Origin of the sequence: Dysgonomonas sp. HDW5A (assembly GCF_011299555.1) — a bacterium.
Lineage (GTDB): Bacteria > Bacteroidota > Bacteroidia > Bacteroidales > Dysgonomonadaceae > Dysgonomonas_A.
Window position 1 is genome coordinate 1,211,104 of the sequence record NZ_CP049857.1, and the last position, 115,343, is coordinate 1,326,446.

Consider the following 115,343-nt stretch of genomic DNA (forward strand, 5'->3'; position numbering starts at 1 on the left):
AAGTCTTTTTCCACCTGAAGTACTTTATCGAGTTTGAACCAAGCATCGTAAGTCTCGCCTTGCTTCAACTCGCCGGGTTCGGGTACAAATTTGATTGTACGTGTATTTACCCAATATGCTTTTCCTTTAATTTTCGGGGAAAACTCGAATAAGTCCTGATCGACTTCGGTATTCAACTCCACGGCAGGCATATCCTGATTCAGTTCGATCTGGATAGAAGATACCGACGAAACCGATCCGTAAGTAAATGCTGCAATATAACGTGCAAATTCGGGATCAATAGTGCGTGATCCTTTACGACTACAGGCATTTGTAAATAACAAAAAGCCTAGCGAGAGCATAAGTACCAATATGGGATTTATCTTTTTTCTCATGAAGTGCTATTTTAGTGAAAGTGTAAATAAAAACAAATATAAGTAAACTTTATAAAGCATATATTGTTTCTTTAGAGAAAGAAAAAGTTAAATGTTCAATTTTTCTAACGCACCCTATGGGATTGTTTTTTATTTTGCCTTGATGCAAAACGAAACAAAAGATCAAGACTGTGCCTTTTGCCCGACCCGCTACGGTCTCAAAAGCTAAAACAAAAGAAAAACGTTTATCGTTGATATCCTTTTGTTTTTTAACGCTTTCTTCACCCTTCGGGTACCCCGTGCAACCGGCAAGGTCGGGAGCCTAACGGACGAAAGCCGTTTACGTGCGTCAGCTCCGGTGCATCAGTGGCGTAGCCGTTGGCTGACAAGCGAGGCAGGCGTAAAACTAAACGTGCCGTAAGGCAATAAGTTTAGTTTAGACCGCAAGCTTAAGGCAGGCAGGCGAGCCACGCGGCACAAAGCCTTTTTGATTCCTTTTGCGGATTTGGGCAAAATGAATACAAGCAATCTTCGATTGCGCGTAGAAGAATTTAAACGACTAATTCGCATAACTATAACAACCATAAGCTGTGAGGGTTCAGTAATAAACCCGATAATACCTTCTGCTACTTATCAGCCATTTTATCTATTAAAGAAAGTATTATGGGAAAATATACGCAGAAACTAGTTGAGAAAATATCAGGTTTGATAGAGGAGGATAATTATACTATTACAGAAATATGCCGCATAGCGGGAATAAGCCGTAATGTGTTTTATGAATGGAAAGCCACCAAGCCCGAATTTTCGGAGGCTTTGAATCAGGCATTCGAAGCTCGTGAAGAAAGATTGAGGCAGCAAGCTCGAAGGTCGATGAGACAGAAACTTGAAGGGCAAAAACAAATAGAAACCAAAATAACTTATACGGCTTCAAAAGACAGTGACGACCCGTATACGCTCGTAGTAAAAGAGTACGTTGTAAAAGAAAAGTATTGCCTGCCGGAAACTTCGGCCATCATCCATTCGTTATCGGGAGGATATAATGAATCGAAAAGCGGAAAACAGGCGATGCCTGCAAGCCCATTGATCATACAGGTGGATAGCGAAAAGACCAAGCGTGATATGGAAAGGTTGCAACAGCGGTTAAGTTCGTAAGAGGTGTCATTTTTGTAATCTTTGTCATCTTTTTTAACGGAACACGATGAAATACAGTTATTTGAAAACAGGACTAAATTACACCTGCCTTACAGGCTAGTAAGGCACATTTGTAAGTTTATTCACAATTATATTCTTTGAAAATTTAAACAAGCTCTAAATATATTAAGTTCTCAGAACCATTTACTGGTTTAGTAAGCGAAACAGCGATAGGGTGTTACAGTCTTTAAATATTTTCTTTTTCTTATATGACCTTTTGTACTAACTTTGCTGGAACGGGGTTTATAAATGAGACATATTAACGGACTTGCGACATAGATGTAACTATAATGTATTGTAATGGTTATAAGGAAATATGAAAAACTTTTGGCAGAGATTAAGAAAAGATTATAACAAGAAAGACACCAAGCTAAAATCGGGGGCTTTTGAACTGTTAAAGTACATAGGACCTGGATTGTTGGTGACTGTCGGGTTTATTGATCCGGGAAACTGGGCATCAAATTTTGCAGCCGGATCGGAGTTTGGATATGCTCTCTTGTGGGTGGTAACCTTATCTACCGTTATGCTGATTATACTTCAACACAATGTAGCCCACTTGGGTATTGTTACGGGATTGTGTCTGTCTGAAGCTGCCAATAAGTATCTTCCCCGACGAGCTTCGAGAATTACACTCTGGTCGGCTATTGCTGCTTCTATTTCGACATCTCTAGCCGAGATATTAGGGGGAGCAATTGCCTTACAAATGCTTTTTGATGTCCCTATAAAAATAGGAGCTATACTTGTTACCATATTTGTGGCGTGTATGATGTTCTCCAATTCATACAAGAAGATCGAGCGTTATATTATTGCCTTTGTATCTCTGATCGGATTGTCGTTTATATACGAACTTTTTCTGGTAGATATCGAATGGAAAGAGGCTGCTGTTTCGTGGGTCACTCCATCTATGCCCGACGGAAGTATACTTATTATAATGAGCGTCTTGGGTGCGGTTGTTATGCCTCACAACCTCTTTCTTCATTCCGAAGTTATTCAAAGTCGCGAATGGAATCTGAAAGATGATAAGGTTATTGAGAAGCAACTTAAATATGAGTTTTTCGATACCCTTTTTTCGATGGTTATCGGATGGGCTATTAACAGTGCGATGATCCTGCTGGCTGCTTCTACTTTTTTCAGAGAAGGGTTAATCGTAGATGATTTACAACAGGCAAAAAGCCTTTTAGAACCTCTATTGGGAGCAAATGCTGCTGTTGTATTCGCCATTGCTCTTTTATTTGCAGGGGTTTCATCTTCGATGACTTCGGGTATTGCGGCAGGGTCTATCTTTGCCGGCATGTATGACGAACCGTATAATATAAAAGATATACACTCTCGCACCGGGGTGGCCATTTCGTTGGGAGTAGCTCTTTTAATCATATTTCTAATAAGCAATCCTTTCAAAGGACTCATCATTTCGCAAGCGGTGCTTAGTATGCAATTACCGATAACTGTCTTTTTACAGGTAAGACTTACTTCTTCTAAAGAGGTAATGGGTAAATATGCAAACAAACCTCTCACCAAATACATGCTTTATACAATTGCAAGTATTGTTACTTTACTGAATATTTGGTTACTATATAGTTTAGCTACGGGATGGGTAATAACCGGCTAAGTATAATTATACCTCTTTATAATGTTGAAGATTATATTGAAAGGTGTATTTTGAGCATTGTTCGTCAATCTATTGATACTGACAAGTATGAATTGATTGTGGTTAATGACGGCTCAACAGATAGAAGCGAATCTATCGTTAGAAAACTACAAAGCAATTATCCTTTTATAAAGCTGATTAAGAAAGAGAACGGAGGTCTTAGTTCTGCTCGAAACAAGGGATTAGATATTGCTTCCGGTGATTATATATTCTTTGTTGATGCTGACGACTGGGTATCGCCCGACTCATTATCTCAATTATTGGATATTATAAATACTAACCCTGACGATATTATTTTATTCAAAGTGGCAGAAGTGTATCCTGATGGAAAGACAAAATCGATCCATTTCCATCTCCCCAAAAGCAACCAAATGCTACCGGTGGATGATTACATTTGCAACTACACAATACTGAGTGCAGCATGGCAAGGATTATTTAAGCGTAGTCTCTTCACCGATCATAACATACGAATGCCCGAAGGTTATCTGGCTGAGGACGATGATCTGGTTGTCAAATTATACTCTGTAGCCGAAACTATTTATTATCTGCCTATCGAAGGTTATAATTACTACCAACGTCCGCAATCGATCAGCAATAATTCTGACACGCATCACAATGAAAAACTGATAAAAGACCGAATTTCTATTTTCAGGGAATTGGTAATCTATGTCCAAAGGTTCACAGGTAAAAGAAAAATGGGATTGGAACGCAAATTAAATTTTCTGGCACTGGATATAATAAGATTACTTATCCGAAAATCACAAACGAGACCGACAATCGATGCAATATTACGACAACTATCTGATTTAGGCTATTTTCCATTAAGCAGAAAGGCATATTCGGTGAAATATACAATACTCCGGACGTTACTAAATAAGCCTTCCAGAATCCGTTTTTTTACTTCTTTGAAAAAAAGTGAAAAGTTTTTTTAATAATCTCTTGTTTTTTGCAACTTATAATATATCTTTGTACCCGCTAACGCAATAGTAGCCGCGGATGTGGCGTAATTGGTAGCCGCGCCAGACTTAGGATCTGGTGCCGAGAGGCGTGGGGGTTCGAGTCCCTTCATCCGCACTGAAAGCGACAAATTGAAGATTTCTTCTTTTGTCGCTTTTATCGTTTTCATAACTTGCTATTTCTAAACCTATTACAGATAGTAACATATTGTGCCTTGGAGTTCGATAACCTTTGATTTCTTAGTCATAGATACCATCCCACTCTTTAATAAGTTGGAGTATAAAAACCATCAAGACTTAGCTATTACACTTGACTTGCTCTATATTGATAGTCATCATTCTTACCTTTCATCTCTGAAATCAGGTGTTCTGTCTCATTTCTCAAAAACACTTCCAAATGCTTGATACTTTCGTTGTAGAAACGAACTAAAATATCAAGCATAATGAAAGCAAAGAATCCTATTCAACAATTCAATCGCCCTGTACTGTTTTATACTTTATCCACACTTATTCCCTGGAGCTTTTGGTTTGCAGCAGGCTACATAAGTCAGATCACTCCTTATCAGGATAAATTTCTTCAGATAGCAAGCCTGCTATCCTTTATCGGACTACTTACTCCCTTGGCTGTCGTATTTGCATTAACAGCCAAGCACACGAATATAAAAAGAGATATAACAACACGTCTTTTCAACTTTAGTGATATTAAGCCTGTCTACTTTCTGCTGACTTGTCTGATTATGCCTGTCAGTATAATGATAGGACAAGCCATTTCCCTGTTATTTGGATATAGCTCAGACCAATTTATTATCACAGGAAACTTCACTTTCTCCTCCGGCATCTTCCCGGTATGGTTCCTGCTAATAGTAGCCCCTGTTATAGAAGAATTAGCATGGCATTCCTATGGCACTGATTCTTTACGTAATAGGTTCAACCTGTTTAATGTCTGTCTTATTTTCGCCTTGTTCTGGGGAATCTGGCATATCCCCTTATCCACTATTCGTGATTACTATCAAAGCAATGTTGTGAATGACGGTCTTATCTATGGCTTGAATTTTCTGGTTAGCATTTTCCCGTTTGTTATACTTATGAACTGGCTCTATTACAAGACAAACAGAAATATCCTTATCGCTATTATCTTCCATATCACAGCAGGGCTTTTCAACGAGCTGTTCGCTCCACATCCCGATAGTAAAATCATCCAAACTATCCTTTTGATTGTATTGGCTAGCATAGTGGTCGTAAGGGATAAAGAAATGTTCTTCAAAAGATAATCAGACCAGAATATCATATAACACTGAAAATGGCAACCTGAACTTTTATTCAATTACGACTAAGGGAAAAATAAAGTTTAATCTACAACAAAGCTGCTTCTGTCGCAAAAAAACGGCATTCTGTCTCATATTTCAAAAGCAAGCCTTTACAAGCAATACTTTTGCATCGTCAACTAAATGGATAACTAAAAGAGGTAGAAAGTGGATAAGAAAGAAACGCCTGAAAAAGTATTATAGACTCTAAAAAGGAGGTAACTTCATTCTTCAACATACTATACCTCTTAGATTTTTAATGTAAATTTGACAGCACACTACCAATAACTAGCATATGATAAAATCGAGACTGTATAATTTTTTTGTTGATCCTAAATACAGGATATGGAGACATATCCTGTTTATTCTTTCATTTGCAATAATATCCTATCGGCAGATTACTTATATCTTTCGGGATAATATTACCACTATAACAGATTACAGACCTTTTCTTGTCTCCATCACCCTTATGGTATATCTATCGACATTGTATGTAAATATTTATTATTTAGTTCCCCGCTTTTTGTTGGGACAACGATATAGAATTTATTTAGCAGGGTTCTTTTTTATCATATTTATTCAGATCGCATATCTTATTGGGATGGAACATATTGTACGCACCTTATTTGAGATGCCCTACAAAATAACATCCTATACTCCGCTTGTATTTATTCAACTCATTCCTACTTCTACGATAAATATGATGTGTATAATGGGGATATCCGCCACATTATTATTTAAGCATCAAATATTGGAAAACGAACGAATGAAGAAAATCGAAGAGGAATATATACAATCGCAATTAAACCGCTTAAAAGAACAGATTTCCCCGACTTTTCTATCAAATATTCTGAACAGGACTTCGGAGTTAACTAAGACTGATTCGAATAAGGCATCCGATATGTTGATCAGGCTTGGACAATTACTAAGGTACCAATTGTATGATTGCAACAGAGACAGAGTATTATTAAGTGCCGAAATAAATTTTATAAAGAACTACCTTGATTTGGAGCAAATATATTGCAATCAATTTGAATATGACTTTACCTTCGACAATAATATCAAAGAACTATTACTTCCTCCTTTATTACTCATTCCTTTTATACAAAATGCTGCAAATAGAACAGAATCTATTGAAAAGCACGTGTGTTTACGTTTAAGTCTTAAAAGAATAGAAAACAGTTTGTTTTTTAGCTGTCAATCTACAAACAAAGCTCTATTGTCAGAAGTTCAACTTTTCGCTGTAAAAAAAAGGTTAAATTTAATGTATCCGGGCAACTATATTTTATCAATGGTCAAAGGCAAGACCGAACTCCAACTTAATTGTATTACCGAATAATAATGGATCAAATAAAGAAAAAAACAATATTATATTATTTGAATGATAAAAAGTATCATGTTCACAGACATTTATTGTTGCAATTATTTGCATTGATATATGCCCTTGATGTTTTTTGTCCTGTACCGGGGCAGTTACCTCTGTCGGTAGGCCGATTCGTTACATTTTTAGGCTTCTATCTTATCCTCAATTTGATAATCTATCCGAATGCTTACATTTTTGTACCACGCTATCTGGTAAAAAAGAAGCTATTGAAATATATATTGTCAATAGTTGCGATCATACTTGTTTGCTTATTTATTATTGCAACCATTGTGGTTTTATTTGAAAAGCCAAATACGGGGATTTTAAAACAGGTTCCATCCCGTAATTTCTTTTTAATAATGTTAATAATATTACCTTCCGGAGTGACTTTTGGTTTACAGTGCGCCGGAGTGGCGGCATTTACGGTTTTCAGAAAGTGGACAGAAGAGAATCAACGGACTAATGATCTGAAAGCAGCTACTCTGCAGACAGAACTTACATTTCTGAAAAGCCAGATAAATCCGCACTTCCTATTCAATATTATAAATAATGCCAATATACTGGTGGATGATGAGCCTGAGATGGCTTCCAGTATGCTGACTAAGTTGGATGACCTGCTAAAATACCAGCTAGAAGATAGCATGAAAGAGAAAGTACGATTAACGGATGATATCCGTTTTTTAACTGATTATCTGGATTTGGAAAAAGTAAGACGTGACCATTTTGAATTTGAAATTCAGACAAGAGGAAATATAGACAATATATCTATTGCTCCTTTATTGTTTATTCCATTTGTAGAAAACGCTGTTAAGCACAATTCGGATAGTAGCAGGACTTCATATGTAAACCTGTCATTCGCCATAGAAAATAACACGTTGGCCTTTATATGCGAGAATTCTAAGCCTATAAAGCCGATTCAACAGAAAACAGGCGGAATCGGATTGAGTAATATATCCCGTAGATTGAACCTACTTTATGACAACAGCTACTCATTGGAGAGAAAGGAAACAGAACAAGTGTACATGGCAAAATTAACACTCAAACTATAATACTATTCTTACGTTGAAAAGTAACTGAATAAAACAAATTTTACTCCCATTACAATAACAACAAAGGTTGCCTCATATTTCAAAGGCAACCTTTATTATGTGAAAGTCTTTATATCTAAGAAAATTAATTTATACCAGCAGAACTTGTAGGAGCCGGAGCCTGTTCGATCAATTCCATAAACTGATCGAGTTTTGGAGTAATAATTATCTCTGTCCGGCGGTTGCGGGCTTTTCCTTCGGCAGTACTATTGCTTACAATCGGATTATACTCTCCACGTCCGGCAGCAGTCAGACGTTTTGGATCAACTCCATAGGTATTTTGCAGAGCCTGAACAACTGACGATCCACGTAACGCACTCAAGTCCCAGTTGTTACGGATATTAGGACGAGAAATGGCATCCGGGTCTGTATTTCCTTCTACCAATACATCATAATCTTTATAATCTAAGATAATTTTAGCGATTTTACTGAGTGTTTGACCTGCTTTATCGCTTATTTCGAAACTACCCGAACGATACAGCATATTATCAGCCAAAGAAATATACACAACGCCTTTCAGCACTTGAATATCGAGATCCTGCATTTCTTCGCGAGTAAGTGAACGGGTAAGATTATTCACCATGACAAGATTCAAAGAATCTGATCTATTTTTAGCTTGTACCAAATGTTGAATAAAGCGGTTGGAAGCATTGATTTCATCTACCAATTTTCCAATATTGGCATTACCTTGAGAGTTATGCTGAAGGCTCTTATTCAGAGAACCCTGCATTTCGGCTAAAGCGGCACGCAGCTCGTCATTATTTTTTCGGGCATCGCCCAAAGTTTCTTCAAGGCTCGCCACTCGAGTACGATTCTCCGTCAGCTGCAATTGGCTTCCCTGATAGTCTGCCTGCAATTGCTTGTAATCGGTCTCTAAATTTCTAAATTTCCCCTTGCTTACACACCCTGTAAACATTATACTTGCTGTTAATATCAGCAGCGACCAAAATGAATATTTCATAGCCTGAATCTTATTATATTAATTTAATATGCAATTAATATTTATAACAATGATATTCGCTAATAGTTTGGGACTGTATCGTTTATATTGATTAAAAATAGATTTGAAAGGAATACGTAATACCTTATAGTCTATAAGTGATCTTCGTAGAAGAGTTTTCGGAATCGATAAAGTTCGCTGATTTATCTTCATCTAAACAATAATAAAGCTTTTCAAAAGGGGGAATGAACTATCACTCCCCCTTTCTCTCCTTATTTTACAAACCGTTAGATTAAGGTTAATAAACACAGATTGGTTGTAATGGCTAACTATAATTGATCTATATCATCGGTTTGAAAAAAGGCATCTATACAGACATCGTCCCGAATGAGACACGAGAGTGTAGCTTCCGAAAAACGTATTTCGACTATCAAATCGGGATTCTTCTTTACAGGTTTTATGATGTGGTATGTCTTGTGAATTTTCAAGATCTCACCAAAGGATAGCCCTATACATTGGGAGGCTGCAACAGGTATAGATGCAACTGAACAACTATTGGCAATAGATGGAGCAGGGAATTTTACGGTGTTTGTTGACATAGTGTATCGTTTATTGTGCTTGGATTCGTCCAAAACAAGCCTTATACTAATAAAAGAAGCGGGAGGACATTAACCTATTCGCCAAAAAGGGAGTCGAAGCCCCGAAGCACAAACAGGAAACGCCTCCCGCCCTATATCAAATAAGACGGGATGGGCGTTCTACTGTTTCCAAATGCTTCTTTTATTTCGACTTTTTTTTGGCACAGAATCAGCTAAACGCTTAATACCTTATATTATACTATGTCTTGTCATTTCTGACAAGGCAAAGATATAGATATTCTTTTATTTTTTGTTTTTCATTCATATTAATCAGTTTGAAATGTGCTATTACAAAAATAAGTTCTTCTCGTGCAATAAAATATTTTACTGCACGATATTATATTTGTTGATTACCAAGCGATTTCTTACTTTTGAAAAAGAAAAATCAAGAATGCGATAAATTATTATCTGAGTTGGGGTAAAATATCTTAATTTAGCACTAAACTTGACGAATACACATTTGTTTAATCAACTGATAACGATATATAAATATGGAAGCTGTTGCCGAAAAAAAGAAAAAAGTTCATCACGGGCGAAATATACGAATCGTCAGAACCAGTCAGAATGTTACTCAGGAAGACTTGGCTTTCAGGCTAAATCTATCACAAAGCAAAGTATCTGCTTTGGAATTGGATGAGGTAATCGAAGATGCCGTTCTTGATAAATTTGCAATTGCTCTTAATGTTCCGGTTAATTTCCTGAAAAATTTTGAGCCGGAAGAAGTTATAAAATCATTTACAGTAACTGATAATACATTCAACAATACGCCATCGGAGAACTCGAAAGAAGTTATCACACAAGGCATTATTGAAGAACAAAATAACACTTACACTTATCCGATTGATAAAGTTTCCGAACTATACGAAAGGCTTTTAAAAGAAAAGGATAAGCAAATAGATGAACTGAAAAAAGAGGTTGAGAAATTAAGCAAGAAGTAATATGAACAGAATAAATATTACAACACTAGGCGTTAAAGACGTTGCTAAAGCAGCCGAGTTTTACAAAAAGCTAGGATTCATCACCCCAAGTACCGAAGAAAATCCATCGATTGTATTTTTCAATAACGGAGGTACAAAGCTTGCCCTTTATCCGCTCGAAGAACTTGCAAAAGATATCAACGAATCTGATCCTCCTAAAATATCAACAGGCTTTAACGGGTTTACATTGGCCTATAATGCCAAAACAAAAGAAGAGGTCGATTTAGTTTTCACCCAAATAGAAGAATTGGGAGGAAAAATAATAAAAAGCCCCAAGCCGACTTTCTGGGGAGGGTATGGCGGTTATTTCCAGGACTTAGACGGATATTATTGGGAAGTGGCTTATGCCGACAGTTGGATATTTGATGATAATGACATGTTGGTCATTACAGAATAAATAGCAAAAAAACTTCCGGAAGACTTCGGGAGTTTTTTGTTTTAGACGATTTTCGTTCTTTTCATCCCATTACAGACGCATATCCAAAAACAAGCTGTATGTTTGCCTCTATAACGATATAAAACGAATACACAATGCATCACGAAAACCATTATACAAACCGTACCAATTGGCTAAGAGCAGCTGTTTTGGGAGCAAATGACGGAATCTTATCTACAACCAGCCTTGTTATAGGAGTGGCGGCAGCCGATGCTTCGAGACATTCGATCACTTTGGCGGCTTTAGCCGGACTGGTGGCTGGAGCTTGCTCGATGGCGGCAGGAGAATATGTTTCGGTAAGTTCACAAACCGATGTTGAAACGGCAGATCTTAAGAGAGAAAAAAAAGAACTCGAAGACAACCACCAACAGGAACTTGAAGAATTGGCAGGTATTTATGAAAAAAGAGGACTCGACGAAGATCTGGCCATGAAGGTTGCCCAACAACTGATGGATCATAATGCACTGGAGGCTCATGCACATGATGAACTGGGCATCAACGACATGACCAAGCCCAACCCCTTACAAGCTGCAATGGCATCGGCGGCTTCTTTTATTTCGGGAGGAATACTTCCTTTACTTGTGGCTGTTTTGGCTCCCCTAAAAGGAATGGTTTTCTATCAGTATGCATTTGCCATTTTATTTTTGGCAATATCGGGAACAATGGCGGCAAAAATGGGAGGTTCGAATATTTCTAAGGCCGTTGCCAGAATATGCTTCTGGGGAACTGTTGCCATGTTTATCACCGCTGCGGTAGGATATATATTCGGAGTGAAAACTTCGTAATAAGTACTTATAACGAAACTAGCAAATATAAAACCGATCAGGATATATTTAGCTAAATATATCCATGATTGTAAAAACACATTCTTTAGACTGGTGTTTATTAATAGCAGGAACAAGGCGTCTAAAATGCTCTGTTTGACAATGTCTGTCCAAAGCATCGTGATCGGGCCATTCTTCGATAAAAACAAAATGGGTTTTATCTTCCTGATCTATATACAAATTATACTCAATGCAATCTTTCTCTTCTTTTGTCTTAGCAACTAACTCTGCATAAAGCGGTTTGACTATTTCGAGATATTCTTCTTTTATAAAATCTTCGGCAATTACTTTAATCATAACTATTTATTGGTTTTTGTATATATGATTAGTAAAGTTAAGAATACTATTTGTATAAAGTCTTTTGGGGGACAAATAAATAGTTAATAGAGTAAGAGTCTGAAGTAGGGATATTTATCTATAAAGATATAAATGACAGGAATCTGTAGTTGATTTGTTCTGTTTAATTCATTTTTCTACGCGCAATCACAGATTGCTTGTATTCCTTTTGCCCTAAGCCGCAAAAGGAATCAAAAAGGCTTTGTGCTGCGTGGCTCGCCTGTCTGACTAAAGCTTGCAGCCAACGGCTGTGCCACTGATGCACTTCGGCTGACGCATGTAAAAGCTTGTAGTCCGTTAGGCTACCGACCTTGCCGATTGCACGGGGTACCCGCAGGGCGAATGAAAGCGTTAAGAAACAAAAGGATATCAACGATAAACGTTTTTCTTTTGTTTTAGCTTTCGAGTCCATAGCGGGTCGGGCAAAGAGGCTCAGTCTTGATCTTTTGTTTCGTTTTGTATCAAGACAAAATGAAAAACAAACCCGATAGGGTGCGTTAGTAATAAAAGAACAGTTATTTAAACTACTGAATAAAATAAATAATAGGATATGAATATTGACATTAAAATAAGAGAAAATAAGAATTACAAAAAATGTGTCACTTTTGTAATGTTTGTAATCTTTTCACTCATTAAATACTGGATTTTAGATATTTACAAAAATCGCAAAAATGACACTTCACTTGTCACCTTTTTACCCTTTTTGTGTACTTTCTGTAACCAATGATAGTTTATTGTCAGTTTATTTTTTACAGAAAAAGATGAAATAAAATAACAAGTTAGATTCGTATGTTATACGAAATTGTATATTTGCAAAGATTAAATATTTAATAATAAATTTTAAGAACATAATTGCTTATCGTTATTTTGTCGGTCAAAGCAATAAATAGTCCTGCGAACTTAAGATATATGCACATAACAATACACTCATACAATTATTAAACTAAACTCCGATGAAAATAAAACTGATAATACTCCTTTCACTTCCCTTGTTTATATTTAGTTCGTGCAGCTCTGACGACGATAATATACCAAAATTAAACCCTAAAAGTCCGACCTATGTAAATGATTGGATATATGAACAAATGGGGATGTATTACTTATGGAATGAAACACTTCCCGCGAATCCTGATAAAAGTTTAAGTCCTGATAAATTTTTCGATGCCTTACTCAACAAGAGCGATCGTTTTTCGTGGATACAAGATAATTATCTGGATTTGATGTCGTCACTCAGCGGTGTTAGCAGCGGCGATATAGGTTTTGAATATGTAGGGTATCTTATTTCCGAAGGCTCGGATCTGGTTGTTGGCCAAATTGCATATGTGAAACCCAATACACCCGCACAATCGGCAGGATTGAAGAGAGGCGACCTTTTTACTAAAGTAGATGGGGTTGCTCTGACTACAACGAACTGGAGAACTCTCCTATCGGGACAAAACAGCACAGCGCAAATTACATTTGTAGACTCTGAGTTTGTTAATCAAACGAATAAAACAATTGGAAAAATAAGTAAATATGCTGAGAATCCGGTTTATATGGATAGCACGTACACTGTTGGCAATAAAAAAATAGGATATCTTGTGTATAACTTTTTTGCCAATGATAACGGAAGTGGAGACAGGCAGTATGATCTTAAATTGAATAAAGTATTTGCCGGCTTCAAATCAAAAGGTATCACCGACCTTGTGCTCGATTTACGTTACAACAGCGGAGGCTCGATGCTATCGGGTGTTATTCTTTCGAGCCTTATTGTACCCGATTTAAGCACTGACAAGGTCTTTAGTTCCGTACAATTCAACTCATTGTATCAAGCTGCTTATGTAAAGAAATACGGGGCCGGATCTTTGACCGATAAATTCATGGATAAAATTGAAGTGAATAAAACAAAGCAGGAAAAACTCAATAATCCGGGTACTATAAAATCGCTTTATGTACTTACCAGTGGTTGGACTGCCTCAGCCAGCGAAATGCTTATTAACGGGCTTAAACCATACATGAACGTATATCTTATCGGAACTACTACCGTGGGTAAAAATGTAGGTTCTTACACGATATATGATGAAGAAAATAAAACTACAAACAAATGGGGGATGCAACCTATTGTTTTGAAGTATTTCAATTCGAACGGAACTTCCGACTTCGAAAAAGGATTCATTCCCGATGAAGAGTTGAACGATAATAACATACATAAATTCGCTCTCGGCGATTTGCAAGAGGTAATGTTACAAACAGCTATCCAAAAAATCACAGGAGTATCCGGTGTACGCAACGCTCAGGCAGATGCCAAACTACTTCAATCTCAGGGTTCGTCTGTTGAGAGAAAACCTTGGAGCAACAAAGGTATTGTTGATAACAGGGTGTTAGTTCCCATGAATAACTTACAAGAATAACATGAAATTATTGAGCATCAAGACTTTCATTATAGTTACATTATTGTCTGCTACATGTACAGGGGTGGCATATTCGCAAACCCCTCAACTAAATAGCAGAAGACGACCTGTACTAGTAGATGATATACGAGCTCAACCTCTTTATGAAACCGAAGTTCTGAAGGACTGGAATAGCATACCTCATCTAAATGATAATCAACGCAAAAAGATCGAAGATATCAACAGTAAAGCTAAAAAGAAACTCATCGGAGTAAGTCAAACTCTTACAAATAGAATCTTTCAGCTGGAGACTTTATATGCCAACGATCCGACTAATGCCAAAGAGATCGGTAATAAAGAGAGGGAAATTGCAAAACTCGAAGGTAAATTAGATAACATAGTACTCGACTCCAGAAAGAAAATCAGAAAATTACTAGACCCGGAACAGATCGCTTATTTAGACTCTACAGACTGGTGATGAGTATAAACATTTAAATATCAGGCATACTTTCAAAAAAATAAATACCTTTGCACCAGAAATCATAAAAATCTGTGCTTTGAGAATAATTCTCTTATATATTACTGCTTAATATTAGCCTTTACACTACAGGCTGATATATCTTTTTATTGGGGCTCACAGCTCTGATAAATTTTTCATTCCTAAAACTTATTATTGGTTTACAATACTCTCATTAACAGAAGTATCGTATTCCTGTTACCCAATCGAGTCTCTTGACCATTCAATATGATCAAGCAGATAGATTTATATATGCATACCATGCAGATGAAAAATATAGAGAAGGATATTAAGCAGTATATCTCGACAGAATCAGTAAGCAAAAACAATAATACGATCCGACATTTTATTTGGGAAGTTATACCTACCGATACGCCTTTATTTAAAAGAAAATGCAGTAAATGCAAAAACAGCAATCTATATTATTGCAGTGATAAATTCAGACTCAACTCGCAGAAAAAGAGTATTGATGTCTGGCTGATCTATAAATGTATCAAATGCGATAACACATGTAATATCACTATCCTGTCTCGTACCCGACCCGAATTGATTGATAAAGAACTATATCAAAAATTTATGATGAACGATGAGGAGACAGCATGGAAATACGCTTTCGATACAGAAACTGCAAAGCGAAACAACCTGGAGTCGGATCATAGTAATATTGAATATAACATAGTCCATGAGAATACAACATTCGAAGATATCGTGAAGATGGAAGAAGATATAGTTGTGTTCGAGATAAGATCAAACTTCAATCTCGATTTGAAATTAACATCATTAATCAGGCAGTGTTTCGGCACCTCATCAAATCAATTGGGCAAGATGCTCGAAGGTGGCATACTTACAATTCACCCTTTAGGTTCTGTCAAAAAAGCCAAAGTCAAAGATGGGGTTAAAGTTACTGTCAATCGTAATAAACTATATACATATCTCAAAAAAGAGTAACCATACTCAAAGAAGAATCAGCAGGATATCCTGCTGATTCTTCTTTGTACTCACCTCTAATCTACAAAAGCAAGCATTTGGTATACAAACAGAGGCGTTCTGTCTCTTATCTAAAATCTGCTTATTGATAGGATATATCTTCGCAGTATAAATAATCAAAAAACAAATTAAAATAAAAAACAATCGTTATGAAAAAGCTAGTAGTAGTATTAATAATCATTCTTTGTTTCATCGCAACAGCTAGTGCACAAGTCCGCTTCGGAGTTAAAGCAGGAGGAAATCTGTCGTTCCTGTACACAAGTGGAAGTAATCAAGGTATAAATGCCGATCAATATAATGGAAGATTCGGATATCATTTTGGAGGTATGCTGGAATACTCATTGTCGGAAATGTTCTCTATTCAACCGGAGTTAATGTATCTGAATCACGGAGCAAACCTGAAGAAAGAAAACTCTTTCGGAATGAAAGACGGACAGATAACATTAAACACCTTACAATTACCGATCAACCTGAAAGCCAAATTCAATCTGGGTCAATCCGATTCTAAACTATTTGTATATGGAGGTCCTTACGTCGGTTACAATATGTATGGAAAGGTAGCAGGCAAAATAGATGGTGCAAAGGTAGATAATAAACTTTATGCAAAAGATTCGAACATGAAGCGTTTTGATTATGGTTTTGGAATCGGCGTAGGTATTGAGATGAAAAAATTCGTATTGACCTTAGGTAATCAATACGGAGCGAATGACATCAGCGGATCTGAAAAAGGAAAGATGAGAGCGGGTCACGTAAGCCTATCGGCAGGATATTTTTTCTGATAAAAGCTTAACCATAGCAATCATAAAAAAGCGAGCTTTGAACTCGCTTTTTCTTTTTATTATAGTCTTATCAATCGTGTATTTGGGGTATACGTTCTTTATCACCACTAACTTCAAAGAAGTTCCACCGTCCTCTTTCCAGCAAACGATAGTCTCGATTATTTCCTCCGGATGTCCACCAAGCAGGTCTATCTTCAAATGGTGTTTGATGATTCTTATTCGGAAGTTGTAATACACATCCTGCCTCATCGTTATGACAGGCTAGATGTATAGTATCGTCCCAAAGATAAGGCCTTATTAAAGTATACCAGTTTTCGATACGGTGAATACTTCTGCTAACATAAAATGGGCCATCGTTTGCGTTAGTAAGTTCATAGAAAGCCGATATATACAAATGCAAAAAATCAGAGACACTCAATAGTTTTTGAATTAAGGGGTGACCGGGGTTACCCCAGTCAAATATATCCTGAGTTCCGGCATCAATTCCCCAACCTGTTCCTAACGTAGTATCAAAATCATTCGGTATAAAAAAGAATTTACCATGTGTGTTAAAATAAAAGTTGAAGTTATTGGCGTTAGCCCAATAATCGTCCATATTTCCACAGATTACATTTATCAAATAAGACTTGAGTAGTAATTTAACATCCATTGCCTCATGAGCCCAGTTCTTCAGAGCATCACCTTTCAGCGTAACAAGGTTACGGACAAAGCTTGTTAGCTGCGCATTAGCTACTTTACGGCTGGATGTATTTGTCCGCAGATCGTAAATACTACGATCTTCAATAACAGAAGGATCATAGTTATTTAAGGCTGCACCATTATCACCCTTCCATAGAAAAGGAATATGGCTACCCGGATTATCGTCTCCGAAATAGGTCTTTCGAGCATCAAGATAATCATCCTCAATAAATTCCTTCAGTTTATAAATACCAAAGTAAGCAGGCTTAGCCCCTCCATCAATGATGTGGATGAAAAATCTGCACATACTCATCAGAGGTCCCGAATATACTCCGGCTTCCTGATACAGATCGAAACTGTATACTTCGCGAATACGGGTTGGATCTTCCCTGATAAACTTAAGATCAAGTCTGGATAAACTTTCAAACCTTTGTCCCGGGACATTTCTGCCGAATTGCAATGCAAAACTTGCCTGACGCCAAACCGGATTTTTAGGATTATGATGTTCTCCTTCATTTCCCTCAGGGCGATTACGGCTACTATTTCCTCGGACTCTCAAACCTACATTGGGAACTTTTTGTGCAGCAATGTGATCATTACCACTGAAAACAAAATCTCCCGGAATCCAAAAATTAACATCGGGGGCTGCGTCAAAGGCTTCAAGCAACTTATTCCAGTCTGCCACTTTAATTTCCAGAGTAACTTCGGGTAGAGCCTCCAAGTCGAAAATTTCTTTCAGCTTGGGATTGTCAAAAACACTTTTCTTTTTCATCTTGTAAAATTTTTAATTAATAAACTACACAATGTGCATAGCATTATACCGTGTTAAGAAATTAGTGAGTGTGTTTACTCCTGTTATTTGTTTTCGAGCAGAGACATATAATAAGCCTCTACATCTTTCCAATGGTAATAAGGTAGTATATCGCTCTTTATGGGCGGAATCGTTATTTCGTTTTCGTGCAATAGGAACTTCACCAATATATCGTCAGAGCCTTTCTTCCTGAAAAATACAATCTGTACATTTCCTGCCATAGGCACAATCTTGAAATCGCTCCAGGCCTTATAAAACTCGGCAGGGTCTGCTACACTGCTGTAACAATTTTGCAAATGAAGAAGAGCAGCAAGAGGCATAAGATTACCATCGTGTCCGAAACGGAATGTTCCCCCTTTGCCGTTAGAGTGAATTACCTCATTGGCACTGTCGAGAATATTACGAAGGAGCGGTTTGGCGTTCCCCATCATTATACCTCCGTTTTGTGCCGAAGTTGCATCACACACATAATGACGGTAGTTTACACACTGCCACAGATCGAAAAGTTCTTGCTTTTCGAACAGATCATAAAAAGACACGTTGGTCTCCATATTCTGCATATCACCTGCAATCCAGTATAGTGCCCACATTAGAGAAAATGGATTTACTTTTTTTACGATATAAGTACTATCCGAAAATAACGAGTTTACCAACCTCTCGGGTTTGGTATGACTTTGCTCAAACTTGCGGTATTCTTCACGCCATATTCCGCCGTTCTTTGCTCTGAAGTCTAATGCCTCATTGGTATGATAGTTCAGATACTTCATATACTTATTGCTCGATTCGCGAGTAATATCCAATGTAGGATTGAATTCTTTCAACCGTTCGCTGAAAGCATCCATACTTAGCACACAGCGTATAATAACCGTTGAGCGTGCCGACAGTTTAACACTATCGGTAAATATCTGAGGAAACGACTTGTACATCCGTTCGGCAATACCTCGTTGCTGACGTACGCCTAAAGGCGAAAGATCACCTCCATGCCCTTCGGCTTCTATCCAGACTTTGCTTAAACGATTATAAGCATCTATACCCAAAGGGGTAAGTGCATTAGCTTTGTTTGCATCTTCCAGAAGATCAAGTACCCACTTATAATCATCGTCACTGATCAGATAGCGTGATCCATGGCGACCATAATGGCTGATATAAAAGGGCTCATATCCTTTGGGAACCGGTGTTTGGGCTACAATTTCATCAGAAGGATAAGCATAGTAAACACTGCCTGTTTTCTCAAGTGTTGCAAACATTTCCTCTTTTGTGGTCTGCCCCCATAGGGAACTGATATTCAAGAGTAAGATTACAGATAACAAACAGGTACTTTTCAGATTTAGTCTTTTCATCATTTACATTTTAAGAGGTAAGGCATTAAACCTTAAGTTAAAAAAATTATAAAAACCGACTGTATTCAAGTTAAGTTACTAAAAGCTGCCTATTATTTCAAAGCAGCTTTTGTCACATGAATGAGACGCATCACGCGCTTTCAGAAAAAGAATGTCGTGTTTTTATTGTATATTAAGTAAAAGAAAATATTTAATGATACATTTTAGAAGCATAACAACCTGTCACTGTTTTGCTTGCCAAAGCAATAAATAGTTCTACGAACTTATTTATTTATGTAATCGGGATTTTGAGTAAGATAAGGATTAACCGTAAACTCATCCTGAGGGATAGGAAACAGGTTGTACTTATCGTTAACGTCTTTACCGATATAGTTGCCTACTGTTCCATCGCTTCCTTTCCAGTCCCAATTATAGCCCTTGGTAAACTTGCCAAAGCGAATAAGGTCGGTACGTCTTACTAGTTCAGTGTGCAATTCGCGTGCACGTTCATCCAAGATAAAGTCGAGCGTCAATTGACTGTCGTCTATTCTTCCTGAAGCTCCATTACCATAAGCACCTGACAGGTAAGCCCTGTCTCTAATTTCGTTCACATATCCCAATGCCTGCGTGCGACTACCACTTGCTCCTCTAAGTATAGCTTCGGCGGCCATCAAGTAAGCATCTGCTGTACGGAACACAGGGTAATCAATCGAACTGTAAGTTGTACCTCCATCTGCCAGCGTTTTTCTATCTTTGGTCATATTACGCCATTTTAGACAAGCATAGCCGTTTTCGAATTTAGTTGCTTGAAAATTACTTCCAACAATCCATGTCTCCTTCGTATGTTTAGGAGTATAGAACTGAGCCCGTTTATCTTTTTTATTATCTCCCCAAGGATCGTTGATATTAAAGGTTTGATCAGCCGGACTAAACTTGTCAACCAATTGTGTTTTCACACGGGCATTGCCCCACGAATTCGAAAGACCTATGTAGACATTCATATCTCCATTGCTCAGGGCTTTAAGGATAAAATTTGTACCTGCACTATTTATTGTATTAACACCGTCTTGTGGCAGATTCCATATAATTTCTTTACATGCATTGTTGTCCGCAAGGAAAATATGACGATAGTCGGAAGCCAGTGGATAAGTATTACTCTCAATTATCTTTTTTGAATATTGATATGCTTTTTCGTACTCGTTCTTTCCTACCCATGCTTCGGCATTCAGGTATACACGGGATAATAGGAACCATGCTGCAACCTGATCTACACGTCCGTATTGATTCGTACCAGCCGGTTTCATCTCTGTAGCCAGAGCTTCTGTTTCTGCAACAACATAGTTATAAATATTTTCACGGGTAACCTGATTGGGGATAGTACCTATTACCATCGTTTCATCTACAAAGGGGGCAGATCCATACAGATCACAAATCATGCTGTAGCAATATGCACGAATAAAACGTGCTTCGGTTCGATAGTAAGGCATCTCATCCTTTAGTTCATCGTATAATCCTCTATTTTTAAGATTATTGTCAGTCGATTCACGTAGAAATTCATTGCAATAATTAATAGTCATATACAGACGATAGTATGAATAACTGATAATCTTTGTTGATTGATTCCAATTCATAAACAAAAGATCCCAACTTCCTTGTGAACTTCCCGAATGAAGAACAATTTCATCTGTTGAACACTCTTGTAAATAAAATAATGATCGTGTATATCCGCTATATCCGGTATCCATACCTCCAACATCACCATCTTTATCGGGTCCATCCTGACCGTTTAGTATTAACGAACCGTAGCACTTGGCTAATACTCCGCGATAACCGTCTGCTGTTGTATACACATTGGTATTTATAAGTTTCTTATCGTTAAGTGGTTCTGTATCGAGATCACCAAGACAGGACGTGAATAGCATTCCTAAAAGAACAGCTGCCCATATATATTTTATTGATTGTATTTTCATAAATGATTCCTCCGATTATTAAATAAAATAATTAATGACTTGTTTTGCAGGGATGGACCTATATGTCTTTCTATATCGGCGAACATATAGGCTCCCCCTACATCAAAATATAAAGTAGGTTTAAGGTTTTAAAAGTTTAGATTCAGTGACAGGGTATAAGTTCTGGGACGTTGGTATGTATTATTATCAATACCATTGTATATCTCAGGGTCTGCTCCCGAATAGTTGGTTATTATAGCTATATTCTGTGCACTGAATGCCATACGCAAAGAGCTTGATGTATTCCATAATTTAGGAAAGGTATACCCCAGTGTTATATTATCGAACTTAAAGAATGCACCGCTTTCGAGGAAATAATCAGAGAAGTATTGTTCTTTAGCGAAACCTCTTTCCAATGCTACCCGTGATATATTACCGGACATTCCTTCGCTATAAACGCTGGCTAAAGATTGCTTGGCTTGTTGATAGTTGAAGACGTAATTACCAAAGCTACCGTGTCCGTTTATCCCGAAATCCCATTTCTTATATGTCAAGTGAGTAGATAATCCATAGTAATAAGGTGTTCTTGAACTCCTGCCTGTTACATATTTGTTATCATCACTTTGAATAGTAGTAATCGAACCGTCTTTTGCTATATATTTCCCTTCCAACGGTTTTCCATTCTCATCGTATGCTTGTTTAAGCAAAAAGAATGTATTTGGAGTTTCACCTACTTTATGAATCTGAAGATCGTTTCTGCTTACACTTCCGGTTTTCACATAGCTGGTTTCTGTATCAATCGTATTCAACTTGGTAATCTTAGATTTTCCATAAGTGAAGTTTCCACTGATAGTCCACTCCCAGTCTTTCGTTTTTACAGGTATAGCACTTACTGCAAATTCGAATCCCTGCCCTTCCATGTCGCCGATATTTGTTTCGAGCTTGTTTGTAAAATTACTTCCTGCTGGGACATAAATATCGTTCAACAGATTTTTGGTATATCGTTTATAAACATCTATACTACCATAAATTCGGTTATTAAGAAATCCGTAATCAAGCCCGGCATTATAGGTACTGGTTGTTTCCCATTTTATATTCGGATCATATCCGTTTGGTCGGTACATATACAACCACTCATCTCCAAATGGATATCTGGCTGCATCAGATGATATCGTATAGAGTGGTAAATAAGGATGGTATCCACCGATATCCTGCTGCCCCGTTTGCCCGTAACTTAAACGAACTTTCAGATCGGATAAAGGTTTGATATCACGAATGAATTTTTCCTCAGTCAAACGATAACCCAGTGCCACAGATGGAAAATATCCCCAACGATTATCAGGTGAAAAGCGAGAAGATGCATCGGCACGCAATGTAGCTGTCACCAATAGCTTTTGATCGAACGAATAGTTGAAACGACCAAAGAAAGAAAGGAGATATAAAAGGTCTTCATCAGGTATCGAAGTGTCAACTACATCTTTTACGAGGTTTCTGGGGTTGGTACTGTACCAAAAACGTTGCCATTCATACCCCGCCATTGCGTTAATATTGTGCTTAGATCCTAAATCTTTGATATAGTTGGCATAGGTAGAAATTATATAGTTCGTGTTTTTATTGTCCTCCGAATGGAATTGCCCTCTACCATCACTTCTGTTCGAAACATACATTAAAGGAGCTAAATCGGGAGTTGTTTCTTCTTGCTTATTACGACGTATATCATAACCTAGATTCATATTCAAATGAAGGTCTTCAAAGCCGTGAATTTTATAATCAACCGCTAGGTTACCTAATGTACGGTTTATAGTATGCAGCTTTTTAGTAAGTTCTAGTTCGGCCACAGGGTTAGTGGCAGCCAAGCTTCTAGGCTTTCCGGAATCATCCATCCAAACATAATACCCAAGTCCTACATCACCGGGATAGCTTTGATGGACAGGGCGGGTTGGATCGAAAGAAATAGCACTGCCAATAGCACCAGTCGATACCGGGTGGCTTCGCTCGATACTTCCCTTTACATTAATATCAACAGAAAGGTGTTTATCAAAGAATTTAGGAGATAAACCAAACCCTCCGTTAAAACGTTTGTAATTATTAGACTTTAGGACACCGTCTTGACTTAAGTATCCTACTGATACCCTGTACGGTATTTGTTTTGCAGTACCTGTTACCGAAAGGTTATGCTCATTACCAAAGGCTGTTCTGTAGATTTCTTTTTGCCAATCGGTCGAAGCTGCTCCGAGCTTAAAGCTGGTTTCGGGTACATTAATAGTTCCGTTTGTATATATTTCACGGTATTCATCAGCCGATAAAACATCATAATAGTCCGGTATTTTGCTTACCGTAAAATTGGCGCTGTAATTTACCTGCGGTTTGGAGCTTCCTCCCAGACTTCCTTTTTTAGTCGTAATAATGATTACTCCATTAGAGGCACGCGACCCATAGATGGCAGTAGCAGAGGCATCCTTAAGTACAGTAAATGTTTCTATATCATTCGGGTTAATAAAACTGATCGACGTATTATTTACAGGTACACCATCGATCACAATTAAAGGGTCGTTATCTGCCGACAAGGATGCTCCCATACGAATGCGTATGGTTCCACCACTACCGGGAGCGCCATCACCGGGTACTATATTTACACCTGCCACACGTCCTATCAAGGCATCTTGAGCTGTAATTTGAAGTCCTTTATTCAGTTCGTCAGGCTTTACTGATGTTAATGCTCCGGTAGCATCACCTTTTCTCACTTGCCCGTAACCGATAACTACTACTTCACTCAATAATTCGGAGTCTTCATCTAAATTTATAGACAAGTTAGTTTTATTAGCAACAGGTACTTCTTTTGTTTTATATCCTAGGAATGAAACAACTAACGTAGCATTAGCTGATGCAGACAATTGGAATTTTCCATCGTAATCGGTGACCGTTCCTGTAGAACCCGACTTAACTTTTACACTTGCTCCAATAACTGTTTCTCCGGATTTGCTATCTGTTACAACTCCTGAAACTTGGATTGTTCCTGAATTTTGGGCTGACAGACTCGTGAACGAAAATAGACCTACTAATAATAGTAAGAGTATCTCCCTGGCTCCTTTTCTGTTTTTTAAAATTAACTTTTCTTTCATCATGGTTAGATTGATAGATTTCTGGTTATTTGTTTTCCTTAATAATCTCCCTCCTATTATTGAACTGAAAATTTCTTCTTTTCAGAAAGAATCTTGTTTTTAAGGTTGGTGGGTTAACAAATACAAATCTATTACTGATCTAGTTGCATTGTATCGCATAGTAGATAGTATAAGTAGATAAAAAACAAATACACACAGACTCAATCGACTATAAAATAAGCGATTGAGACATTGTTAAAATTCAAACAGAGTAGATTAAGTTTGAGGTATAAGTATACTATTATTTGTCATTATTTACCTATTTGCTGAATAGCAACAGCAAATTCGTCTTTAGAAACGATTAATTTATTATGCACTTTGAGTCGATAATTATATACAGTCTGAGGAGAATAATGCAAGAAACTCGCAATCTTACTGCTATCGGTTATACCGAGACGTACTAATGCAAAGACGCGAAGTTCGGGCGTAAGAATATCGCCGGTCTTAGGGACAATTTTTTCATTTTCAATCAGAAGGGCATTGAATTCTTCTACAAAATTGGGGTATATGTTTAAGAATATTGCATCGAAATTACGAAAGAATTCTTTTAACTCGTCAGAAACCAGAGAGGTTGAACTGGTTATTTTAGCTGCCTCTGCTATTTGCCCCGATTTTAACTTCCGGTTTATATCTATTCTGTAGGCCTCCATTTTGTCGATATAAGTTGAACAGAGATTGAAAACAGAGCCGATATATTCTTCTTTTACCAAATTAGATTCGGAGAGCTTTTTATTTAAATCGTTCAGATCTCCATTCATCCGCTTTACATCCTCATACATTGTGTTGATTGCTTTTCGAGCCAGTGACAGCTTTTTCAGTTGTTTATATATGCATATTACACTGATTACTAAAACAACAGCAAGAATTGATATCAGGAATAAATACTTCTCCAGTTTTTCTTTCTCCTGCTTCACTTTCTGGTCGTAAGCTGCAACAATAATAGGTAAGGTTTGCGAAATCTCAAGTGTTCGGAAACGGGCTCTACAGAAAATAGCATCTTCCATCGAACATTTAATATAGGTATATGCTCTATCAAGATCACCTTCCTTGTACAATAATATGGCTAGTTTGCGTAAAGCGATATAGCCTTTCACCGCTTTTTGCTGATCTGCAATTGCTGATATTATCAGGTACTTTTTCTCTTGTTCATGATCTCCCATTTTCCGGTATACCTCCGATAATCCGTATGCTATAGTTCCAACCAGCGACTGATCATTGCCATATTTGGCATAACATTCAAGCATAAGAGCAAGCGCCTCTTCGTTTTTTCCTTTTTCGACAAGCTTTCCGTTCATTACAAGTTGATATCCCAGCGAGGCCGGGTCATTAACCGATAATAAGGAGTCTTTATATTGGCTTAGCCTACTTTCGTATTGCTTCTGCTCTTTCTGAGCAAAAGAGTTTTCAGACATTAGCGTATATATGGAATGATAGAGATGAAAATAATATGCTTTTTGCTTTTCGTCCAGCTTATGACCATCTACCTGATCTATAATATCCAAAGATTCTTTGTACATACCCATTACACCGAGAATCTCCGCTATATTCATATTGGCCGTATTGATATAGTCTTCGCGGTGGAGCTTCTCCGCAATATCAAGCCTTTCATTAGCTATCCATAGTGCTGAGTCCATATTATAATTGCGATACTCGCGAAGTAGTTTATGATAAAAATTAAAACGTTGATCAAGGTCTGCTATTTTATTCAACTCCAGCTTTAAACTATCTATCCGAAACTCTCTTTTTTGTTCATAAAACGGACGTTGCTTTATCGTAACATCCAATACTTTCAACAATGAGTCTATTTCGTTTACGGCAAATACCGATATATTCAAAAAGAGAAAAAATAAAAGCAGGATATTCTTTTTCATCTATAGTAGTTTAAAGTGTTTGACCTATTTATAGCCTGTTCAATTATAATAACTTTTCATATAACTTAAACCATTTCAGATGGTCATAATTCAGTCCCAGATCAACAGTCCCGATATATTTATATCCTAGTTTCTCATACAAAGCTATAGCGGGTATATTATGTACGGAAACATCGAGTCGTATTGACTTTATTTTCTGTTCAACAGCATATTCCTGAGCAAACTGCATTAATTCACAGGCAACTTGTCTCTGCATAAACTTCGGATTAACAACCAGTGTATGTATTACAATAATATCTTTATAATCGTCCTTTATCCCCCAAACAACTTCATCATATGCCCTTTCGGGCTCATGATTTAAGATAACGCTTCCGGCAATAACCCCATCCACTCTCAGCACAAATAGATTCTCAGCCTTAATTCCCGCAACAGCAGTTTCTCTGACCGGATAGATACCCTTAATCCAACCCGGATAATTGATGCCTGCTTCCAAATAATCATTCAGATCATCATAGAGAACTTCCAGCTCATCAATATCATATATAGTTCCTTTTTCAATAAACATAAGGCTAATTTCAATAAAGAAAAACAAATATACTCTATGTATACAAGAAACTTCGTTCTGTCTACAAAAAATAGCCCTCTGTATATTCTAAAAATATTGCTCTTAATCAAATACTACTTTCGTATCATAATCATAAAAAATAAAAATAAAATGAATAAGACAGAAGTAACTCTAAGGGTTTCAGAGAAATCAGGAATTAAACAAGATGATGCCAGAAAAGTACTGGATGCTTTCGAAGAAGTCTTAAGCGACAGATTATTCTACTGTATAAGCAAAGCATTCTATAAAACATATAGTATGACAAATTGCACCAAAAACAAAAATAGCAAATAAAAACCTTAAAATTATAAATAGTATGTATTGCAAAACAACACTAATCGTTATATGGTTACTATTAACCCCAATAGGCATATCAGCACAAAAAGCGACAAATCAATTGACGCAAACCATCCGGGGAATAGTTATCGACAGAAACTCATCTGCTCCTTTATCTTATGTTTCTATCGGGCTTCTTGATATGCCTGAGATTGGAGCGACTACCGATGACAACGGGATATTTGTGCTGAAAAATGTGCCTCTAGGCAGACATAATCTTCAGGCAACATCAGTGGGATACGAAGCCAATATTTTTAAAGAAATACTGGTAACTTCAGCTAAAGAAGTGTATTTAGAAATACCATTGATTGAAAATACAAATGAACTAGGAGAGGTCGTAGTTATTGCACAAACAAATAAAAATGTACCGCTTAACAATATGGCAACAACCGGTGCCCGTATGCTTAGTGTAGAGGAAGCCAGCCGATTTGCAGGGGGGATGGATGATCCGGCTCGTTTAGTAAGTTCTTTTGCCGGAGTGGTTTCAAGTGTTTCTAACAATGGTATATCAATACATGGTAATGCTCCACATTTATTGCAATGGAAGCTCGAAGATGTAGAAATTCCTAATCCTAATCACTTTGCTGATATCTCGACATTGGGCGGGGGAATATTATCTTCATTAAGCAGTAATGTATTGGGAAACTCTGATTTCTTCACAGGGGCTTTTCCCGCCGAATATGGTAATGCGGTATCGGGTGTATTCGACATGAAACTACGAAACGGTAATAACCAAAAAAGAGAAAATACTTTTCAGGTTGGAATATTAGGTATAGATGCAGCTTCGGAAGGTCCTATAAGCAAAAAACATAATTCGTCTTATATATTCAACTACCGTTATTCGACAACCAGCTTATTAAATTTGGGTGGTAATTTAGATTATCAGGACTTGAATTTCAAAGTGAATTTTCCAACAAAAAAAGCAGGTACATTTGCTGTTTGGGGAACAGGTCTGATAGACAAGTTCTCAACTGATTTCGAGAAAAACCCCGATAAATGGGAGTTTATTGATGATAATAAAGATTCGAGAGCTAAACAATATATGCTGGCTGCCGGTGTAACCCACCGTTATCTATTCAGCAACAATGCTTTGCTAAAGACGACATTGGCAACAACCTATTCGAGTAACGATGCTGATGAAGATGTGTATGATACTAAAGGGAATTCGACTCCGTTTTTAAATTTGAAAAATCAATATACCAACCTTATTTTTTCAACTTCTTTCAATCGTAAATTCAGTTCTAAACATACCAGTAAAACAGGTTTTACATTCACCAGAATGCATTATAATATGGATCTTGCTATGGCTCCATATGTAGGAAAACCGCTCGAAACAATTTCTCAGGGTGATGGTAATACCAATCTGATATCGGGATATACAAGTTCTTCAATAAGCGTTAGTGATAAGGTTACTTTAAATCTGGGTGTAAACGGTCAACTGCTTACTTTGAATAATCACTTTACGATAGAACCTCGCGTAGGAGTAAAATGGCAAAGCAGTAGTAAAACCTCATTTGCATTAGCATATGGTCTTCATAGCCGGATGGAAAAGATGGACGTATTTTATGTAAAAACTGCCGGATCGAATAATAAACCGGTAAATAAGGATCTTGATTTTACAAAAGCTCATCACATTATGCTTACCTACAATTATGCCATATCAGACAATGTGAACCTGAGGATTGAACCCTATTTTCAATATCTATACGATGTTCCTGTAATAGCAGACAGCTCTTTCTCGGTACTTAACCGTAACACGTTTTATGTAGAGGATGCTCTTGTAAATAAAGGAAAAGGACGCAATTATGGTGTTGACATCACTTTGGAGAGGTATCTGGATAAAGGACTGTATTATATGGTTACAGGATCGATATTCGACTCTAAATATAAGGGAGGAGATGGAGTTTGGCACAACACTAAATTTAACCGTAACTTTGCGTTTAATGTACTTATAGGTAAGGAGTGGACTATGGGACGTAATCGGCAAAACACGCTGGGAGCCAATCTAAAATTCACCATACAAGGAGGCGAACGATATTCACCGGTTGATGTTGAAGCAACATTAAATCATCCTGATAAAGAAACTCAATACAATGAGAACAAGGCTTATTCTCAACAATTTTCGCCTATGTTCGTAACCAACGCGACTGTTAGCTTTAGAATGAATAAGAAAAAGGTATCGCATGAGTTCGCTGTCAAATCTCTCAATACAACAGGATTTAAGGAGTATTACGGACATCAATATAATATAAGATCGGGAGAGATTGAGCCTTACCGACAAGCAACGTCAATACCTAACATCAGTTATAAGTTGGAATTCTAAGTGCGAATAAAAATAAAAGATTAATTTCGAAGATAAAAATCAACTCTATATGCAAGAATCAATAAAAACAACGTTTCTATACCGATTTCTCACCAGTTCTAAATATAGGATAATGAGGCATATATTGTTGATATTCTTCGTTTTGCTTATTATATCTTTTAATCAGACATATATTACTTATCAGCCAAATCTAGAAATATTAGGCTCTAAAATATATGTATTAGCTCTAATTACTACTGTTGTATATATCATCATCATCTACTTAAATCTTTATGTACTTGTACCCCGATTGCTTTTACAAAAAAGATATCTTGCATACGGCAGTATATTATCGGGATTGGTCTTACTACTTGTTATAGCACTCAATGTTCAGGAGTATACAGCATATACAATATTAGGTATACCTCATGTACGTAGTACGTATTTCAATTATGTAACATTACTTGATGGTATATCCAACTTCACCATCAACATGTTATGTATTGCAGGAGGTTCGATGATTATTTTATTGAAGTATTGGATGGAGAATGAACAGAAAGTAAATCAACTCCAAAATGAACAGATACAATCGGAAGTCGAACAATTAAAAGACCAGATAAACCCTCAATTCCTGTTCAACATATTAAACAGGGCAAGTGAATTAGCCAAAACAGATCAGCGGTTAGCATCGAATATGCTTTTACAACTAAGCCACTTATTAAGGTATCAACTGTACGATTGTAGCAGGGATAAAGTTTTACTCAATTCCGAAATCAATTTCCTGACCAATTTCCTGGCTTTAGAGAAGTTGTATTTCGACAGACTAGATTATTCTATATCTACCGAAGGTGATGTACATCGAATATTTGTTTCACCTCTGCTGTTTACTCCTTTTGTACAGAATGCAATAAATGAATTACAAATACAGGATAAAGAGCCTTTTATAAACCTACACTTTAAAGCGGATGGCGATACTGTTATTTTCACATGTAACCTCAACAATAGGGAAATCGGGATAGAAGATTCTGAACTTTCGGGTATTAAGCAACGGCTCAACCTACTGTACAAAAGCAATTATAAGCTTTCAATTTCGAATGGAACTATAATATTAGAATTAAATACTCAGAAATAATGATAAAAAAGATAGAGGATAATCTCAATAATTTTCTATTAAAGCCACAGTTCAGAATATACAGGCATCTGTTGTTATTACTAGTATCGATATCTATTGCCATGAATGTACTGTGGGATGTACCTGATAAAATTATTTTAACCGACAACCGTATCTTTATAGCTGTTGCATATCTTGCAACTACTCTGGTAATGATATACTTCAACATCTATATACTGGTACCCAGGCTTTTAATTAAAAATAAATTCACCCAATACGTTCTGTCGGCCATAGGATTAGTCACATTCTCACTAATAGCGATTGTATTGATGCAGGAATTTCTGTATGATGTGCCCGGTATTTCGAGGGAACATATTATCGAAAACCAAGTTAAGCCGAATGCACATCTGGCCGAAAATGATAAGTCGGGATCGATCGTTGCTGTTTTAATTGGTGTTACCTCCTCCATATTCGGAACTGCACTTCTTATTGCGGGAGTATCTACGTTTATGCTCTTTAGGTATTGGACTATTAACAATCAGCGGATCAGCGATCTGCAATCGGCAACATTGCAATCGGAACTGAACTTTCTAAAGAGCCAGATAAATCCTCATTTTCTTTTCAATATGTTGAATAACGCCAATATTATGGTGGATGAAGACCCCGAAACAGCTTCTCAAATACTGACAAAACTCGATGGAATGCTACGTTATCAAATAAATGACAGTATGAGGGACAGAGTCGATCTGGAAGAAGACATATTATTTCTGACCAGTTTTCTGGATCTGGAAAAAACCCGTCGCGATCATTTCGAATATACTGTCAGTAACGATGGAGACTTGAGTAATATACAAGTACCACCATTATTATTTATTCCTTTTCTCGAAAATGCAATTAAGCACAATCCTGATAATAATAATTTGTCTTATGTACATCTCTATTTTGAATCACGAAATAATCAATTGACATTTAGATGTGAAAACTCAAAGCCTGCAAATCCGATTGAACGAAAAGTAGGAGGACTAGGTTTGGCAAATATAAAGAGGCGCTTAGATCTTTTATACGGGAATAATTATTCCTTAGAATTAAACGAAACAGAAACAACCTATACGGTCAATTTACAATTTAAGGTATAAGATCTTTTTATTACTTTGGCAAGAAAAAAAACAGAGATAGTAGCGACAGATACCGCATAACTATTTAACATTACTTATTATGAGATGTATTATTGTTGATGACGAGCCGATAGCTCGAAAGGGTATAAAGAAGATAGTAGATCAGATTTCGGAACTGGAATTACTCGGTAGTTTTAACAGTGCTGAAGCCACCTCTATGTTTATGATGGGAAATTCGGTCGATTTGGTTTTTCTCGATATCCAGATGCCGGGTATAAACGGAATAGAATTTGCCCGAAACATACCAAAAAATACGCTGATTATTTTCACCACTGCTTATTCTGAATATGCTTTGGATAGTTATGAAGTTGAGGCTATTGATTATCTGGTAAAACCGATAGAAGCCGATAGACTGAAAAAAGCGGTAGACAAGGCTATCTCATATCATTCGCTTTTACTATCGGAAGAAAACAAAAATGTCGGAAACGTTGAAGATGAATATATATTCGTAAAATCAGATCGCCGATATTTTAAAGTAAACCTAAAAGACATCCTTTTTATTGAAGGTTTGAAGGATTATGTTATTATCCAGTTGGCGGAACAGCGCATCATTACCCGAATGAATCTGAAAACAATGCATGAATTGCTTCCTAAAAACACATTTCTGCGGATAAACAGATCCTATATAGTAAATACCACGCATATCGATTCGTTTGATAATAATGATATTTTCATTCAAAAGTATGAGATTGCAATAGGCAGTTTCTACAGAGACTTATTCTTTGAAGAGTTTGTGTCTAAAAAAGGATAACATATTCAAGATACAAAACCCTCAGCTCTAATTGGGGGATTTTGTATCTTGTTATATTCGGAACCTATTCCCCATTTCTGATATTATTCAATTTTCTTGCTGTATATTGTATATCGGTGAACACTCCATTGAATGACTCTCCTTTAGGAGACTGAGACAGGAAACCTATTTTCAGATCATTATTCGGATTAAGGTAGAAATAACGAACCATATTCCAGTATCTTCCATCCAGAGAATAATGAAATGCATAAGCCCCATTACCAAGTCCGGCAATTCTTAAATATACTTCTTCTCTAGAAATTGTCTCGTGATTGCTATCGTCCGAAAACTGATTGGTTACTACCGAAACAACCATCGGCTTATATTGAGGAGAATATTCGAGACACAACTTTGCCCACTGATTGTTATTGCCATAAACCATAAGCACTGCGGCATCAAAAACCGACCTGAAGTTTCCAGAAACTTTACAACTAAAGAGAAATGTTTCATCGGGTTTGAATAAAGCCATCGGGGCACTATTAGCTTGTGATAATCTCTGAGGATCTATAAATAATCGAGAGTCTCTTCCTGCATTTATCGAAAGTGTGTTGCCCGATACATTCCAATTTAGAGGGGTATTAACCCAACTAATGTTTTTCGGAATAGAACTTAACTCTACTTTTTGGTGATTCGACTGTGAGAAACTGTACTGAATACAGAAACCAACAAACACACATAATATCAGTATCTTTTTCATTGTATATAATATATTAAAGGTTATATATAAAACACACTAGGCTGCTAAACTGAAAGATATATAAGCAATTAAAGATATACTAAATTCAACTAAATATAACTTTATCCATACGAAAATATAATATTATTAGTTCTGAATCCTGCAAAACAGATATAACCCTAAAGTTCTATCAAACAAAAAACAATATAGATTGTTTCTTAATCATTATCGGTTTTGTTAGAGTACTTTGAGATAAAAGCTATATTTTTATAGTGTCTAGTAACTCTACTTGAATCAAAAAAAATTGAAATGTATATAAGTTCTGTTTCTTTTCTCATTATCCTGATTCTTGGACTTGTTTCTGTAATAATATACTTATATATTCGGTTGAAAGATTCTGAAAAAAAGAAAAAAGAATTCGAAGGTCGTATTCAGGTTATGCGTAACGGTGCAGACAGCATACATCTGGATACAATAGAGACTGTACTTAATCCACATCTTTTCAAAAACATATTGAACTCGGTACAATCGCATGCTTATCAAACTTATTTTGCATTGGATAAGTTAGCGAATATACTTGATTATATTTTATATGAAAGTAAGAATAAATTTGTCACACCTAAAGAAGAGATTGAGTTTGCAAAAGACTTAATTGAAGTCAATAAAATAAAGCTAAGCCCTTTATTTGAGCTGACAGTAAAGACTAAAATAGACGAAACCTCCTCTCTATATTCTCAAAAGATTTTAGCACCTTTAATATCCATTGACCTTATAGAGAATGCCTTTAAACATGCCGACCTTCAAAGTCCCGATGCGTATATATCCATTGTATTCGAGTTTAAAGACAATGTTTTCAGTCTTATAGTTTCGAATAAAATATCACCTAAAATGAGCCTTAAAAAAGAAAAAGGAGGAATCGGTGCAATCAGCTTCGAGCAACGTTTAAACATACTTTATAAAGGTTGTTTCGACTTGGAAAGGCTTATTGATGATGATGCATTTATTGCCCGTTTAAAAATTGATTTGAATGAATACAAAACTAAGATGTTTAATTCTTGATGACGAATTACCGGGTCTCACCTATCTGAAAATGTTATGTGAACAAATACCTGAGGTAGAAGTAATCAAGGCTTTTAATAATCCGAAACTATTTCTGGATGAAATTCATTCACTGGAATTTGACGCCTGCATACTAGATATCGAGATGGGAGAAATAAACGGACTCCAAATTGCCAATATACTCAACGATAAGGCGATTATTTTTGTAACAGCTTATAAAGAATATGCAGCAGAAGCTTTCGACCTGAATGCTGTGGACTATGTAAGGAAACCGATTCAGAGAGATAGGCTTAAACAGGCAATTGACAGAGCTATTCAAAGGGTAGAAAAGGATCATCAGAAGAAAAATTTCGTACAGTTTAATAGCGAAAAAGGAAAAGTATTGTTATTCTTCGATCAAATAAATTACATCACTATTGCTGATTCCGATAGCAGAGATAAAATAGTCTACTTAAATGACGGGAAGAATCTTATCCTTAAGAATATCTCATTCGAGAAGTTATTAAGTCTGCTGCCTAACGATATGTATTGCAGGATTAATAAAAAGGAAATAATCGCACTGAAAATTATTCAATATTTCTCTCACGATGAAATAATTTCGACCATTCTGCAAGCCGGAACTCCGGTTCGCTTCTTTCTAACAGACACCTACCGTACAGAGTTCATGAAGAAAATCAACCCATAAAATCTCACTATTTTGTGTTTCATTTCAATATTTTACCCACTCATTACATTTCTGCCTGATTTCGTTTCGTTGGATACTTTTCGATCTATTAATATTAATAATTTTACATCATAACGTCATCATACAGAAATTATCCGGAGCATGAAAAAATTTAAAAACTCACTCTTTTACATTCTCATCATAGGAGGCTTCTCCACACTTATGTATTGGATTTTATGTGTTGGAAAACACCTCGAAGACGGAAGAGGCATCATAGTCAACTCTTCGAAAAAAAATGCTCTACAAGAATTTGGCGATAGTCTTTTAGGTAACCTCAATCATTCTATCGGATTATTATTACTTCAGATCATAACAATAATCATTGTAGCCCGTGCCTTTGGATGGGTATTCAAAAAAATGGGGCAACCCATGGTTATCGGCGAGATACTTGCAGGGATTGTACTCGGACCATCTTTATTAGGTTTATCCTTCCCCGATGTTTCAGCCTTTTTATTTCCTCCGCAGTCATTAGGTAATCTTCAAATACTAAGTCAAATAGGGTTAATCCTCTTTATGTTTGTCATAGGGATGGAACTCAATCTAAAAGTTCTCCGTAACAAAGCACACGAAGCAGTAGTTATAAGTCATGCAAGTATAATAGTTCCCTTTGCTGCCGGATTGGGCTTGGCTTATTTCATATATGCCAGCCATGCACCCGAGCATGTTGAATTCGCCTCTTTCGCCTTATTTATAGGTATTTCGATGAGTATAACCGCATTTCCTGTTTTGGCTCGTATTATTCAGGAAAGAGGAATCCATAAGACCAAATTGGGAGCAATAGTAATTACCTGTGCCGCTGCCGACGATATTACAGCCTGGTGTATATTAGCTGTTGTGATCGCCATTGTTAAAGCAGGTTCTTTTGTCAGTTCATTGTACACCATAGCATTGGCTGTCGGATATGTAATCTTTATGATAAAGCTGGTACGTCCTTTCCTAAAAAGAATAGGCGAACTATCTCAAACAGAAAAACATTTAAGCAAAACTCTTGTAGCCTTGTTCTTTCTGGTATTGCTTATATCCTCTTTTATTACCGAAACCATAGGTATACATGCACTTTTCGGAGCATTTATGGCAGGAACCATTATGCCTGACAATATGCGTTTCAGAAATCTGTTTGTTGAAAAGATTGAAGATATTGCTTTAGTTTTATTCCTGCCGCTATTCTTCGTTATAAGTGGTCTGAGAACAGAAATCGGTTTATTGAACGATCCTTCACTTTGGAGAATTACGGGACTAATTATTTTAGTTGCTGTATCGGGTAAATTTATAGGAAGCGCATTAGCTGCCAAATTTGTAGGACAAAACTGGAAAGACAGCCTCACCATCGGTACTTTGATGAATACCCGTGGATTGATGGAACTCGTGGTCTTGAATATAGGTTATGATCTGGGAGTACTAAATGCCGAAATATTTGCCATGATGGTTATTATGGCACTGGTAACCACCTTTATGACAGGTCCTATATTGAATCTTATAAATAGACTATTCAAAAAAGACGAAGAAGCTGTCAACGAAAAGATGTATGATTTAGCACGTTACAAACTTCTGCTCTTTTTCCGTAATCCGAAAAAAGGAACAGCACTGGTTCGGTTGGCTAATGCTTTATCTAAAAAGGTAGATGATAATACTTCGATCACAGCTATACACCTGACCGTTCCGACAGGATTACATCATATCGATGCCGATATTTATGAAAAAGAGAACTTTGCTCCTGTCATTGCTGAGGCTCACTCATTAAATCGGAAAATAATATCTCTATTCAAAATTTCAAACGATATAGGAGCGGATGTGACGGATGTTGCCAACAGAGGAGAATACGACCTCTTACTTATGAACCTCGAAGAATCGATATTCGACGGAAGCGTTTTAGGAAGAGTACTTGGTTTCACTACTCAAATTATTAATCCTGAGAAATTGATTAATACAATGACCGGGAAGGAGAAGCTGATCGAGAATTCACTCATCGATAACAATACTCGGGTGATATTAGCCAAAGCAAAAATTCCCGTAGGCATTCTAATTGATAAAGACCTTCAAAAATTTGAGAATATCTTTATACCTCTATTCTCCGAGAACGATGAATTTTTAATTTTCTATGCTCAGAAACTAATACATAATATTGGTTCGCAAGTATCGGTATTGGATCAGGCTGATAAAGCGAAGAACCAGATCATCAAAGAAAAAATCAGACTGATAGAGCATAATGCTCCCAATCATATCAGATCGATAAGCAAGGAATATATAAATGAAGAATTCCTTCATCAACAGGATTTAATTATTATCAGTCTCGAAAACTTCGATAAGTTATTTCAACTGCAAAAAGACTGGCTAGAAAAAGTGCCTTCTGTACTTATCTGCACACCGGATAAGATCTCATAAATCAGCTCCAATATATTTGTACCCATTCCGAAAATAATCTTCGGAGTGGGTATTTTCTTTAGATAAACGGACTTTTATATGCCTATATTCAATAATACATCTTATTTTTGCATATAGAAATTCACAAAGCTCATCATGCAAAAACCCAAGGCATATTGGTATCATATAATTACCATCTTAACGGTCGTTATATGGGGTACTACCTTTGTTTCGACCAAAGTACTCATTGGCTACGGGCTGTCTCCTATCGAAATTTTATTTTATCGTTTCCTGTTGGCTTATGTATGTATTTGGTTTGTATGCCCACGTAAACTTCTGGCTAAAAACGTCAAGGACGAACTTTTATTTGTAGGGACAGGATTATGCGCCGGCTCTTTGTATTTCGTACTCGAAAACACAGCACTAAAGATTACCCTTGCATCGAATGTATCTCTGATCATTTGTACGGCACCTATATTCACTGCATTTTTATCGCATTTTATTTATCGAAAGGAGCATATAAAATCGCATCTCATCTTTGGCTCCATAATAGCACTATTAGGTGTTGCTTTGGTTGTTTTCAACGGAAGCTTTATTTTACAGATTAACCCGCTAGGTGATATCCTAACCATATTGGCTGCCTTATCGTGGGCATTTTATGGTATAATACTTAAAAAACTCAACGGACATTATTCAACACTGTTTATCACCCGCAAGGTATTTTTCTATGGGATAATTACGTTGGTGCCATTTATGTTATTGAGTTCCGATGTTTTTCATACCGATTTATTAACCGATCCTGTAACAATAGTCAATTTATTATTTCTGGGGGTAGTCGCATCTCTGCTATGCTACATCATGTGGAATAGTGCGGTTAAAGAATTAGGCGTTATACAGACATCAAACTATATCTATTTTGTGCCTCTGGTCACATTATTAACTTCTGCAATCGTTATTAACGAACAGATAACCACTATTGCACTTATTGGCTCTGCATTTATACTCTTTGGAGTATATATTGCCGAAAAAGGATTCAACTTTAGAAGAAAGACTGCATAAACCATTTTCTTTTTTATATTCTTTTTAATCTGACTGTTCCTCAGACAGAACACCTCATATAATCCCCTCACAAACAATAAAATAAACTAATTCATCCTAATCATTAAAGTATATATATACCGTTAATTATGCCCTAAAACATAAAATAAATACTTCCTATGATTCATTTATTAAATTTATTTTTACGTAATTTGCAATGTAGGGATATCAAAATACACATTTTATGATAATCGAACATTGTAAAATTACACAAACTAGATTTAAACAAAGAGACCTAAACTGTACTATTCTATGGAAAAAGAAAGTTATATATCTGAAATACGATCAAAAGTTGGCGTAAATGTCAACCGATGCTATCAATGCGGCAAATGCTCTGCAGGTTGTGCTTTGGCTGATGACATGGATTATCCACCCAGTTTAGTAATGAGAATGCTGCAAACAAACGATGTCGCCAATTATAACAGTTTGCTTAAATCCGAAACTATATGGCTTTGTGTATCTTGTCAAAATTGTCTGACTCGCTGCCCTATGGAAATAGATATTCCTCAGCTGATGGATTATATGAGAGAAAAATCTATTGAAAATAAATCCATAAATAAAAAATCAAGCCAAATAGTTTCTTTCCATAAAGCATTTCTTGACTCGGTAAAATTTACCGGACGATTATATGAAATAGGTCTTGTTGCCGGCTATAAGGCTCGCACCATGAATCTATTACAGGATGTAAACATCGCTCCTAAAATGTTTTCGAAAGGAAAACTTCCTATCCTACCCGAAATGGTAGAAGACAAAAAACAGATGGCGTCTATTTTTTCTAAAACGAAGAAATAACAGGCCTCAGACCGTCAAAAGGTCAGTGATTAACTAAAAACGCCTGCTTTCAGTGATTCGTAAGCCAGGCTTGATCAACTAAAAACTATGGAAATAGGATTCTACCCGGGATGCTCTCTGAAAGGGACTTCTTCAGAGTACGCCCAATCGACATTAGCTCTGGCTAAGGCTTTCGATATCAACCTAAAGGAGATTACCGACTGGAATTGTTGTGGAGCAACCGCTGCCCACAATCTAAATCACGAATTAGCAATGGCACTTCCGGCACGGGTACTTGCTCTGGCTGAAAAAGACGGTATGACCGAAATAGTTGTGCCTTGTGCGGCTTGCTATAACCGACTGACAGTTACTCAACATGAACTGAATCAAGACGAAGAATTAAAAGATAAAGTTTCCAGGATTTTGCAAATGCCTCTTTCGGGAAATCTTCAAATCCTCAATGTAATGCAATTTATTGACAAATATATTGCCGATAAAATAGAAGAAAAGGTAGTTAAGCCATTCGATCATAAAGTGGTATGCTATTATGGTTGCCTGCTTGTCCGCCCTCAAAATATATTGAAATTCGACCGTTTGGAAGATCCACAATCAATGGATACACTGATGAAGAAAATCGGTGCAGATTCTATGGATTGGGGATATAAAACAGAATGTTGTGGTGCAGGATTTTCCGTTTCACGCACAGACATTGTAGCCAAACTCTCAGGTAAAATAGTAAAAGATGCTTCGGACAGAGGAGCTGAAGCTATAATCGTAGCATGCCCCATGTGCCAGTCTAATCTGGATATGCGTCGCCCTCAAATCAATAGTTATCTGCAAATGAATATCCAAACTCCGGTTATGTATATCACTCAGGCTATAGGATTAGCAGTAGGATTAACTAAAGAGGAAGTCGGACTTAAGAAACTATTTGTAGCACCAACGTTTGCATAAACGACCTAAACAGAAGAAATTATGTCAAAGATAGGAGTATTTGTTTGCCACTGCGGAGAAAATATAAGTGCCACTGTTGATTGTGAAAAAGTAGCCGAAGAAGCTTCTAAAATAACAGGGGTAGAGGTCAGTGTCGACTATAAATATATGTGTTCGGATCCCGGACAAACAATGATAAAAGAAGCCATTAAAGAAAAAGGGCTCACAGGAGTTGTAGTTGCAGCATGCTCTCCCCGTATGCACGAACCGACATTTCGCAAGGCCTGTGCTGAAGCTGGTTTGAATCCTTATATGTGCGAAATGACCAACCTGCGTGAGCATTGTTCATGGGTACACGAAAAAGGTGATCAGACTACCGAGAAAGCGATTGATCTGGTAAGAATGCTCGTTGAAAAAACAAAGCTCAACAAACCTCTCAACTCGATAAAAGTACCTATTCATAAAAAAGCACTTGTTATAGGTGGAGGTATAGCAGGTATTCAATCGAGTTTGGATATTGCCAATGCAGGACACCAAGTTATATTAATTGAGAAAGACCCTTCCATAGGAGGACACATGTCTCAACTATCGGAAACATTTCCTACTCTCGACTGCTCGCAGTGTATTCTTACACCCCGAATGGTAGAAGTAGCACAACATCCTAATATAACACTATATACTTATGCTGAATTGGAAAAGCTGGAAGGTTTTATCGGTAACTTCAAAGCAACTATTCGTTTAAAAGCTAAAAGTGTCGATCCAAAACTTTGTACAGGTTGTGGTGTTTGCTACTCAAAATGCCCGACAAAGAAAATACCTAGTGAATTTAACGAAGGACTCGGGTTACGGACAGCTATTTATACGCCATTTCCACAAGCTGTACCTAATAAACCTATTATTGATAAAACAAACTGTACTTATTATACAAAAGGAAAATGTAAGGTTTGTCAGAAAGTATGCCCTACAGGAGCAATTGATTTTGACAGACCCGATGAATTTATAACCGAAGATATCGGTGCTGTGGTTACAGCCACAGGCTTCAACGTTTTAAAGCCTGATTTCTTCCCCGAATATGGTTACGGTAAATTCAAAGACGTTATTACAGGATTACAATTTGAGCGTTTGGCATCTGCATCAGGTCCTACTTTGGGAGCAATCCGCAGACCTTCGGATGGAACCGAACCTAAAAAGATCGTATTCATTGCCTGTGCAGGCTCACGTGATCCGGCTAAAGGATTGCCTTATTGTTCCAAGATATGTTGCATGTACACTGCCAAACACGCCATGCTGTATCAACACAAAGTACACGATGGCGAATCGTATGTATTCTATATGGACATTCGAGCAGCAGGTAAAAATTACGAAGAATTTGTCCGCAGGGCAATCGAAGACGACGGAGTAAACTATATTCGTGGTCGTGTCGCTCGTGTATATGAAAAAGACGGAAAACTGATTGTAAAAGGTGTGGATACTCTTTTAGGCGGAAAACCGGTTGAAATAGAAGCCGATATGGTCGTTCTTGCCAGTGCAGGTGTAGCCAATCACGGAGCTGAAGAACTGGCTCAGAAAATGCACATTTCATATGATCCATATAAGTTCTTTGCCGAAGCTCATCCGAAGTTAAAGCCTGTAGAAACCAACACAGCAGGAATCTTCTTGTGTGGTGCTTGCCAAGCTCCAAAAGATATTCCTGAAACAGTCGGAATGGCATCGGGAGCAGCAGCTAAAGTAATCGGATTATTCTCCAACAATGAACTGACCCGCGAACCTATTGTAGCAGTAGTAAACCGTATTGCTTCGCACGAAGCATCTACTTGTGTAGGATGTTTCTTATGCGAAACTGCTTGCCCTTATCAGGCAATATACCGGGAAGAAATAAAAAACCGTGCAGGTGAGATTATAAAAACCGTTGCTCAGGTAAACCCCGGATTGTGTCAGGGTTGTGGTACTTGTGTTTCTTTCTGCCGATCTAAATCTATCGATATACAAGGATTCTCTAACGAGCAAATGTATGCTGAAGTAATGGCGGTATTGGAGGCATAAGCAGATTAAATTAACCGCAAAGAATAAAAAGAACGCAATGTAAAAATGACAGAAAACGAACTATCTAAAATCGTATTTGAAGCAGGTTTAAAAATACATAGAATATTAGGCGCTGGTTTATTTGAAAGTGCGTATGAAGAATGTTTATATTATGAACTATGTAAACAAGGCATTAAAGTCGAAAAACAGAAGGTACTTCCTCTAATATATGAAGATGTGATATTAGAAGCCGGGTATAGAATTGACCTGATAGTAGAAGATAAATTAATCATTGAAATTAAAGCAGTAAAAGAATTAACGGATATACACAAAGCTCAGATAATAACTTATCTAAAGCTTAGTAAATGTAAGCTAGGATTACTTATCAACTTTAATACATTGCTGTTTAAAGATGGAGTAAAAAGAATAGCTAATGGACTATAAGAGATAATAACATTCAAAGAAACCTTGCGAACTTTATTTCTTTGCGGTAAAAAAATACAATTATGAATAACGAATTTGAACCTAAGATATTAGCCTTTGTCTGTAATTGGTGTACCTATGCCGGAGCAGACTTAACGGGTACAAGCCGTATAAAATATGCTTCGAATGTAAAAATCGTTCGATTTCCGTGTACAGGGCGTATCGACTTTATGCTCCTACTCAAAGCATTTGCCAACGGTTCGGATGGCGTGATAGTATCGGGATGCCATCCGAATGATTGCCATTATACATCGGGAAACTTTCATGCCCGCCGTCGCTGGATGCTTTTCAGAAGCTTGCTCGACTTTATGGGAGTAGATATCCGTAGGATTCAGTTTTCATGGGTATCGGCTGCCGAAGGTGCTAAATGGGCAGACATTGTAAATACTACAGTTGCCTCTATTCGTGAACTAGGTCCTTATACTGAATATCAGAGAGCTGCTGATTTCTTAGCCAATAACGAAGAAGAATTAGCGAAAGAAATGGAGGTGAACAATGGATGAACTAAGAAATAGAGCCAAAGAACTATTCGAAAAAGGTGAGATCGATATTTTTATCGGATACGAACAAGGTACCCGTAATCCCAGACCTATTTTTGTTGGTAATGCAGAAGATACTCAAAAATTGGTATTCAATGATAAATGCACCGGAAATCTGGCGGTTTACTTAACTCGAAAAGATTTGGTTAAAGGAAAGAGAGTCGGAATATCAGCATCTTATTACGCCTTAAAAAGTATCGTTCAGCTTTTTGTTGAAAATCAACTGAAAGAAGAAAACCTGAAAATATTTGGATTAGCCAATGATGGAAAGATTGAAGCTCTTAATTCATTAGATGAAATAAAGCACTACATAAAAGATACTCCACCACCTCCCAAATTGGAAGATGATGAGTTGATTAAACAAATAGACGCAATGTCATCTGCCGAACGTTGGGCATTCTGGTCGGACGAATTATCTAAATGTTTCAAATGCTATGCCTGTCGTGCAGCTTGCCCGATGTGCTATTGTACCAAATGCATTGTAGAAGTGAATCGCCCTCAATGGATTCAACCTTGGGCTAGTACTCTGGGGAATATGGAATGGCAGATCAATCGTGTGATGCATATGGCAGGACGTTGTTCCGATTGCGGTTCGTGCAGTACGGCTTGTCCTATTGGTATACCGATTCATTTGCTAACACACAAAATGTCGGAAACGGTAAAAGCCAATTTTGGAGATCCGAGTGACAAAGGCAATGTATTGTCTACATTCAAACCCGAGGATAAAGAATCTTTCATACTCTAAATTATGGAAAAAAAATACATAAGCCACAATTCACTCATGAATTGGCTCACCAAATTGAATGACGAAGGAAGTCAGATTTATGCTCCTGTTGCAAAGGGGGATAAAACCGACTACAAGCAGATAACGTCTGTAGAAGAAATTTCTATGGATCATATACAAACGACCCAATCAGCCAAAGCCGTTGCATTTCCCCGTACTGAGAAGTTATTTTCGTACAAAAAAGAGAATGGAGATGTGACGCTTCAAAATTTTGAGACAACATCTATCCCCGAAACTGTTGTTTTCGGAATTCACCCATGTGATGCAGCCGGATTCAAACCCTTATCGGGTATTTTCAATTGGGATACTCCCGATTTACCTTTCAACGAAAGGATGAAACGTACTACTCTCATTGCGGTTAGTTGTACTCAGTGCGATGAGTTTTGTTTCTGTACATCCGTTAACGGCAGTCCGGGAAATACCGCAGGAAGCGATATTCTGTTAACCCCTGTCAAAGACGGTTATCTGGCAGAAATAATTACAGAAAAGGGCGAAAATCTTGCTGATAAACACAGTACTTTTTTTGAAGCTGACCCCAATATAAATAAAGAAGAATATCTCGCAAAAGTTCCTGTTCAATTCAGTTTAGAGGAGTTGAATAAAAAAATTTCCAATATGTTCGAAAGTCCTGTCTGGAAACAACAATCCGAACGTTGTTTGGGGTGCGGAGCATGTGCCTACGTCTGCCCTACTTGTGCGTGCTTCGATATTCAAGAAGATGCTCATGGAAGTTCGGGTAACAGATTACGCTGTTGGGATGCGTGCGGCTTTTCACTATTCACGATGCACACTTCGGGGCACAATCCGAGAGAGGTACAAAGTCAACGATGGCGACAACGCCTGTTACATAAATTCTCGTATATGCCCGAACGTATTTCAGTTAGAGGATGCACGGGTTGCGGCAGATGCTCACGTGCTTGTCCTGTGGATATGAATATTGCAGAACATTTGACCGAAATTGCATCACTATAAATACTCTAAAATCATAGAATATTATGGATAATTCAAATATATACCTTCCCCATTTAATGACCATCGAGAAAATTACTCAGGAGGCTCCCGGAGTAAAGACTTTCCGTTTGAAATTCAAAGATGAAGAGGCTGGAAATAATTTCGAGTTTAAAGCAGGACAATTCGGAGAGTACTCTGCTTTTGGTGAAGGAGAAAGCACTTTTTGTATTGCCTCCTCTCCCACTCGCAAAGGATATATAGAATGTACTTTCCGTGAAACCGGAAAAGTGACATCTGCTTTAGCCAAATTGGAAGAAGGTCAAACCATGGGGTTCAGGGGTCCTTTTGGTAATACATTCCCGATGGATGAATGGAAAGGAAAGAATCTTCTGTTTATTGCCGGCGGTATTGCTTTGCCTCCGATGCGTTGCGTGATTTGGAATGCTTTAGATACACGTGAGAATTTTGGAGATGTGAGTATTCTTTACGGTGCCAAATCGGTAGCCGATCTGGTTTACAAACACGAACTCAAAGAATGGGACGAAAGACCCGATGTACGCTTGGCTACAACTGTAGATCCGGGAGGCGAAACCTCGGATTGGAAAGGTGAAGTGGGTTTTGTTCCTTCTGTATTAGAGAAAATGAATCCTTCACCTGAAAATACAGTAGCGATTGTTTGTGGTCCTCCTATTATGATTAAATTCACTTTTCCTGTACTGGAAAAGCTAGGATTTACCGACGAAAATATCTACACTACTTTAGAAAACCGTATGAAATGCGGAGTCGGTAAATGCGGACGCTGTAACGTTGGCAGCCAATATGTATGCAAAGATGGTCCTGTATTTTCTAAAGTTGAATTAGAAGCTTTACCTGCGGAATACTAGCACATAAAGGATTATAAATAAATGCAAAAAGGAATTATCTCGGAAGAGATGGTTCCTTTATTCTTTTTGCTCATTATATAATTTAATCTTATCTTTAAGCCCTAAGACCTATCTATTGCTTTGGCAAATAAAATAACTAAATCCTCTGATCCTTATATAAAGTAGTATAACTTTTACATTACTTATAAATAGAGCAACAACAGAATGGAAAACATAGTATCAGAGATTCGTCAGGCTTTAAAAGACAGTGTTGACGAAAAAACCCAAAACAATAGCCAAAACTTCTTTAAAGAAGAAATAAAATTCTATGGGGTACGAGTGCCTCTGGTAAATAAAATCAGTAAGGAATCATTTGCAATCATTCAGAATAAACCTAAAGAATTTATTTTCGGATTGTGCAGCGAATTATGGAAATCAGGATATCTCGAAGAATCATTTATTGCCTGTAATTGGTCGTACTACATTCATTCGGGTTACCAACCCAGTGATTTTGTTTTTTTCGAGGAATGGGTGAATACTTATGTAAACAATTGGGCTTCGTGCGATACTTTATGCAATCATACAATCGGTACATTTATTGAAATGTATCCTCAATACATCCCGAAGTTAAAAGGATGGACGAAGTCAGATAATCGCTGGGTAAAACGTGCAGCCGCCGTAACGTTGATAATTCCAGCTCGAAAAGGATTATTTCTAAAAGACATTTTTGAGATTGCAGACATACTTCTTTTGGATAAAGACGATTTAGTACAAAAAGGGTACGGATGGATGCTAAAAGCTGCCAGTGAAGCTAATCAAAAGGACGTATTTGATTATGTAATATCAAAGAAAACCATTATGCCCCGAACAGCATTACGTTATGCTATCGAAAAAATGCCTCAGGATTTGAGAGCAGAGGCAATGAAAAAATAACATTAAAAATCAATCTGATATGAGAATAGGACATATAGCTATCTGGACTGAGAATCTGGAAGAAATGAAAGAGTTTTATACAACTTATTTCGGAGGTATTTCGAATGCTAAGTACGTAAACCCAACAAAAGGGTTTGAATCGTATTTCATTACATTCGAAGGAGATACCACTCTCGAAATTATGAGACGCAAGGATATAACCAATAAAGTAGAGGTTGAATCTCTCGGTCTATGTCATTTCGCTTTTACGGTAGGTACTAAAGATCAGGTACTGCAATTGACCGAACGTTTAAGAGCCGATGGTTATCAGATAGTAGGCGAGCCGAGAACAAGCGGAGACGGTTACTTCGAGAGTGTTGTACTTGACGTAGATAACAATAAAGTTGAACTTATCGCCGAATAGATGGAATAAAAAGCTCTACTTATTCTTTTTAAGTATCTGTAAAACCGATTCTTTTAATTTGTCTTCCTGCATTATTACGTTGAAGTGTCCCCAGAAATCGGAGTCATATTCAAAGGAGGTGTCAGAGAATATATTATTGGTCGCTAATCTTTCGTTACGAGCAAAACGAGAATCGTCAGATGAATCGGTTTCACAATTTACCATTTCGAACCACATATGCAAGGGTGAGCTGAAAAGCCTGTTCTTTTTCCTCACCTTAAAATGTAAGTCTCCTCGAATATGGCTGATATAATAAATACCGTTAATCGGCTTATAAGAGACTACATAAGTTACTTTATCTGCAGTAATATTAATTTGAGGGCTTTTTCTAACAATAAGTATATCTGTTGCTTTTTTTATATGATCGGGATGAACTTCAAAGTTGGCTTGAACCAACGCATTATTCTCTGCATCGATATATAAATCACCTCGATATAAAGGTTCGTCATCACCTTGGTTTTGTTCGAAAGCAATCACATTAACTGTTCTGCCATCCAGCACCGTTATGTCGGAATGCCTGTAGACATAGGATGAGTTTTTTAAAGGATCGAGAAATCCGGGCGTATCACCTTTTACCAAATCCAGAAGTAAAGCCGAACTGATGCCTGACTTCATTTTAGTTAAAAGAGTATCGGCTCTTTGTATGTCAACTATCCGACGCATCTTAAGTAATTTCACCTGATCGCTTTTATCGCCACTCTGATAACCTGTTTTATATATTTCCAAAACAGCCTCGGTTAAGCTCAGATTCTTATTTTTATGATCTATCCCCTCTCTGTAAAAAGCAGTTATATGAACAGGGGTATTCGAATAATTCTCGCTTCGTTTAAGCCACATATTGCGTAGTACCTCCGCCGGATTTACAATACGCACCACAACCTCCTGCAAGGGTATAACTTTTGGAGAAAGGGTAAAAACAATATGCTGCTGTGTGAGAAATGACAATTCGACTTCTTGTGATTGATAGCCTATATGCGACAGTTTCAGTTTAGAGTTTATTAAAGAATCGGGCACAACAAGTCTGAAATCACCACCCTGATTGCTTATAGTTCCGATGGAAGAATTCAAAATTCCGACAGCTCCATAAGCTATAGGTTCGCCACTAATTCCATCAATTAAAGTTCCGCCCAATGTAAGATATCTGATGCTGTCTTTCTCTTCCGCTCTTGCTTTTATAACAGGAGTTACAACAATATCAGGCTCTTGCTGCTGATTGAGTAAGATATGATTACCTACAATCTTTATATTCAGATGGTCGTTATTCGTAATAGCATAGATTGCATCACGTAAAGTATATTCTTTCTTCTGGATTTTAACGGTCTTATCGTTATCGACAACCTGACTGTCATAAATAAAGAGGTAGCCCGACTTATCGGAGACCTCTTTTAAAAGTTGATAAACTGTACCTTTATTTTTAGACAACTGAATTTTTCGGTTCAAAACATCCCCATCATTACCCCAAACAGTCGTCGCCATAGAAAACAGCAACAACAAGGTTGTAACAGGATAAAAAAGGTATCGAACCGTCCTTTTCATATTTATAATTCAAGTAAGGTAACAAGCGTTATTTTAATTCTGAAATACGAATCTTACCCTCTTGCCGGATACACTCCAGATTGAGTGCCATGCAGATAAGCTGAGCCATAGATGATGCCGAATCATTGGAAAAGCTAACGGTCAACAAGCGATTCTCAAGACCGGGAGCAACCTCCAGTTGAACACCTTCGCTATTCCGGTTTATTACCCGAACCACATCTGCCAGACGCTCGTCTTTAAATTGTATTTGCCTTGTATAGCTGTAAAATTGATCTGCATCTTTGGTAGGCATGGTATGTAACTGATCAGAACGAAGTAACCCCGTCTCACCTGCTTTCACATATATACTTTGTCCTGTTTTCTTCAAAGTTACTTTTACTTCTCCTCGGTCTACTGACAATGAAAAATTATCGTTATCCTTTCCTTTTACATTGAAGGCTGTACCAAGCACCTCTACTTGTATAAGATCTGTTTCTATTACAAACGGACGTTTACGGTTTCCTTTGACATCAAAAAACGCATTTCCCTGAAGAAATACTTCCCGTCTTTCTCTCTCGAAATGTTTCGGGTATTTCAGCGATGTTTGATCGGCTAAGTATACTATAGACCCATCTTCGAGAGTGGTAACCAGAGTTGCTTCATTCTTTTCGTTGTATAACGAGAGTAAGTGTTTATCCTTCAAATTTTGATTGACAACAATCGATACTGCCACAATACTAACCAGAAGTACAGCAATACTTGCCACCCATTTAAACGTTACAGAACGTAAAAAGGTTCTTTTATGAGATTCCGTTTCAGTCAGTAACCCTTCTTCAGCCAAACGACTACAAAGTTGATTCCAGGCCTTGTCGGTACTCGTGTTATTTTTTTCTATCTGAGTCATAATATTTGAGTATAGTTCTCAATTTCTTTTCGTAACGATTGAAGAGCTTTGGTCATCTCCGCCTCCACCGTTTTTATTGATATTGAGAGTATTTTTGCTATTTCAGCATATTTTTTTCCTTCGAAACGCTGCATCCTAAATATCCTGAGTCGCCGTTCGGGCATCTTGCCTAGAGTTTTATTGATCAGTTCTTCCAGCTCTTTATATTCCAGTTGTTCTTCGGGAGTAGAGTCTGAAATTTCGACCTTTTCAGAAATTGTTTTATCCTTATGTCGATCCCTCACCTGCCGATGTTCACAATATTGAAGCGATCGGTTACGGACTGCTCCGTATAAATACCCGTTTAAAGATGTAAATATGTGCAAGCCTTCACGATCACGCCACAATACATAAAACAAGTCCTGTATAATCTCCTCTGCAATATCTGTCCGCCCTGTTATTCCGGCAGCATAGAGACAAAGGGGAGAATAATAGCGTCTGAAGACTCCTTCAAAGACTTTTATATCTCCCTCTTTGATCTTTCTAACTATAAAGAAATCGTTTAGCATAAAGGTCTCGGATAACAGCTTGTTTCAGAACTGGTTTTTACTTCTTTCGATTATCCTTATCTACATTCATTGGCATAATTGCCAGGTAGAATCGGACGAAGTGAATATAATAATAAATCTCTCAACACATTCATTATTAGTGTTGTTTTTTGAGTTTATTTACTGCAGATTCCAACGATTCTGAAGGTTCTATAATATTATAGTCTTCCCAGAAATTAGCATCTCTAAAACTACTTACATTATCAGAAAGCGATTGACTTTGCTTGAATGAAAGCTTAGCCGGAATATTATCTACATTGCCAACCTTACCACTGGTAACTACCATTTCTGAAATAATACTGTAATTGGTCGAAAATAACCTCCGTTTCCAATCGCACTTGAATCGGAACTCGCTCCTGATATAATTCAAATAACTGATTCCATCTCGCAACTTGTAATTGACCAGGAATGTTACTTCTTCCGGTTTGAATCGTAAATTATACGGTTTCTTTTTCAGAATAGCCTGAGTAGCTTTATTCTTGTCATCCATACTTAGGCTGAATTCGGCACGTGTAAAAGCTATACTTTGTTTGTCAATATACAATTTACCATAATAAAGTGCATAAGGCAGATTTACCTGAGGAGCAAAACTTACTACAAAGTGTGGACGCTCGTCTATCATTACCGATTCTTCCATCTTAAATTTGTAACATGATAATGTTTCTTTATCAAGTAACAATTCGGGGTTCTTGGCTATATCAAGATATACCGACAGGTTAGGGCCTCCAATCAATTTTACGGCAAGTGTATCCCCCGATTTTTGACTCAACAGTTTACGCCCTTTTTCGATCTGTACTCTATCTTGTTTAACTCCTTCTTCGGTATACGCTGTTTTATAGATATCTATTACTGCCTCCGATATGTTGATGTAATTACGTCCTTTTTTAATGGTTTCACGATAAAAACCTGTCATAAGATTTGCTTCGGGACAATAGTTATTTCCAATCCGCTGCACAGCCTTCCTTACCAGATCGAGTGGCTCCATCGATTCTACAACAACTTCATTCAGTAGATTCACATTGGCGTTTAAAAGTATCTCTACACCTGTAGTTGTACGTTTGTCGATAGGTAATCTGTAATTAGAATAACCCATATGTGATATCTCAATCGATTTGGCATCAATAGAGTCATTTATCTTGATCAGAAATTCGCCATCTTCATTCGTCACGGTTCCTATACCTGTTCCGGGAACAGATACATTTACATATTCAAGTTTCTTTTTCGATTTCTTATCTTTTATAACCCCACTAACCGAAATATAATGAGATTCGTTTTGTGCCGATACAGGGGTAATCCCAAGAGCTAAAAAGAGGATAATAAGAAATCCTGCTATTTGTTTGCCTGTCGTTTTCATAATGGTATTATTTAATTGTTGATTTAATATCTGTACTAAAGCTGTATAACTGCAATCGATAATTATATTTAATAAGGCTGCATTCAATACCTGCTTGTACTAATATGATCGCTCAGGAAATAAAAACCCTATGTTAAATGTGATTTATTTTTTAATTTCATCTTTTATACTTTGAGTAATTGATTTTATCATCCTGACATCAATCAATTCTATCTATATATTTCACTTTCTCATTAAATAAATTCAGAATATTTGACTATCTTGCTTCCCTATTTATAAAATCTGTTTATAAGTATGCCTTTATCTTCATGTATACTTATCTCTATTGAGTTTTCGTGAACAATAACTTAAAACAAAATGTTTGATAAATTTAAAGTAAAGTGGAATATTACTTCCAATTGGCAACTAGCCATAATCCTGATTGTATTTTCAATAACCGGAAGTGCAGCCTTGGTTGTACGAAGGTTTGTATTTGAATGGATTGGCATTACCTCCGAAACATCTATGTGGCTGAAAGTTCCGCTATACATATTGGTCTTAGTTCCTGCTTATCAAATACTATTAATAATTATAGGAGCTATTTTCGGGCAATACCGGTTCTTCTATGAATTCCAGAAAAAAAGCATAGGTCGATTTTACAGAAGAAAAGAGAAAAAATAAGGTTTAAGACCTATTTATTATTCATCTAGGTATAACATCTGTTGATAGTTATAGCTTTAAAATACGACATTAACACTTTCTGCAACTTAAAAATATCCCTAAAACAAAAAATATAGTGAGCAACTCAAATAATAATCAGACTGCCGTACTTCTTGTAAATCTTGGAACTCCCGACGAACCTACAGTGGGATCGGTACGCCGCTATCTATCTCAGTTTCTAAACGACAAAAGAGTTATTAATTTGCCTTGGCTCTTCCGAAAGGTATTGGTAAACTTTATCATCGTACCTTTTCGTGCACCTAAGTCTGCCAAACTCTATCAGCAATTATGGACTAAGGAAGGCTCTCCTTTATTAACCAACACTCTTCTGCTACAAGAAAAGGTACAGAAAGAACTAGGTGATCAGGCTAAAGTATTTATGGCGATGCGTTATCAGAATCCATCTATCAGAAATACGCTTAATGCCATTCGTGAAGAAGGATACAGTAAAATCGTTCTTTTACCTCTTTTTCCACATTATGCCTCTTCAACCTCATCTTCGGTTATTGAAGCCGTATGGGATGAAATAAGAAACTGGAACGTAATTCCGGGTGTGCAGATGATTACCCAGTTTTACGATCATCCCGGATTTTTAGATGCTTTCACAAAACGTATTTCATCTTATAATTTGGATGAATATGACTTTGTTCTTTTTTCCTATCATGGTCTTCCAACACGTCACACAGACAGGGTTCATCCAAAGATTTCAACCTCTCAGTGTACTTGCGATAAGGCGATGCCCGAACATGGCAAATTCTGTTACAGGGCTACATGCTATGAAACGACCCGTCTTTTGGCTAAGCGTTTAGGTTTATCAAAAGATCGTTATACAACTTCCTTTCAATCACGCTTATCCAATTACTGGTTAAAACCGTTCACTGATGCTACATTGACTGAGCTTCCTCAAAAAGGATTTAAACGTGTGCTTGTTGTCGCTCCTTCATTTGTTGCAGACTGCCTCGAAACTATTGTTGAAATTGATTATGAATACAAAGAATTATTTATAGCTAATGGCGGACAAAAGCTCACCATGGTCGAAAGCCTCAATGCTGACGATAGCTGGGTAAGTGCAGTAAAAGATATGGTAAAAAGTTATATTTGATCTTTTATTTCTATATGAAGTGTCAGAAAGAGTTTATATAAAACAGAAAGAGATACCCCCTCAGTTGAGTATCTCTTTCTTTCCAAAAACCATAAAAAACAAAACCTTAAGGCTTCATACCTAAAGCTAAGATATATCCTTTATTGATAGTACAATTGGCAAACTTCATATTTTCCAGAAGATCGGTCATAGCTTTCCTTACCACTGCCTGATCGGGTCTAACAGCACGTATTTTAGCAAAATTACTTCTATCCTGAGAGGTATAATCTACTATCAGATTCCAATTTTCAGGAGCTTTTATAGAAACCATCCCTCTTTCGGAATCCATCTTTTTGTAAGGCCAGTAATGCCATCCGATATTGTTACGTTCCATCAAACGAGTCCAAGCCGCAATCCATTCATCTGTATTTTCTCCTGTTTCGCCCATATAGATGGGAAGATTGACACTGTCACGGAAGTTTACAAAATCCTGAATATTACTTTGTAGTGTATCACACCAATAACGATGGCAGGTATACATCATCTTATCATCGAATTTAGAATCCTTGAACACATTGAAATTTCCGTTCCATTGAGCGCCTCCCAACAGTACAATGTGATTGGGGTCTACTGTACGGATAGAGTCTACACATCTTTTGTACAAAGGCTCTAGTGAATCGTTCAGATTTGCATGTTGTCCCAGAAAATAGTGTGCAATCGGCTCATTCAAAAGGTCATAACCCAGAATAAGCGTATCATTTGCATAATGCTGAGCCACTTTTTTCCATATTTCGCAAAACTGAACTTTACTTGCTTCGCTTTCCATTAACCAAGGGTATCCGTAACTATCGTCAATATTATCGCCTGTTTGACCTCCGGGAGCATCATGCATATCGAGTATAACATACAAGTTTTCCTGACGACACCACTCTACTACCTGATCGATCATCTCGAATCCGTTCTGATTGGCTGTCAACCCCATGTAATCTTCATCCGTAAACATTTTGTAATGAAAAGGAATACGAAGTGAACTCATTCCGGTTTGTTTGATATACTTTATATCTTCCTGAGTGATGTAGTTTTTCTTAAACTCCTGCCAAAACCAAGCTGTGAAATCAGGTCCTACCAACTCGCAGAAAGCTTCGTTTATCAATCGGTACGAACTTACATCCTGAAAATGGAACATATACCCTTCGGGATTGAGCCAGTTACCAAGATTAGTTCCCTGTATCAGAAGTTTCTCTCCATTCGATTTTATTAAATCGGGACCTTCTACTCTAATAAATTTCGAACCATCTGTCTTCGTGACTTCCTTTGGTGAGCAACTAAGTAATACCAGAGGTAGGATTAGATACAATAACTTTTTCATGAATATTTCTATTTAAGGTCACAGACCTGTTATTTATCAATAAAAACGGTCTAAGCTTTTCAATTTACATATAAAGCTTAGACCGTTCTCCTGTTTATTCTTACGTATTTATTGTTCCTGTGAATCTTTAGATGAAAACCTGCTGAATTGCTCCGGCAATAATTAACAGTAACGATTCGGAATCCATGATTAAAGAAATCTCAGCTATGAAATCTGCACACAAGAAATAGAGCATCGCGATAACTCATTTAAGATTCACGTTCAATAAAATTATATGGCGTTATAAGTCATTTCCTCCGAAATGATGTAAGAATAAACTAAGGTCTGAGACCCTTTATTTTTTCATTAGATCACTTTACTATTGTATAGCGAATTTAGCTTCCAAGCCGTCTTTACTGCTTGAGCCTATCCATAAATTGAAATCTCCGGCTTCTGCTTTTTTCACCAGATCTTTACCATAGAAAGCCAGATCGTCTGTTGTCAATTTAAATTCTACAGTTTTCGATTCGCCGGCTTTCAAATCTACACGTTGGAAACCTTTCAACTCTTTTACCGGGCGAACGATTGATCCAACCAAATCTCTGATATAAAGCTGTACTACTTCAGTACCATCTACTTTGCTTGTATTTTTCACAGTCACTTTAGCAGTAAGTTCTCCACCCATAGGGATAGATGTAGCCGATAATACAAGATTCGAATATTCGAATGTACTGTACGACAACCCGAATCCGAATGGATATAATGGATCTTTTCCCGAATCGAGATAGAAAGAAGTATTACCTAACGATGTTTGACCTGCTTCGGTAGGTATATCATCCAAAGCCATCACCTGAGCGGGAGCCGGACGACCTGTGTTGTTATGATTATAATACATAGGTATTTGTCCTACTTCTCTGACGAATGTAGCCGGAAGTTTTCCGCTTGGATTGGCTTTTCCAAACAATAGATCCAATATTGCAGGACCTCCCATCGTTCCGGGATGGAAGTTGTAAAGTACTGCATCTGCATAAGGTAGATCACGCTCGATAGTCAGCGGACGACCTGCCATAATAACTAATACGACTGGCTTACCTGCACTTTTTACAGCTTTCAGAAGTTCGGATTGCACGCCTATCAAGTTGATATTTGACAATGAATGTGCTTCTCCCGAAAGTATAGCTTCTTCACCTAAAAATACGATTGCAACATCAGCTGAGGCTGCCGCTTGTTTTGCTTTCTCAAAATTGGCTGTACTTTTATCGCGGCTGAAAGACAAAGCCGGCTCATATACATAATTTATTTTTTTGTATGTTGTTTGCAATGCTTTAAGAGGTGTAACGGTATGGTTTTTATCTCCATCGAATACCCAAGTACCCATCTGATCGTGAGGAGCATTAGCCAATGGACCGATAACTGCAATCTTCACATTTTCTTTCAGTGGTAATACATTGTCATTTTTCAATAATATAGCCGATTTTACAGCAGCCTCTTTTGCTGCTTGTAAATGCTCTGCCGAGTACAAAGTTGATGGTTTGTTTATATCTACATAAGGGTTTTCAAATAGCCCCATACGAAATTTCACTCTTAAAATATTACGAACGGCATTATCGACATCTGCGAGAGTAACCTCTCCCGATGCGACCAACGATTTCAAATTATGTGAATAAGCTCCGCTCACCATTTCCATATCTACACCTGCATTTGCCGATATTTGGGCTACATCTCTGGCGTCTTTAGCAAATCCATGAGCAAGCATCTCGGTCATCGAAGCCCAATCTGAAACTACAAAACCATCGAATTTCCAGTCTTTGCGAAGTACATCTTTCAACAGGTGTTTGTTTCCTGAGGCAGGTATTCCATCATTGTCATTAAATGAGGTCATTAATGTGGCTGCTCCTGCATCAATTGCCTTTTTGAATGGTACTAAATATACATTGTATAATAAATGAGGAGGGATGTTGGTACTGTTATAGTCACGACCACCTTCTGCTGCTCCATAACCGATAAAGTGCTTCACACATGCTGCAATAGATGTAGGGGCTGAAAGATTCTTTCCTTGAAATCCTTTTACCATAGCTGCCCCTAATTCGCCGGCCAGATATGGGTCTTCTCCCAAGCTTTCGGCAATACGTCCCCAACGGGCATCCCGCGAAATGTCTAACATGGGAGCAAATGTCCAGTTAACACCCAATTCACGAGCTTCGGCAGCTGCCACGTGTGCACCCGATTCTACCATCTGAGGATCAAACGACGCTGCTTGTCCTAAGGGGATAGGAAAGATTGTTTTAAAGCCATGAATAACATCGCGTCCGATAATCATAGGAATACCCATGCGGCTATTTTCCAAGGCTACTTTTTGTAATTCGTTTACCTGCTTCGGATCAATAATATTAAGTAACGACCCTACTTCTCCTTTCTTGATCTGTTGAACAAGTTCTTCACTCATACCATTGAAGTTCAACTGGTTCATCTGACCGATTTTTTCTTCAAGAGTCATTTTGGATAATAACTGCTCAATCTCTTTATCGTAATTCTTTTGTTGTGAATATCCCATAAACAGGTTCAATAAGCATAATACACCTAACAATTTGATCTTCATCTGCTATATATTATTTATGTAAATAAAGTCTCGGACTTTAATTAATGAATTTATAATTTTCCTGGGTTGAATTGCCTTTTAAGGTGAGTATATATACTCCATTTCGGGGTAAATCCGAGCAATCAATACTTGCGTTATCATCTTCAACAGACTTTGTTTTATAAAGCCTGCCTTGGATGTCTCTTATATTAAGAGTGGTAATGTTTCCATCTTTAAGATGGAGCGAAAGCGATTTATTTTCTTTATTAAAAGTAAATGGTACCTCATCACGTAGCTCTTTTTCGATGGAAGCTACCTCCTTCTTTTGATATACTCTTACGTAATCAATCTCATATTTCGAAGGGAATATATCTTCGGCAACTCCTTGTAAACCTCCCCAGTCACCTCCGATAGCCAAATTTAATTTCAGATAGAAAGGTGCATTAAAGGGCCATGTACGTTTATCTCCTAAATGATCGTTTTTAAAAGTAAAATAGGCAACACCATCCACATATCCTGTAATTTGATCTTCAGTCCATTCTAATCCATATACATGAAATTCGGTTTCTGCGTTTTTAATATCTTTAGTTGCTGTTTTTTCCGTACCGATTTTATGATTGTACAAGTCTGTATGGATTGAAGCTTGGGTTACATCAGGACGATAACCTACATACTCCATTATGTCAATCTCTCCATCCAGTGGCCATGCTGCAAAATTCTTAGGCATCATCCAGAATGCCGACCATGTACCTCTGCCTGCTGCTACTTTTATTCGAGCTTCGAAATACCCATACTTCCACGATTCGACAGTATTCATGCGAGCCGACACATAATCCATCCCGTAGTAGGGCTTCGGACGTTTAAATGCTGTAATAATTAAGTTACCATCTTTTATTTTTGCTACTGTATCGGTACCTGCTGTACGATCGGTATAGTATTGCAGTTCATTATTTCCCCAGCCGCTGCCTCCGGTTTCGAACCACCATTTATCTCCCGGAAGAGGTAGTGAACCATTCGTGTTAGGAGCTTCATTAAATTCTTCCTGCCAAACAAGATCATATCCTGCCGGAGCTTGCGATTTACAGAGTAATGTGCTGCAAAAGAAGAGTGTTATGGCTGTAAATAGATGTTTATTTATCATGGACTTTTGCTTTTGTGGTCTCAGACCTATTTATAATTCTCTCTATTAAGTATACATATAACCGATTGTTATTAGTAAATACTTTCAAGTACTTATAAAGCAAAGCAGATTACCTAAGTAAATCGGGAAGGTAATCTGCTCTCTTCACACTTTGACAATTACTGTTTAACCTTAAATCTCATATACCAATTGATGCCCGATCCCTTCCATTGCAATTGCAATGTAGTTTCTGTCAGCTCCAGAATTTCGTATCGTACATTTCCCAATACATCGGGACTTGCTACATAACTTGGAAAACCTTTGCCTGAAAAAGTAAGATAAAGTTTTCCGTCAGCGTCTCTATCCATAAACCAAGTTTGACCCGCAGGTTGAGTATATGGTACGGTAACTGCTACAGTTGACCCATTGGGATATAAATCGGGAGCCATTGTTTGGGCTGCTGATTCATTTACATAAATATCATTGTTTGCTTTTAATGAGTAACTACGTGTTGCATTGAGATTAAAAGTGAGTTCGTCATCGTAAATGCCTCTTCCTTTTAATTCATTAGGACCTGCACTCCACCAATTAGGAGTAGTTGTGCTGGGTTCGCCGCATCCTAAGTGACCTTGAACCGAAGAATCCCATATCCATACTTTGGGGGTATCTTTTCCTGTCAACAAATAAATTATAGGATCATTGTTAGCAACACTCACTTTAAATGATTTTGGTTCACTTAAACCGCCACGACCGTATGCCTGAATAGAACCGTCATATTCTCCTGCCCACATATATTTGAGGGAGAATGATCGTTTATTGGTAGACATAACCGATCCGTCGAGTTTGGTTATAGCCCAATAAGGTGAAATCAGATCACTTGTAAAATCGAACTGAATTGTATTGGGATCTTCGGCACTGGGCGTCATTGTAAATTTAATATCATCAACCGATGGTGCATCGCCAATACTCGGCTTACTTCCTACTTCGGGATCGCATCCTGTAAACAACAGAGCCATACCCAGAAGACCTAATATATATTTTTTCGCTTTCATGATTTTCTAAAATTAAGGTTCCTGTTAATAAGGGTTTTGAGTTAATGTACCTTGAGCTTTATCGATTTCGGATTGAGGTATAGGCAAGTGTTTTTTATTGGGGTTGAAACCTCTTGCTCCCAATACTTGTTCTGCTTTACCGAAACGAACCAAGTCCCAGAAACGGTGTCCTTCCAAAGCAAACTCCAATCGGTTCTCCATCAAAAGATTATCCAGAGTTGCTGTTTTTTTGTAGTTCCCTGTATTTTTGTAAGCTCTCGCTCTTACCTTATTTAAATACTCATCGGCTTGAGTTTGACTTCCTCCTGTACGAACTAGTAGTTCTGAGGCGATCAAAAGCGTTTCTGAATAACGGTATACACGATAGTTATTTCTATAATTCAAATCTTTATCTCCTGTACTCTTGCTGTTTCCTCCTTGACGTGGCAGGTATTTACGATTGAAATATCCGGTGTCATCATAACGTGGACTATAACTTGCGTCAGGATATTCTTCTTTATATTTTGCAAAGTTAAGGATACCTCCATCTTTACGTTGATCGGCTGATTCGTACGAATCGTACAATTCTTTTTCAACCGGTTCGAATCCCCATCCTCCGGCAAACTCAGGACTATTGCTAATACCATTGATACCTATAAGAGTTGGATATACACTACCTCCGGTTGCCAAAGGATTACCCCAGCTACGTCCGCTTAAATCATCCGAATAGTTAACTTCGAAAATAGATTCTTTACTCCATTCTCCTTTATCTTCCCATATGTCTGCAAAAGAATCGTTAAGTTCATATACACCAGAGCCAATAATAGCTTGCATATCTTTCAATACTTCTGCATATTTAGTCTCATCCTTTTGATACATTACAACATTAGCTCTCAACATCTGAGCTGTAGCTTTAGTTATACGACCAATCTCCTTATTTGCGGTAACTGTTAATGGAAGTTTATCTCCATTCAAGGCAAAATCCAGATCTTCTACAATCTTTGCATAAACCTGATCTGCAGGCATCTGAGGAATAAGGAAAGGGGGTGTTGACGGGTTTACACTGTAATAAGGAACATTTCCCCATAATTTCCATAACCAGAAGTAATAATATGCTCTCAAAGTATGAGCTTCTGCCAAAATTCGATCCTTAGTTGCAGGATTCAAATTAGGCACATTGTCGATACGGTTGATTACAATATTCGAACGGTTGATTCCTGAATAGAATACTGTCCAAAGTGCTTCACATACATATACGGGTGTTGCATTAAAGAATCGCATACGTTGCAAATGCTCGTTATCCTTTGCATTACCTCCACCGATACGTGCATCATCCGACATAGCATCCGATACAAACTGAAGCGGATTGTATTGTCCGAATGCCCAATCGGGCCACTGAAGAGGACCATATGCAGCTACTAAACCTTGAGTGATTCGTTCTTCCGAATTATAAAATTCTTCTTCGGGTATTTGTGTTGTTGGTGAAGACTCCAGAAAAGACTCTGAACAAGAGCTTAACACTAGTAGAGCAGTCAGACCAAATAATACTATTTTTTTCATTGTGATTTCGTTTTAATAATTAAAATGTAACAGTTGCACCTACAGATACTGTTCTTGCCTGAGGATATACACCTCTGTCTACTCCCAATGAAGTACCTCCTGATGAAATTTCAGGTTCAAAACCATCATATGAAGTGAAAGTCAACAAGTTCTCTGCCGAAACATAAACTCTGACAGCTCCCAGATATGCTTTCTTAACAATGTATGCAGGTAAACTATATCCGAACTGAATGTTTTTAAGCCTTAAGAATGAACCGTCTTTTACGTATAAATCCGAAGATTGCCAGTTTCCATTATCATCATTTAGTGATAGGCGAGGTATTCTGTTCGAAGAACCCGGTCCTGTCCATCGGTCTAGCATATATCCGGGTAAGTTGATGCTTGCAAGGTCGATTCTTCGTGTTCCGTCAAAAATATCATTACCGGATGTTCCTTGTAATATCATATTAAAATCAAAACCTTTCCATTCTGCACCTACATTAAATCCAAACATCCAATCCGGCATACCTTTTCCTATTTTGGTACGGTCATCATCACTAATGACTCCGTCTCCGTTTAGGTCTACAAATCGTACATCTCCGGGTTGAGCATTAGGTTGTATCAGTTTACCGTTTTTATCTACATATTCGTTTATCTCTTGTTGAGTCTGGAAGATACCGTTGGTTTTAAGTCCATAGAAGAATGGGAATGGCTCACCGTTTTCAGCTCTTGTGATTGTTCCTATACTTTGGATACCATCATAATTAGCCCATCCGTTGCTATTACCTAATTCGATCAATTTGTTTTTAATATAGGAAGCATTTCCTCCTACGTGTATCGATACATCCGCTACTTTAAATTGATAGGAAGCATCAAACTCCACACCTGTATTTTTCATATCTCCCACATTACCCATAGGAGGGGTGTCGCCGATATATGCAGGCAAAGGCATTTGCATCAACATACCGTTGGTTCTCTTATCAAACCAATCTACAGTGAACGATAATGCACCATTGAAGAAACGAGAGTCAAGTCCTATATTGGTTTGTTCCGATTCCTCCCAACCAATAGCAGCATTCGGATATCCGTTAGGTTTCGATCCGGGAGCTACGATAATAGCACCTTCTCTTCCGAAAATATAATTATTTCCACCATCAATCATGGTAGTATATCTGAAATCTCCGATTTGGTCATTACCATTTTGTCCCCAGCTACCACGCAATTTCAATGAAGTAAGGAAATCGGGACGATCTGCCATGAATTTCTCATTGGTAATATTCCAACCCAATGATACAGAATAGAAATTAGCCCATCTGTTATCGGGTCCGAATTTAGTAGAACCATCACGACGCATTGTAAGTTCACCCATGTATCGTTCCTGATAGTTATAGCTCAAACGACCGAAGTAAGAAGCCAAACGATAGTAAGGCCCCATTTTACCTGATGCTTCACGTGCTTTTTGAGGCTGATCGGTAAAATCGATATTAGCTCTGTCAGGGTTATCATCTCTCAGCAAGTAGCTTTGTCCCCAAAGTGAACGTGATCTGCTTGACAATGCCGATTGACCTAATAAGATTGTAAAATGGTGATCTTGTATATCTTTTGTATAAGATAATGTATTTTCAATCTGCCATGTAAAGCCTCTGTTCATAGATGACCAGACTTTCGACTCATCTACGTGGTTACTTTTTCCCAGATAATAAGGTTGCAGATATCCGTCAGCACCCCAGAATGCAAGGTCAACTCCATAAGATGATCTGAATTTAAGGTTCTTATAAAGTTCAAGCTCTCCCCAGAAGTTAGCTAAAATCTTATCCGAGTTATTTTTCTCAGGAGGTAACGACAAAGCTGCTATCGGGTTAGTTATTTCATTGTATTGATCGCCTACGATTGTAAATACATTTCCATTTCGGTCTCTTACTGCTGTTGGATGAGCAGCCAATGTAGCTTCGGGATCAGGTGCTAACACGGTTAACATAGGCGATATAGCCAAAGCACTACCCAGTGGCGAACCGAACTCACTATTTGTACTGATTCCTGTAGAGTTTATACGACCGTAAGTCAAATTAGTACCTATCTTTAAAGTAGATAGTACACTGCGTGTCTTAGAATCGTCAAATACTGTATAGTTATTATTTAAACGGATAGAATATCTTTCGTAGTTTGATCTGCCGAAATTACCTCCAACGATACCTTCTTGATTGAAATAGCCTAATGACAAATAATAATTTCCTTTATCATTTCCGCCTGCTACACTCACCTGATGTTCGTACATCGGAGCATCCGAGTTAAATGTTTCTTTTTGCCAATCAGTACCTTTTCCATACGATTGAGGATCTGCATAAATAGGAGCTTTTCCCGAATTCATGTTTTGCTCATTCATCAAGATAGCATATTCGGTAGCATCAAGCACAGCTCTTTTCTTGGCTGCATTTTGCCATCCGTAAGTAAAGTTGTATGTAACTACAGCCTTTCCTGATTTTCCTTGGCGGGTAGTTATCAAGATTACACCATTAGCTCCACGTGTTCCGTAGATTGCAGCGGATGCAGCATCTTTAAGAACTTCTACCGACAGCACATCTGCGGGATTGATATTATCTATTCCACCCGAAATAGGCATTCCGTCTACGATATATAGAGGATCACTGTTATTGATAGTACCTATACCACGGATACGCACTCTCGATCCGTCTCCGGGTTGTCCGGATGCCTGAGTAATATTTACCCCTGACACCATACCTTTCAGTACATTATCGATACGAGTAGGAGCTTTCAGAGCTAAGTCGTCGCCTCTTACGCTACTGATAGCAGCTGTAACGACGCTCTTCTTTTGAACACCATAACCTACGACAACAACTTCATCCAAAAGCTCTCCGGCTTCTTCGAGCTTTACGTTTAATGATGTTGAGGAAGCTTTAACTTCAAGATTTTTATAACCTAGATAAGTAATTACTAAATCTGAATTAAGTGGAGCATTGATTTGAAAGGCTCCGTCCAGATCGGTTATAACTCCGTTTGTAGTGTTTTTCTGAACTACAGATACTCCTACAAGTGCTTCACCTGTTTTTGCATCTGTGACAATTCCTGTAATTTGATTGCCTTGGGCAAAAGCAATCATCGGGAAAAATATCAGGAACATAACAAGTCCTAATAATTGCCGATTGATAGCAAACATTTTTTTCTTCATGGTTTGATTTATTTAAAGGTTGTTGCAGAATCAAATCTGCGGAAAACTTCTTTTCGGTTGATGAAGGTATTGGCAGAAGTCTTTTTGTGAAAAATTTTAACTACGTCAAAAACTCAAAAAATAAAATCTTGTATACGACAACACTACTACAACTGACATATAACATATTATAAATCATTTTTTTAATAATAAAAAACATACTTCAAAAAACTTTTGTTTACATTTAAAAATCTTTTATAACTTAGTGTACTTTTAACTATGATAAACTATGAAATATATTCTACATATAATTTGCTATTTACTGCTGTTTCAATTACCGGCTTTTGCTTCGTGGCAACGAAACATAATCAACTATGAAAGGAACACTTATAAAGGTGGTTTTCAGAATTGGATGGTTAAGCAATCAAGCAACGAGTGGATGTATTTTGCCAATACAAACGGCTTATTAGAATTCGATGGTGTAAACTGGAATTTATATCCTATAAAGAATAAAATTGTAAGGTCTATAGAGTTCAGCGAAAAAAAAATTTATGTGGGAGGAAGCTCCGAGTTTGGCTACTTTGAACCTAACAGTATAGGACAACTTGCTTATCATTCGCTTTCCGAAAAACTGGCTAACTGGTGGGGAGAAGTTTGGAGCATATACACTGTAAAGGATAAAACCTATTTTCTCGACGATGGAAGTATATTAGTTTATGACCCAGCAGCAGATACTATCTCTGTCATCACCACTAACTACAAAATAGATTGCTCCACTATAATTAACAACAAAATATATATAGGAACAGCAGAAGGTATATTTTTTCTGAATCACAGAAATAAAATAGAACTGCTTGCTCCATCGGAATCGCTTAAAGGATCGAAAATTGTTGAAATGATTCCATATGACAATAAGATATTAGCTGTTACAGCCCGTGATGGAATATTTTTGATGGATCATATGTGGAATAACAAAATACGCTCTATTGCCGATGGCTTCATTGCCAAAAACCAACTATTCTGTGCTTCGTTAACGGGTTCTAAAATTGCATTGGGTTCTGTTCAGAACGGAGTTTTTCTTTTCGATCTCAAAGACCCGCAATATCACGAAGAGTTTAACATAACAAACGGCTTAAGTAACAATACCGTATTAAGCTCTACATTCGATAAAAACAATAACCTGTGGTTAGGACTCGATAAAGGAGTTGGATACATCGACTTACAATCTCCAGTTCGTCCTCTTTTTGCCATAAATTCACTTATCGGAACCGGTTACTGCTCTGCCCTGTTTAACAACGAGCTTTATCTGGGAACCAATCAGGGTTTATACAAACTTGATAAAAACGGTACCTGCCAACTCATTAAAGATTCGGAAGGTCAAATCTGGTCGTTAAATGTCTATGATAATTCACTGTTCAGTGCCGGCGACAATGGTATAATCGTCATATCTCCACAATCTACCTATAAGATAAATCTGACAGGTATCTGGGAAATACATCCTCTGGCTTCAAATAGTAATCGTATGATTGCAGGAGCCTATTCGGGATTCAGAATATTAGAAAAAAAGAATGGAGTCTGGCAATTCTCTCATAATGTTGGCAATTTCTTTAACTCATCACGCGGTTTTATCGAAGATGACATAAACAATACTTTCTGGGTTGTAAATATGGGAGGATATATTCAGAGAATAACTCTTGACAACGAGCAGAAGGCAATGATAAGCCGAAAAGAATATGCTCTGAAAAATATAGTAATAGACGAGAATACTACTTTCAGCAAAATTGACAATAATCTGGTAATATGTGCTCAGGATGGAATTTATCAGTACAGCCGTATCTCGGATAATTTTGATCGCTATCTCCAACTGGAAAAACTTTTGGACGGAAGTAGATATTATGAATATCTGAAAATGGACAACCTGAAAAACATATGGTATGTTTCAGACCGCAGTCTTAAGTTTTTACCTTATAAGAAAGATGGATATACCCAGCAAACCTATAACATCGGGTTAGCGAATGATCTGATAGGCGGGTACGAAAATGTCTCTCTTCTCGATTCGACATCTGCAATTGTAGCTGTAGACAAGGCTTTCGTCAAGGTCGATTTATCTCGTGAACGCCAGATAAATCACAATTTGAATATTGCTATCCGAAAGCTGGTGGCAACCAGCAATGACAGTACTCTTTATTATGGAAATTCATCTCAGAAAATTGTCATACCTTATTCATTAAACTCTATTAATATCCATTTTGCTGCTACCGAATATTCGAAAAATGAAGATATTCTTTATTCATATCGATTGAAAGAGATAGATGAAAAATGGAGTACACCTTCACCTAAGACCATCAAAGAATACACAAAGTTGATGGAAGGGGAATATACGTTTGAAGTAAAAGCTTATATAAAAGGTGAGAATACACCGGGACAAACAACAGCTATCAAATTTGAAATTCTATCACCTTGGTATCGCTCTATATGGGCTTATATTGTCTATGGCTTATTCCTTATGTTGCTTTCGTTTATCGTATATCGAAGAACAATTGGTAAACAAAAGAAAATAATCAACGAGAAAGGTGCTTTACTGATTGCTCAAAGCCAACGTTACGAAGAGGAAAGGATGCTAAAGGATAAAAAAATATATGAACTGCAAAACGAAAACCTGAAGACCAAACTTCATTATAAAACACAGGAATTATCGGGCTATATACTTAATATCGTCCGAAAGAACGAAATGCTGGAGGATGTCCGTAAGAATGTAATGAGTATATCGAAATCTTTGGATGAAAACAAGCAGCCGAATATCATAAAACAGAAAGTGGTTCGATTGATTACTCAGATCAATAATAATATTGATCACGATAAAGACTTTCAGATTTTCCAATCAAATTTCAATCTCATACATAAAGATTTCTTCAATTTATTAGATGACAGGTATCCGAATCTCACCCGAAATGATAAAATATTATGTGCTTATCTGAAAATGAATCTTACATCGAAAGAAATAGCTCCTTTATTAAACATCTCAATTCGTGGAGTAGAAGTTAGCAGGTATCGACTACGAAAGAAAATGAATTTGGATAAAGATATTAATCTATCTGATTTTCTACATAGTCTCAAGTAAAATCGCCTATATTTTTTACTTTATCGAAAGGATAATATCTGTTAATAACTTTAATAATTAAGAAGGTGGAAGGACTTAATTTCCACCTTTTTTATAAAAAAAAGCCTGCGAGAACAACCCTCACATAACAGACTGACATACAGAAAACAAACTGCACTTTAACAAAACTCAAACAGGCTTTATTTTTTAACTTAATTTCATTTTACCAAATTAAAGTCCTGATTTTTAATTGTTTTTTCATATCTTTGTGTTGATGAAAGAATTATTCTCTCATTATTCAGATTAGGTCTGCAACATATTTTTTGTCAATAATCATTAGACAAAGACCCTTCGAAAATCTGAATTCTATGTATTTTTTAGCGTAACATCTTTGGACTCCAATAATCATTTGATCTGATTTGTCCTGACATGTGTTGTTATGCACCTATTGTAAAATAATTGTTTTATTTAACACCCAAACTGTTTAAGGGCTCAGACCTTTTTATTGCTTTGGTAAGTATAACGACTATAGGTTGTAATGGTTTAGAAATAGATCATTAAACCTTCTCAAATACTTAAAGTTATCAAAGCAGTCAAAGGTGTTAGGCCTAAAACTAAAAATGTATGTTTAAAATACGTATCTATATAACTTACTTTCTTGTTTTCTGTGCATCTGTTTTATATGCTAAAAATGACAGTATAAAAAAAGACTTCTTCAAGCTCGGTGGAGCTGTACGCTTCAATGCAGTTATGGAAAATTACGAATCGAGCAACAACAATTTAGACACCTACGTGAGGATGGATACTTGGTTATTATCTGTCGAAGCTCACCAAAAAGGGTTTGATCTCAGCTTCCAGTATCGTTTCTATCCCGAATTCAAAACACATTTTCTACATCATGCTTCTATCGGTTATCAAATCGATAACAACTGGTATGCCAAACTGGGTGTATTCCAGAAACCCTTTGGGATTGGAGACTTTGCTTCACATTCGTGGTGGTTTCAGGTTCCTTATTATCTGGGATGGGAAGATACCTACAATACAGGAATCGGATTCTTTTACATACGCCATAAACTGAGAGTAGAGGCTGCTTATTTCAGACAAGCCGCGCCCCGAGGTTCCGTACCATCTAATGCCGATGACAACTCGGTAGGTAACGGTCGGTACTCTTATGCCATAGTCCCTACATACGGATATAGCAATGGTGAAAAAGTAGATGCTTATATCAGAGAGTTGGATCAGTTTAACGGACGTATACGCTATCAAATATTACCGGAAGTAGAACTCGGACTTTCGGCTGAAATGGGTAGTATATACAATGAAACACTCAATAAACGGAATTGGGGTTTTAGCTGGGCAGCCCATACGTTGATAAATTATAACCGATGGAACTTTAAAGGTGAAGTTATAGGTTATAACTACAACGCACAATCGGATAACAATCAACGTCTCGATATCGTACAGATGGGTGCCTACGGATCGTCTTATGACGTAGCTGCTAAAGGAATGATATACGTTGCAGGTATTTCGTATAGCATACCTGTCAACAGACGTCTCATATCCAGTATTCAACCCTATATTGACTATTCGGTTGTACATAAAAGAAAAGCAGGATTTCATGATACACAGCAGTTTGTTCCGGGTATGCTGATAGCCTCGGGGCCTATATATACGTATGTAGATTATGCCTTAGGCAAGAATCACCCCTGGTTAACATCCGATTTTGGTGAGGGATTGGGAAAAGGTACTGCTGATGCCAGATGGAACAGCCGTCTCAATATAAATATAGGCTATTACTTCTAAGGTATAGTTAATTAGATAAACATAAAATAGAAACACAAACAGAAAGTATCATAAGGTCTCGGACCTTTAATAACATTCTTAAAATATGAGTAAGATAGAAATAAAAGATTTGTACCTGATATTTGGTTCTGCCAAAAGACAGGCATACAAAATGTTGAAAAGCGGTAAAAGTAAAAAAGAAATTCATTCTAAGACACGGTGTACCATTGCAGTAAAAAATGCAAACCTCTCGATTAATGAAGGTGAAATATTTGTTATTATGGGATTGTCGGGGAGTGGAAAATCATCTCTGTTAAGGTGTTTCAATATGCTGAATATACCCACATCTGGATCTTTGGTGATTGATGGGGAAGATATTACTAAAATGGATAAGCATGCGTTGTTAAATCTGAGAAGAAAAAAGGTTGGAATGGTTTTCCAGCATTTTGGACTACTTCCACACCGTACAATTTTAGACAATGTTGCTTTTGGATTAGAGATACAAGGGATACCTCAGGAAAAAAGACATGCAAAGGCTAAAGAGATACTCAGCATGGTTGACCTTTCGGGGTACGAAAACTCATTTCCCCACCAACTCAGTGGAGGTATGCAGCAACGTGTAGGTATTGCCCGTGCCATTGCTACTGATTCTCAAATACTATTGATGGATGAGGCGTTTAGTGCCTTAGATCCACTTATCAGGGCACAGATGCAGGATGAATTGGTAGAAATACAGCAGTCTTTGAAAAAGACGATCATATTTATTACTCACGATTTAGATGAGGCAATCAAAGTGGGTAATACGATTGCGATAATGAAGGACGGAGAAATAGTTCAACAAGGTACTCCCGAAGATATACTGCTCAATCCGGCTGACGATTACGTGAAAGCTTTTATCGGGAATGTAGATATGGCTAAAATTATAACTGCTTCGGCTATAAACGAACCTTTCAAGGCTCGAATATGGCTGGGAAAAGATGGTCCGGCATCTGCACTCCGTTTAATGGAACGCCACTTACTGAAATTTCTCCCCGTTGTTGACCATCTGGGACGTCTTATTGGTTATGTCGGAGAGAAAGACATCCGTAAAAAAATAGCCAACAAAGAAAATAATATTGATTCTATCGTAAACGATATACCTAAAGTTTCGATGGATACTTCCATTACAGATTTACTGCCATTATTTATCAATCAGAAATATCCATTGGCTGTAGTTGACCATAAAGACCGTCCTGTTGGCTATATAAGACATTCGGACGTGGTATCTATGGTAACGGGTTATGATGACGATAAAGTACAGTCTATTATAGAAAGTGCCAATTAAGGTCTCAGAGCTACTCTTTATAGACTGAAGAGAAATAAGCAGAATCAATATTTACAATCTAAAAAAGAATAAGAATCCATATGGAAAAATTAAATATAGGAAAATACGTAGAACATTTTGTCGATTGGCTTTCGGATGCAGGAGAGCCTGTCTTTAGGCAAATAACGATCATCATCGAAAATTGTGTCGATGTTATGCAGGGAGCATTATTGTCGATTCCCTTTTATATACTTATCGCATTGTTTGCACTGTTGACATTTGTAATTAAAAATAAGAGCTGTCGTAAATTAAATGTAACAAAGCAAAATGCCAAAGATATATTTGACTTACCGATCTTTTGTGTATTAGGATTCCTACTTATATACTGGATGGGGTTTTGGGAAGAGACAATCAATACACTGGTGCTTGTAATAGTTGCCACATTTATCATTCTGCTCATTGGTATTCCTCTGGGAATCTGGTGTGCACGAAACAAAAAGGTAAATGCTATGGTAAGACCCCTACTCGACCTGATGCAAACCATGCCGGCTTTCGTATACCTGATTCCTGCCATCTTATTTTTTTCGGTAGGTAATGTTCCGGGAGTTGTAGCAACCGTTATCTTCTCTCTTCCCCCTGCGGTACGTATGACTGCTCTGGGAATACGTGATGTTCCCAAAGAAATAGTGGAAGCTTCGGTTGCATTCGGATGTACAGGCAGACAAACCCTGTTTAAAGTGCAGATACCGCTGGCAATGGCTACCATATTAGCCGGAGTAAATCAGGTGATAATGCTCGCTCTGTCGATGGTCGTAATTTCATCGATGGTTGGTGCAGGCGGACTGGGAGAAAGCGTATATGCAGGTATCCAACAAGCTGATGTAGCTCTTGGCTTTGAGGCAGGATTGTGCATTGTGATTCTTGCCATTATATTGGACAGAACAACCCAATCGATAGGACAAAAAAAGGAGGTAGCTAAATAATGAAAAAGAATATATTAATTATATTATTGGCTTGCCTCATCATTATGCCGGCTTGCCAACGCATAAAAAAACAAGATGTATTATTACTCTATCCTAATTGGGCGGAAGGCATAGCCATTACAAATCTGGCACAGATTATTCTCGAAGAAAAAGGATATACTGTAACCATTAAGCGATTAGAACTGGGTCCTATCTATGCATCGTTATCGCGTGGCGATGCCGATGTATGTATGGACACTTGGTTACCCAATACCCATAAGGATTATTGGACTCGCTACGGAGATAAAATTGATCTATTAGGTACTACGTTTGACGACGGTATTACAGGGCTGGTTGTACCGACCTATGTAGATATAAATTCGATAGAAGAATTAAATGCCAATAAAGATAAGTTCAACGGAAAAATCTATGGTATAGCATCGGGGGCAGGTATTTACAGAACCACCGAAGATGCCATCAAAGCCTATGATTTGGAACTGACTCAAATTGCATCTTCGGAAACATCCATGATTACAGCCTTAAAAAAGGCAATTGCCCATAATGAATGGGTGGTTATCACCGGATGGAAACCTCATTTCATGTGGGCTGAATACGATCTGAAACCTCTGGATGACCTGAAAAATATTTATCCGAAAGATGAAATAAAGATCATTGCCCGAAAAGGCTTCTCTACTGACAAGCCTGAATTGGCAAAATTCTTTTCCAATTTCTCAATGGATGAAAAAATGCTTAATGAGTTGATGAGTGATGTTCTGAAAGACAATGATCCGATGGTAGGAGCAAGACTCTTTTATAATAAACATAAAGACCTGCTGCAATCATGGGTAGTAGAAAAAGAAATGAAATAACAGAAAAATCCCATTATAACTTATCGTTGTAATGGGATTTTCTTTCTATCATGGTTCGTAAATGTTTACTGAATCAAGGTTGTTTTCCGATATAAGCTAAGATACCACCATCTACATAAAGAACGTGTCCGTTTACGAAGTTAGAAGCATCCGAAGCAAGGAATACTGCAGGACCTGCTAAATCTTCGGGAGTTCCCCAACGTGCTGCCGGTGTTTTTGCTATAATGAAAGAGTTGAAAGGATGTCCTTCTTCTCTCAATGGTGCTGTTTGAGGTGTAGCAATATAACCCGGTCCTAAGCCATTACACTGAATATTGAACTCGCCGTACTCAGAAGCTATATTGCGTGTCAACATTTTCAAGCCACCTTTTGCTGCTGCATAAGCCGATACTGTTTCCCGTCCCAACTCACTCATCATCGAACAGATATTGATTATTTTACCTGCTCCTTTTTTGATCATACCGGGGATTACTGCTTTTGCGACAATAAATGGTCCGTTCAGATCAATATCGATTACCTGACGGAATTCTGCTGCTGACATTTCGATCATCGGTATACGTTTGATGATTCCTGCATTGTTTACAAGTATATCAATAACGCCTACTTCTTTTTCGATTTGTGCAACCATTGCATTTATCTGGTCTTCGTTGGTTACGTCAGATACATAACCTTTAGCATCAATGCCTGCTTCTTTGTATGCAGCCAAACCTTTGTCTACAAACTCTTGCTTAAGGTCATTGAAAACAATCTTGGCTCCTGCTCCTGCCAAAGCGGATGCTATTGCAAAACCTATACCGTAAGAAGCCCCTGTTACGAGAGCTACTTTTCCTTCTAAACAAAACTGATTTTTCATATTATAAGAACTTTAAAGTTTATCTATACTTTAATTTAAAATTTCACCACCAATGGCTGTTTCAAGCCTTTAGAGAAATTACTTGTATACGTTTGGAATGCTGCCTCATCTGCAAAACCAAATTTGCTCCAGCCATAACCTGTATAGTAGGTTATCGGTTGATTGGCTTTGTATGTTGCAACTGCCAATACATGAGAATAGGTATCCTCTTTTTTAGTTTTGGCATTCATTACGTTATAAGTATCCACTACCATAGAATCTATGCCCGCAGGGAAAACAAGTCCCAGATAAACAGGGCCTGCCTTTACGCTTGGTTCTCTGTAAATAATATAGTCATTATCGGGAGAAACAATGATGGTGTCATTAGCGGCACGCTTAGCTATTCCGGCTGCAACAGTCATATCTTCTGCCACTCCATATTCTTGTACAACTTTAGAGAATTGAGAGCCTGCATCAATAGAAAATGTACGGCTTTCTCTATATGTTTTACCATCTACTTCGATATCTTTATATGTTAATTTCAAAGTAGTACGAAGAGGTCCGTTTTCCAATAATTCCTGAGAAGCAAAATTTTCGTTCAACCATAATTTTCCATTCACAAACGGAGCCATAGCTCCTGCACCTAACGAACGACCTACTTTATAATCGTCTAATCCTTCACCGTGATCTTCATGATAAGATGCAACCCCTGCAATATCATCTTTGTACCATTGATCAATCTTCATATCATTGGTACGTTTATACCAAAGATCTAAACCGTTACTGGATCCGTCTGTCGCAATAAGAGACGGGCCATAAATACGGAAAGCTACACGATCGTTTTCCCAGGCAAAGTCATCTTTACGCTCCGTAATAAAACGACCGTAAGTTTGTGCTTTAAATTCGGGATTCTCTCCTGCCGAAACAGTAAAAGTTACCGTTTCTTTTGCTTTTACTCCTGATTGAAAGACCAGTTTACCATCGTAAGTTACTTGCGATGGAACGATTTCTCCTTTTGCATTTTTCACAACATACGCCTGACCTTCAGCTAAAGTTACTTTTGTTTTTATACCTTCCAATGGCAATTCGACCAGGTCAGTAGTTCGATCAAAATCACTCGGATTTTCGACTGTCACAGCCAGATCTTTTGGTTTACTGTTGCAAGACGCAAGTAAAACCACTGCGAACAATAAATAAATTACTCTTTTCATCTTTTATAATTTTATATTTAAATACTTCTATTTTGCTTCAAACACACCGGTGTGTGCCCAAACACTTATCGATTGACTGATAAGAGTTTCAGGTGCCAACAAAAATTTATATGATTATTTTATGTGCCAATACGGATTTCAGGGCGTTTTTCATCTTCATAAAAAATAGATTCGGTTTATTTACTCGCTAAAGTTAACAATAACAAATAAATTTCACAGCATTTTCTATCAAAAAAGCCTATATAGATATCTTAAACAGACAAATACCTTTTAAAAGAAAGGGCGTATAGAAAAATTTCAACATCTTTAATATAAGCAGAGGCGTCGGAAAAGCTAAGCAATACAAGATAAAAAAACATCTCGTTTATCTATATAATAATAGAAAAAGCGTTCTTTGAAACTGATTACAAATGAAAATAAAATAGATAATACAGACTCGTAAGTTTTGTTACATAGAGATTGTTTATTAAAGAAAAGATATCGCAGAGAACAATGCCCATTTGAATTTTAGGTTTCAATACCTGCTACATACTATTGTGGAGCGATGCTTACCTTATATTGATCCCAACAAACAGCTTAAAAGTATTCCTTACAATTAGGGGATAAGCTATTCTCCCTGATGTTTATTTTCAATACCTTTGTTTTTGAAAGATAAAGTACGGTAGTTGCTATTCATGGAACACTGAATTGAATATTAAACGACATCCAAACCGCCTGATAAAGATTCAAAAAAGCAAGAAAAATGAAAAAAGCATTAGTAATAATAGATATTCAAAATGATATAACAAAGAATTACAAGGATATCATTGAAAATATAAATCAATCTATTGATTGGGCGGTTAATAATGATATTCACGTTGTTTATATCAGGCATGAAAATTTATCTGCCGGCACAAGGACTTTTAAGTCCAATACGCGCGGTGCGGAATTAGCCCCAGACTTAAAAATAGCATCAAACAATATTTTTACAAAATACAAAGGAAATGCCTTAAGTAGTGAGGAGTTTGCAGACTTTATTAATAAAAATGAAATATGTGATTTCTATATAGCAGGAGCAGATGCTGTTGCTTGTGTTAAATCGACCTGCTACAACTTATGTAAAGCAAACTACAGCGTTAATGTCTTATCAGATTGCATTACGAGTTATGATAAAAAGAAAATTGACGAAATGCTTCATTATTATGAGAGTAAAGGTTGTAAAATATTTATTTTGAGTGACTTGTTATGACAATAGAAAATAAGATAAAGTATTTTGAGAATCGAGAAGATTGGCGAAAGTGGCTGACAGATAACTTTGAGACTGCTAATGAAATTTGGTTTGTATTTCCTATTAAATCTTCGGGCAAAAAAAGCATTTTATATAATGATGCTGTTGAAGAAGCTCTTTGTTTCGAGTGGATTGACAGTACGATAAAGTCGCTTGACAAAGATCATAAAATTCAGCGTTTCACCCCCAGAAACCCTAAAAGCACTTATTCGCAAGCCAACAAAGAAAGACTCAAATGGTTATTGGAAAATAAAAAAATACACCCGAATTTTGAGGATAAAATACGAATTGTTTTGTCTGATCCTTTTATTTTTCCGGATGATATAATTGAGGCATTGAGAGAAGATAAAATAGCATGGAACAACTATCAACATTTATCCGAGGCATATAAACGTATCCGAATTGCATACATTAACGCTGCAAGGAAACGACCCGAAGAATTTGAAAAACGATTAAATAACTTTATCAACAAAACGAAAGAGAATAAAGTAATAACAGGATTTGGAGGAATTGAAAAATACTATTAATTCAAATAAAATTGATGACTAATTTGAATTTTTCTTAGAATTCTTTCGTCACTTTATTAAACACCAAACTTCTATAAAACAAACGAATTACAAAACTCAAATAAGTAAACTATATTTCCCGTGTCACTTTTGTCACTATTGTAATGTTTTAGGCCTTTACTCTCTGAAATAAAGCCTCTTAAAAAAGTGACAACTACTACCCAAAAGTGTCACCTTTTTGTGTAGTAGTTGTTATAAATGTGAAGTAAATGTATACAAGTTGTCACCTTGTAACCTCATCAATCAAATAGAATATCGACTTAAAGTTTACATCACTGTATTCTGTCATTCCGATTTCGCAAGTACGGCTCGTAGAGAAACCGTCTTTGCAACCGGCCGGAATTTGTTCTGCAAGATGTCTTTGACCATGTTTATTCAGTTCGGGATAAGTGAATCCTCTGTCTCCGGCAAAGCCGCAACAGTTGCTTTCGACCATTGCCACTTTGTTTGAACACATTTTTGCCAACTTGTATAGATTTTGCTCCATTCCGATTTTCTTAACCGAACATACAGGAAATACGCTGACTACTTCACGTGGATTTTTAACAGGCAGTTTAGGCATTACAAAATCGAGCATAAACTCTATAGGATCGTATATTTTGAGATCTTTATTCGAATATGCTTCATGGAAAGTATAGAAACAAGGGCTCATATCAAACAAGATAGGATACTTACCTCCTTCGGAAGCCTGATAAAGAGCATCTTCCAGTTCTTTCGACTTTCGTGCTCCCTCTTCTTTCAGTCCTTTACTGCTGAATGCCATACCACAGCAAAGTGCATTAAGACCTTCGGGATATATTATGGTGAACCCGGCACGGGTCAGAAGCTCTTCGGTCTTACGGGTCAACTCAACGTCTTCTTTCTTGTAGTCCTTTGATTTACCCATAGTCCGGTTGATACAAGACGGAAAGTAAACCACTTTATCGACTTGCCCGGGATTGGCTATTGAGTGCTTAATCTTTCTTGCACCTCTCGGCATATACTTATTCCACTTCGGAATAGAATTACCTGTCAAGAAACGCATACTGCCTGCAATACCACCCATCAAGCTATCACCCAATACTGTTTGAAAGAAGCCTACAATATTAAGTCCGGCTCTACCCATATTGGTAATACCCGGCATGTGATCTCCAATATATTCTGCCAGGTCAATAGCTGTTTCGCTAGCTTCCTGATGGCGTAAGTCTTTGATAAACTTTCCTGTATCTATCTTCACGGGACAAGCCAATGCACAAAGACCATCGGTTGCACAAGTTTCATTCGAGAAATACTGCGCATCACGCAACATCTTCTTCAAACGATCCGGGTCTTCTCCGGCAGCTCTCAAGCGTGATATTTCACGGGCAATGACAATTCTTTGGCGTGGCGAAAGAGTCAATCCTTCCGAAACACAATTCGGCTCGCAGAATCCGCACTCCATACATTTATCTATCAGCTCATGTGCTTCAGGAAGTGGCTTCAGGTTCTCCAAGTGAATCTTTGGATTCTGATTGATGATTACTCCCGGATTGATCAACCTGCGAGGGTCGAATATATTCTTAATCCGCAACATGATCTTATAGGCGGCCTCGCCCCATTCCTTTTCTACGAATGGTGCCATATTACGCCCTGTGCCATGTTCGGCTTTCAATGATCCGTCAAATTGATTGACCACAATATCAGATAGGTCATCCATCAATTTAGCATATCTCTCAACTTCAACAGGGGTTGAGAAATCCTGAGAGAATACCAAGTGTAGATTACCTTCTAAGGCATGACCGAACAAAACTGCATCTGTATATCCGAGCTTTTTGAAAAGGTCTTTTATAGCAATACAAGCTTCAGCCAAACGAGGTACAGGGAATGCTACATCTTCGATGAGACAAGTAGTACCCGTTTTTCTCAATCCTCCAACCGATGACAGCAAGCCTTTGCGAGCTTTCCAGTTAAAGTTATATTCTTTAGGGTCAGATGTAAACACATAAGGTTGAAAAGTAGGAATAGGTGCAACTGCCTTGCGAATTGCTGCTTCCTTCTGATCCATCTCCTCTTTTGTATTCGCCTGAATCTCGACCAACAACACACAGGTTGTTTCGGGTAGCTCTTTGAAATAAGCAGGTGCATCGGGGTCATTTTCTACTGAACGGATAGAATCCCTATCCAGCAATTCAACTGCTGAAACAGGACTTTCCTTTAGCAACGGAGTAGCCTCACAAGCTTTTTCTATGGTGTCGAAAATCATCAAAGTACAAGCTTTGTACTTCTCATCAACAACTGTATGATAAGTCAGATCCGAAATAAAAGCAAGAGTACCTTCGGCTCCAATCATCAGATGTTTGATAATATCAAACGGGTCTTGATAATCGACAAGGGCATTGATACTGTATCCGGTTGTATTCTTTATCTTAAACTTACGCTGAATTCTCTCGAACAATACGCTGTCTGCTTTTACATCATCACGCAATTGTTCTATTTCTTTGATAATCTCGGGGTGCTTTTCTTTGAAAGCCTTTTTACTGTTATCGTCAGCAGTATCAAGTATAGTTCCATCATATAGAACGATACGGATATCTGATATGGTTTTATATGAATTTTGCGATGTACCACAGCACATACCGCTAGCATTATTCGAAGCAATTCCTCCAATCATAGCCGCATTGATGGAAGCCGGATCGGGTCCTATCTTACGACCATAAGGAACCAGAAAGACATTGGCTCTTGCACCTGTAATTCCGGGTTGTAACCTGATCTTAAGACCATCTTCCAATATTGAGTATTTTCTCCAATGGTGAGTCGCAACCATTAATACCGAATCCGTTATTGCCTGCCCTGAGAGACTTGTCCCCGCAGCTCGATACGTTACTGGTATATTAAGCTTTCCGGTTTGACGGATTACTTCTACGGCTTCTTCTTCGGAATGAACCTGCACCACAAGCTTTGGTATAAGCCTGTAAAAACTTGCATCAGTACCATATGCCAAAAGTTGAAGAGGATTTGTTATCAGGCGTTTGGGGTCGATCTTTTTCGACAACTCGCCTATCAGCTGCTCATAGTTTGCGGGTAACATAGTATATCGTGTTTTAGTTGATCTTAGTTCGGTCTTCTCGAAAATGCTTACCGTTAAGTAATACCATGCAATTTATAAAACTTATCTGTATTTATGTGTAAAAAAGAGTTATTATTCTTTACCAACTCCTAAAAAAGAACCTATACATATAAAATACTGCTGTTGTAACATTTGATACAAATTTCGAGACCACAAGAGGATTAGCTTTGTATATATTCAAATATCAAATACCATTCAGCCATGAGCGAACTTATAAATAATTCTGAAAAAAAGAAAGAGCTTCTTAAACACCTGATTCTCCAATTACATAAAGGGGAAGCTCCCGATGCAGTCCGAAAAAGACTGGAGGAAATACTTCGCAGTATTCCTTACGATGATGTGGTGCAAGTAGAACAGGAGCTTATTAATGAAGGCTTACCGACCGAAGAAGTTCTTAAACTTTGTGACATACATACTGCCGTATTAGAAGGACATATCGATCAATCGGGAGCACGCCCTGTTCCGGCAGGTCATCCTGTAGATACATTCAAAAAAGAGAATCAAGAATTAACTAAAACAATTACTCAAACAAGGCAACTGTTCATTAAGGCTCCTAATCTAAAAGAGGAGGAAATAAAAGGTTACCTGATAGAACTAAAAGGGTGCTTCAATGCATTATCAGATGTTGACAAACATTACCTCAGAAAAGAATACCTGCTATTCCCATTTCTGGAGAAGCATGAAATAACCGGACCTCCTAAAGTTATGTGGGGTAAACATGATGAAACCCGTGCTTTACTCAAGGCTGCACATGAAATTTTGAGCATATCTGAAAGTCTTTCTATAAGTGATTTATGCACTGCCATAGCTTATACTTTAGAACCGACTTTATCAGCTATTGATGGTATGATAATGAAAGAGGAAGAAATTCTTCTACCTATGTCTATGGACACTCTAACCGACGAAGAGTGGTATCAGGTTTATCAACAAACTACCGAATTCGGATTCTGTCTTTATGATCCTACGGACAAATGGACTCCCGAAAATATCGAGATAAGTAAAATTACCTATTCGGGTAATGGTAGCATACAACTTCCTACAGGTAGTTTCTCGGTAGAAGAATTGACAGCATTATTCAATATCCTGCCTATGGATATTACTTTTGTGGATAAAGACGACAAGGTTAAATTCTTCTCTTTAGGACCACACCGTATTTTCGACAGGAATCGTGCCATCATCGGACGAAGTGTTCAACTGTGCCATCCTCCGCATAGTGTTCATATTGTTGAGCAAATATTAAGTGACTTCAAAAGCGGAAAAGAAACGAATGCTACATTCTGGATTAATTTCAAAGGTCGCTTTATATACATCGAATATATAGCAATGAGAAACGAAGACGGTGAATACCTCGGCGTTATAGAATGTACTCAAGACCTTACCGAATATCGAAAATTGGAAGGTGAACAACGTTTACCTTCGTATACATCCAAATGATATGGATACACAACTTGATATAAATCTTCAAACCAAAGTGGCAGAAATGCTCGATCATTATCCGCAATTGGAAGAAGTCTTGCTTGAGTTATCACCCTCCTTTGCCAAGTTAAAGAACCCTATTCTCAGGAAAACTATTGCGAGGGTAGCTACTCTGAAACAAATATCAGAAATAGCGAGGCTTAATCCGGGAGAACTGATCTCTAGTTTGAGAAAAAAGGCGAACCTATGCCCTGCGAATACAAATACAGAAGAGTCTCATAAATTTCTTCCCCAGCCGGAATGGGTCAATGAAGAGATCGTTATTGAAACATTTGATGTCTGCCCAATACTTAATGAGGGTAAAAGCCCGATGAAACAAATTATTGAAAAATCTCAATCATTGAAGGCTGAGCAAATACTGAAAATAGTAACACCCTTCGTCCCTGTTCCTATAATCGATATTCTGAAAGCAAAAGAATACAAATACTGGAGCAAGTCAAATAACAATTTAATAGAAACTTATATCATAAAAGAATAAAATCATGACAATAAAACAAATACTCAAAGACCTGGAGTCTGCAAAACGCCCTGTAGCCAAAGTATTACAAAGCGGAACAAACTTCAAAGTAATAGCTATAGGCTTCACTAAAAATATGGTCTTGGAAGATCACAAAACCGACATCCCTGCAAAGCTGATTGTATTGGGAGGTAAAGTCGTATACAAAGAGGGAGAAAAGATGGTAATGCTGTCTCAATATGAAGAAACTCCCATTCCTGCCGGTGTTATGCACTCGGTTACAGCTTTGGAGGATAGTTTATGCCTAGTTATCAAAGGGTAATATCCGAATTTATTATTTTATCTATAAGATGAGGTATTTAGAATAAGCCCTAAATACCTCATTATCTATAAAACAGAATTAATTTGAAAAAAAATACTCAAATTTGTAACCAATCTCAAATTCATCTGGTCATATTCATGTAAACAAATTAATAACAACTAAAACAACCAATATTATGGAATTTGTAGAAGAAGGTTTAATACCAATTATAGCAATTCTATCGGCAGTTGCTCTTCCTATCGGGTTTGGGATGTATCTCGGGCTTGTAAGTATGCGCACAAAGAACAAAGAGAATATGGAACTGATCAAACAAGGAATAGTACCTCCTCCGCAATCGAAGCCTACTCCCAACAGATACAGGTCTTTAAGAAACGGCTTCTTATGCATTGGCATCGCCCTAGGCTTACTTATAGGTAATATCGCAGAAACATTTCTTGCCTTACAGGAAGGTTATACTATGGCGGCTTGTGTGCTTCTGTTCCTAGGACTAGCTTACGTCCTGTTTTACTTTGTTACTAAAGATAAAGACTTAGAAGAGTAACACCAATGGATGAAAAGCTAAAAATAAAACAGGTTTTAAAGGGGGATACGTCCGCCTTTGCCTATTTTGTGGATACTTATCAGGATATGGCAATAACCATCGCCTTTCGTATCTGCGGAAATAAGCAGGATGCCGAGGATATCGTGCAGAATGCTTATGTAAAAGCTTTTCATAACTTGCATACATTCAGAACCGACAGCAAATTTTCGACCTGGTTTTACCGAATAGTATACAATACTGCCCTGACTCATATAAGCAGTTCGGGATTCAGTACCGAATTTGTAGACTATCAACAGATGGATACCGAAAGTTCTTTTTCCGAATGGGATACACTCGAAAGGATTAATGAACAGGAAAAAAAGGCTGTCATAAATGAGACTTTAGAGAAAATGCCTAAAGACGAAAGCCTGCTGCTTACATTGTATTATCTGGAAGAGAACTCGGTAAAAGACATAGTTCTGATAACGGGCTTGGGAGAGTCGAATATTAAAGTAAAATTACATCGGGCTCGAAAACGATTTGCCGATATTATAGGAACTATGATGCATTATGAAAAAGTTTAAGGTCACAGACTTCTCTGCTTATATAAATAAATTATTACATTTATAATATGGAAAAGGATATTAAAAACAATATAGAAGATAGCCAATTCCGAGACTTATTATCCGGAACAAGACTTGAGGCAAGCAACAATCTGAAGTTTAGAATCATGCAACAGATTGAGACGGAAAAGGCTTTATCGAAACAAAAAGCAACAAAAACCCGTTCCGGATTCGGAAATATACTATCGATACTGGGAGTTATGTACTCCTTGATAGCCGTTTTGGGTATCGGTGTATATTTTACTTATGGATCTGAGGCTTTACGATCGCCTGCCTTATTTATGCCTATGATACTTATAACATCGGCATGCAGCGTATTTCTGCTAATCTCTACATTTGATGACAGACGACATTACAAGCATAAGAAATAAGAGCTTTCATTCCGAAAGCTCTATTACCTCTAGGTCTTTTATCGCACCCTCATCTAAAACAAACCGCAACAAGGTTCTTACTTTATGAAAGCCGTATTTTCCGGCTGCACCGGGATTTATATCCAAACAGTTATATTTCTTATCATACATTACTTTCAGTATATGCGAATGTCCGCAAATAAATAGCCTGGGCGGATCTACTTGCAAAATATTCCTCACTTTAGGATCGTAACGACCCGGATAGCCTCCTATATGAGTCATCAAAACATCTACCCCTTCTAATGTGAACCGTAGGAATTCGGGATATACAGCTCTTATATCTGCTCCATCTATATTGCCATATACTGCACGGAAAGGTTTGAATGCCTCAAATTTAAGAGTCAAATCAAACGATCCTATATCTCCTGCATGCCAAACCTCGTCACAATCGGCAAAATGGTTTTTGTATTTCTCATCCCAATAGCTATGGGTATCCGAAAGCAATCCTATTTTCTTCATTCTTTATTTAATAATTGTCTTTGCCGGAATATATTCAATAGTCATAGTAGAAGAGCTTATACCAAGCCAATCAGGCGAAGGCTTTGTTCTGATAGACACGGGATAAAGATCTTTATTATATTGGATCTCATTGTAAGTATATTCAATCCACTTATCATCGCTACTACCAGATGTATATCTCTTTATTGTGTTTTCCAATTGATACTCAGAGAAAGCTGTCTGTGTAATTAAAAACCAATGCGGAGTATTCACATCTTTAAATATTCCATTCTTACGGTCTGTAGTATATCGGTATTTATTCGTATAATCACTTTTAAAAACATATTCGATAACATTCCCTCTGTCGTCAAGCTCATAGGTAACAACCTCTTTGCTTTCGCCCACTAGTGCATACGTTAAAGTTATATTTTTTGATGAGAGCTGAATCGTAGCAAAATCTTTCCCATCTTTATTTATCTTTATTTTATCTCCGTCATAACTATACTTCTCCACTGAGACTTTTGATATTGCACTATTTTCGGATGACGTTATATTAGCTTCAATAATTCGTCCATCAGTATCATACTTAATAACTGTATTTTTGAGGTTAACACTTTTACTTTCGGAAGTAGATGTATATGTATGAGAAATATTTGTCAACCTATTATCATCATCATAAGTGAACGCGTCTACAACTTCAACACTAGTACCTGGAGAACTGCTACTTAAATTATAATTCAGCTTTATCTGAGACGGTAATAATTGTTTATTAGAGATACTCTCATCATCGCTACACGACAACAATAAACATAAAAAAAGGCTCATAGAAAGGCTAAAAAGGAAATTGTTCTTTTTCATAATAATATTATTTAATTTAGTTAATAATATTATAAGATGCCTCTTATTAACATACGCTGCATTATTCTGTCAATCTTTTTTATAATGATGCGACTCTTTATAAGGTACACCAAATACTTTTCCAGTAACTTTATCAACAGGTACTTTCCATATTTTGACATTGCGAACAGCAGGTTCCGAATACTTAAAAGGTCGGTTCGAATATTGATCCATCAATATATTAAGTATCTCCACCTTTTCGTCGAAGTCTTCTATAAAGGTCACTTTTCCACGACAAACGACACTGCTTCCCTTGACTCTGTAACTACAGGCAACTTCTTCATGCTGATGCGTAATTTCGGAAGGAGTACAAAATGTTATGCATATATTCGGATTATTTTCTATTGCCCGAACGGCTGAACCTTCGGGTCCGGAGTGCAGATATACCACATCATCCTTATATCCAAAATTCATGGGGATAACATAAGGTAAACCATCGGTATCTATCAGCCCGATGAAACACTCTTTACATTCTTTTATCGTTTTCTCAATGAATTCTCTTTCTTCAATTGTAATAGTAACCATATTTTTCTTGTATCTGGATTAGATCAAATGTAAAAGTACAAAAAGCACGGCTTAATAAAAAAACGTGCTTCTAAAATGAATCGTTTAAAACAACTTTCTTATTTTATTGTCAGATAATCGATCGTTAACAGAAATTTACTGCTTCCACTAACCTCTACACTTGTAGGATATCCCGCATCATTGTATTTAAGCGTAAATATATCTGCAACGGAGTCGTTTACCTCCTGCAAAGTATTATTTATAAAGCACAAAGGGAATGCCTGCTCTCTTATAAAAAACCAAGATGGTGTTTTGATATTTTTAAATAGACCATTCTTGTCATCGTAAGTTAAAGTGGTAGTATGAATTACGTTTCCATTTATATCTTTTACGGTATACTTATCCATGTTTCCTTTCGCATCATACCCATAAGTATACACTACCTCTGCATTGTATAGTTTCAGCAGCTCGCCCTTACTGCCCAACTCCAATGTATCTCTGTAAAAACCATCTTCAGAAGGGCTTATGCAAAACACTTTATTACCATCGTAAGTGAACTTAGCAGTATCGGCTGACACAACATACGACAAACGCCCTTGCGAATCATAGTTAAATCTGATAGTATCGCCCTCTTCGGCAGTAGCTTCACCCATAGCTTGAATTATATAAGTAAGCCTGTTTTGTTTATCATACCGAAAGTACAGAGTTGCAATACCATCATAGCCCTCTTCCAACGATTTATTCACAATGACATCGGGCAGATAAACACCATCTGTTTCCTCATTTCCGTTATTATCGTCATTACAAGACACAAGAGAAAAAGATACTAAAGCAATTAGCGTTAAGAAATAAAATTTCATAGGATTAATTTTTTGTTTTGTACATGTTTGTTAAGAATACATACAAAGATATTATTTCATACGTATTTTTATAAATAAATAGATCCTCTATTTCTTTATTTAGAACATTCGAACTTATTATTCGAGCCAATATTTTATCTTTGTTTTTGTTATGGAAAAAGATATTGACGAATTATTTTATGATGCAATAGATCTGTTGAAAAACATGATCCGCATTCCTTCATATAGCAGGCAGGAAAATGAAGTAGCCGATATGATAGAATCATATATCCGAAAAGCAGGCTTTACCCCTCAACGAAAAGGCAATAATATATGGATTAAATCGCTCGGTTTTACGGATGCAAAACCCACCATATTATTAAATTCACATATCGATACGGTAAAACCGGTTTCGGGATGGACTAAAGACCCTTTTGAGCCGATTGAAGAAGATGGTTGCTTGTACGGATTAGGTAGCAACGATGCAGGAGCAAGTTTAGTCAGTCTGATGTATACTTTTTTTCTTGTGACTCAGAAGCCACAAGATTATAACCTTATATTTCTGGCTTCTTGTGAAGAAGAGGTTTCAGGTAAAGACGGAATCGAATCTGCTTTAAAGGATATACCCACGCCAAACTTTGCGATAGTAGGCGAACCCACAGAAATGCATCCTGCCATAGCCGAGAAAGGCTTAATGGTGTTAGATTGTGTTGCGACAGGAGAATCGGGGCATGCTGCCCGTAACGAAGGGGTAAACGCCATCTATAAAGCGATGAAAGACATAGAATGGTTCCGCACTTTCGAATTTCCAAATGTGAGCGATCTTCTGGGTCCGGTAAAAATGACCGTTACAATGGTAAATGCAGGAACTCAGCACAATGTAGTACCCGATAAGTGTTCGTTTGTTGTAGATGTACGCAGCAACGAGTGTTACAGCAATGAGCAGTTATTTGAAATTATAAATAAACATACCGAATGTGAGGTTACACCCCGTTCATACCGCCTTAATTCATCAAAAATTGCGATTGAAAATCCTTTCGTACAACGTGCAATAGTTCTAGGCAGAGAACCTTATGGATCACCCACGTTATCGGATCAGGCACTCATGCCGTTTCCTTCGGTAAAGATGGGTCCCGGAAATTCGACTCGTTCACATACTGCGGATGAGTATATAAAACCCGATGAAATAAGGGAAGCAATAGAATACTACTACAAGTTATTGAATGGTTTGAGCATCTAATGTCTCAAACCTTTTTTTATTACTTTCGGAAATATTAAGGTCACAGACCTTTTTATTGCTTTGACAAGTATAACAAATATAGATTGTTACAAGTATAAAATATACCAATAAATTTTATTCTTTACTTAACACTTAAGATGTCTCGCCTTGGTCTGCCAAATCAGACTGTGTTATCAACCTTTCAAGAATATCATCCTTGTGGTGTACATTCACCAACGGAACTGTTTCCACAACCGCAAAAGAAGGGTCAAGATCGAGCATTTGCGTATCGGATGTACTGAATCGCTTAATCAGGTTATACCAAGCTAAAATAATACGCTGACGAGGTTCTAGTTCAATATTACGGAATATACGATCAACAACAATAAAAGAGAAATCTCCTTTTGCATTGTGCATCGAGGGAAAGCGTGAAGACAGATCGACTTCTTTCTTCTTCTCCATATTATAACATATCAAACGTACGTACTTATCGGTGTGTATACCTACTTTAAAGCCAACCCGAAGATCGATTCTGAAGATTTTTCCGGGAACAAAAGTCTTCACATCATAACTAAACTCATAAGGAGCATCTGTTCTCTTGATACGCACAAACCAATATGTGTCAGCCCTTTTGGGGAATTTTTTAAATAGTGAATAAGTTATTTTACTTTCCAAAGCATGTTTATTATTCGCCTTGGTTATATAAACCAGATTAGTTGCGGTTTTGGGGATTGAAGTATCTTCACTTATTTCCTGTATATGTGCCAAATAAGGTTCGTTTACCTGATCATAGGTTGTATAACGTCTCTTGATACGACGACCGTTGAACCATGAATACATCATGAAGAAGATGATTGCTGCTATAAGAATAGAAGCAAAACCTCCGTGTGCAAATTTCTGCATATTAGCTACAAAGAAGCTAAACTCTATAATGAAAAAGAATAGCGAAACGGGAATACTAAACCAAGCCGGCTTTTTCGTTTCTTTGAAATAAAGGTAGAGTAACATGGTGGTCATCAACATACTCAATGTAATCGCCAACCCGTATGCAGCCTCGAGATTTGAAGAAGACTGAAACATCATGATGATTATCGCACAGAATATCATCATCGTAAAGTTGACCGATGGAATATACATCTGACCTTTGATATGTGTCGGGTATTTGATCTTCACATTAGGCCAAAGATTCAGCGATATAGCCTCACTAATAACGGTGAACGACCCACTTATAAGTGCCTGACTGGCAATAATAGAAGCAGCAGTAGCCATGGCAACCCCAATAAAGCTAAACCACGAAGGCATCATACTAAAGAAAGGGTTAATTCCATGATGAACGAGAGATGGGTTATCTATAATCCAAGCTGCCTGCCCTAAATAATTAAGAATCAATGTAATTTTAACGAAAACCCACGAAATACGGATATTTTTGAGTCCGCAATGCCCAAGGTCCGAATATAAGGCTTCGGCTCCCGTCGTACAAAGGAAAACCGCACCTAAAATAAACATGGTATGAGGGGCTTCTATCAGAAAGCGAATAGCGTAGAGTGGATTGAATGCTTTTATTACACTCAGATCATAGATAAACTGACTTAGTCCTACAACACCTATCATTACAAACCAAGCAAGCATGGCTGTTCCGAAATATTTCCCCAATGAACTTGTTCCCAGAGGTTGTATTAAGAATATTCCCATAACAATAAGTAGCGTAGCAGGAACAATAGGTACTTCGGGAACAATATTATTTAATCCCTCCATAGAGGTAATAACCGTCATTGCAGGAGTAATTACACCATCAGCCAATAAAGTAGCAGCACCTAAAGCCGCAACCACATAAGCCCAACGGTATTTCTGCCGGATGAGTGCATATAAAGCCAAGATTCCTCCTTCACCTTTGTTATCGGCTCTCAGTGTAAGAATTACGTATTTAAGGGTAGTTTGGATAGTTAAAGTCCAGATTACACAAGATACTGCACCAATAATATATTCAGGACGAGAAAGTTGATTATCCGGAAGTGCCTCCAATACCGATTTCATCACATAGAGCGGTGATGTTCCTATATCGCCAAACACTACTCCGATTGCCATAATTATACCTATCGGTCCGAAAGGTACTTTATGCCTTTTATTGCTACTCATACTTTATTCATTAAAAAATAGCCAAATGTATATCTTTTTTTGAACAGAACACCTTACTTCACCATAAAATAAAAAAGACTACTCATTCCTTAAACATTATTAGCTGAGAATCCCGATAAAAGTTTAGAATTTATTGAGACAACTAATTATGGCTGTAGCCTCGGAAAGTGTCAATGCAGTATTTAATGGTAAGCTTAGTACTTCTTTATGGATTTTTTCTGTTATACTAAACGACAGATTGCTCCACTCCTTGTAAGCCTCTTGTTTGTGTGGCGGTAAAGGGTAATGCACCTGAGTTTGTATATTCTGATCCGACAGATATTTTTGGAGTTCGTCTCTTCGTTCGCAACGTACCACAAACATATGAAAAGAATGCTCTGTAATAGTGTCTGCAAAGGGTAATATAATATCCTCGTTTACAATCTCCGTAAAATACTTAGTTGCCAATACTTGTCGGTATTTGGTATCATCTTGTAAATATTTCAATTTTACAGATAATACAGCCGCTTGTACCTCATCGAGGCGAGAATTAAATCCTTTGTATTTATTGATATATTTAGCTTCTGTCCCGTAATTCGCTAAAGCTCTGATAACCTCCGCTAATTTAGTGTCATTTGTAGTTACTGCACCTGCATCACCCAATGCTCCCAGATTTTTAGTCGGATAAAAGCTAAAAGCTGTAGCATCACACAATCCACCTACAGGCTTCCCCTGATAAATAGCTCCATGAGCTTGAGCAGCATCATCAATTACTTTTAGATTGTATTTCTGGGCAATTTTATTTATTTCATTCATCGGGCAAGATAACCCATAAAGATGAACAGGCAGAATAGCCTTAGTTTTTGATGTTATTTTTTCTTCGATCTTTTTAGGATCAATATTATAGGTTCGAATATCAGGCTCTACCAATACAGGAGTTAATCGGCTTTCAGTTATTGCCAAGATTGTAGCAATGTATGTATTGGCGGGCACTATCACTTCGTCACCATCACTCATTATCCCCAATTCTTTATAAGCACACAGAATGAGCTTTATAGCCTCCAAGCCATTACCAACGCCTATACAGTTATTGACCTGACAATAATCGGCAAACGAAATTTCGAATTGCTTTACCTCTTCTCCCAATATATACCAGCCTGAACGAACAACCCGTAAAACAGCCTGCTCAATCTCCGATTGATATTTCTCATTTACTTTTTTGAGGTCAAGAAAAGGAATCATATACTTACACTTTATGGATGGCTAATTTACTCTTTTTATATCCATATAAAAAATAGATAGACAAGCCAATTGCCAGCCACATTAAAAACATAAGCCAATTGGACAATCCTAATTCGGTCATAAGATACAAATTTGTCAATATGCCCAGTGTTGGAAGTAACGAAAACTTTAATTTATAAGCTGCAACAGAAAGTCCCGCCCAAGCTATCCAAAAGACAATCAGGAGTGGTTTCTCTTGAAGAATCGCTTTGTAATCGAGCTTCAACAAGAAAATACCAAACGCAATAAGAAGCAAAATAAAAACAATATATTGTCCGTTTACATAAGGTACTTTGAATTTTGCTTTTTTGCTATATCCCTTATGATCGAGATACAGAACTCCCGAACAGACTAGTATAAAGGCGAAAAATGTACCTACACTCGTAAGGTCTACCACAAATTGCATATCGAGGAAGAAAGAAGGTACAGCAACCAATATCCCTGCAATAATAGTCGCAAAAGCAGGAGTCTTAAATTTCTTATGAATCTTACCAAACTTAGGCCAGAGAAGACCATCGCGGCTCATTGTCATCCAGATACGGGGTTGCCCAATCTGGAATACTAATATGGCACTCGTAATGGCTATTACTGCACTTACCGATATAACACCTGCAATAAAATCCATATCGACCAGTTGAAAGACATACGCTAAAGGATCGTCAACACCCAATTCCTTGTAGCTAACCATACCAGTCAGCACCAGTGTTATTGCAATATATAATATAGTACATACTGCTAAACAATAGAGCATGGCACGGGGCATATCACGTTGTGGATTTTTACATTCTTCGGCTGTAGTAGAAACTGAGTCGAACCCGACAAATGAGAAAAAGACAGCAGCAACTCCGCCTAATACTCCGCCTACCCCATTGGGTGCAAATGGAGACCAATTAGCAGGCTTCACAAAGAAAAATCCGGCTAGAATTACAAACAAGATAATCCCGACTTTAAGGTAAACCAAAAGATTATTTACTGTTTTTGATTCCTTGATGCCAACAAAAACCAATGATGTAAGAAGTATAATAATACCTCCCGCAGGTAAATTAATCAGTATTTTGTATCCGAAAATTTCAGGAGCACTACGGTATATTTCAGCAGATTGTATAACATTGGTAGGAAGATCTGGTATATTTGCCATGACTTTCTGATAGGACTCGTAGGCACTTAAATAGCCTATAGAAAGGTAATGCGGAAAGTGTATACCAAATCCTTCGAGCATCGTAGTAAAGTATCCCGACCAGGAGATGGCAATAACCATATTTGATACTGAGTATTCGAGAATAAGAGCCCAACCTATTGCCCAAGCAAAGATTTCACCTAATGTTGCATAGGTATAGGTATAAGCACTACCGCTTGTAGATATCATCGATGCAAACTGTGCATAGCATAAAGCTGTAAAAACACAGGCAATGGCAACGAATACAAAAAGCAGTGAAACCGCAGGGCCTCCTTGAAAAGCCGCCCGACCGATTGTACTGAAAATACCTGCTCCAATTATTGCCGCAATACCAAACAGGGTAAGATCTTTAACGCCTAATACTCTTTTAAGTCCATGATCCTGAATTTCTCCTACATGACCTCCTTTAGTTATATCTTTTCTCCTAAACAGGGAGTTTAAATCCATTATTGTAGTGTTATATTTATTTGATAGGTGTCGTATATAATGCCTCTCGCTCCAAAACCTTCTTTCTGGGAAATCAAGCCTTCGTTGAGAAAATGACCACTATCTTCGTTAGATGTTCCAAAATCGAAATACTTCTTCTTGACAAAAACCTTATTTATCAAGTGGTCGAATAACAGGTCTAATGCACCAGCCTCTTTTCCTTCTTCCGAAGCCGATATATATTGAGAATGAGCCACTGTAGCTGTTTCGAAAATTAAGCAACCCGCCAAAATCCTATTCTCTTTTAAAGTGCAGAATAATCGGATATTATCGGGAAATTGATTCCTCAAATACGCTATTTCGTCTAATGAATGAGTGGCAACTGCCTGATGATTTTCTTTAAGATTCTCTTCGAGAACAGCCCAGAATTCGGGTAAAGAATCCGATTCGCACACAATGAGATTTTGTTTTTCGGCTTTCTTCAGTTGTCTTTTTCGTAGTTCCGAATAGCCCAGCTTGGCGGAAAGATCAACTGTTGAAGATATCGTCCTCGACAATAGTGTTGCTTTATTTCTAAAGAGGGCATATAAATCATCCTCAGAAGGATAGCGATGGTATATATGCGGAATCGGTTTATATATAATCTTGCTTATTTTGTTTTCTTGCAGATACTTTACAACTGTATCTAATATCTCAATTGCCTGAGGTGTTTTAGTATCCTCCGAAAGAATTAAGCCTCCATAGGTTAAGCCTTGATGGGAGTAGAATACTTGTTCCGATATATTTGCCGGAAGTAGAGCAATCAGCTTGTTCTTATCGAAGAACATCAAAGAATAATCGTGAAACCGACCGGAATGATACTCCATATAATCCCTGTAAAACAGAAAAGTACCGTTTCGGGAAAAAGACACAAAGTCATCCCAAACGGACTTATATTCGGTATTATATTTTTCAATTCTGATCGACATATCAATGAATCTTTTCTTCTAATGAAAAAATCAAGTCTCTAAGACCTTATCTTTTTGAAATCGCTGTATCTGCGAATATAGTCTTCTTCCGTATATATTTCAGAAGCCAAAACTAAACAAATAGCTCCCGATGAATAGTTGTATTCTTTAGACCATATTCCGGGCAAAACATGTATGCCTTGTATCGGTCTGTTTACAGTTATCGTTTTTCTATGTTTACCATCATCCAACTCTACATCAAAACTGCCACTGGCTGCTACCAGAAATTGATGGCACTGTTTATGTGCATGCATGCCTCTCGTTTTTCCATAAGGAATGTCATATACAAAAAACACGCGTTTAACATCAAAAGGTATATCTACCGAACAGTGTACAGGAGTTAAGTTACCTGCTCTGCTTTTTATGGTTGGCAATTCAACAGGCAAACAACCAAAAACTGTATTTTTCTGTGGTAAAACTTCAACCATAGGGTTAGGTAAAGCCACAGATTCAATAGTCTCCGATTGAATTTCACCGGCTTTTATAAATTGCTTGAAAAGTCTATAGTTTCGAATATATTCACTTTCATCGTAAGCCCCTGAGGATATAACAAGGCAGACTGAGTTTGTAGCAAAATTTTCTAAAGTACGCCACATTTTAGCAGGTACATACAATGCCTTATATGCTCTGTTTAATTGATAACGGCGGGTTTCTTTTCCATCATTCAGAACAACATCAAAACTACCGGAAAGTGCAATGATTATTTCTTCCTGATTTTTGAAGGCATGACTACCTCTTTTCTGTCCGGCAGGAACGTCATATATCCAATAAACACGAGCTATTTTGAACGGGATTTGTCCGCTTTCTTCAATAAAAGAAAGATTTCCTCTTGCATCCTCCACTTTGGGAAGCTCCAAGATTCGCTCTTTTATTTTTATTTTTGAAGCCACGGCTCAGGATTCAATTTGTTTGTTCCCTGCCACAACTGGAAGTGCAGTTGAGAGTTTCCTGTATCCGAATCGGTATAAACTGTACCCAAGGCTTGTCCTGCCGAAATTTTTTGTCCCTGCTTTACAAATATCTGTTGAATATTTCCGTAAAACGAATAATATCCGCCATGCCGTATAATAATACAGTTATTAAATCCTGGGAATGCAACAACACGAGAAACTTCTCCTCCGAAAACGGCACGAGCCTGAGCTCCCGCTCTAGCCTGTATATCAATACCATTACTATTGGTTGTCACTCGCCATCGACTATTTTGCTGTGTACCAAAACGCCCGACGATACTATAACTACCTGTTACAGGCATAGGCAGACGTCCTTTGTTTGCAGCAAAATTAGATGATAATTTAAAATTTTCGGCTGTCACAGTCGGAGTAGCCATAGCCACCTCTTCGGTCTCTCTCGATGGAGCTTCCGTTTCAACCTTTGGAGAAACCTCTTTTTCTTTTGGTGATTCTGTTTTCGGCGGTACTTTGGCTGCTCTTGCAGCTTCACGTTTTGCCTTTTCGGCTCTTTCGGCACGCTCTCTTTTTAAACGTTCTCTACGAGCCTGCTCTTCTGCAAGGCGTTTTGCTTCACGCTCCTGACGAGCCACTTCTTGTGCTATAAGTTTTTCTATTTGAGCATTAAGGTTATCGGCTTGCTTTTGTTTGGTTTGCAAAATACTTTGTAATTCCTTTTGCTTTTTACTTGCATCCGAAACCTCCTGTTTATGAACCTGTTCTTCTTTTTGCAAATTGGTTTGCTCCTTTTCCCGATTTCCTAACAAAGCCTTTTTCTCAGCCTTCGATTTTTCGAGAGCCGCTTTCTTTTCCTGCAAAAGTTTTTGTTTTTCCTTAATCTCTGTGATTTGATTATCACGCCATTGTGAGTAATCTTTCAAATACTTCATACGGCGAAGAGATTCAGCTAAAGAACTTCCCGACAGTACAAATAATAATTTATTACCACTTTGTTTTCTCAGAACAATTCCCTCAACCGCTCGTGCATACGATTTCTGCTGCCCCTTTAGATTAGCGGTAAGTATAACGATCTCTTTTTCCGTAGCAGCTTCCTGCTCGGCAATTGCACTCATCTCGTCATTTAACAACGAAATCAACCGCTGACGTGAACTTATTTGCTCCGTCAAGAGATTGATTCTGCTTAATAATGTGGATGTATTTTTCTTTGTTTCGTTCAACAATAACGTTGTACTTTCTATCTCGCGTAAAGCCAATTTTCTCTTATTCTCCAGATCTTTTATTTTATTCGACTGGGGAAAAACAAATAGGGTTGAAAGAAATAATATAAATAAAACAAGTACTGATCTCATCTTAGTCATTGAAGGTCATCGACCTGTTTGTTTAAGGTCACAGACCTTTTTATTATTTTATTGAATAACTATTCACATAGAATTGCTTACACGAAATAAAGATAGCAAACTTACTTAAATTCACTGAACTATTTATTGCTTTGGCAAATTTAAAAACAATAGATAGTTATGATTTTAATCATATTCTTAAATATTTACTTTTACTTAATATAGTTTTTCAGAATATCCGATACCGAAACTCTGGTATATTTAGCAGGTAAACTATTATCTACAGTCAGTTCTTTATCAAAGTCCAATCCCGAATTAGACATTATCAGTTTGACTTTTTTCTTATTAAAATCGACATTAGCCTCCATTGTAGTCGGATACAAAGATGCACTTTCTTTTACAAAATCACGATATATCCACCTCAATGAGTATTTCCCATCACGGGCAGTTATATGTGTTTCGGAAACCCGATCGTTCGGATCAATTACAAAACGATACGACAAGCCTACTTTATCTTTTGTTTCCAGATGGTACTTTCCACCATTCATCGTGATATCATACAGATTGTAATCAGTACCACCGACCTTACTCTTTCCCGGAATAAACAACGCATCTGTAAATAACGCTTGCAGATTGTTGTAGTTAAACTGTATTCCTCGTTCTTGCTCAAGATCTTTTATATTCTCAACAGCATATTTCTTGGATAAACGGTCTATAACATATACCGAATCGGGAGTGATGCTTAGTCTGAAAACTTCTGAATTAATAAACGGTGCCCGTATCGATAATTGTATTATCTCGTCTCTCACAATCTTTAATTGGCTGTTCACTTTCATTCCGGATTCTTTTGATCCGGATATCATTTCCAAAGCAATCTTACCACTGATTGTTTTATAGTCTGTTTCGGCAGATAGAACATCTTTTACAACCTGATCGTGTGTTTTAGCAACCACCGATCCATCGTTGCTTACGATTGACTTAGACGATTTACAAGACGAAACCAAAGCAATCAGACTAAAGAAGAAAGCGAGTTTATAGATATTTTTTATGCTATTTGCATTCATCATTTTATAGGATTAGGAGCAATAAACGTTTTTGTTTCTATCTTTTTATCCAGAGTTTTAGATTCACTGCCTTTCTCTTTGGCTTTCTGCCAATATATCACAGCATTTTCCTTGTCATCAGTCATATATAAGACATCACCATAGTGTTCCAGCACTTCGGCACTAATCTCTTTTTCTTTTTCCTCGCTGTATTTCACAGCATTTTCAAGATATATTTTAGCTGTAGTATAAGCACCTTGCATAAATAATATCCAGCCATATGTATCCAAGTACGTTGGATTAGTGGGTTCTGCTTTTATTGTAATGCTACTCATATTTTCAGCACGATCCAGATCTTTATGAGTAAGCGACAAGTAATAACTATAGTTATTTAACACCCCCAGATTTTGAGGATTGTATTTCAACGATTTATCAAATTCGATAAAAGCACTGTCCTGCTGTTTCAATTCATAATAGATACTACCCTTCTGACCATAAAACTCAGATAGTAAACGTGGATTATTTTCTGCGAAACCGATTCCTCTGTTTAAAGTTTGGAGAGCCTGTTTGAATTCCTTTTTCTGATATTCACCTACCGATAAGTAGAAGTAAAACAAAGGTTCTTCGGGCAAATATACTATAGCTGACTTACATACATCGATAAGAGCATCTATGCTATCTACATCTGTCGATTGAAGCAATTGTTCCCATCCCACAGGATTTGTAGGATCAGATTCTGCATAAACGCGATATTGAAAGTTAGCCTCTTTTTTCTTATCCTGAACCATCAGCAGATTACCATAAAGCAAGTTAAACTTTGCCTCTTGAGGAAACTCTATCATTAAAGAATCAAGAAGGGCATTAGCCGGAGCCAAATCTTGTTTGTTCTGTTGTAAGATTCCGATGTATTGACTTAATATTCCGATTTTAGTATCAACATCCGTTTTGGCACTAAATAGAGCTGCACGAAGTTCGGCCTCAGCTTTCGGCTGATCATCAATGGTCTGATAGTAATTAGCCATCGATGTAATCAGATACGGATCTTCAGGATCTATCGATTTAGCTTTGGTCAAAGCAACATAAGCTTCTTTAGTCTTCCCATCCTGCAGGTATAAATTACCCAGCAATATATAATATCTTATTTCCTGAGGGTATTTATCTATGTATTTTTGAACCTCTGCATATGCCTTTTTCTTGTCATTAAGAGCTGAGTAGAGTTTGAACTTCTGGATAGTAATTTTTTCGTTCATACCCATAGTACGCTCCAAATCATTTAACGCTTGAATAGAGTTGTTTAAATCACCATCAAGACGATATACCTCCGACAGGTACATATACAATTCTATTTTTGAAGTATTGAGATTAATCAATTTTTGATAAATCGCTGCCGCATCCTTATACTCTTGTCTCTCGGCATAAGATGCTGCAAGAGCCATATTATAATAAAAATTGTCAGGATCGTAATTTGCCGCCTTTTTATAATAGGTATACGCCTCGTCTTTATTCTGAATAGAGTTGAAGAAATTACCCAATTCGAATAATACACTGGCATTTGTCGAATCTATCTTCATACAATATTGGAGATAATCATAAGTTGCTCCATATTGCTCAATAGATTTACTATTCATGGCATTATAAAAATAATAGTCAAATTTGCGTTGATCGTCCAAGCTAAGAGATTCGGTTACAACCGCAGAAGCTGTCTGAGCAAATATATTATTGATGCCTAAAACAAATACTATAAGGAATAGAATCGGATATTTACATTTTGACATATATGTTTTGTGCTTAGTGTTTTGCTGTTTTTATTTTCCGGTGTGACCAAAACCACCTGCTCCGCGCGTCGTTTCGTCTATTGTATCTACTTCCTCCCACTCCACCGTAGCATGAGCAGCAATAACCATCTGGCAGATACGTTCTCCGTTCTGGATAGTAAAAGGTTCACTCGATAGGTTGACAAGTATTACACGTATTTCGCCACGATAATCAGCATCAATAGTTCCCGGCGAATTCAAGACAGTAAGTCCATGCTTCAGTGCCAATCCGCTTCGAGGACGTATCTGAGCCTCGTATCCTTTAGGTAATTCGATAAACAATCCTGTTGGGATTAACTTTCTCTCTAGAGGTTTCAGCACTATATCCTCGTCTATATTTGCTCTCAAGTCTAGCCCTGCCGAATACTCTGTAGCATATTCAGGAAGCGAGTGAGCCGATTTATTTATAATTTTTACTTGCATAAGTAGCACTAATATTTATTGTTACATTTCACAACTATAACTGCCTCTCGCCATTATGCTTACCAAAGCAATAAATAGGTCTGAGACCTTATGTTGTGCATTCTGCTATTCAATCTGTTGCGAAATTAATTAATTCTTTATCAAAGATACAGCAAATCATCAAAAACTTAACATTTAATTAGGTTTCAACATTTTGATAAACGAAATGTTCATTAATGCTATCGCAAAAAGAATTAATACAATACCTATCCATTGATATACATTGACAGTCTCATGTATAAACAGATAAGCCATAGTTACCGAAACAGGAAGTTCTATGGAAGCGATAATACCGCCTAAACCTACTCCCACCAAAGGCATTCCCTTTGTAAACAACAAAGGAGGAAGAACTGTTCCGAAGAATGCCAAAACAAGTCCCCAAGTCCACAATACACTGGGATCGAATTTTTGCATCAACGAGTACCCCCACACCATAGACACCATAATTAAGGAGCCTATCAGCATAAACATACTGCGTACCATCGGACGATAACCCGTAGCTATATTATTGGTAGCCAAGAATGTCAGACTGTAAGATATGGCAGCCAGAAATCCCCAGAAAATACCACGCCAATCGAGTTCAACATCAGCATTCAATACATTTGTTGCTAAAACAGTACCTAGCAAAACAATCAAAATAGAAACCAGCTTCACTGGTGCAGGTTTTATTTTATTTACCAAAAGATCCACAACAACGCCTATCCAAACAGACTGCATCAGCATCACAATACATACCGAAACGGGAATATATCTTAGCGAGAGATAGTAAAAGGTACTTGTCAGCCCCAACGGAATACCGCCAAGCATTAATTTAAAAATATCTTTTCGAGAGGGACGATTTATTGCTTTTGAAGACGATACCCTATTCGATATCAAGTTTAACAATATTATTACTGAAGCTCCAACGAGCGCTTGTGCAAACGTAAGCTCGGCAGTTGTATAACCATCTGCCAATCCTTTTTTTATAAATGTAGCTACAATTCCATAACTTGAAGCTCCAATAGCAACAAGTAAAATACCTTTTATCGACTTATTATTCATATATATATTTTATCTCTTTCTCAACTCTTCTTTCGAGTTTTTCAAAAAAGGCTGCAGCCCTATTTTATTTCTTTGGTCAGTAAATACTGCAACCTGCACTTTATTACAAATCTCTTGCACAAAAATCAGCTACTACTTAATAACTGTTTCTTCGATATGTTTCATCAACCCGTCACAGGCATCTTCCAGTAGATCTAAAACCAATTCGAAGCCATCCGATCCCATGTAGTATGGGTCGGGAATATGATCGTATCCGTGTTTCTGTGAAAACTCAACCATACGGTGTACTTTCTTCTGTGATTCCAGATCGGGACTTAGTCTCATTATATTGCTGTAATTACTATCGTCCATAGCCAGAATGATATCAAAGTCGTCAAAATCATTAACCGTAAATTTTCGGGAAAGCGAATCAAACACGTACTCTCTACGTGCTCCATGGCGCCGCATACGCTGATCGGGCAAGTCACCATCGTGATAGCCTGATGTTCCGGCAGAATCCACTTCTAGTTTATCACCTAATCCCTTCTTTGAAATAATATGTTTCATTATCCCCTCTCCGGCCGGAGAGCGACATATATTTCCCAAACAAACGAACAATATTTTGTATTTTTCTCTTTCCATCATTCTTCTCTTTAATTACAAAATGATACAAATATACAACTCTTATGCGAATAAATCACCCTGATTAAGGTGTTCAAAGTAGCGATCAACCAGTCTCGAGATAGCAAAATTAAATAAATCAGTTTTCTCAATCTTTAGAAATTGCTTTTTTATTAGTGTATCTTTTGTTATTTCTATTGTATAAAAATTGGCATAAATTATTCGATGAGACAAAACATGCTTCAAAGTTATACCCATCGGATGAATAGATATATCGCCTGCATTTTCGAACATTTGACGAAATGCATCTGTTTTCTGCAATTCATCCAACGTCAGCTTCTCATCAGTTTCAATGAGAGGCAATTCATATAAATTCTTCCAGATATCATTACCTGTTCGTTTATTCAGGAACATATTGGATCCAAATCGTATATCCAAATAATTAAAGTATCGCTCTTTGACTTTAGTCTTTCCCTGCTTCACCGGATACGATGATACTTTCCCCTGACTGAATGCCAAACAAATATCTGATAACGGACAAACAGAGCAATCAGGAGAAACGGGTACACATTGCAAAGCCCCAAGTTCCATTATAGCCTGATTGTGTGCTCCGGGATTATCAACATCCAAAAGCTCATTGGCCAGATTAGTAAATAGCTTTTTCCCTTGAGTTGAATCAATTGGGGTATCTATAGCAAATAAACGGGACAAAACCCTAAAGACATTACCATCGACCACAGCATGAGGCAATTCGAATGCAAATGAGCCTACAGCCGCCGCCGTATATTCGCCAATTCCTTTCAATGACAAAATATCTTTATAAGCAGTAGGAAACACCCCTTCATATTGAGACATTATTACCTTTGCCGCTGCATGGAGATTACGGGCTCTACTATAATACCCCAGTCCCTGCCATAATTTGAGAACTTCATCCTCATCTGCATTTGCTAAAGAAGCTACCGTTGGAAATGTTTTAGTAAAGCGCATATAATAATCGTATCCCTGAACTACACGTGTCTGTTGCAGTATTATTTCCGACAACCAAATAAAGTAAGGATCCTTAGTATCACGCCACGGCAAATCCCTTTTATTCTGCTCATACCACCTTATTAATATATGACTAATAAAATAATCGTTATTTTTGGTATCTAAATGACTTGTTTCCAATTATAAATATTTAAAATTGATTTTTAGTTAAATCCGACACAAAGATACTTCAATATTCAACCTCAATGAGAAAATAATTAGTTTTTAATGAAAAATGCCTTTCATTTATTTTTAAAGGAAATAAAAAAGCTATATATTTGCAGTCCAAAAAATTAGTAATTAACAATAAAAGGAAATACAAAAATGACAAAAGCAGATATCGTTAACGAAATTGCTAAAAATACTGGCATCGATAAGGCAACCGTTCTAACAGCCGTGGAATCTTTTATGGAAGTAGTAAAAGACTCTCTAAGTAAAAGCGAGAATGTATATTTGAGAGGTTTTGGCAGCTTTGTTGTGAAGAAGCGTGCTCAAAAAACTGCTCGTAATATCTCAAAGAATACAACAATCATTATCCCAGAGCACAATATTCCATCTTTCAAACCTGCTAAAGTTTTTGTAAATCAAGTCAAAAAATAAGTAGAGTATTAATTTCTAAAATATAAAAGATATGCCAAGCGGTAAAAAAAGAAAAAGACATAAAATGTCTACGCACAAACGCAAAAAAAGACTTAGAAAAAACAGACATAAAAAGAAAAAATAATCTTTTTTACGTCTTATTTTAGAAAAAGTAACAAGAACAAACTTAAATCTATCATAAAATTTTAAGTTTGTTCTTTGTGCATTTCAGAATATCATAGTCTTAGAATATACAGCCTGAAAACTGTATCGGTACAAATTTTAATAGTCACAAGTAATAGAAAATGAATAGCGAACTTGTAGTTGATGTTCAATCGCAAGAGATTTCTATTGCCGTGTTGGAAGACAAGAAACTTGTCGAACTTCAGAAAGAGGCAAGAGATATATCGTTTGCAGTTGGCAACATTTATGCCGGGAAAGTAAAAAAACTTATGCCCGGATTGAATGCTGCTTTTATAGACATTGGGTACAAAAAAGATGCATTTCTTCACTACTTAGACTTAGGTCCACAATTCAAATCTGTAGATAAATTCTACAAACAAGCCTTAGCTGACACAAAAAAATTCCCGCTAATCCCCAAGATGCCGCTCGAAGCGGATATCGATAAGGATGGTAGCATTAGCGACGTACTTAAAGTAGGACAGGAAATATTGGTACAAATAGCCAAAGAACCTATCTCAACCAAAGGACCGAGACTAACATCGGAATTGTCATTCGCAGGCAGGTTTCTGGTACTGATACCTTTCAACGATAAGGTATCAATCTCGCAAAAAATAAAATCCAAAGAAGAAAGAGCCAGACTTCGTCAACTTATTCAAAGTATAAAGCCTAAAAACTTCGGTGTAATAGTTCGTACAGTAGCCGAAGGAAAAAAAGTTATCGAACTCGATAACGAACTTAAAACGTTAGTGAAGCGTTGGGAGGACAATCTTCCTAAAATTCAAAAGGAAAAACTTCCGACATTAATATATGAAGAAACCGGACGTATTGTGGGACTCCTTCGGGATGTATTCAACCCATCGTTTCAGGCTATTCATGTAAATGACAAGGAAGTACATAACCAAATCAGGGATTATATCAGTATTATAGATCCTGAGAAAAGAGATATCGTTAAGCTTTATACAGACGAACTACCTATCTTCGACAATTTTGCTGTCACAAAACAGATAAAAGCACTTCTGGGGAAAACTGTAACGTTCCGCAATGGTGCTTATTTGATCATAGAACATACCGAAGCTTTGCACGTAATAGATGTAAATAGCGGTAACAGATCAAAAAATAAAGAAGCAGGACAGGAAAATAATGCATGGGAAGTAAACTCGGCAGCTGCAGAAGAAATTGCCCGACAACTACGCCTCCGCGATCTGGGAGGAATTATTGTCATCGACTTCATAGATATGTCGGAAGGCGAACACCGCAGCAAACTGATTGCCAGAATGCAGGAGTTAATGGCTAATGATAGGGCAAAACATAATATATTGCCATTGAGCAAGTTTGGGCTGATGCAAATCACGCGCCAGCGCGTACGCCCCGAAATGGTAGTAGATACTACCGAAACATGCCCTACATGCTTTGGAAAAGGTGAGATAAAACCATCTATTTTATTTACAGATTCTTTACGATCTAAGATAAGTTATTTAGTTCAAAAACTAAATGTGAAGAAATTCACCCTGCATGTACACCCTTATGTTGCAGCATTTATTGACAAAGGATTCCCATCCTTGAAATTAAGGTGGAAGTGGAAATACAGCTTTGGAATGAAAATTATTCCCGACCAAAGTCTCGCATTTCTCGAATATCGGTTCTTTGATCAGAACAAAGAAGAAATAGATCTCAAACAAGAGATTGAGCTCAAATAATATAAATGGGTGGATTCAACTAGAATTCACCCGTTTTTTACAATATATTCACTAACTGAATGTCTTTCTTTATGAATTTAACTGAAAAAGAAATAAACAAATTCAATTCCTTTTATGATGACGCTTGCAAAAAAATGGAGGGGCTTATAATATTAGAAGGATATACACCAAAAAGTCCAAATTTCTTCGAGAAAAGAAAAATTAAAAAATCCATTGATCTTTTCAAGAAAGCACTGGAGATTGTTCCTGAACATTTCCCTTCTTTGTTTTTTATTGGCAAACTTTATCAGCGACTTGGCAAATACGAAGACTCTCTATCTTATTTCGAAAAGGCTCTAATTTACGAACACAGCAACCATACCTTACCACAGGAGGCTTCACTAGTAGCGATGCACTTAAATAATACCGAGAAGGCACTCGAATATTCACTCGAAGCAGTCCGCCGCAAACCCGATAACATTGGTGTATTAGGAAATCACAGTATGAATCTTCTGATTTTCGGAAAAGACGAGGAGGCGCTTTTATTCATAGAGAAAGCTCTGTCTATAGAGCCTTCTGACAAAATCAACATCCGAATAAAGAAGAAAATAGAGGATGTTATTTCAGGGAATGCAACAAGACCAACCTTTAAAAACTCGGTCGGATAAAATGATCTTTCCCTAAATCTCATAACACAGCTCAATATTTAAATTTTAAAGGATTCTTGAGCCCTATAATTATAGAGAACTTAGTATATTTGCAAGTCTTTTTCCAAAGGAGAAGATCAACTAAGATTCCAATTCTTTTTATGGTACTTTTAATAAAGAAAAAGCATCCATTGTATTTTATAATAACTACTACTATTCTATGAATAAAAAGTATAACCGAACATTAGTTACTTCTGCCCTTCCGTATGCAAACGGACCGGTACATATTGGTCATTTGGCAGGAGTATATATCCCGGCTGATATATATGTCAGATATTTGCGTCTCAAAGGCGAAGAAGTAATACATGTTGGAGGTTCTGACGAACATGGTGTGCCAATCACTATACGTGCAAAAAAAGAAGGTGTAACACCTCAGGATATAGTAGATAAATATCATGGCATCATCAAAAAATCATTCGCTGAATTTGGTATTACCTTCGATATATATTCTCGTACCAGCTCCGAGATACATAAAGAAACAGCCTCCGATTTTTTCTTGAAACTATATAATAAAGGAGAATTCGAAGAAAAAACGAGCGAACAATACTATGATCCCGAAGCTAAAATGTTTTTAGCCGACAGATATATTATGGGAGAATGTCCGCATTGTGGAAATCCGAATGCCTACGGAGACCAATGCGAATCATGCGGAACATCCTTAAGCCCGAACGACTTAAAGAATCCGAAATCGACCATCACAGGAAAAACTCCGATACTTAAAGAAACGAAACATTGGTATCTGCCTCTTGACAAACATGAAGCATGGCTAAAGCAATGGATTCTCGAAGACCATAAAGAATGGAAATCGAATGTTTATGGTCAGTGTAAATCGTGGTTAGACATGGGATTACAACCTCGTGCCGTAAGCCGTGACTTAGATTGGGGCGTGCCCATTCCACTCGAAGGAGCAGAAGGCAAAGTACTATATGTATGGTTTGATGCACCCATCGGATATATTTCGAATACAAAAGAACTATTACCTGACAGTTGGGAAAAATGGTGGAAATCAGAAGATACTAAACTCGTACATTTCATAGGAAAAGACAATATCGTTTTCCATTGTATTGTATTTCCGGCCATGTTAAAAGCCGACGGGTCATACATTCTTCCTGAAAATGTTCCTGCTAATGAATTCCTAAATCTCGAAGGAGATAAGATATCAACTTCACGCAATTGGGCAGTATGGTTACATGAGTATTTAGAGGAATTTCCCGGTCAACAAGACATTCTGCGTTATGTTTTAACAGCAAATGCTCCAGAGACTAAAGATAACGACTTTACCTGGAAAGATTTTCAAGCCCGTAATAATAATGAATTAGTTGCTATATTAGGTAACTTCATAAATAGAGCACTAGTTCTTACTCAAAAATATTTTGACGGAAAAGTTCCTGCAATTCATGAACTGACCGACTATGACAAAGAGACTCTTGCCGAATTTGCAGATGTTAAGCAAAACGTTGAGAAATATCTTGACAATTACAGATTCCGTGATGCCTTGAAAGAAGCTATGAATCTGGCACGCATAGGGAATAAATATCTGGCAGATACCGAACCTTGGAAAACGGCAAAAACAGATATGCCACGTACGGAAACTATTCTGAATACAGCTTTGCAAATCACAGCTAATCTGGCTATTGCATTTGAACCGTTCCTTCCTTTCAGTGCAAAGAAGATAAAGGAATTTCTGAATATAGAACTTTTAGAATGGAATCAATTGGGGCATACTGATATTCTTTCGGTAGGACATATATTAAACCAACCCGATTTACTTTTTGCGAAAATAGAAGACGAAACGGTTGAACAACAGATACAAAAACTTCAGGACACTAAGAAAGCGAATGAAGCTTCCGAATACAAAGCAGCTCCAATAAAACCATCTATTCAGTTTCCTGATTTTGAAAAAGTAGATATTCGTGTAGGGACAGTTTTAGAATGTATAAAGGTACCTAAAGCTGATAAGTTATTACAATTCCTTATTGACGACGGTATCTCTAAGCGTACAATTATATCAGGAATTGCACAATGGTATAAACCTGAAGACTTAGTAGGCAAGCAAGTCTGTTTTATTGCGAACCTTGAACCACGAAAACTTCGGGGTATAGAATCTTGCGGTATGCTACTTTCTGCAGAGAATAGCGACGGTAGTTTGTCTCTAATTCAACCATCAGCTGCAATTATTCCGGGCAGTAAAATCGGATAATTTATTCTAATTATATAAGAAGATAAAAACAAACCGGAGTGTCAAAATTTGACACTCCGGTTTGTTTTTATTGTAAAAGTCAACGGAGCAATTTATCTTTTAAAGTCACACAGAATAAGGCTATAAATTGTATGACTATATTTTAGCTAAATAAACCTTTTATCAAAAACGATAACCAAGCTACAATAAAAGCCAAAACACCTATTAACTCTTAAGGTTGCGACCCCACAAGAAATATTTAACACTCGTTAAAAAGCATATACACATACAAACAATCACCTTATTTACAGTAAATTATATATCTTTTGAAATTTTACAATTGTTAAATACCCATAGTGTGTGCAAAACACGCATTAAGATACAATAAAACAGAGTACCTTTGTACTCGATGTCGCGTAGACAACAACAAATAAAAGACAATTAAAGGATTAAGTACGCTATTTATGAAAATGACTATTAAGGTATTACTTGTTTTTATCTTTTCCTCCATTTATTTTGCATCTGCATATGCACAAGTAGGTATAAATACAGAAGCCCCCGACGAAAAAGCTATTTTAGAAATAGTTAGCTCCGAAAAGGGAATGTTAGTACCCCGAATGACGGAAGCTCAAAGAGACCTCATCAAGCCTACGACTGCTAATCAGCAAAGCCTACTAATTTTTAATACAGACGAGGACTGTTTTAACTATTGGCACAAAATTGAAAAAGAATGGAAAAGTCTTTGTGGTAAAATTGGAAAAGCTGAATTCGAGATTACAGATTGTAATGCTGTGACCGTATCAGGGCAATATCTCTCTGCCACGGCATTAACTCCAGCCAATTACATTACTGTACCCGTAAAAGTTACCAAAGTAGGTACTTATACAATCACAGCTATGCCTGATCCTGCAAATGGATATTACTTTACTACCTCCGGAGAATTTTTAGCAACCGGAAACTACAATATTATTGTACCGGGAGCAGGAACTCCAACAACTCCAACTGCAACAGGAGCACAAGGTAATGAAGTGAAAATATCATTAAATGATGTCTTATCAGGATGTTCTGTATTCATTCCCATTGAGGACTCTAGTATAAAGCCTCTATACACGATGAATTGTAGTGCAACAAAAGTAAACGGGGTGTATAAAATTAACACACCGTTGACCGGCTCGAATACTATCACAATGACATTAACTGTAGATGCGGCTGCCACAGGTGCCAGTTATATCATCACCACCAATACAGTAGATGGCATAAGTTTTTCCGGATCGGGTATCTTAATTGGAGGAACAAACCAAGTGGTAACATTGTATGGAACGGGAACGCCAACATCTATGGATCCTAAAAAATTTACAATTACATCCAACAGTAAGTCTGATGTAACTACATGTTCGGCAACTGTAACAATAGCATATACAAAGAAAAAGGTTCTAAGCATTGGAACTTATGCTAATGTATATGGATACAATTTTAGTGGAACAGCGTATTCTAATCAAATGATAACTGCACAAGCTAATTTCGGAACTCAGGAAAACAGTCTGATCAAAGCAGAAGGCTTTGAGTTTATAAGCCCGGGAGATTTTTCTCCAAGTTTGGCTCAACTACAAACTGCCTTGAATCAAAATCCAGACTTCATCATTATGGGAGTTTGGTGGGATCCAACTGTAGCCATGGCGGACTTACTTGTTGACTACCTTGCTAAAGGTGGAATTATACTTGCTTTCATGGAAGAAGCCGGAGGAACAAGAATACTTCAACGCCTGTTTGCTAATACGTCTATATCCGGAACCCTTGTTAATGCCGCTGGAGCAGTATATAGATATCCAATTCTTAATGACGAAATCTTAAACGGGCCATTTGGAGATATAAGAGGATTACAATGGGGAGAAGACGCATCTCAGACCAGAGCCATGTACAATATTCCGACCAGCTCAATAACCGTATACTCTAATGATCAGGATATTTCGGCAGGTAATGCAGGAACAGGTGGTATCACAGCATTTAAGCATAATTCGTTGAATTTCATTTTTGTTGCTGATGGAGGATTTAATTCTGCTGCAAATAATGCCCCTGCATCAAATACGATCTGCCCATTTAATATTGATGCAAATAAGTTCCCAATTGCAAAAACCAATTATGGAAGAAGTACAAGATATACAGTTTATAATTCGATATTTACAGCTAACGCATTAGCATGGGCTATAAAAACAGCCCAGTTCAAAGGACAATAAGAAATTATATCAAAAATAGAAGAAAGGAGCTAACTCGAGATGAGTTAGCTCCTTTTTCTGTAAAAACATAACCGATCTATTACTCTGAGGTATTCTGTTATATTTTATTTCATTTATTTAAAATACGAGAACTATCTATAGAAGACAGGTTCAACATAACTACCATGATATCAACTGTTAATTCGGTCATAAAAATAAAAGAATTCATTTTTAATATTAAATTTGCAACAATACCGTTAATATAACACGGAAAACAAAACAATAACTACTAGGTTATGATAACGATCAAACGACTATTTTCCCTCCTGATAGCAGCATCATTCTGCATATCGGGATACACTCAGGTTGGAATCAATACGGAAGATCCCGATATAAAATCTATATTAGAAATAGTAAGCAGCGACAAGGGAATACTTATTCCCCGAATGACCGAGGCACAAAGAGATGCCATCCAGCCAAGTACTATCAATCAACAAAGTCTGCTTATATTTAACACAGATGAAGACTGTTTTAATTATTGGCACAAAATAGATCTGGAATGGAAAAGTATTTGCGGGAAAATAGGAAAGGCTAATTTTGAGATTACAGACTGTAACGCAGTAAGCGTATCAGGTCAATATCTTTCCGCAACCGCACTTACCCCTGCCAACTACATTACAGTACCTGTAACAGTTACTAAAGCTGGAACTTATACCATTACAGCTATGCCTGACCCTGCCAATGGCTATTACTTCACAACTTCCGGAGAATTTCTGGCTACAGGAAATTACAACATCATTGTTCCGGCAGCAGGTACCCCGACAAGTCCGACTTTAACAGGAGATCCCGGCAATGAGGTGAAAATATCTTTAAATGATGTAATATCGGGATGCTCGGTTTTCATCCCTATTGAAGATTCCAGTATAAAGCCATTATACACTATGACTTGTGGAGCTACTGTTGTTAATGGTGTATACAAAATCAATACTCCCCTTGATGGAACAAATACCATCACGATGACCCTAGCTGTAGACCCAGCCGCTACGGGAGCAAGCTACATCATTACGACCAATACGGTCGATGGAATCAGTTTCTCCGGATCGGGTATCTTAATTGGAGGAGCAAATCAGGTTGTAACATTATATGGAACAGGAACACCCAATTCAATGGCAAATAAGATCATGACCATTACATCCAATAGTCAATCAAATGTAGCTACATGTTCGGCAACCGTTACAATTGCTTACACTAAGAAAACATTACTAACTATAGGCAATGATCCGAATGGTTTCGGTTATAACTTTAGTGGAACGGCTTACTCTAACAGGCTCATAACTACTGCTACAAATTTTGGAACTTTGGCTAATAGTACAGTCAAATCGGAAGGATTTGATATTATTAATGGAGCGACAAATCCATCCGATGCTAGTATGCAAACATGGTTACTTGGTGCTGCCCCTGTAGATATTGTAATAATTAGCTATGACAATATCAGTTTAAACACAACACAATCAAACTATTTAGCACAATATTTGGCAAACGGAGGGGTTGTATTGGCTTTTCAGGACAGAACAGATGCATTGGTCAGCCGAAACTTTATACAAGCCGTATTCAGTGACAACTCGATGACTACAAATTATGCCAGTCCCGCCGGAGCTATTTACCGGTTTGTATTTACCAACAACGAGATCTTAAATGGGCCTTTTGGTGATATAAGAGGCTTACAATGGGGCGAAGATGCTTCAACAACGGTACGTGTAAGCGGATTACCGGTAGGAACAGTAACAATTCTCAGTACCGATCAGGATATTTCGGGTAATACAACGGGAACCGGTAGTGCAACAGCATTTATACATAATTCTCTAAATCTGGTATGGGTTGGCGATGGAGGCTTTAATTCCGGCTCAAACATGGCTCCAGCTTCAAATACAATTTGCCCATTCAATCTTAATGCAAGCAACTTTCCTATATCGAAACTTAATTATGGAAGGCTTACCAGATATCCGATCTACAACTCTATTTTCACGGCTAATGCAATAGCGTGGGCCATGAAGAAAGCTCAATTTAAGAATCAATAAATCTAGCAATAACCCACTAATAAAAAGGAACCAATCTGTACAGATTGGTTCCTTTTTATTTATTTTGACTTTAAGAAAGAAAGCTTTATTCTTCACTTAAAGAGTTCCATCCTTGAGCCTTTAGCTCAATTTCTGTACTGTCTCTTGTTTCTAAAGCTAACCCTAGAGATTCATTCGTCATATGACCTATTACATGTACTCCTTTTATCTTAGATACTTTATCGTGCAGATGAAGAGGTACAGTGAATAAAAGCTCATAGTCTTCACCACCATTAAGTGCAACAGTGGTTACATTTAAGTTAAACTCTTCGGCCATTACAGCGGTCTGGTAATCAAGAGGAAGCCTTTCTTCATAAATTCGGCAACCTGTTTTACTTTGTCTGCATATATGAATAAGTTCCGAAGACAACCCATCGGATATATCCATCATTGAAGTCGGTAAAATATTTTCTTTCGCCAAAGCTTCTATAATATCTTTACGGGCTTCGGGTTTTAATTGTCTTTCAAGCAAATATTCGCGACCCGAAAAGTCAGGTGTAAAATCGCTTTTACCATCAAAAACCGCTTTCTCCCTTTCGAGAAGCTGAAGCCCCATATAGGCAGCACCCAGATCACCCGAAACACAAATAAGATCAGTTTCTTTCGCTCCGTCTCGAGTCACAATCTGACCTTCGACACCTTCACCGATACATGTAATAGATATACATAATCCCGTAAGAGAAGCAGAAGTATCACCTCCCACAATGTCTACCCCATATTGCTCACAGGCAAGTTGAAGTCCTGCATAGAAATCCTCTAAATCTTCTACAGAAAAACGTTTCGAGACACCCAATGATACGGTTATCTGTTTAGGTTGTCCGTTCATTGCATAGATGTCAGAAAAATTCACCACAGCCGATTTGTAACCGAGGTGTTTCAAGGGTACGTATATCAGATCGAAATGTATTCCCTCGAGCAAAAGATCGGTTGTCACCAATACTTTTTGGTTGGCATTATCCGAATAAGATAGAATTGCCGCATCATCCCCCACTCCCAAAACAGAGCTTGGATGTATCAGTTTTATATTTTCGGTGAGATGCTTGATTAAACCAAACTCTCCCAATGATGCTATTTCTGTACGTTGTGGCATTTAGTAAATAAATGTATTTAATGATCTATTTTTTAGATTATAATTTGCTATGGCTGTTCTACTTACCAAAGCGACAAAAAGGTCTGAAACCTTATTTAAGTCTTTTGATAACTTCCTGTATGATAAATGCCATTTTAGGTTGAGCTATTTTAGCTGCTTCTTGCACTTCTTCATGAGTCACCTCCACAATTTTGCCTATCACTCCCAGATCGGTAATAATAGAGAATGCAAGTACTTTCATTTTTGCATGGTTAGCCACAATTACTTCGGGAACTGTAGACATACCTACAGCATCTCCACCTATTATCCGGAAATAATTGTATTCGGCGGGAGTCTCAAATGTAGGTCCCTGAGTACCTACATACACTCCGTGCTGTAGTTTTATATTGTTCTCCTTTGCAATATCCATTGCTAATCTGCGGAGATCTTTATCATAAGCATTGCTCATATCAGGGAAACGAGTTCCCAATTCGTTGAAATTCTTTCCGTGTAAAGGATGTTCGGGAAATAGGTTGATATGGTCATCAATAAGCATAATATCAGCTATATCGAAGCTTCCGTTCATTCCTCCTGCTGCATTCGAAACAAAAAGATATTTTATATCTAATGCTTGAAATACACGTATAGGGAATGTTACTTCTTTCATCGTATATCCTTCGTAATAATGAAAACGACCTTGCATAGCAATCACCTCATTATCTCCTAATTTTCCGAAAATAAGTTTTCCACTGTGCCCTTCTACTGTCGACACAGGAAAATTAGGTATTTCAGTATATGGTATTTCTTTTTTATCGGTAATAGCATTGGCTAGCTCACCTAAACCTGTACCAAGAATAATAGCTGATTGGGGTATATGACCGACTTTACTCTTGATATAATCGGCGGTTTCACGAATTTTCTCTAACATGATCTACGATTTTATTATTAAATAGTTTTTTATCTTCTTCATTTACAAAGCTCACACGAATAGGCAGATAATATACAATTGACTTGATTTCGTCGTCGACATTATCCATAGACAACAAACGTGCTGCATCTTTTTCTGTAACAATAATTACTTTCTCCCTGTCTCCCATAGAGGCGAGACGAGATTTTATATCTAAAATATCTTTCGAGGTAAACTGATAATGGTCCGGGTATTGTATCGTTTCGGCTTGCTTCACATAGCGCTTTACTTTTCTGAAAAAAGGTCGAGGATTAGCTATACCGGCTACAATAAGTACATCTTTATTCTGCAATTTCTTTAAAGAAAGCTCTTCTTTATTTTCGGCAAAAACAGGAGTCAGCGAACCATATCGAAAAGATGTGTAAAATAAATCCTGATAAGGATATACCTGAATCTCTTTAGCCAACAATCTTAAATCAAGTGGGGTAATACCATCCGGACACTTCGTCACAATAACCACATTGGCTTTTTCTGCATAATACACAGGCTCTCGCAAACGACCTGCGGGCAGTAATTTATCTTTAGTCATCAACCGATTATAATCGGTGAGCAGTATAGTAAACGACGGTTTTACATATCGGTGCTGAAAGGCATCATCCAAGAGAATAACATCCGGCCTTTTATCTTCGGGCAGAGCCAGAAGAGTCTCAATTCCTCGCTGCCTTTCGCTGTCTACGGCAACAATTATTTCTGGAAATTTCCCTTTTATCTGATAAGGCTCATCGCCGATTTGATCTACAGTCGAATCTTTGCAGGCCAATACAAACCCCTTGCTTTTTCGTTTATATCCCCTACTAAGCACCGCCACACGGTGATCCGATTGTAAGAGTTCTATTAAGTGTTCAGTATGTGGCGTTTTACCTGTGCCTCCGACAGTTATGTTACCTACACAAATAACGGGTATATCATAACTCTTCTGTTTGAGTATCTTCCAGTCAAACATTTTATTTCGAATAAACACGACAAAGCCATACAGCCACGACAGAGGCAGTAACCACTTTTTTATATGTAGGGTATTTTGAGACATTAATACAATCGCTTTTTATTTCAGCTGCAAATCATAAGGCATCCGCGCCTGTATAAAATCTTGCTCCTTGAGGTCTTTTATATCTTTAATTGTTTTCAGCAAGTAGAAGTCTGTGCCGAGATATTCTTTCATGGCACGAGTTGCCAAATCTTCTGTCTGAGTATTGAAGAACGCTTCAAAAGGGCTTGACAGCTTAGGATATTCACGAATAGAATAGTCTGATAAGTTTGCCAAAACAGCAGCTTCTTTAAGAGCATCATCAATACCTCCAAGGGCATCAACTAAGCCTATTTCTAAAGCCTGTTTACCAGTCCACACTCTGCCTTCCGCTATTTTCCCTAAAGCATCTAATGGAATATTCCGCCCTTCGGAACAACGTTTTAAAAACAATTTGTAACCTCTTTCTATATATTGTTGAAGAATAGCTTTCTCCTGTTCATTCATCGGACGGGTAATATCGCCATAATCCGAAAACTTATTCGTTTTCACATTATCAAAGCTTAATCCCACTTTATTTGTCAATCCCTCAACATTCGGAAACATCCCGAAAATACCTATTGAGCCTGTAAGGGTTGTGGGTTGTGCAAATATCTTAGAAGCATTACATGAAATGTAATACCCTCCTGATGCCGCATAATCACCCATCGAAACAACGACCGGCTTCTTGGCTTTAAGCCCCTCGATAGCTTTCCATATTTGCTCCGAAGCATAGGCACTTCCTCCGGGAGAATTTACCCTGAAAACAACTGCCTTTATTTTATCATCGTCTTGTAACTTCTCTATTTCTTTTATAAAATACCTATCATTAATATCTGTCGGTTTACTTCCGCTAACAATAGATCCTTCGGCATATAATATAGCGATCTGATCAGATGATTTCGATTTTTGTGAATCCGGCACTGTAGCCATATCGGAGACTGTAGCTATGTTTAATTTCTTTGAATTATCAATACCCAATAAGCCTTTCAGGTACTCTCTGACCTCGGATTCATACATTAAAGTATCTACTAAATGATTCTTCACATCAAACTCACCCTCCTGAAATGTAGGAAGAGTATCGGTCAATTGATTAAGTCGTTCAACTGTAATACCTCTGGATGCTGAAATATTACCAAGAATGGTTGACCAAATATTATTTATATAAGAACTTACCTGCTCTTTATTGGCAGCGCTCATCTTATCTAAAATAAAAGGCTCTACTGCGGACTTGTATGTCCCGACTTTAAATATTTGCATCTCGATCCCGATCTTATCAAGCAGTCCTTTATAAAAAGTAGGGCTGACCGAAAGTCCCTGCAAATTTAATGAACCTTGCGGGTTCAATATTACCTTA

99 protein-coding genes and 1 tRNA gene (2 of these 100 only partly in view) are annotated in these 115,343 nt (G+C 37.4%); 55 read left to right on the forward strand and 45 right to left on the reverse strand.

The window, feature by feature from the left end; all coding sequences use genetic code 11:
- Positions 1–374 carry the 5' end (the start) of an alpha-2-macroglobulin gene (locus G7050_RS05070; RefSeq protein WP_166112099.1) on the reverse strand. The gene continues 5,206 nt to the left of window position 1, outside the view, so the window shows 374 of its 5,580 coding nt (coding positions 1–374); its start codon is at positions 372–374; the stop codon falls past the left edge of the window.
- A 642-nt stretch (positions 375–1,016) separates the two neighbouring features.
- On the opposite strand from G7050_RS05070, the gene G7050_RS05075 reads away from it, so the two are divergent.
- The 7 genes from G7050_RS05075 (at position 1,017) to G7050_RS05105 (ending at position 7,864) form a co-directional block, all read left to right on the forward strand.
- Positions 1,017–1,505, forward strand: coding sequence for a phBC6A51 family helix-turn-helix protein (locus G7050_RS05075; protein WP_166112102.1), 489 nt, complete (start codon positions 1,017–1,019; stop codon positions 1,503–1,505).
- A 355-nt stretch (positions 1,506–1,860) separates the two neighbouring features.
- Positions 1,861–3,153, forward strand: a complete 1,293-nt coding sequence (locus G7050_RS05080; RefSeq protein WP_166112105.1) for an Nramp family divalent metal transporter — start codon at positions 1,861–1,863, stop codon at positions 3,151–3,153.
- A gap of 50 nt (positions 3,154–3,203) precedes the next feature.
- Positions 3,204–4,124 carry a glycosyltransferase gene (locus G7050_RS05085; RefSeq protein ID WP_255499259.1) on the forward strand — a complete coding sequence of 307 codons (921 nt, stop codon included), beginning with the start codon at positions 3,204–3,206 and terminating at the stop codon, positions 4,122–4,124.
- Between the two features lie 60 nt (positions 4,125–4,184).
- Positions 4,185–4,266: transfer RNA gene (locus G7050_RS05090), tRNA-Leu, on the forward strand.
- A 325-nt stretch (positions 4,267–4,591) separates the two neighbouring features.
- On the forward strand, positions 4,592–5,419 hold the full coding sequence (locus G7050_RS05095; RefSeq protein ID WP_166112111.1) for a CPBP family intramembrane glutamic endopeptidase: 828 nt from the start codon (positions 4,592–4,594) through the stop codon (positions 5,417–5,419).
- Between the two features lie 328 nt (positions 5,420–5,747).
- Entirely contained in the window at positions 5,748–6,791 is a 1,044-nt protein-coding gene (locus G7050_RS05100; RefSeq protein WP_166112114.1) for a sensor histidine kinase, read from the forward strand.
- A gap of 2 nt (positions 6,792–6,793) precedes the next feature.
- Positions 6,794–7,864: a sensor histidine kinase gene (locus G7050_RS05105; protein ID WP_166112117.1), complete on the forward strand. Its 1,071-nt coding sequence runs from the start codon at positions 6,794–6,796 to the stop codon at positions 7,862–7,864.
- A 124-nt stretch (positions 7,865–7,988) separates the two neighbouring features.
- On the opposite strand, the gene G7050_RS05110 is transcribed toward G7050_RS05105, so the two are convergent.
- Together G7050_RS05110 and G7050_RS05115 are read right to left on the reverse strand one after the other, a co-directional pair.
- The gene (locus G7050_RS05110; RefSeq protein ID WP_166112120.1) at positions 7,989–8,864 is read right to left on the reverse strand and encodes an OmpA family protein; all 876 of its coding nucleotides are present in this window, start codon (positions 8,862–8,864) and stop codon (positions 7,989–7,991) included.
- Positions 8,865–9,172: 308 nt separating this feature from the next.
- Positions 9,173–9,442, reverse strand: a complete 270-nt coding sequence (locus G7050_RS05115) for a hypothetical protein (protein WP_166112123.1) — start codon at positions 9,440–9,442, stop codon at positions 9,173–9,175.
- Positions 9,443–9,972: 530 nt separating this feature from the next.
- On the opposite strand from G7050_RS05115, the gene G7050_RS05120 reads away from it, so the two are divergent.
- The 3 genes from G7050_RS05120 to G7050_RS05130 all read left to right on the forward strand — a co-directional run bounded on the left by G7050_RS05120 (position 9,973) and on the right by G7050_RS05130 (position 11,679).
- Positions 9,973–10,419 (forward strand): helix-turn-helix domain-containing protein, encoded by a 447-nt coding sequence (locus tag G7050_RS05120; protein ID WP_166112126.1) that lies wholly within the window; start codon positions 9,973–9,975, stop codon positions 10,417–10,419.
- 1 nt (position 10,420) lies between these two features.
- Entirely contained in the window at positions 10,421–10,855 is a 435-nt protein-coding gene (locus G7050_RS05125; RefSeq protein ID WP_166112129.1) for a VOC family protein, read from the forward strand.
- A 134-nt stretch (positions 10,856–10,989) separates the two neighbouring features.
- Entirely contained in the window at positions 10,990–11,679 is a 690-nt protein-coding gene (locus G7050_RS05130) for a VIT family protein (RefSeq protein ID WP_166112132.1), read from the forward strand.
- Between the two features lie 48 nt (positions 11,680–11,727).
- Here G7050_RS05130 and G7050_RS05135 read toward each other — a convergent pair whose 3' ends face one another.
- Complete coding sequence (locus G7050_RS05135) at positions 11,728–12,015, reverse strand: putative quinol monooxygenase (RefSeq protein ID WP_166112135.1); 288 nt, start codon at positions 12,013–12,015, stop codon at positions 11,728–11,730.
- A 163-nt stretch (positions 12,016–12,178) separates the two neighbouring features.
- The gene (locus tag G7050_RS05140) at positions 12,179–12,466 is read right to left on the reverse strand and encodes a hypothetical protein (RefSeq protein WP_166112138.1); all 288 of its coding nucleotides are present in this window, start codon (positions 12,464–12,466) and stop codon (positions 12,179–12,181) included.
- 541 nt (positions 12,467–13,007) lie between these two features.
- Here G7050_RS05140 and G7050_RS05145 point away from each other — a divergent pair.
- The 4 genes from G7050_RS05145 to G7050_RS05160 all read left to right on the forward strand — a co-directional run bounded on the left by G7050_RS05145 (position 13,008) and on the right by G7050_RS05160 (position 16,706).
- Positions 13,008–14,444 (forward strand): S41 family peptidase, encoded by a 1,437-nt coding sequence (locus G7050_RS05145; protein WP_166112141.1) that lies wholly within the window; start codon positions 13,008–13,010, stop codon positions 14,442–14,444.
- 1 nt (position 14,445) lies between these two features.
- Positions 14,446–14,901 (forward strand): Spy/CpxP family protein refolding chaperone, encoded by a 456-nt coding sequence (locus G7050_RS05150; protein WP_166112144.1) that lies wholly within the window; start codon positions 14,446–14,448, stop codon positions 14,899–14,901.
- A gap of 267 nt (positions 14,902–15,168) precedes the next feature.
- Positions 15,169–15,888, forward strand: a complete 720-nt coding sequence (locus G7050_RS05155; RefSeq protein WP_255499260.1) for a DUF1062 domain-containing protein — start codon at positions 15,169–15,171, stop codon at positions 15,886–15,888.
- 188 nt (positions 15,889–16,076) lie between these two features.
- Positions 16,077–16,706 carry a porin family protein gene (locus G7050_RS05160; protein WP_166112147.1) on the forward strand — a complete coding sequence of 210 codons (630 nt, stop codon included), beginning with the start codon at positions 16,077–16,079 and terminating at the stop codon, positions 16,704–16,706.
- A gap of 70 nt (positions 16,707–16,776) precedes the next feature.
- Here the strand turns inward: G7050_RS05160 and G7050_RS05165 are convergent, their stop codons facing one another.
- The 6 genes from G7050_RS05165 to G7050_RS05190 all read right to left on the reverse strand — a co-directional run bounded on the left by G7050_RS05165 (position 16,777) and on the right by G7050_RS05190 (position 27,060).
- Complete coding sequence (locus G7050_RS05165) at positions 16,777–18,156, reverse strand: CotH kinase family protein (protein WP_166112150.1); 1,380 nt, start codon at positions 18,154–18,156, stop codon at positions 16,777–16,779.
- Positions 18,157–18,239: 83 nt separating this feature from the next.
- Positions 18,240–19,535: a histidine-type phosphatase gene (locus tag G7050_RS05170; RefSeq protein ID WP_370521946.1), complete on the reverse strand. Its 1,296-nt coding sequence runs from the start codon at positions 19,533–19,535 to the stop codon at positions 18,240–18,242.
- Positions 19,536–19,798: 263 nt separating this feature from the next.
- On the reverse strand, positions 19,799–21,484 hold the full coding sequence (locus tag G7050_RS05175) for a RagB/SusD family nutrient uptake outer membrane protein (RefSeq protein ID WP_166112157.1): 1,686 nt from the start codon (positions 21,482–21,484) through the stop codon (positions 19,799–19,801).
- Between the two features lie 128 nt (positions 21,485–21,612).
- The gene (locus tag G7050_RS05180; RefSeq protein WP_255499261.1) at positions 21,613–24,588 is read right to left on the reverse strand and encodes a TonB-dependent receptor; all 2,976 of its coding nucleotides are present in this window, start codon (positions 24,586–24,588) and stop codon (positions 21,613–21,615) included.
- Positions 24,589–24,875: 287 nt separating this feature from the next.
- Positions 24,876–26,495 carry a DUF6377 domain-containing protein gene (locus G7050_RS05185; protein WP_166112160.1) on the reverse strand — a complete coding sequence of 540 codons (1,620 nt, stop codon included), beginning with the start codon at positions 26,493–26,495 and terminating at the stop codon, positions 24,876–24,878.
- 43 nt (positions 26,496–26,538) lie between these two features.
- Positions 26,539–27,060, reverse strand: coding sequence for an N-acetyltransferase (locus G7050_RS05190; RefSeq protein WP_166112163.1), 522 nt, complete (start codon positions 27,058–27,060; stop codon positions 26,539–26,541).
- Between the two features lie 150 nt (positions 27,061–27,210).
- On the opposite strand from G7050_RS05190, the gene G7050_RS05195 reads away from it, so the two are divergent.
- From G7050_RS05195 to G7050_RS05215, 5 genes are all read left to right on the forward strand, one after another.
- Complete coding sequence (locus tag G7050_RS05195) at positions 27,211–27,393, forward strand: hypothetical protein (protein ID WP_166112165.1); 183 nt, start codon at positions 27,211–27,213, stop codon at positions 27,391–27,393.
- Between the two features lie 22 nt (positions 27,394–27,415).
- Positions 27,416–29,758: a TonB-dependent receptor gene (locus G7050_RS05200; RefSeq protein ID WP_166112166.1), complete on the forward strand. Its 2,343-nt coding sequence runs from the start codon at positions 27,416–27,418 to the stop codon at positions 29,756–29,758.
- Positions 29,759–29,870: 112 nt separating this feature from the next.
- Complete coding sequence (locus tag G7050_RS05205; protein ID WP_166112169.1) at positions 29,871–30,869, forward strand: sensor histidine kinase; 999 nt, start codon at positions 29,871–29,873, stop codon at positions 30,867–30,869.
- Complete coding sequence (locus G7050_RS05210) at positions 30,869–31,984, forward strand: sensor histidine kinase (RefSeq protein WP_166112172.1); 1,116 nt, start codon at positions 30,869–30,871, stop codon at positions 31,982–31,984. Before G7050_RS05205 ends, G7050_RS05210 begins: the two co-directional genes overlap by 1 nt.
- Positions 31,985–32,063: 79 nt before the next feature.
- Positions 32,064–32,774 (forward strand): LytTR family DNA-binding domain-containing protein, encoded by a 711-nt coding sequence (locus G7050_RS05215; RefSeq protein WP_166112175.1) that lies wholly within the window; start codon positions 32,064–32,066, stop codon positions 32,772–32,774.
- 64 nt (positions 32,775–32,838) lie between these two features.
- On the opposite strand, the gene G7050_RS05220 is transcribed toward G7050_RS05215, so the two are convergent.
- Complete coding sequence (locus G7050_RS05220) at positions 32,839–33,510, reverse strand: DUF1349 domain-containing protein (RefSeq protein WP_166112178.1); 672 nt, start codon at positions 33,508–33,510, stop codon at positions 32,839–32,841.
- A gap of 288 nt (positions 33,511–33,798) precedes the next feature.
- Between G7050_RS05220 and G7050_RS05225 the strand changes: the two genes are divergently transcribed.
- The 14 genes from G7050_RS05225 to G7050_RS05290 all read left to right on the forward strand — a co-directional run bounded on the left by G7050_RS05225 (position 33,799) and on the right by G7050_RS05290 (position 47,413).
- The gene (locus G7050_RS05225; protein ID WP_166112181.1) at positions 33,799–34,548 is read left to right on the forward strand and encodes a histidine kinase; all 750 of its coding nucleotides are present in this window, start codon (positions 33,799–33,801) and stop codon (positions 34,546–34,548) included.
- Positions 34,517–35,233 (forward strand): LytTR family DNA-binding domain-containing protein, encoded by a 717-nt coding sequence (locus G7050_RS05230; RefSeq protein ID WP_166112184.1) that lies wholly within the window; start codon positions 34,517–34,519, stop codon positions 35,231–35,233. The genes G7050_RS05225 and G7050_RS05230 overlap by 32 nt, the downstream gene beginning before the upstream one ends.
- Before the next feature lie 141 nt (positions 35,234–35,374).
- The gene (locus G7050_RS05235) at positions 35,375–37,654 is read left to right on the forward strand and encodes a cation:proton antiporter (protein WP_166112187.1); all 2,280 of its coding nucleotides are present in this window, start codon (positions 35,375–35,377) and stop codon (positions 37,652–37,654) included.
- A gap of 135 nt (positions 37,655–37,789) precedes the next feature.
- The gene (locus G7050_RS05240; RefSeq protein ID WP_166112190.1) at positions 37,790–38,692 is read left to right on the forward strand and encodes a DMT family transporter; all 903 of its coding nucleotides are present in this window, start codon (positions 37,790–37,792) and stop codon (positions 38,690–38,692) included.
- Between the two features lie 291 nt (positions 38,693–38,983).
- A complete protein-coding gene (locus G7050_RS05245) occupies positions 38,984–39,523 on the forward strand; it encodes a 4Fe-4S dicluster domain-containing protein (protein ID WP_166112193.1) in 540 nt (179 codons plus the stop codon).
- A gap of 87 nt (positions 39,524–39,610) precedes the next feature.
- Positions 39,611–40,456: a CoB--CoM heterodisulfide reductase iron-sulfur subunit B family protein gene (locus G7050_RS05250; RefSeq protein ID WP_166112196.1), complete on the forward strand. Its 846-nt coding sequence runs from the start codon at positions 39,611–39,613 to the stop codon at positions 40,454–40,456.
- Between the two features lie 21 nt (positions 40,457–40,477).
- Positions 40,478–42,478 carry a CoB--CoM heterodisulfide reductase iron-sulfur subunit A family protein gene (locus G7050_RS05255; protein WP_166112199.1) on the forward strand — a complete coding sequence of 667 codons (2,001 nt, stop codon included), beginning with the start codon at positions 40,478–40,480 and terminating at the stop codon, positions 42,476–42,478.
- Positions 42,479–42,523: 45 nt separating this feature from the next.
- The gene (locus tag G7050_RS05260) at positions 42,524–42,901 is read left to right on the forward strand and encodes a GxxExxY protein (protein WP_166112202.1); all 378 of its coding nucleotides are present in this window, start codon (positions 42,524–42,526) and stop codon (positions 42,899–42,901) included.
- A gap of 62 nt (positions 42,902–42,963) precedes the next feature.
- Positions 42,964–43,443 (forward strand): hydrogenase iron-sulfur subunit, encoded by a 480-nt coding sequence (locus tag G7050_RS05265; RefSeq protein WP_166112205.1) that lies wholly within the window; start codon positions 42,964–42,966, stop codon positions 43,441–43,443.
- A complete protein-coding gene (locus G7050_RS05270) occupies positions 43,436–44,224 on the forward strand; it encodes a 4Fe-4S dicluster domain-containing protein (RefSeq protein ID WP_166112207.1) in 789 nt (262 codons plus the stop codon). The genes G7050_RS05265 and G7050_RS05270 overlap by 8 nt, the downstream gene beginning before the upstream one ends.
- Positions 44,225–44,227: 3 nt before the next feature.
- The gene (locus G7050_RS05275) at positions 44,228–45,235 is read left to right on the forward strand and encodes a 4Fe-4S dicluster domain-containing protein (RefSeq protein ID WP_166112210.1); all 1,008 of its coding nucleotides are present in this window, start codon (positions 44,228–44,230) and stop codon (positions 45,233–45,235) included.
- A 20-nt stretch (positions 45,236–45,255) separates the two neighbouring features.
- Complete coding sequence (locus G7050_RS05280; protein ID WP_166117645.1) at positions 45,256–46,098, forward strand: FAD/NAD(P)-binding protein; 843 nt, start codon at positions 45,256–45,258, stop codon at positions 46,096–46,098.
- 204 nt (positions 46,099–46,302) lie between these two features.
- Positions 46,303–47,010, forward strand: coding sequence for a DNA alkylation repair protein (locus G7050_RS05285; protein WP_166112213.1), 708 nt, complete (start codon positions 46,303–46,305; stop codon positions 47,008–47,010).
- A 19-nt stretch (positions 47,011–47,029) separates the two neighbouring features.
- Complete coding sequence (locus G7050_RS05290; RefSeq protein ID WP_166112216.1) at positions 47,030–47,413, forward strand: VOC family protein; 384 nt, start codon at positions 47,030–47,032, stop codon at positions 47,411–47,413.
- Positions 47,414–47,428: 15 nt separating this feature from the next.
- On the opposite strand, the gene G7050_RS05295 is transcribed toward G7050_RS05290, so the two are convergent.
- The 4 genes from G7050_RS05295 to G7050_RS05310 all read right to left on the reverse strand — a co-directional run bounded on the left by G7050_RS05295 (position 47,429) and on the right by G7050_RS05310 (position 51,812).
- Positions 47,429–48,988, reverse strand: a complete 1,560-nt coding sequence (locus G7050_RS05295; RefSeq protein ID WP_255499262.1) for an STN and carboxypeptidase regulatory-like domain-containing protein — start codon at positions 48,986–48,988, stop codon at positions 47,429–47,431.
- A 28-nt stretch (positions 48,989–49,016) separates the two neighbouring features.
- Entirely contained in the window at positions 49,017–49,871 is an 855-nt protein-coding gene (locus G7050_RS05300) for a FecR family protein (RefSeq protein ID WP_166112219.1), read from the reverse strand.
- Positions 49,868–50,419, reverse strand: a complete 552-nt coding sequence (locus G7050_RS05305; protein WP_166112222.1) for an RNA polymerase sigma-70 factor — start codon at positions 50,417–50,419, stop codon at positions 49,868–49,870. Before G7050_RS05305 ends, G7050_RS05300 begins: the two co-directional genes overlap by 4 nt.
- Positions 50,420–50,555: 136 nt before the next feature.
- The gene (locus G7050_RS05310; RefSeq protein ID WP_166112225.1) at positions 50,556–51,812 is read right to left on the reverse strand and encodes a carboxypeptidase-like regulatory domain-containing protein; all 1,257 of its coding nucleotides are present in this window, start codon (positions 51,810–51,812) and stop codon (positions 50,556–50,558) included.
- Positions 51,813–52,169: 357 nt separating this feature from the next.
- Between G7050_RS05310 and G7050_RS05315 the strand changes: the two genes are divergently transcribed.
- Both G7050_RS05315 and hemH read left to right on the forward strand, forming a co-directional pair.
- Positions 52,170–52,472, forward strand: coding sequence for a DUF6787 family protein (locus tag G7050_RS05315; RefSeq protein WP_166112228.1), 303 nt, complete (start codon positions 52,170–52,172; stop codon positions 52,470–52,472).
- 115 nt (positions 52,473–52,587) lie between these two features.
- Positions 52,588–53,613, forward strand: coding sequence for a ferrochelatase (gene hemH / locus G7050_RS05320; RefSeq protein WP_166112230.1), 1,026 nt, complete (start codon positions 52,588–52,590; stop codon positions 53,611–53,613).
- 106 nt (positions 53,614–53,719) lie between these two features.
- Here the strand turns inward: hemH and G7050_RS05325 are convergent, their stop codons facing one another.
- The 6 genes from G7050_RS05325 to G7050_RS05350 form a co-directional block, all read right to left on the reverse strand.
- The gene (locus G7050_RS05325) at positions 53,720–54,961 is read right to left on the reverse strand and encodes a glycoside hydrolase family 5 protein (protein ID WP_166112233.1); all 1,242 of its coding nucleotides are present in this window, start codon (positions 54,959–54,961) and stop codon (positions 53,720–53,722) included.
- Between the two features lie 358 nt (positions 54,962–55,319).
- Positions 55,320–57,539, reverse strand: coding sequence for a glycoside hydrolase family 3 N-terminal domain-containing protein (locus tag G7050_RS05330; protein ID WP_166112236.1), 2,220 nt, complete (start codon positions 57,537–57,539; stop codon positions 55,320–55,322).
- Between the two features lie 37 nt (positions 57,540–57,576).
- Complete coding sequence (locus G7050_RS05335; RefSeq protein WP_166112239.1) at positions 57,577–58,659, reverse strand: family 16 glycosylhydrolase; 1,083 nt, start codon at positions 58,657–58,659, stop codon at positions 57,577–57,579.
- 158 nt (positions 58,660–58,817) lie between these two features.
- On the reverse strand, positions 58,818–59,690 hold the full coding sequence (locus G7050_RS05340) for a hypothetical protein (RefSeq protein WP_166112242.1): 873 nt from the start codon (positions 59,688–59,690) through the stop codon (positions 58,818–58,820).
- 24 nt (positions 59,691–59,714) lie between these two features.
- On the reverse strand, positions 59,715–61,229 hold the full coding sequence (locus G7050_RS05345) for a RagB/SusD family nutrient uptake outer membrane protein (protein ID WP_166112245.1): 1,515 nt from the start codon (positions 61,227–61,229) through the stop codon (positions 59,715–59,717).
- Between the two features lie 19 nt (positions 61,230–61,248).
- Complete coding sequence (locus G7050_RS05350; RefSeq protein ID WP_255499263.1) at positions 61,249–64,395, reverse strand: TonB-dependent receptor; 3,147 nt, start codon at positions 64,393–64,395, stop codon at positions 61,249–61,251.
- Between the two features lie 268 nt (positions 64,396–64,663).
- On the opposite strand from G7050_RS05350, the gene G7050_RS05355 reads away from it, so the two are divergent.
- The 5 genes from G7050_RS05355 to G7050_RS05375 all read left to right on the forward strand — a co-directional run bounded on the left by G7050_RS05355 (position 64,664) and on the right by G7050_RS05375 (position 72,390).
- On the forward strand, positions 64,664–67,495 hold the full coding sequence (locus tag G7050_RS05355; RefSeq protein WP_166112248.1) for a triple tyrosine motif-containing protein: 2,832 nt from the start codon (positions 64,664–64,666) through the stop codon (positions 67,493–67,495).
- Positions 67,496–68,098: 603 nt separating this feature from the next.
- Complete coding sequence (locus tag G7050_RS05360) at positions 68,099–69,277, forward strand: hypothetical protein (RefSeq protein ID WP_255499264.1); 1,179 nt, start codon at positions 68,099–68,101, stop codon at positions 69,275–69,277.
- An 85-nt stretch (positions 69,278–69,362) separates the two neighbouring features.
- Entirely contained in the window at positions 69,363–70,580 is a 1,218-nt protein-coding gene (locus G7050_RS05365) for a glycine betaine/L-proline ABC transporter ATP-binding protein (protein WP_166112251.1), read from the forward strand.
- Positions 70,581–70,660: 80 nt separating this feature from the next.
- Positions 70,661–71,542: a proline/glycine betaine ABC transporter permease gene (locus G7050_RS05370; protein WP_166112254.1), complete on the forward strand. Its 882-nt coding sequence runs from the start codon at positions 70,661–70,663 to the stop codon at positions 71,540–71,542.
- The gene (locus G7050_RS05375) at positions 71,542–72,390 is read left to right on the forward strand and encodes a glycine betaine ABC transporter substrate-binding protein (protein ID WP_166112257.1); all 849 of its coding nucleotides are present in this window, start codon (positions 71,542–71,544) and stop codon (positions 72,388–72,390) included. The genes G7050_RS05370 and G7050_RS05375 overlap by 1 nt, the downstream gene beginning before the upstream one ends.
- Positions 72,391–72,463: 73 nt before the next feature.
- Here the strand turns inward: G7050_RS05375 and G7050_RS05380 are convergent, their stop codons facing one another.
- Together G7050_RS05380 and G7050_RS05385 are read right to left on the reverse strand one after the other, a co-directional pair.
- On the reverse strand, positions 72,464–73,243 hold the full coding sequence (locus G7050_RS05380) for a gluconate 5-dehydrogenase (protein WP_166112260.1): 780 nt from the start codon (positions 73,241–73,243) through the stop codon (positions 72,464–72,466).
- A gap of 35 nt (positions 73,244–73,278) precedes the next feature.
- Complete coding sequence (locus G7050_RS05385) at positions 73,279–74,433, reverse strand: DUF4861 family protein (RefSeq protein ID WP_166112263.1); 1,155 nt, start codon at positions 74,431–74,433, stop codon at positions 73,279–73,281.
- 742 nt (positions 74,434–75,175) lie between these two features.
- On the opposite strand from G7050_RS05385, the gene G7050_RS05390 reads away from it, so the two are divergent.
- A complete protein-coding gene (locus tag G7050_RS05390) occupies positions 75,176–75,661 on the forward strand; it encodes a cysteine hydrolase family protein (RefSeq protein WP_166112266.1) in 486 nt (161 codons plus the stop codon).
- Positions 75,658–76,227, forward strand: coding sequence for a YdeI family protein (locus G7050_RS05395; protein ID WP_166112269.1), 570 nt, complete (start codon positions 75,658–75,660; stop codon positions 76,225–76,227). Before G7050_RS05390 ends, G7050_RS05395 begins: the two co-directional genes overlap by 4 nt.
- A gap of 262 nt (positions 76,228–76,489) precedes the next feature.
- On the opposite strand, the gene G7050_RS05400 is transcribed toward G7050_RS05395, so the two are convergent.
- Positions 76,490–79,312 (reverse strand): FAD-binding and (Fe-S)-binding domain-containing protein, encoded by a 2,823-nt coding sequence (locus G7050_RS05400; RefSeq protein ID WP_166112273.1) that lies wholly within the window; start codon positions 79,310–79,312, stop codon positions 76,490–76,492.
- A gap of 240 nt (positions 79,313–79,552) precedes the next feature.
- Between G7050_RS05400 and G7050_RS05405 the strand changes: the two genes are divergently transcribed.
- The 6 genes from G7050_RS05405 to G7050_RS05430 all read left to right on the forward strand — a co-directional run bounded on the left by G7050_RS05405 (position 79,553) and on the right by G7050_RS05430 (position 83,120).
- Positions 79,553–80,785, forward strand: coding sequence for a DUF438 domain-containing protein (locus G7050_RS05405; protein ID WP_166112276.1), 1,233 nt, complete (start codon positions 79,553–79,555; stop codon positions 80,783–80,785).
- A gap of 1 nt (position 80,786) precedes the next feature.
- On the forward strand, positions 80,787–81,305 hold the full coding sequence (locus tag G7050_RS05410) for a DUF1858 domain-containing protein (RefSeq protein WP_166112279.1): 519 nt from the start codon (positions 80,787–80,789) through the stop codon (positions 81,303–81,305).
- A gap of 4 nt (positions 81,306–81,309) precedes the next feature.
- Positions 81,310–81,606, forward strand: a complete 297-nt coding sequence (locus G7050_RS05415) for a hypothetical protein (protein WP_166112282.1) — start codon at positions 81,310–81,312, stop codon at positions 81,604–81,606.
- 175 nt (positions 81,607–81,781) lie between these two features.
- The gene (locus G7050_RS05420) at positions 81,782–82,147 is read left to right on the forward strand and encodes a DUF6249 domain-containing protein (RefSeq protein ID WP_166112285.1); all 366 of its coding nucleotides are present in this window, start codon (positions 81,782–81,784) and stop codon (positions 82,145–82,147) included.
- Between the two features lie 5 nt (positions 82,148–82,152).
- The gene (locus G7050_RS05425) at positions 82,153–82,710 is read left to right on the forward strand and encodes an RNA polymerase sigma factor (protein WP_166112288.1); all 558 of its coding nucleotides are present in this window, start codon (positions 82,153–82,155) and stop codon (positions 82,708–82,710) included.
- Positions 82,711–82,757: 47 nt separating this feature from the next.
- Positions 82,758–83,120, forward strand: coding sequence for a hypothetical protein (locus tag G7050_RS05430; RefSeq protein WP_166112291.1), 363 nt, complete (start codon positions 82,758–82,760; stop codon positions 83,118–83,120).
- A 6-nt stretch (positions 83,121–83,126) separates the two neighbouring features.
- On the opposite strand, the gene G7050_RS05435 is transcribed toward G7050_RS05430, so the two are convergent.
- From G7050_RS05435 to G7050_RS05450, 4 genes are all read right to left on the reverse strand, one after another.
- Positions 83,127–83,618: a metallophosphoesterase gene (locus G7050_RS05435; RefSeq protein WP_166112294.1), complete on the reverse strand. Its 492-nt coding sequence runs from the start codon at positions 83,616–83,618 to the stop codon at positions 83,127–83,129.
- Positions 83,619–83,621: 3 nt separating this feature from the next.
- Complete coding sequence (locus tag G7050_RS05440) at positions 83,622–84,455, reverse strand: hypothetical protein (RefSeq protein WP_166112297.1); 834 nt, start codon at positions 84,453–84,455, stop codon at positions 83,622–83,624.
- A 69-nt stretch (positions 84,456–84,524) separates the two neighbouring features.
- On the reverse strand, positions 84,525–85,019 hold the full coding sequence (locus G7050_RS05445) for a pyridoxamine 5'-phosphate oxidase family protein (protein ID WP_166112300.1): 495 nt from the start codon (positions 85,017–85,019) through the stop codon (positions 84,525–84,527).
- Between the two features lie 98 nt (positions 85,020–85,117).
- Complete coding sequence (locus tag G7050_RS05450; protein WP_166112303.1) at positions 85,118–85,858, reverse strand: RHS repeat protein; 741 nt, start codon at positions 85,856–85,858, stop codon at positions 85,118–85,120.
- 151 nt (positions 85,859–86,009) lie between these two features.
- On the opposite strand from G7050_RS05450, the gene G7050_RS05455 reads away from it, so the two are divergent.
- Entirely contained in the window at positions 86,010–87,077 is a 1,068-nt protein-coding gene (locus G7050_RS05455; protein WP_166112306.1) for a M20 family metallo-hydrolase, read from the forward strand.
- 132 nt (positions 87,078–87,209) lie between these two features.
- Here the strand turns inward: G7050_RS05455 and G7050_RS05460 are convergent, their stop codons facing one another.
- The 12 genes from G7050_RS05460 to mutY form a co-directional block, all read right to left on the reverse strand.
- The gene (locus tag G7050_RS05460) at positions 87,210–89,192 is read right to left on the reverse strand and encodes a KUP/HAK/KT family potassium transporter (RefSeq protein WP_166112309.1); all 1,983 of its coding nucleotides are present in this window, start codon (positions 89,190–89,192) and stop codon (positions 87,210–87,212) included.
- A 123-nt stretch (positions 89,193–89,315) separates the two neighbouring features.
- Positions 89,316–90,413, reverse strand: a complete 1,098-nt coding sequence (locus G7050_RS05465) for a DegT/DnrJ/EryC1/StrS aminotransferase family protein (RefSeq protein ID WP_166112312.1) — start codon at positions 90,411–90,413, stop codon at positions 89,316–89,318.
- Between the two features lie 4 nt (positions 90,414–90,417).
- Positions 90,418–92,076 carry an amino acid permease gene (locus G7050_RS05470; protein WP_166112315.1) on the reverse strand — a complete coding sequence of 553 codons (1,659 nt, stop codon included), beginning with the start codon at positions 92,074–92,076 and terminating at the stop codon, positions 90,418–90,420.
- Positions 92,076–93,023, reverse strand: coding sequence for a GNAT family N-acetyltransferase (locus G7050_RS05475; RefSeq protein ID WP_221412825.1), 948 nt, complete (start codon positions 93,021–93,023; stop codon positions 92,076–92,078). Before G7050_RS05475 ends, G7050_RS05470 begins: the two co-directional genes overlap by 1 nt.
- A gap of 38 nt (positions 93,024–93,061) precedes the next feature.
- Positions 93,062–93,952 (reverse strand): WxcM-like domain-containing protein, encoded by an 891-nt coding sequence (locus G7050_RS17880; protein WP_255499265.1) that lies wholly within the window; start codon positions 93,950–93,952, stop codon positions 93,062–93,064.
- Positions 93,937–95,319: a murein hydrolase activator EnvC gene (locus G7050_RS05490; protein ID WP_166112318.1), complete on the reverse strand. Its 1,383-nt coding sequence runs from the start codon at positions 95,317–95,319 to the stop codon at positions 93,937–93,939. The genes G7050_RS17880 and G7050_RS05490 overlap by 16 nt, the downstream gene beginning before the upstream one ends.
- 200 nt (positions 95,320–95,519) lie before the next feature.
- Complete coding sequence (locus G7050_RS05495; protein ID WP_166112321.1) at positions 95,520–96,374, reverse strand: DUF4292 domain-containing protein; 855 nt, start codon at positions 96,372–96,374, stop codon at positions 95,520–95,522.
- Positions 96,371–98,125, reverse strand: coding sequence for a tetratricopeptide repeat protein (locus G7050_RS05500; protein WP_166112324.1), 1,755 nt, complete (start codon positions 98,123–98,125; stop codon positions 96,371–96,373). The genes G7050_RS05495 and G7050_RS05500 overlap by 4 nt, the downstream gene beginning before the upstream one ends.
- 30 nt (positions 98,126–98,155) lie before the next feature.
- A complete protein-coding gene (dut, locus tag G7050_RS05505; RefSeq protein ID WP_166112327.1) occupies positions 98,156–98,587 on the reverse strand; it encodes a dUTP diphosphatase in 432 nt (143 codons plus the stop codon).
- A gap of 174 nt (positions 98,588–98,761) precedes the next feature.
- Positions 98,762–99,667 (reverse strand): DMT family transporter, encoded by a 906-nt coding sequence (locus G7050_RS05510; RefSeq protein WP_166112330.1) that lies wholly within the window; start codon positions 99,665–99,667, stop codon positions 98,762–98,764.
- A gap of 132 nt (positions 99,668–99,799) precedes the next feature.
- Positions 99,800–100,291, reverse strand: coding sequence for a low molecular weight protein-tyrosine-phosphatase (locus G7050_RS05515; RefSeq protein ID WP_166112333.1), 492 nt, complete (start codon positions 100,289–100,291; stop codon positions 99,800–99,802).
- A gap of 39 nt (positions 100,292–100,330) precedes the next feature.
- Positions 100,331–101,434, reverse strand: coding sequence for an A/G-specific adenine glycosylase (mutY, locus tag G7050_RS05520; protein ID WP_166112336.1), 1,104 nt, complete (start codon positions 101,432–101,434; stop codon positions 100,331–100,333).
- 183 nt (positions 101,435–101,617) lie between these two features.
- Between mutY and G7050_RS05525 the strand changes: the two genes are divergently transcribed.
- The 6 genes from G7050_RS05525 to G7050_RS05550 all read left to right on the forward strand — a co-directional run bounded on the left by G7050_RS05525 (position 101,618) and on the right by G7050_RS05550 (position 110,908).
- Positions 101,618–101,893, forward strand: coding sequence for an HU family DNA-binding protein (locus G7050_RS05525; RefSeq protein WP_026627129.1), 276 nt, complete (start codon positions 101,618–101,620; stop codon positions 101,891–101,893).
- Positions 101,894–102,177: 284 nt separating this feature from the next.
- A complete protein-coding gene (locus G7050_RS05530) occupies positions 102,178–103,752 on the forward strand; it encodes an Rne/Rng family ribonuclease (RefSeq protein WP_166112339.1) in 1,575 nt (524 codons plus the stop codon).
- A gap of 71 nt (positions 103,753–103,823) precedes the next feature.
- Entirely contained in the window at positions 103,824–104,399 is a 576-nt protein-coding gene (locus tag G7050_RS05535; protein WP_166112342.1) for a tetratricopeptide repeat protein, read from the forward strand.
- Between the two features lie 199 nt (positions 104,400–104,598).
- Positions 104,599–106,638 (forward strand): methionine--tRNA ligase, encoded by a 2,040-nt coding sequence (gene metG / locus G7050_RS05540; protein ID WP_166112345.1) that lies wholly within the window; start codon positions 104,599–104,601, stop codon positions 106,636–106,638.
- Positions 106,639–107,081: 443 nt separating this feature from the next.
- Positions 107,082–108,851: a hypothetical protein gene (locus G7050_RS05545; protein ID WP_166112350.1), complete on the forward strand. Its 1,770-nt coding sequence runs from the start codon at positions 107,082–107,084 to the stop codon at positions 108,849–108,851.
- 275 nt (positions 108,852–109,126) lie between these two features.
- A complete protein-coding gene (locus G7050_RS05550) occupies positions 109,127–110,908 on the forward strand; it encodes a hypothetical protein (protein ID WP_166112353.1) in 1,782 nt (593 codons plus the stop codon).
- A gap of 85 nt (positions 110,909–110,993) precedes the next feature.
- Here the strand turns inward: G7050_RS05550 and thiL are convergent, their stop codons facing one another.
- From thiL to sppA, 4 genes are all read right to left on the reverse strand, one after another.
- Entirely contained in the window at positions 110,994–112,037 is a 1,044-nt protein-coding gene (gene thiL / locus G7050_RS05555) for a thiamine-phosphate kinase (protein ID WP_166112356.1), read from the reverse strand.
- 91 nt (positions 112,038–112,128) lie between these two features.
- The gene (locus G7050_RS05560) at positions 112,129–112,944 is read right to left on the reverse strand and encodes a purine-nucleoside phosphorylase (protein ID WP_166112359.1); all 816 of its coding nucleotides are present in this window, start codon (positions 112,942–112,944) and stop codon (positions 112,129–112,131) included.
- Positions 112,925–114,010: a tetraacyldisaccharide 4'-kinase gene (gene lpxK / locus G7050_RS05565; RefSeq protein ID WP_166112362.1), complete on the reverse strand. Its 1,086-nt coding sequence runs from the start codon at positions 114,008–114,010 to the stop codon at positions 112,925–112,927. Before lpxK ends, G7050_RS05560 begins: the two co-directional genes overlap by 20 nt.
- Positions 114,011–114,025: 15 nt before the next feature.
- Positions 114,026–115,343 carry the 3' portion of a signal peptide peptidase SppA gene (gene sppA, locus G7050_RS05570; RefSeq protein ID WP_166112365.1) on the reverse strand. Its footprint extends 458 nt past the window's final position, so the window shows 1,318 of its 1,776 coding nt (coding positions 459–1,776); its start codon lies off the right edge, out of view — the gene reads right to left on this strand; the stop codon is at positions 114,026–114,028.

Excerpts from the sequence above, each read along its gene's own strand:
- G7050_RS05135 (WP_166112135.1), bottom strand. The coding sequence starts at position 12,015 with ATGATTAAAGTAATTGCCGAAGATTTTATAAAAGAAGAATATCTCGAA.
- G7050_RS05285 (WP_166112213.1), top strand. The coding sequence starts at position 46,303 with ATGGAAAACATAGTATCAGAGATTCGTCAGGCTTTAAAAGACAGTGTT.
- G7050_RS05420 (WP_166112285.1), top strand. The coding sequence starts at position 81,782 with ATGGAATTTGTAGAAGAAGGTTTAATACCAATTATAGCAATTCTATCG.
- G7050_RS05315 (WP_166112228.1), top strand. The coding sequence starts at position 52,170 with ATGTTTGATAAATTTAAAGTAAAGTGGAATATTACTTCCAATTGGCAA.
- G7050_RS05305 (WP_166112222.1), bottom strand. The coding sequence starts at position 50,419 with ATGCTAAACGATTTCTTTATAGTTAGAAAGATCAAAGAGGGAGATATA.
- G7050_RS05525 (WP_026627129.1), top strand. The coding sequence starts at position 101,618 with ATGACAAAAGCAGATATCGTTAACGAAATTGCTAAAAATACTGGCATC.
- G7050_RS05265 (WP_166112205.1), top strand. The coding sequence starts at position 42,964 with ATGAATAACGAATTTGAACCTAAGATATTAGCCTTTGTCTGTAATTGG.
- G7050_RS05240 (WP_166112190.1), top strand. The coding sequence starts at position 37,790 with ATGCAAAAACCCAAGGCATATTGGTATCATATAATTACCATCTTAACG.
- G7050_RS05360 (WP_255499264.1), top strand. The coding sequence starts at position 68,099 with ATGTTTAAAATACGTATCTATATAACTTACTTTCTTGTTTTCTGTGCA.
- G7050_RS05510 (WP_166112330.1), bottom strand. The coding sequence starts at position 99,667 with ATGAATAATAAGTCGATAAAAGGTATTTTACTTGTTGCTATTGGAGCT.
- G7050_RS05310 (WP_166112225.1), bottom strand. The coding sequence starts at position 51,812 with ATGAAAACGACAGGCAAACAAATAGCAGGATTTCTTATTATCCTCTTT.
- G7050_RS05515 (WP_166112333.1), bottom strand. The coding sequence starts at position 100,291 with ATGATGGAAAGAGAAAAATACAAAATATTGTTCGTTTGTTTGGGAAAT.
- G7050_RS05300 (WP_166112219.1), bottom strand. The coding sequence starts at position 49,871 with ATGACTCAGATAGAAAAAAATAACACGAGTACCGACAAGGCCTGGAAT.
- G7050_RS05465 (WP_166112312.1), bottom strand. The coding sequence starts at position 90,413 with ATGATTCCTTTTCTTGACCTCAAAAAAGTAAATGAGAAATATCAATCG.
- G7050_RS05375 (WP_166112257.1), top strand. The coding sequence starts at position 71,542 with ATGAAAAAGAATATATTAATTATATTATTGGCTTGCCTCATCATTATG.
- G7050_RS05530 (WP_166112339.1), top strand. The coding sequence starts at position 102,178 with ATGAATAGCGAACTTGTAGTTGATGTTCAATCGCAAGAGATTTCTATT.
- G7050_RS05230 (WP_166112184.1), top strand. The coding sequence starts at position 34,517 with ATGAATACAAAACTAAGATGTTTAATTCTTGATGACGAATTACCGGGT.
- G7050_RS05275 (WP_166112210.1), top strand. The coding sequence starts at position 44,228 with ATGGAAAAAAAATACATAAGCCACAATTCACTCATGAATTGGCTCACC.
- G7050_RS05475 (WP_221412825.1), bottom strand. The coding sequence starts at position 93,023 with ATGTCGATCAGAATTGAAAAATATAATACCGAATATAAGTCCGTTTGG.
- G7050_RS05470 (WP_166112315.1), bottom strand. The coding sequence starts at position 92,076 with ATGGATTTAAACTCCCTGTTTAGGAGAAAAGATATAACTAAAGGAGGT.
- G7050_RS05225 (WP_166112181.1), top strand. The coding sequence starts at position 33,799 with ATGTATATAAGTTCTGTTTCTTTTCTCATTATCCTGATTCTTGGACTT.
- G7050_RS05495 (WP_166112321.1), bottom strand. The coding sequence starts at position 96,374 with ATGATGAATGCAAATAGCATAAAAAATATCTATAAACTCGCTTTCTTC.
- G7050_RS05100 (WP_166112114.1), top strand. The coding sequence starts at position 5,748 with ATGATAAAATCGAGACTGTATAATTTTTTTGTTGATCCTAAATACAGG.
- metG (WP_166112345.1), top strand. The coding sequence starts at position 104,599 with ATGAATAAAAAGTATAACCGAACATTAGTTACTTCTGCCCTTCCGTAT.
- G7050_RS05445 (WP_166112300.1), bottom strand. The coding sequence starts at position 85,019 with ATGGTTACTATTACAATTGAAGAAAGAGAATTCATTGAGAAAACGATA.
- G7050_RS05355 (WP_166112248.1), top strand. The coding sequence starts at position 64,664 with ATGAAATATATTCTACATATAATTTGCTATTTACTGCTGTTTCAATTA.
- G7050_RS05160 (WP_166112147.1), top strand. The coding sequence starts at position 16,077 with ATGAAAAAGCTAGTAGTAGTATTAATAATCATTCTTTGTTTCATCGCA.
- G7050_RS05270 (WP_166112207.1), top strand. The coding sequence starts at position 43,436 with ATGGATGAACTAAGAAATAGAGCCAAAGAACTATTCGAAAAAGGTGAG.
- G7050_RS05145 (WP_166112141.1), top strand. The coding sequence starts at position 13,008 with ATGAAAATAAAACTGATAATACTCCTTTCACTTCCCTTGTTTATATTT.
- G7050_RS05460 (WP_166112309.1), bottom strand. The coding sequence starts at position 89,192 with ATGAGTAGCAATAAAAGGCATAAAGTACCTTTCGGACCGATAGGTATA.
- G7050_RS05455 (WP_166112306.1), top strand. The coding sequence starts at position 86,010 with ATGGAAAAAGATATTGACGAATTATTTTATGATGCAATAGATCTGTTG.
- lpxK (WP_166112362.1), bottom strand. The coding sequence starts at position 114,010 with ATGTCTCAAAATACCCTACATATAAAAAAGTGGTTACTGCCTCTGTCG.
- G7050_RS05095 (WP_166112111.1), top strand. The coding sequence starts at position 4,592 with ATGAAAGCAAAGAATCCTATTCAACAATTCAATCGCCCTGTACTGTTT.
- G7050_RS05425 (WP_166112288.1), top strand. The coding sequence starts at position 82,153 with ATGGATGAAAAGCTAAAAATAAAACAGGTTTTAAAGGGGGATACGTCC.
- G7050_RS05415 (WP_166112282.1), top strand. The coding sequence starts at position 81,310 with ATGACAATAAAACAAATACTCAAAGACCTGGAGTCTGCAAAACGCCCT.
- G7050_RS05295 (WP_255499262.1), bottom strand. The coding sequence starts at position 48,988 with ATGAAAAGGACGGTTCGATACCTTTTTTATCCTGTTACAACCTTGTTG.
- G7050_RS05390 (WP_166112266.1), top strand. The coding sequence starts at position 75,176 with ATGAAAAAAGCATTAGTAATAATAGATATTCAAAATGATATAACAAAG.
- G7050_RS05535 (WP_166112342.1), top strand. The coding sequence starts at position 103,824 with ATGAATTTAACTGAAAAAGAAATAAACAAATTCAATTCCTTTTATGAT.
- G7050_RS05130 (WP_166112132.1), top strand. The coding sequence starts at position 10,990 with ATGCATCACGAAAACCATTATACAAACCGTACCAATTGGCTAAGAGCA.
- G7050_RS05255 (WP_166112199.1), top strand. The coding sequence starts at position 40,478 with ATGTCAAAGATAGGAGTATTTGTTTGCCACTGCGGAGAAAATATAAGT.
- G7050_RS05545 (WP_166112350.1), top strand. The coding sequence starts at position 107,082 with ATGAAAATGACTATTAAGGTATTACTTGTTTTTATCTTTTCCTCCATT.
- G7050_RS05370 (WP_166112254.1), top strand. The coding sequence starts at position 70,661 with ATGGAAAAATTAAATATAGGAAAATACGTAGAACATTTTGTCGATTGG.
- G7050_RS05340 (WP_166112242.1), bottom strand. The coding sequence starts at position 59,690 with ATGAAAGCGAAAAAATATATATTAGGTCTTCTGGGTATGGCTCTGTTG.
- G7050_RS05430 (WP_166112291.1), top strand. The coding sequence starts at position 82,758 with ATGGAAAAGGATATTAAAAACAATATAGAAGATAGCCAATTCCGAGAC.
- G7050_RS05245 (WP_166112193.1), top strand. The coding sequence starts at position 38,984 with ATGGAAAAAGAAAGTTATATATCTGAAATACGATCAAAAGTTGGCGTA.
- G7050_RS05170 (WP_370521946.1), bottom strand. The coding sequence starts at position 19,535 with ATGAAAAGACTAAATCTGAAAAGTACCTGTTTGTTATCTGTAATCTTA.
- G7050_RS05490 (WP_166112318.1), bottom strand. The coding sequence starts at position 95,319 with ATGAGATCAGTACTTGTTTTATTTATATTATTTCTTTCAACCCTATTT.
- G7050_RS05450 (WP_166112303.1), bottom strand. The coding sequence starts at position 85,858 with ATGAAATTTTATTTCTTAACGCTAATTGCTTTAGTATCTTTTTCTCTT.
- G7050_RS05120 (WP_166112126.1), top strand. The coding sequence starts at position 9,973 with ATGGAAGCTGTTGCCGAAAAAAAGAAAAAAGTTCATCACGGGCGAAAT.
- G7050_RS05365 (WP_166112251.1), top strand. The coding sequence starts at position 69,363 with ATGAGTAAGATAGAAATAAAAGATTTGTACCTGATATTTGGTTCTGCC.
- G7050_RS05200 (WP_166112166.1), top strand. The coding sequence starts at position 27,416 with ATGTATTGCAAAACAACACTAATCGTTATATGGTTACTATTAACCCCA.
- G7050_RS05210 (WP_166112172.1), top strand. The coding sequence starts at position 30,869 with ATGATAAAAAAGATAGAGGATAATCTCAATAATTTTCTATTAAAGCCA.
- thiL (WP_166112356.1), bottom strand. The coding sequence starts at position 112,037 with ATGCCACAACGTACAGAAATAGCATCATTGGGAGAGTTTGGTTTAATC.
- G7050_RS05550 (WP_166112353.1), top strand. The coding sequence starts at position 109,127 with ATGATAACGATCAAACGACTATTTTCCCTCCTGATAGCAGCATCATTC.
- G7050_RS05345 (WP_166112245.1), bottom strand. The coding sequence starts at position 61,229 with ATGAAAAAAATAGTATTATTTGGTCTGACTGCTCTACTAGTGTTAAGC.
- G7050_RS05190 (WP_166112163.1), bottom strand. The coding sequence starts at position 27,060 with ATGTTTATTGAAAAAGGAACTATATATGATATTGATGAGCTGGAAGTT.
- G7050_RS05440 (WP_166112297.1), bottom strand. The coding sequence starts at position 84,455 with ATGAAAAAGAACAATTTCCTTTTTAGCCTTTCTATGAGCCTTTTTTTA.
- G7050_RS05380 (WP_166112260.1), bottom strand. The coding sequence starts at position 73,243 with ATGAAAAATCAGTTTTGTTTAGAAGGAAAAGTAGCTCTCGTAACAGGG.
- G7050_RS05395 (WP_166112269.1), top strand. The coding sequence starts at position 75,658 with ATGACAATAGAAAATAAGATAAAGTATTTTGAGAATCGAGAAGATTGG.
- G7050_RS05075 (WP_166112102.1), top strand. The coding sequence starts at position 1,017 with ATGGGAAAATATACGCAGAAACTAGTTGAGAAAATATCAGGTTTGATA.
- G7050_RS05125 (WP_166112129.1), top strand. The coding sequence starts at position 10,421 with ATGAACAGAATAAATATTACAACACTAGGCGTTAAAGACGTTGCTAAA.
- G7050_RS05185 (WP_166112160.1), bottom strand. The coding sequence starts at position 26,495 with ATGAAAAAGAATATCCTGCTTTTATTTTTTCTCTTTTTGAATATATCG.
- G7050_RS05220 (WP_166112178.1), bottom strand. The coding sequence starts at position 33,510 with ATGAAAAAGATACTGATATTATGTGTGTTTGTTGGTTTCTGTATTCAG.
- G7050_RS05325 (WP_166112233.1), bottom strand. The coding sequence starts at position 54,961 with ATGAAAAAGTTATTGTATCTAATCCTACCTCTGGTATTACTTAGTTGC.
- G7050_RS05290 (WP_166112216.1), top strand. The coding sequence starts at position 47,030 with ATGAGAATAGGACATATAGCTATCTGGACTGAGAATCTGGAAGAAATG.
- G7050_RS05140 (WP_166112138.1), bottom strand. The coding sequence starts at position 12,466 with ATGGACTCGAAAGCTAAAACAAAAGAAAAACGTTTATCGTTGATATCC.
- G7050_RS05080 (WP_166112105.1), top strand. The coding sequence starts at position 1,861 with ATGAAAAACTTTTGGCAGAGATTAAGAAAAGATTATAACAAGAAAGAC.
- G7050_RS05165 (WP_166112150.1), bottom strand. The coding sequence starts at position 18,156 with ATGAAAAAGAAAAGTGTTTTTGACAATCCCAAGCTGAAAGAAATTTTC.
- G7050_RS05385 (WP_166112263.1), bottom strand. The coding sequence starts at position 74,433 with ATGAAAAGAGTAATTTATTTATTGTTCGCAGTGGTTTTACTTGCGTCT.
- G7050_RS05350 (WP_255499263.1), bottom strand. The coding sequence starts at position 64,395 with ATGAAGAAAAAAATGTTTGCTATCAATCGGCAATTATTAGGACTTGTT.
- G7050_RS05215 (WP_166112175.1), top strand. The coding sequence starts at position 32,064 with ATGAGATGTATTATTGTTGATGACGAGCCGATAGCTCGAAAGGGTATA.
- G7050_RS05560 (WP_166112359.1), bottom strand. The coding sequence starts at position 112,944 with ATGTTAGAGAAAATTCGTGAAACCGCCGATTATATCAAGAGTAAAGTC.
- G7050_RS05195 (WP_166112165.1), top strand. The coding sequence starts at position 27,211 with ATGAATAAGACAGAAGTAACTCTAAGGGTTTCAGAGAAATCAGGAATT.
- G7050_RS05150 (WP_166112144.1), top strand. The coding sequence starts at position 14,446 with ATGAAATTATTGAGCATCAAGACTTTCATTATAGTTACATTATTGTCT.
- dut (WP_166112327.1), bottom strand. The coding sequence starts at position 98,587 with ATGCAAGTAAAAATTATAAATAAATCGGCTCACTCGCTTCCTGAATAT.
- G7050_RS05435 (WP_166112294.1), bottom strand. The coding sequence starts at position 83,618 with ATGAAGAAAATAGGATTGCTTTCGGATACCCATAGCTATTGGGATGAG.
- G7050_RS05155 (WP_255499260.1), top strand. The coding sequence starts at position 15,169 with ATGATCAAGCAGATAGATTTATATATGCATACCATGCAGATGAAAAAT.
- G7050_RS05205 (WP_166112169.1), top strand. The coding sequence starts at position 29,871 with ATGAGGCATATATTGTTGATATTCTTCGTTTTGCTTATTATATCTTTT.
- G7050_RS05400 (WP_166112273.1), bottom strand. The coding sequence starts at position 79,312 with ATGTTACCCGCAAACTATGAGCAGCTGATAGGCGAGTTGTCGAAAAAG.
- G7050_RS05250 (WP_166112196.1), top strand. The coding sequence starts at position 39,611 with ATGGAAATAGGATTCTACCCGGGATGCTCTCTGAAAGGGACTTCTTCA.
- G7050_RS05330 (WP_166112236.1), bottom strand. The coding sequence starts at position 57,539 with ATGAAGATCAAATTGTTAGGTGTATTATGCTTATTGAACCTGTTTATG.
- G7050_RS05110 (WP_166112120.1), bottom strand. The coding sequence starts at position 8,864 with ATGAAATATTCATTTTGGTCGCTGCTGATATTAACAGCAAGTATAATG.
- G7050_RS05405 (WP_166112276.1), top strand. The coding sequence starts at position 79,553 with ATGAGCGAACTTATAAATAATTCTGAAAAAAAGAAAGAGCTTCTTAAA.
- G7050_RS05410 (WP_166112279.1), top strand. The coding sequence starts at position 80,787 with ATGGATACACAACTTGATATAAATCTTCAAACCAAAGTGGCAGAAATG.
- G7050_RS05260 (WP_166112202.1), top strand. The coding sequence starts at position 42,524 with ATGACAGAAAACGAACTATCTAAAATCGTATTTGAAGCAGGTTTAAAA.
- G7050_RS05235 (WP_166112187.1), top strand. The coding sequence starts at position 35,375 with ATGAAAAAATTTAAAAACTCACTCTTTTACATTCTCATCATAGGAGGC.
- G7050_RS05500 (WP_166112324.1), bottom strand. The coding sequence starts at position 98,125 with ATGTCAAAATGTAAATATCCGATTCTATTCCTTATAGTATTTGTTTTA.
- G7050_RS05180 (WP_255499261.1), bottom strand. The coding sequence starts at position 24,588 with ATGATGAAAGAAAAGTTAATTTTAAAAAACAGAAAAGGAGCCAGGGAG.
- G7050_RS05175 (WP_166112157.1), bottom strand. The coding sequence starts at position 21,484 with ATGAAAATACAATCAATAAAATATATATGGGCAGCTGTTCTTTTAGGA.
- G7050_RS05105 (WP_166112117.1), top strand. The coding sequence starts at position 6,794 with ATGGATCAAATAAAGAAAAAAACAATATTATATTATTTGAATGATAAA.
- G7050_RS05335 (WP_166112239.1), bottom strand. The coding sequence starts at position 58,659 with ATGATAAATAAACATCTATTTACAGCCATAACACTCTTCTTTTGCAGC.
- G7050_RS05115 (WP_166112123.1), bottom strand. The coding sequence starts at position 9,442 with ATGTCAACAAACACCGTAAAATTCCCTGCTCCATCTATTGCCAATAGT.